Here is a 113,506-nt window from a genome sequence, read left to right as displayed (position 1 = left end):
TGCTGTCCCGGGCCGATCATGCGCTGCAACGCGCCCGACAGACCGGAAGCAACCGAACCTGCGTGGAAATGCCCCATTCGAGCTATGAATAAACCTGACCTCTGCCCCGCCTGCGGCGCCACCAATGACTGCACCCTCGCCGACCCGAAGACCGCCGACCGGGCCTGCTGGTGCTACGGCGTGAGTATCGATCCGTCCGTGCTCGAAGCCTTGCCCGCCGAGCTGCGCGACAAGTCCTGCCTGTGCCCGCGATGCGCCCGGGTGGACGACCAGTTGCGCGCCAATGCCCGACCGATCGCGTAAGATGCCCGCCCTCCGCCTCCTTGCCTGAACTGCCCATGCGCGTCGACCGTTTCCTCAGCAACCTGCCACGTTTCAATCGCCAACAGGCCCGACTGTTGCTGGTCGAACGCCGGGTGCGGATCGATGGCCAGGTGGTCAATGACCCTCATGCCCAGGTTCGTGAGTTCAGCCGCGTCGAGGTGGACGACGAACTGTTGCAGGCCGGTCGACCGGCGCGCTATTTCATGCTGCACAAGCCCACCGGTTGCGTCAGCGCCACCCGTGATCCGCAACACCCCACCGTGCTGGACTGGCTGGACGAACCGGACAAGGACGACCTGCACATCGCCGGACGCCTGGACTTCAATACCACCGGGCTGATGCTGATCACCAATGACGGCAACTGGTCGCGGCGCCTGACCCAACCGCAGACCCGGTTGCCCAAGGTCTATTACGTCGAGACCGAGCGAACCATCACGGACGAGTACGCCACCACCTTCGCCCGTGGCCTGTACTTCGCCTTCGAAGGCCTCACCACCCAACCGGCGGAGCTGACGTTGCTGGGGCCTAATTCCGCGCGGCTGAGCATCGTGGAAGGCCGCTACCATCAGGTCAAACGCATGTTCGGCCACTTCGACAACAAAGTGTTGCGCCTGCACCGGGAACGCATGGGTCCATTGGTGCTGGACGCCGACCTGGAGCCGGGCCGATACCGCGCACTGCGCCCTGACGAGATCCGCCTGATCTGAACCGATGACCGTCGGGCAGAAAGTGTCGAACAATTTTTCGAAGGGTACTTGCGCAACGGTCGCCCCCCTGCTTGAATCAAACCGTCGGCCGAAATGTGACCGACGAGTCATATCATACTTCCAAGAAACTTTTTGCCGGCCGGTGTCCCCCAGCCCTCGCGTTATCCACCGGCAATCTGCCCGCCTATAACAACACCCGTCGACCAGTCCTGCCGGATCGACATGGGCCTTATCTTCCAGGCGTATGCCTACCTGTCACATTGCCCGTGCAATCTCATTGCGCGCATACCCGCTTGCCAGGAGTCTGATGACATGAGGCCAGAAATCGCTGTGCTGGATATACAAGGTCAGTATCGGGTTTACACGGAGTTCTATCGCGCAGACGCCGCGCAAAAGACCATCATCCTGGTCAACGGCTCGCTGGCCACCACCGCGTCGTTTGCCCAGACCGTCAAGAACCTGCATCCGCAATTCAACGTCGTCCTGTACGACCAGCCCTACGCAGGCAAGTCCAAACCCCACAACCGGCACGAGAAAATGCTGACGAAGGAGGATGAAGGGCAGATTCTCCTGGAACTGATCGACCACTTCGCCGCCGAGCATGTGCTGTCGTTTTCCTGGGGAGGAACCGCCGCGCTGAACGCCTTGGCCCAGCGCCCACGGCGCATCGAAAAGGCCGTGATCAGCTCGTTCTCCCCCGTGCTCAACGCACCGATGCGCGATTACCTGGAACGTGGCGTCGACTACCTCAGCCACCTGGACGGCGACCGTGTGGGCCATCTGGTGAACAACACCATCGGCAAGCATCTACCGCCATTGTTCAAGCGCTTCAACTATCGCCATGTCAGCAGCCTGGCCGAGCATGAATACACCCAGATGCATTTTCATATCAACGAAGTGCTCCACAGCGATCTGGCGTGCTACGTCGATGCGGCGAAGAAAATCAACGTGCCGGTGCTGTTTCTCAATGGCGAATGGGACGAATACACCACCGCCAACGACGCGAGGCTGTTCGCTCGACATGTGCAGGACAGCAGCTTCAGCACGGTACAAGCCACGGGGCACTTCCTGGACATGGAACACAAGGCCGCCTGCCGCGACAGCCGCGACGCCCTGCTGAACTTCCTCCAGCCCAGCCGCTATGAAATCCGGTCGCGCTACAACTACGTGCAGGACCACCATGCGCTGGCCATCTGAAACCGAGTCTTGGCGGGCAAGCCCCTCGATAGCGGGGCCTGCTCGCCAACGACCGCACTGGCCGAAGGCCTGCGCAGGCAAGCGACGTCACCGCCGGTAAAGAAAAACTTCAAATCCACGCCCACTTCTGGTACAAAGTCAGCCGCTCTGAGCGGGTGTCGTATAATGGCATTACTCCAGCTTCCCAAGCTGATAACGAGGGTTCGATTCCCTTCACCCGCTCCAATCAGATTCCGATCTCACGTCATTCAATGACTGGAGATACAAAAAAACCGGCCTCCCAGGGCCGGTTTTTTTTGTTCGATATTTGTACATCGATCATGTCTGCGAGCACATTTGTTATTTCTTCTCGGAACCGGACTCCTGCATCTGCACCGAAGACTTGGAGCCGTCGGTGTTGTCCTTGGTCTCGTTGTCCGAATTGTCGAAGCAGCCTTGCAAGGCAAGCAGGCAGCAGGCGAGGCAGAAAGTGCGTGCGAGGTTCATGGCTTACTCCAGGGGATGGGTTTAAACAATGACCCTTGAACATCGCGATGGTTGCGCCATTTTTCGCCCTGAGCGATGAACGTCCGCAGGCCGTCACGGGGAAGAATGTAAGTAGAATTTTCACCGTTTCGTTGCTGTCACACCAGACAGGTGAATCCTACAAGGAACACAGCAATGACCTTCGCAAAAATCGCTCAGAAACTGTCCCTGTGGGCGGGGAGCCCAAAGACATTCCTGGGAGCCCTCGTATTGTTGGCGCTCTGGGCTATCAGCGGGCCTTTCTTCAAGTTCAACGATACGTGGCAACTGATCATCAATACATCGACGACGATCATTACCTTCCTGATGGTATTCCTCATCCAGAACACGCAAAACCGCGATACCGACATCCTGCACCTGAAGGTCGACGAGTTACTGCGGGCGACCAAAGAGGCGCAGAACGCGATGCTTGGCCTCGAATCCCTGGACCTCAAGCAACTGGAGGCCCTGCGCAAGCACTACCAGGCCATGGGCCAGGGCGAGGCGAAAAACCTGGAGGGTCTTGAGGAGCAGAACAAGGTGGACCTGAATCAATGCTGAAGGCGTGACTGCGCGAGCGAGACAACCTCTCACCCGCGCAGCCTATCGTGCCTCAGGGCAGCGGATTACCGCCTGTCACACCGAACACTTCGCCGGTGATATAGCTCGACTCCTGGGAAGCCAGCAACACGTAGAGCGGCGCGCATTCGGCCGGCTGGCCGGGACGCTTCATCGGGACCTGGGAACCGAAGGTCGGTATTTTCTCCCGGGGCTGCCCGCCACTGGGCTGCAACACGGTCCAGATCGGCCCCGGTGCCACGGCGTTGACCCGGATGCCCTTGCCGATGACCTGGCCAGCCAGCGCCTTGGTGAACGCCACGATGGCCGCCTTGGTGGTGGCGTAATCCAGTAATGTCGCCGACGGATCGTAGGATTGGATCGAGGCGGTATTGATGATGGTCGCCCCGGCCGGCATCAGCGGCACCGCGGTCTTGCAGAGCCAGAACATCGCATAGATGTTGGTTTTCATGGTGTCGTCGAACTGAGCGGTGGTGATGTCGGCGATGTCTTTCTGCGCTTCCTGTTTGCCGGCCACATTGACCAGGATGTCCAGTCCTCCCAGTTGCTCAGGGGCGCTTTTCACCAGTTGGACGCAGAATGCCTCGTCCTTGAGATCGCCAGGAATCGCAATGGCCTTGCGGCCCTCGGCTTCGATCAGTTCGATGACTTGCCGGGCATCACGCTCTTCACTGGGCAGGTAATTGATCGCGACGTCGGCACCTTCCCGTGCATAGGCGATGGCCGCCGCACGACCGATACCTGAATCGGCGCCGGTAACCAGGGCTTTGCGGCCCTCCAGGCGGCCGAATCCTTGATAGCTTTTCTCACCATGATCCGGCTTGGGCACCATGTCCTGGTCGATACCTGGCGGTGATTGGGGCTGGTCAGGGAAAGGCGGGCGAGGATACTGGGTCAACGGGTTCTGCATCGCATATTGATTGGGTTCTCGGCGTGTGGACATCGAGGTTCTCCTTTCTGCGGGCAAGGTGAACCGGGACGTAATCGCCCCGGCCTTGAATATGAGTCAAGCCTTGGATCAGCGGCTGGCCTGGAGCGCCCTGGCCATTTCCAGATGGGTCTGCAACTTGGGCAAGGTCTCGTCGGCGAACGCCTTGATCTCCGGCACGTTAGTGGTCTGGGCCTCCTGTTGGATCTGCGCGATGGCTTCCTCGGTGGCCTTGACCTGGCTGGCGGCGTAGGCCGCCTCGAACGATTCGCCTTCCTGGACTTGCGGTATCAGGGTCTTGGCCTTCTCGGCCACCGCTTCCCTGGGCTCGACGGGCAGGTCGAGTTTTTTCGCAATCTTGGCCAGGTGCTGGTTGGCCGTGGTGCGGTCGTTGATCACCATGATGGTGTAATCCTTGACCTCCCTGGATTCGGCTTTCCCGTGGGCCATGCGGCTGGCCTCGATGTCGGCCATGCCTTTGGCTGAGGCATCGTTGATGAATTCGGTCGGCGATTGGGCCCAGGCACTGTTGGCACCCAGGCCCATCAGCACGACAAGACTGCTGGTGCGTAAAAAGGTGGCCATCCGGCTCATGGTCGCGCCCTCCTTGAAGTAAAAGTCCCGGCAGGTTTTCCTGCCTCTGAATCAGAACCACCGGTGACATTCAGCGAGACGTCTGACCCGGCTTGCGGCCGATTTCGACTTTTGACGGGTGCTTATCGACGCTCATGATGGTGGTTCTCCCACTTTTGCGACCCGCTTCAGACACCTTCGTTCGATCGTGAACGATGTTTCCCGGATAATTGCTTCGTGAACCTGGCATGGTCCGGCCCTCCAGATACATGGATGTCACGAGCACTGCTCGCCTGACATTCGAAAGGAAAACGGGCTGGAAGGTTTTGCCGAAGCCGACGGCGTCACGACGAACGGTGACACCGGGTCAGAGGCCGAGGGCCTTGTGATTGTGGCGCTTGGCAGCGTACATCGCCTCGTCGGCGTGGCGGAACAGGGCCACGTCTTCACTGCCATGGTCTGGAAAACAGGCCACGCCGATACTGGGCTCGATGCTCAGGCTGTGTCCGTCCAGGCGCAGCGGCTGGCTCAGTGCATGACGGATCTTTTCCTGGACACGGCGCGCATCGTCCAGGGCCTGGATGCTATGGAGCAGCACCACGAACTCGTCGCCGCCAATGCGCGCCACGGTATCGCTCTCACGGATGCAGCCCTGCAGTCGGCTGGCCACCGCTTGCAGCAGCAGATCGCCCACACCGTGGCCGAAAGTGTCATTGACCTGCTTGAACCGATCCAGGTCGATATACAGCAAGGCCATGCGTCCCGACACCGCACGGGCGCTGGCCAGCGCAGCCTTGAACCGCTCACGCAGCAATTCGCGGTTGGGTATCTGGGTCAACTGATCGTATTGCGCCATGCGCTGCAAGCGGGCATGCAGGCGCTGGCGTTCGATGGCGATGGTGAGCTGCGCACAGACATATTGCAGCAGCTCCTTGTCCTGCTCGGTATAGCGCTCGTCGTCCTGGGCGCTCTTGACGATCAGCGCCCCGATCGTGCCGTTCTGGGCATTGAGCGGCACCCCCAGCCAACAGGGTGCGCCCGGCTGTGTCGCCAGGTCACGCAAACCCGATGGCAGCGAGTCGCGATCAGAGGTCAGCAGGATCGGCTGGCCGCTGCGAATCACTTCTGCGCACAACCGCCCGGTCACCGTATCCGGCAACTCGGGCTGCCCCTCCCGGCCGTCGACGTGATAAGCGAAATCTAGCTGGGCACATTGCTCGTCGTACAGCGCTACCGAGAAATTCAGCGCCGGCAGCCACTCACCGATGATCAGGTGAATGCGCTTGAACAACCCCAGCAGATCCGCCGCGGCATGGGCCGCTTCGGAGATCGCATACAGCGCCGCCTGCCGGGACTCGGCCTGCTTGCGCTCGGTGATGTCCCGCGCCACGGCGATCCGCAGTTGGTCCTGTGACGACCAGCGTGCCGACCAGAGAATGTGCGCCACCCGACCGTCCTTGCGCAGGTAACGGTTCTCGAAGTTGAACTTGGGGTCTCCCCCCATGATTTCCCGCGCGGCGTCGAGGGTTCGCTGGCGGTCGTCGGGGTGTACCAGCTCGATCATGGACCGACCGATCAGTTCCCGGGGTGTATAGCCGAAAATGCGCTCACAGGCGGCACTGACGAACACGAACCGACCATGGGCGTCTACGGCGCACACAGCGTCCAGCAGGAGGTCGAGGTAACTGGCCAGCGGCGTGGCATTAGGGGTATCCATGGAGCTGAACGCCATCCGGAGAATGCAGTCATGTGCGAATCCGATGATCCGGCGCGCAATATATGATGAGGATAGCGCAGTCATTCAGGCCCTCCGGAAAAATGATTGCGTTAAGCCATCTTTCCCCGACAGAAGGCCTTGTCACGGCACCGTGAAGAACTCCATGCCGGCGTAAGGCGCCTGCCGACAGGCCTTCAGACGCGACGCCAGGTCGCCCACATGAAGTTCGAGCTTGTGCCCGTCCGGGTCCAGGAAATAGAACGAATCGCCTTCGCTGCGATTGTCCCGCCACGATGCGACCCCGGCCGCCTTGAGCCGCGCCACCAGACGCGGGAAACCCTCGGCCGCCAGGCTGAACGCGTAATGGGTGTAATCCGCCGCCGGCCCGGTCGTGCGTAATGGGTCGAGGGACAGGCACAACCACAAGCCCGGCAAAGACAGATAGGCCCCGCTGTCCCAGCGCGCCTCGAGACGAAACTGCAACAGGTCGCGATAAAAGCCCACGCTTCGGTCCAGCTCGGTGACCGCGAGGGTCAGATGGTTGAGGCCTGAAAGCATCGACAGGAACCTTGCGAAAGAAATGGACAAGAGAGGACGCTGTACACACCCCCCAACGCAGCGGCTCCGGGGCATCGACAAACATTGTAACGAGCTCCCACTCCACCAGGGAATTCCTCGTCCACGTTCATAGGCAACGTCCTACACAGAACTCTCCAGCCCCCCTCAAAGACGCCGGAAACGGCCGATTCAAAGCCTTGGGCAGTGGTCTGTAAAGTCCGGAAACACACAGATATCGAAACACCACACGGACAGAACCCCTCAACCAAGGAATGTAATCGCGCCATGAACCAGACCACGCAGCCGACCCATCGTTTCACCAACTACCGCAAGGTCATTGCCCTGGCGGACCAGGATTGGCAGAACGCCGAAATCGGGAAGATCTCGGGACTCAACGTCGAGGTCAAGACACCCAACGTCCTGGTCGACCAGTACGGTCGCACCTTTCATCATTTCTGCACGACCTCCTACCTGGGCCTGGATTACCACCCCGCATTGCTTGACGGCGCCATGACCGCGTTGTGGGAAACCGGCACCCTGCGGGTCGCCAACTCGAAGAACCGCTGCAAGCTGGCGATCCTGGCCCGATACGAGGCCCAGTTGTCGGAGCTGTTCGGTGCCAGTTGCCTGAGTGCCCTGTCCTGCAGCGCGGCCAGTGCGGGAATCCTGCCATTGCTGGCCAGTGGCGTGCTCACCGACAACAGGCCGCCGGTCATGATATTCGACAAGCATGCCCACTATTCGATGAACCACTTCAAGACTGCTTGCGCCGATGAAACCCAGGTCCTCACCTGCCCCCATAACGACATGGATTTCATCGAGGACCTGTGCAAGCGTCAACGCAACGTGGCCTATGTGACCGATGGTGCCTACAGCATGGGCGGGATGGCGGACCTCGATAGCCTGTTATATCTCAAGCAGCGCTACGGCCTGTTCCTGTACCTGGACGACTCCCACGCGCTGTCCACCGTGGGCCAATGCGGCGCCGGCCTGGTCCGCTCGCGCCTTCCCACCGTGGACGAACGCACCCTGATCGTCGCTTCCCTGGCCAAATCCTTCGGGGCCAGCGGGGGCCTGGCGATGTTCGGCAGTGAAAGGCACAAGGCGCTGGTGCAGCGCTACGGTGGCCCCAGCAACTGGTCGCAGAGCCTGAACGCAGCGGCCATCGGCGCCGGCATGGCCTCGATCCGCCTGCATCGCAGCCGAGAGCTGGGCTCCTTGCAGGAGCGCTTGCAGGCTAATATCCGACTGTTCGACAGCCTTATCCGCACCGAACAGTACGGCAACCCCATGGCGATCCGCCTGATACCGTGCGGCGAAGCAGCCCTGGCCAATCGGCTGGCGGTGGAACTGGCCGAGCTTGGGTATTTCACCTCGGCGGTGTTCTTCCCTGTCGTGCCGCAGAACAAGGCCGCGATACGTATCACCCTGCGGGCCGACATGGAGCCAGGGGTGATCCGGTCGTTCTGCGAACAGATGACCGACCTGCTGAAAGCTCACGGGCGTGAAATCCGCCCCTGAACGAAAACGGGTAGCCTGTGCGGCTCATTCGTGCACTCAAATCAACCGTACAGGCCACTGATGAAGAACCGTACAACCCTGATCGTCACCTGCACCACGGTTTTCCTGGCCCAACTGGGCATGAGCATCTACTTGCCGGCCTTGCCTGACATGGCCCGGGACCTGGGCGACGATGCTTCACGGGTGTCCTGGGGACTGCCGGTGTACCTGATCGGCATGGCACTGCCCATGCTGGCCTGGGGCAGCCTGAGCCAGGGGTTGGGGCGCAAGCCGGTGTTGCTGGCGGCGTTGGCGCTATACGGGCTGGCCAACCTGGCCCTGCCCCTGGGAACCGGCGTGGAAGCGTTCCTGGCCTTCAGGCTGATCCAGGGCATCGGGGCCAGCGGCATTTCGGTGATGGCGAGGGTGTTGATCCGGGACAGCTTCAGCGGCGACCTGCTGGCCAAATCCCTGGCGTGGTTGTCCATCGCCTTTGTGATCGCCCTCGGTATCGGCCAATACCTCGGCTCCCTGATCCAGGCCGCTTTCGGCTGGGCGGCGATCTTCCAGGGGCTCGGCGCTGCCAGCCTGGTAATGGCCGCAGCCGTGTCCCGGGCCAGGTTCCCGAGGCTGACGGAGGAGAAAAACGGTCAACCGGCGTGGCGCGTGTATGGGCAGATCCTGAAGCACCCTGGCTTTCTCCTGCCCGCCCTGGCGGGTGGGTTGGGTTACGGTGTGATCATTGCCTTCAACACTGCCGCGCCGCTGATCCTGCGTGACAGCTTTCACTGGTCGGCGATCGAGTACGGCCTGCTGGGCTGGCCCATCAGCGCGGCGTACTTGCTCGGCGCATTGGTGGTCAATGCCTGCGTATTGCGCATCGGCCAGCGACGGCTGATGGGCTGGGGTATCGCCCTGGTACTGGGCGGCAGCGCGACCATGCTGGCGGCCAGCCTCAGCCTGGGCAGCGTGGCGGTGCTTTTCTGGCTGCCGTACTGCTTCGCCGTGTTCGGCCAGTCGCTGAACTACCCCATCAGCCTGTCCCTGGCCAATGAGAGTTCACCGATACCCGGCGCCTATGCCATGGCGTTGAGCGGCTTTCTGCATCAATGGATGGCATCGTTGATCGGCGCCATGGCCAGCCTGCTGTTGAGCGAGCAGGCCTGGCCGTTGGCAGCGTTGTGTACGTTGCTGGCGATGGCGGCAATGCTGTGTGCCAGATCCTTGCCGCCCCAACCCCGTCAGGCCCTGCAAGAAAAGCCTTGATACTCGTTCATGCTGCGTTGAAAACGGCCTCGCCTGACCTTCGTCTCAAGACTTTTCAGACACAGCCTAGAACGCGGTGCGGAAAATCTCCTCGATTTGCCGCTGGTCCGCTGCTCGCGGATTGGTCAAGCCACAGGCGTCCTTCAGGGCGTTGGCGGCCAGCACCGGCACGTCATTGAGGCGTACACCCAACTCCCGCAGGCCTGCGGGAATGTCCACGTCGCTGGCCAAGGCACGAATCGCCGCAATGGCGGCCTGCGCGCCCTCCTCCGGGCTGGATCCAGGCAGATCGACGCCCATGGCGCGGCCCACCTCGGCCAACCTGTCGGCGCACACCGAGGCGTTGAATGCCTGCACGTGTGGCAACAGCACGGCGTTGCATACCCCGTGCGGCAAGTCATAGAAGCCGCCCAGCTGATGCGCCATCGCATGCACGAACCCCAGCGATGCATTGTTGAAGGCCATCCCGGCGAGGAACTGTGCGTAAGCCATGTTCTCCCGTGCCGCCAGGTCATTGCCGTCGCGCACCGCCAGGCGCAGGTTGTTGCTGATCAGGGTGACGGCTTTCAGGGCGCAGGCATCGGTAATCGGGGTCGCGGCGGTGGACACGTAGGCCTCCACGGCATGGGTCAACGCATCCATGCCCGTGGCGGCAGTCAGGCCCTTGGGCATCGCCACCATCAACGCCGGGTCGTTGACCGACATGAGCGGTGTCACATTGCGATCGACAATCGCCATTTTCACATGGCGCGATTCGTCCGTAATGATGCAGAAGCGCGTCATCTCACTGGCGGTGCCGGCAGTGGTATTGATGGCGATCAGCGGCAATTGCGGCTTGCTCGAACGGTCGACGCCTTCGTAGTCACCGATCTGCCCGCCATTGGTGGCACACAGGGCGATGCCCTTGGCGCAGTCGTGAGGCGAACCACCACCCAGCGAAACCACGAAATCGCACCGGGTTTCTTTCAGCAGGCCCAACCCCTGCACGACGTTGGCGATGCTCGGGTTGGGTTTTGCGCCATCGAAAACGACCGAATCGATGTCCTGTGCGGCCAGTAGTCCCGCCACCTTGTCGGCAACGCCGGCCTTGGCAAGCCCGGCATCGGTGACAATCAACGCCTTGCGAAAACCATAGTTGCGGATGGCGGTCATGGCCTCGTCGAGGCAGCCCAGCCCCATGACATTCACGGCTGGGATGAAGAAAGTGCTGCTCATGGGAACATGCTCCTGGGGAAGCCGGATCGGCGTGCCTACAGGATTGACCGAGCGGTCACGGCATTCCTTGATCTGGCTCAAGAGTCTGTCGTGATAAAGTCGCGCCCTGCCTTTGCCACGTTTTGGATGAGCTTCGCAATGACCGATTTCCAGGAATATGACGCCCGGCTCGAAGATTGGGAGGCCTTGCGCGCCAACACCGCTTTCAGCGGCCTGTTGGTGGGCAATGGTGCCAGCCGCGCCATATGGGACGACTTTGGCTATGACTCGCTGTTCGAGAACGCCCGCACGGTCGAGGAAAAGCCCCTGAGCCCGTCGGAACTGAGCGTGTTCGACGCAATGCAGACGCGCAGCTTCGAGCAGGTGCTCGGTGCGCTGAAAACCACCAGCCGGATCAACAAGGCCCTGGCCGTCAGCTCCGCCGCCCCGCGCAATCGCTACTACGCGATCAAGGAAGCGCTGATCAACACCGTGCACGCCGTGCACATCCCCTGGCGGCTGGTGCAGCCGGCAACCCTGGCAACGTTGAACCGAGAGCTGAGTCGCTACCGCACGGTATTCACCACCAACTATGACCTGCTCAACCACTGGGCGCTGCAGCATGAACCAGGCACCCTCACCGATCTGTTCAGCGGCGACGATCAACGTTTCGACCTGAACCACGCCTGCTCGGACAAGACGCGCCTGCTCTACCTGCACGGCGGCCTGCACCTGGTGCGCAACCAGGACGGCACCGCGCGCAGGCTCACCTCCACCGAGGGCACGCTGCTGGGCAACTTCGCCATCAACAACACCCTCAAGACCCTCGACGACGTACCGCTGTTCGTCAATGAAGGGCCCAGCGAGGACAAACTCAGGACGATCCGCAGTTCCGACTACCTGTCGTTCGGCTATGACCAGTTGCTGCACCACAGCGACAACCTGTGCCTGTTCGGCCATGCCCTGGGCGAGCAGGACCGGCACATCGTCCAGGCCTTGCGCCAGGCCAGCCCCAGGACCATGGCCATTGCGATCTATCCCCGCAGCCAGGCGTTCATCCAGCACCAGAAGCGTCACTACGCCAAGTTGTTCCAGGGACTGGAGGTGGCGTTGCGGTTCTTCGACGCCAAGAGCCATCCGCTGGGCGATCCGAAACTGTCGGTGCCGGTGGAGATTTAGGCAGTCGGCATTGGACAGGACTCTTTTGGGATCGGAGACACGATGGACTGTGGCGAGGGGATTTGTCCCCGTTGAGTGCGCAGCGCCCCCAAAAGCCAAACATTCGGTTCACCTGACAGACCAGGTTGTCATGTTTGAGGGCTGCTGCGCGCCCCAACGGGGACAGATCCCCTCGCCACGGGACCGGCATCCATGGGTTTGCTGTCAAAGTGCCGCCAGCGTCTTGTCCTTGATGACGGTGGTGGGGCCGTTGGCCTTGACGCTGGCGATGCCCTTGTCCCGGGCGGCGTCCGATGAATAAGCCTCGCTGCTGCCGATCACTTCATGGTTGGCAGCCTTGAGATTGAAGTACGGATGACCGTCCTTCGTGTTCTTGAGCTCATAGCGTTCGGCCAGCGGGCTGTTTTTCTGCACCGCGGCGATACCGCCGTCGGCACCGCTGCGAGAAGCATACAGCTCGCTGGTCAGGATGGTCTCGGCGTTGGCTGCCTTGAGCACAAAGCGAAACTGGCCACTGCTGGTCTTGCTGATTTCGTACCATCCGGACATGTTCGTTCCCCTTGGGCTGGGTTGATTGCCCAGACAGTAAAGACCCGCTGCGCTTGTTCCGCCAGGCCGGGTACGTAACGCCCTACAGCGTAATGGCCGTGCCCAGCAGCGTCAGGAATCCCGCCAGCCAGTTCGGATGAGCCGGCCAGGCCGGCGCGGTGGCGAGATTGCCCTGTACGTGACCTTCCGTCACCGGAATATCGATATAGGTCCCTCCCGCCAGGCGTACTTCTGGAGCACAGGCCGGGTAGGCGCTGCATTCCCGCCCTTCGAGGATCCCCGCCGCCGCCAGCAGTTGCGCCCCGTGGCAGACCGCCGCGATCGGCTTGCCCGCCAGGTCGAAATCTCGCACCAGCTGCAAGACTTTCTCGTTCAGACGCAGGTATTCCGGCGCGCGACCGCCAGGGATCAGCAGGGCATCGTAGTCAGCCGCCTCGACACCAGCGAAATCATGGTTCAAGGCGAACCGGTGGCCGGGCTTTTCGCTATAGGTCTGGTCGCCTTCGAAGTCATGGATAGCCGTGCGCACGGTCTGGCCCGCGGTTTTGTCCGGACACACCGCGTGCACGGTGTGGCCGACCATCTGCAAGGCCTGGAACGGCACCATCACTTCATAATCTTCGACGTAGTCGCCGACCAGTATCAGGATTTTCTTCGCGGCCATGATTGGGCTCCTTGGGAAATGCGTGGATGGGCACGCATTAAAGGTAGTCCGCCGTACCGGAATGGGAGGAAAACTCGGGTCATTGACTGACGGGTTGCACGCCAGGCGGACCCACTGTGGGAGCTCGCCCCCACAGCAACAGCCGATGGCCGGTCAGGCGAGGTAGCCGTCGGCCCGCAGCAGGGTTTCGAGGCAATGCTCGGTGATGCGATAGAACGCCTTGAGTTCTTCGATCTTGGCCAACAGCTCCTTGGGCTCCACCGGCCCGGGGCGCTTGACCGCCAGGATCATCTTGTTCTTGTTGGTATGTTCCAGGGAGATGAACTCGAACACCTTGGTCTCGTAGCCACAGGCTTCCAGCAGCAGCGCCCGCAAGCTGTCGGTGACCATCTCCGCCTGCTGGCCGAGGTGCAAGCCATATTGCAGCATCGGTTTGAGCAACGCCGGGCTCTGGATCTGCAAGCGAATCTGCTTGTGGCAGCACGGCGAGCACATGATGATCGAAGCGCCCGAGCGAATGCCCATGTGGATCGCGTAATCGGTGGCGATGTCGCAGGCGTGCAAGGCGATCATCACGTCCACTGCACTGGGGGCCACGCTGCGCACGTCGCCGTGCTGGAAGGTCAGGCCCGGATGCTCCAAGCGCGCGGCAGCTTCGTTGCACAGCCGAACCATGTCCTCGCGCAGCTCGACTCCGGTCACCAGGCCTTCGGCCTGCAGAGTGTTGCGCAGGTAGTCATGAATGGCGAAGGTCAGGTAGCCCTTGCCCGAACCGAAGTCCGAAACCCGTACCGGCTTGTCCAGGGCCAGCGGCGAGGACGTCAGCGCGTGGCTGAAGACTTCGATGAACTTGTTGATCTGCTTCCACTTGCGCGACATCGCCGGAATCAGCTCGTGCTTGTGGTTGGTCACACCCAGGTCAGCCAGGAATGGCCGGCTCAGATCGAGAAACCGGTTCTTCTCGCGGTTGTGCTCCACCGAGGGCACTTCCCGCAATTGCTGGGGCTTGCTCCTGAACAACGAAGGCTTGCCCTTTTTGCTGTACTCCAGCTGCGCCTCGTCGGTCACCGCCAGCAGATGGGCATTGCGGAACGACGCCGGCAACAGCCCGGCGATGGTCGCCACGCCTTCGGCCAGCGGGAAGTTCTTGGTGATGTCACGGGTCTTGTAGCGATAGACGAACGACAGGCAAGGCTGCTCCTTGACGGTCGTTTGCTTGATGATCAGCCGCTGAAGGTCTGCTTCGTCGCCGACATACCGGGCCAGCACCAGCTTGATGAAAGCGTTCTGTTCGAGGCTGGCCTGCAGCAACTCGATGAACTGGGCGTGGTGATCCGCGGCGGGACGGGCGGGAGTTGCGGTGACAGACATGGAAAAGCGGCCTCGGGGCGGGGCGGATCGGGAATGGCGGGTATTTTAGGGGGATGGGGTGCGAGGGCACGAGGAATTTCCCCAGCGGTGCGAAATCCATCGGTGCCCTTGGCGTTGGCCGGCCAGCCGTCATGGCCGGGAAACTCCCCGCGACGAGGGTGCTCGCCGCAGCGGCGATGCCAAAAGCCTCAGCCCAGGACCACCAGGCGGTTGGGCAATTCATTGCGTTCGTGAGTCACCGGCACGTGCTCCTTGAGCAATTCGCCGCAGGCCTGGATGCAGGTTATGAAGCCCTGCAGGGTTTGTCCCTGGCGAACCTGCTGGGTGAAGGCCGCGACAATCGACTCCCAGTGCTTGTTGTCGAGACGGCTGGAAATGCCCTCGTCCACCAGGATCTCCACGTACCGCTCGGCCTCGCAGACGAAGATCAGCATCCCCGTGCTTCCCACGGTGTGGTGCAGGTTCTGTTCGAGAAACTGCCGGCGAGCCAGGTTGGAGGCGCGCCAATGGCGCACCGAGCGGGGAATCAGGTGGGTGGTGATCCTGGGAATACGAAACAGCAGGCACAGCACGATGAAGCTGGCCCATTGCACCAGCAACAGGCTGTGCATGGTCAACCAGCCCGAAAGATAATGCACCACCCCAGGCACCACCAACGCCAGCAGACTGGCCCACAGCAGCGGGATATAGGCGTAGTCGTCGGCACGGGCGGCGAGCACCGTGACCAGTTCGGCATCGGTATCGCGCTCGACCCGGGCGATGGCCTCGGCCACCTTGCGTTGTTCGTGTTCAGTCAGTAATGCCATGGTTAGAAATGCCTGCTCATTTTTATTGTCACCAGCCGCCCGACGAACCGCCGCCACCGAAACTGCCACCGCCGCCGCTGAAGCCGCCACCGCCTCCACCGCCGAAACCACCGCCGCCGCGGCTGGAACCGCTGGAGCCGCCACCGTTGGCGGGCAGGATACCCAGTACCTGGCAGACCATGACCGTGATGATGAACAGCATCACCAGCAATACGAACAACCCGGGATGACGCTGGACGAAATCACCCTCCTGCGCCCCTGCGTCATACGCCGCTGCCGGCTCATCCAAGGGGTTGCCGCCCAGTACCACCAGCATCGCCGCCACGCCGTCACTGATGCCTTTGTTGAAATTGCCGGTCTTGAAGGCCGGTGTGATCACCTGGTTGATGATCACCGAACTCTGGGCATCGGTCAGCCGATCTTCCAGGCCGTAGCCCACTTCGATCCGCAGTTTACGGTCATCCCGGGCGACGATCAGCAGTGCGCCGTTATTCTTGTCCTTTTGCCCGATGCCCCAGTGGCGACCCAATTGATAGCCGAAGTCTTCGATGCTGGCGCCTTGCAGGTTCGCCAGCGTGACCACCACTACCTGCTCGCCGGTGGCCTGCTCGTGCGCCTTGAGCTGCGCCTCCAGTTGCTGGCGTACCGCAGGCTCGAGCAGCCCGGCGGTATCCACTACCCGGCCGGTCAACTGCGGAAACTTCAATTCGGCCTGGGCCGTGACTGCGAACACCCAGAGCAACAGCACAAAGGCGCAGCTGCGAGCGGCCAGCTTCAAGCCATGGGCAAGCGCGGTGCCCAGGACCGATGCTTGCGGCTTGCAGCTCGAGGCCTGTAGCGGCTTCATTAAAATTTCACTTGCGGCGCTTTCTCGGCACCGGGGCTGGTGGCTTCGAAGGTTTCACGCACCGGCAGGTCGCTGTACAGCACGCTGTGCCACAGGCGACCCGGGAAGGTCCGGATCTCGGTGTTGTACTTCTGCACCGCCAGGATGAAGTCACGGCGGGCCACGGCGATGCGGTTCTCGGTCCCTTCGAGTTGCGATTGCAGCGCCAGGAAGTTCTGGTTGGCCTTGAGGTCCGGGTAACGTTCGGAGACCACCATCAAGCGGCTCAACGCCCCGCTCAACTGGTCCTGGGCCTGCTGGAACTGCTTGAGTTTTTCCGGGTTGTCCAGGGTGCTGGCATCCACCTGGATCGAGGTGGCCTTGGCGCGCGCCTCGATCACCGCCGTCAGGGTTTCCTGCTCATGCTGGGCATAGCCCTTGACGGTCTCCACCAGGTTGGGAATCAGGTCCGCACGGCGCTGGTACTGGTTCTGCACCTGGCCCCAGGCCGCCTTGGCCTGCTCGTCCAGGGTCGGGATATTGTTGATGCCGCAACCGGCCAGCAGCAGGGTGCACAGCATCAGGGCGAGCATCTGCAGGCCGCCGCGGTGGTTCAGTCTTGGATTCATCGGATGAAGCTCTCCCTTGCTTGATTGCATTGGTAAAAACACGGCCACCTATCCCATCGGCGCTGGGGCATAATCTGCCGCCGCACTGGATTGAAACGGATCGATGGGCTAAAAGATGCGCGGTGCGAAACTAAGTTCAGCCCCCCGGGCTCGAAAGTGTGCTGCATTTGACCGAACAACAATAGCCGCTCCTCACATTTTGGCTGACCGGCGTGTACTGATCCGCCCTTTAGGCTTGCGAGAAAACTATTCATGAAGAAGCTGTGTTTGCTGGGCCTGTTTGTCAGTCTGGCCAGTCAATCCGTATGGGCCGACAACCTGCCAGTCCCCATGGAGAACAAGGATGCCTTCATCAGCGACCTGATGAAGCAGATGACCCTAGAGGAAAAGATCGGCCAATTGCGCCTGATCAGCATCGGCCCGGAAATGCCCCGGGAGATGATCCGCAAGGAAATCGCCGCCGGTAACATCGGCGGCACGTTCAACTCCATCACTCGCGATGAGAACCGTCCGATGCAGGACGCGGCCATGCGCAGCCGGCTGAAGATCCCGATGTTCTTCGCCTACGATGTGATCCACGGCCACCGCACCATTTTCCCGATTCCCCTGGCCCTGGCCTCGAGCTGGGACATGGACGCCATCTACCGCTCCGGCCGCATCGCCGCCAAGGAAGCAGCGGCCGACAGCCTGGACATCACTTTCGCGCCGATGGTGGACATTTCCCGCGACCCGCGCTGGGGCCGCACCTCCGAAGGCTTCGGCGAGGACACCTACCTGGTGTCGCGCATTGCCGCCGTGATGGTCAAGGCCTTCCAGGGCAAGGGCGCCAACGCCGCCGACGCCATCATGGCCAGCGTCAAGCACTTTGCCTTGTACGGCGCGGTGGAAGGTGGCCGTGACTACAACACCGTGGACATGAGCCCGGTGAAGATGTACCAGGACTATCTGCCTCCCTACCGCGCCGCCATCGATGCCGGCGCCGGCGGCGTGATGGTCGCGCTGAACTCCATCAACGGCATACCGGCCACGGCCAACACCTGGCTGATGCACGACCTGCTGCGCAAGGAATGGGGCTTCAAGGGCCTGGCGGTCAGTGACCATGGCGCCATCTTCGAGCTGATCAAGCATGGTGTCGCCAAGGACGGTCGCGAAGCAGCGAAGCTGGCGATCAAGGCCGGCATCGACATGAGCATGAACGACTCGCTCTATGGCAAGGAACTGCCGGGGCTGCTCAAGGCCGGCGAGATCGAGCAGAGCGACATCGACAACGCCGTGCGCGAAGTGCTCGCCGCCAAGTACGACATGGGCCTGTTCAAGGACCCGTACCTGCGCATCGGCAAGGCCGAGGATGACCCGGCCGACACCTATGCCGAAAGCCGCATGCACCGCGCCGATGCCCGTGACGTGGCGCGCCGCAGCCTGGTGCTGCTGGAAAACCGCAACCAGACCTTGCCCCTGAAGAAGACGGCGAAGATCGCCCTGGTCGGCCCGCTGGCCAAGGCGCCGATCGACATGATGGGCAGTTGGGCCGCCGCCGGCCGGCCGGCGCAGTCGGTCACGGTGTTCGACGGCATGGCCCGTGCCTTGGGCGGTGAGTCGAAGTTGATCTATGCCCGTGGCGCCAACATCACTGGCGACAAGAAGGTCCTCGATTACCTGAACTTCCTCAACTTCGACGCCCCGGAAGTGGTGGACGACCCGCGTCCGGCCCAGGTGCTGATCGACGAAGCGGTGAAAGCCGCCAGGCAGGCCGACGTGGTGGTGGCCGCCGTGGGCGAGTCCCGTGGCATGTCCCACGAATCGTCGAGCCGTACCGAACTGAACATCCCCGCCAGCCAGCGCGAGCTGATCAAGGCCCTGAAGGCCACTGGCAAGCCGCTGGTACTGGTGTTGATGAATGGCCGTCCGCTGTCGCTGCTGGAAGAGAAGCAACAGGCCGATGCGATCCTGGAAACCTGGTTCAGCGGCACCGAAGGCGGCAACGCCATCGCCGACGTACTGTTCGGCGACTACAACCCGTCGGGCAAGCTGCCGATCACCTTCCCACGCTCTGTAGGCCAGATTCCGACCTACTACAACCATCTGAGCATCGGCCGGCCGTTCACGCCGGGCAAGCCAGGCAACTACACCTCGCAATATTTCGACGACACCACCGGTCCGCTGTACCCCTTCGGCTACGGTTTGAGCTACACCGAATTCAGCCTGTCGGACATGGCCCTGTCCTCCACCACGCTGAACAAGACCGGCAAGCTGGACGCCAGCGTGACCGTGGAGAACACCGGCAAGCGTGATGGCGAAACCGTGGTGCAGCTGTATATCCAGGACGTGACGGGCTCGATCATCCGTCCGGTGAAGGAACTGAAGAACTTCCAGAAGGTGATGCTCAAGGCCGGTGAGAAAAAGGTCATCCACTTCACCATCACCGAAGACGACCTGAAGTTCTACAATGCCCAGCTCAAATACGCGGCGGAGCCGGGCAAGTTCAATGTGCAGATCGGCCTGGATTCCCAGGACGTGAAGCAGCAGAGTTTCGAGTTGCTCTGACCTTCGGAACAACTTGATTTTCCCTGTGGGAGCGAGCTTGCTCGCCATGGCGTCAGATCAGCCGCATCGACATTGGCTGACACTGCGCCATCGCGAGCAAGCCCGCTCCCACAGTTGTATCTGGGTGTTCGGGCTAGCCGCGTCGATCCAACAGGTTGACCACCAACCGATCCACCAGCCCCCATAACCGTTGCTTGAAGCGCTTCCACAACGGCCAACGCTGCCAGGCGTCCAGGCTGACCTGCTGGCTCTGGGCGAAGTCTCGCTCGAAACTGGCCGCCACCGCAGCGCTGAGTCGCGAATCGAGGGCCTCGAGGTTGGCCTCCAGATTGAAGCGCAGGTTCCAGTGATCGAAATTGCAGGAACCGATGCTGACCCAGTCATCCACCAGCACCATTTTCAGGTGCAGGAAACAGGGCTGGTATTCGAAGATCTTCACCCCGGCCTTGAGCAGGCGCGGGTAATAACGATGCCCGGCGTAACGCACCGAGGGATGATCGGTGCGTGGGCCTGTAAGCAACAGCCGCACGTCGATGCCCCGGGCCGCGGCTTTGCGCAGGGAACGGCGCACGTTCCAGGTCGGCAGGAAATAAGGCGTCGCCATCCAGATCCGTTTCTGCCCGCTGTTCAACGCCCGGGACAGGGACTGCAGGATATCCCGGTGCTGGCGGGCGTCGGCATAGGCCACCCGGCCCATGCCCTCGCCCACCGGCGGTACACGAGGCAATCGCGGCAGGCCGAAGTTGGAGGCCGGCTTCCAGGCACGACGGTGACGGTTGGCGAGCCACTGGCGGTCGAACAGCAACTGCCAGTCCAGCACCAGCGGGCCGACGATCTCCACCATGACTTCGTGCCATTGGCTGCGGTCGTCGAGGGGGTTCCAGAATTCATCGGTCACCCCGGTGCCGCCCACCACCGCCAGACGCTGGTCCACCAGCAGCAGCTTGCGATGATCGCGATAGAGGTTGCGCACCCAGCGGCGCCAGCTCAGGCGATTGTAGAAACGCAGCTCCACCCCCGCCTCCAGCAGGCGGTTGCGCAGGCCCAGGGTAAACGCCAGGCTGCCATAGTCATCGAACAGGCACCGCACGCGCACGCCCCGCTCGGCTGCCTGGACAAGGGCCTGGACCATCGCCTCGGCGCAAGCCCCCGCCTCCACCAGGTACAACTCCAGCTCGACCTGTTCCTGGGCCCGGGCGATTTCCACCAGCATGCGCGGAAAAAACTGCGGACCGTCGATCAACAGCTCGAACCTGTTGCCCTCACGCCAGGGAAATACCGGGCCGCTCACGTCAACGCGCCGTGAAAATCAGCACCGCATTCACCGGCACCGACAGGCTGATGGCTGACAGACCGGCCAGGTTGCGCAGCTTTTCCAGGCCCGGCGCCAAGTCGAAGTCCGCCGCGTTGAGCACCAGCGGCTCCAGGGTCACCACCTGGAAACGTCGTTCATCCAGGCGCGTCGCCAGCAGTTCGACGATGTATTCATGCTGCTTGCCATGCAGGTCCACTGTCAGCGGCAGGCGCAATTCCAACTGCGCGCCATTGGCCAGGTCCTGGATAGGGACCAGGTCGATCCGCGCCGTAACGGTGGCTTCGGCAAATTGCTTGATCTCGAACAGCTCGGCCCGCATGCGTTCGTCTCGCAGGGGAATGCCGCTGTTGATGGACTCCAGTTCCACCTCCAGGCGAGCCAGGCCATCGGGCTGGACCTGACCGTGGAGAACCAGGAAACGCTGGACCTCGGAAACGTTGCCGTTCTTGCTGCTGATGAACGACAGCCGCGACGATTCGCCGTCCAGGTACCAGTCGGCCTGGGCCGGCAGCGCGGCGCAGGCCAGCAGTAAGGTCGCGACAGCGTGAGAGAAAGACCGCTTGAACATACACACTCGGAGGGCAGATAAACCTGTGGCGAACCTTAACCGGGCCAGGGGCCGTTGCAAACAGTCTGTTTCAACAACTGCCAGAAACACCGATGATCCAGGGGATTTATCGAGTCACTCCAGGCGGCACCCCTGTCGCGCGCCCATCCACCGCGCGCTATTGCTGCGTCCCAGCCCGGCGACCACGACGCGTTTGTCCTCGGGCGTGTCGAGAAAGTCGCTGATGGGCACCGACTGTTTCACATAGCCACGGCAGTAATCCGCCGGTTGCTCCATCACATAGCGGCATGAGCAGTATTGCTTGGCGGTGTAGGCGCTGATGATGTCGGGAAAGGCCCGCAGCGCCACCCGCTCGAGCCAGATCCAGCCCATCAGGGCAACCAGAAACACCGACACCAGCGTGAACAGCCACTTGCGCCTCATGGCCGCACCCCTTCGGCGAATGCCGCCATGGCTCGCTTGAGCAATTCGTTGTGGCGATAGCTGCCATCGCGATCATCGCCATAGCGCACGATGACCAGCCGGGCGCTGGGAATGATGTACAAGGCCTGCCCCCAATGCCCCAGTGCGGCGTAAGTGTCCGGTGGCGCGTCGGGCCAGGGATGGAGGGAGCGGTCGGCGGCGCGATTGAGCCACCAGTGGCCACCGGGCACGGCTTCGTCCTGGCCAGCCTGGAACCGGGTGAAAGGTTCGCGATTGAACGCAACCCACTCCTTGGGAATCAATTGCCGCTCGCCCCAGCGGCCGTCCCGTTGCATCAACAACCCGACACGCGCCAGGTCCCGCGCCGTGAGGTAGGCATAGGACGAACCGACGAAGGTGCCGCTGGCATCGGTTTCCCAGGTTGCCTGGCGGATACCCAACGGTTCGAACAGCGCCGTCCAGGGGTAATCGGCGTATCGCGTCGGCCCGACAATGTTTTTCAACGCCGCCGCCAGCAGGTTGCTGTCACCGCTGGAATAACGGAATACCTGCCCCGGCGGACTGAAACTTTCATGCTGCGCAGTGAACGCCGCCATGTCGTGGCGTCCGCGGGTGTAGAGCATCGCCACCACGGAGGACTTGAGTGGCGCGTATTCGTAGTCTTCCTGCCAATCCAGGCCCGAGGCCCAGTGAAAAAGATCGGCCAGGGTCACGCCCGGGTGCTTGCCCAACGCCGGGTAGTACCGGGCGACCGGCTCTTGCAGGCCAAACAGTTTTTCACCGTAGGCCACGCCGAACACCGTCGCCAGCAGGCTTTTACTGATGGACCAGGTCAGGTGCGGGGTCTGGGCAGTGGTCGGTCCGGCGTAGCGTTCGTAGACCAGCCGACCGTCCTGGATCACCAGCAGCGCATCGGTGCGGATGCCCTCACGGTTTGCATCGTCCCGGGGTGGGAAGGCGTATTGTTCCAAGGCTTCGATGGCCGGCCCGCTCGGGGTCGGGCCACTTGGCCATTGCTCGCCGGGCCAGTCTTCGGCCTGGACGCTCAGGTTGAGTATCAGCAACGGAATCAGGAACCAGCCTTTGGACATGCTTGGGGCTCGCAGGATTGAACCTTCAGAGCCTATGCAGACTTGATGACAATTTGAGTGTGTGTGCCCCCTTGTGGGAGCGAACTTGCTCGCTCCCACAAGGGGTGGTCGTCTGGAGGACTATCCCAACGCCTTGGCCAACCGCTTGGCCCGCGCGCCCGCCGCCATCTCCATCACCGCTTTATCCCGCGTCCACATCTCGCGCCACGGCGCAGGCCCGGCGGCCAGTGCGGTATTCAGTTCGCCATCAAGCCCGTCGAACTGCGCGAACAACCCGCCCAGCAGCACGTGCCCGGACGCGCTGGACGGATTGTGAAGGCTCACCTGCGCGCAACCGGCCAGCAGCGCGAGCAGGCGCAATTGCAACGCCTGGGGCCAGGCGCATTCCTGCCCCACGCCATACAGCCAGGCGGTCATGGCACTGAGCACGTAAAGATCTTCCAAGGTGCGAAACGGCTTGACGTACGCGTCCCAACCGTCCCCCGCCAACAATTCGCACAGCGCGTCGTCGAGCAGGACGCGGCCATGGCTGACGTCTGGCATCAAGGTAATGGCCGGGAGTTTTTCCAGGGTTACGCCAGGCTCGCCGGGATAGACCACGGCCAGGTTCAGTCGTGGCGTTTCACCCGGCGCTTCGCAGCGAGCGGCAATCAGCAGCCATTCGGCGGCATCCCCGGCGGTGACGAAATCCTTGCGTCCAGTCAGGCGCAGATCCGCCAGGCGGGTCTGCATGTCCGCCGGGCGCAGGCTGCGCTGCTCAGTGGCGCACAACGCGCCGAGGCTGTGGGGCGCGCTGGGCCAGAGCGCGCGCAACGCTGCCTGGTAGCCCACCAGGAAGGCCAGTCCCGGTGTCGCCATCAATCGCGCGCCGGCCACCGCCAACTCGAACGGCGTGACCGGCCCCAGGCGTTGCAACAACGCCGCGTACCCCTCGGCCAGGTCCGAATGGGCAGTCAGCCGTTCGCCACGTGCGATCAGGGTTTGCCAAAGCATGGGAGGTTCCTCGAGGGCTGTCATATAAGCATCACCAAAGCTTCATGGTGATGACACCGGGGCTACATAGCCTGACTTTGCACAACATGGCTGCATAAAGAAAGTCGACTGGCTGCAACTGAACAGCCCGCACGGAGATTCGCTATGACTCAGATCGCCCGCATCAGCGACACCGGCAATGAACGCCGCCTGCAAGCCGAACGCCTGGTCGGCGCCCAGGCCTTGCAAGAAGCCCAGGCCCTGCGCTTCAACGTCTTCAGCGGCGAGTTCAACGCCAAGCTCAAGGGCGCGGAAATGGGTCTGGACATGGATGACTATGATGTTCATTGCGCCCACATCGGCGTACGCGACCTGAACACCGGCCGCCTCGTGGCGACCACTCGCCTGCTCGACCACCAGGCCGCCAGTAGCCTGGGACGCTTCTACAGCGAAGAAGAATTCAGCCTCCACGGCCTGGTCCATCTCAAGGGCCCGATCCTGGAGATCGGCCGGACCTGCGTCGACCCGGCCTACCGTAACGGCGGCACCATCGCGGTGCTCTGGGGGGAACTGGCCGAAGTCCTGAACGAGGGCGGCTACAGCTACCTGATGGGTTGCGCCAGCATTGCGATGCAGGACGGCGGCATCCAGGCCCAGGCGATCATGCAACGCCTGCGCGAGCGCTACCTGTGCAACGAACACCTGCAAGCCGTACCGAAAAAACCGTTGCCGACCCTGGACGTGCCGTCCAATGTCATCGCCGAAATGCCGCCGTTGCTCAAGGCCTACATGCGCCTGGGTGCGAAGATCTGCGGCGAGCCGTGCTGGGACGAGGAATTCCAGGTGGCCGATGTGTTCATCCTGCTCAAGCGCGATGACCTCTGCCCACGCTACGCCCGCCACTTCAAGGCAGCGGTTTGATGAGCCGCTCAAGGGTGTACGCGCGGATCGCGCGCGTCCTGCTGGTGGTGGCGCTGGGTCTGGGCATGGCCAGCGTGTTCGGTGTTTTCGAGCGCCTGGGGCTTGCCCACTCCATGGTACGTCGTCAGCGCTGGTCGCGGTTCTTCATGGCACGGCTGAGCAATGCCCTGCCCTTTTCCGTGACCGTCCATGGGCAATTGCCGCGACAGCCGATGCTGTGGGTCAGCAACCACGTGTCCTGGACCGACATCCCGCTGCTGGGCATGCTCACTCCGATGTCATTCCTGTCCAAGGCTGAAGTGCGCACCTGGCCGGTGGCCGGCTGGCTGGCGGCGAAGGCCGGTAGCCTGTTCATTCGCCGTGGCTCGGGCGACAGCCAGTTGATCCGCAAGCAGATGACCCGTCACCTGCAACAGACCCACCCATTGCTGATGTTCCCGGAAGGGACCACCACCGACGGGCGGTCCCTGCGCACCTTCCACGGTCGCCTGTTATCGGCCGCCATCGATGCCGAGGTGGCGCTGCAGCCTGTGGCGATCCGTTACCTGCGCAACGGCGAGCCCGATTCCCTGGCCCCTTTCATTGGCGATGACGACCTGCTGTCGCACCTGATGCGCTTGTTTGCCAACGATCGGGGCGACGTTCACATTTACCTGCTGCAACCCATCGCCTGCCAAGGCCAGGAACGCGCGGCCCTGGCTTTCCAGGCGCAACAGGCGGTACACAAGGCATTGTTCGGAACGATTCCCGAGAAACAGCAAGCGCCGACACGGCCTGCGGCAATTGCGGCCTGACCCGGATCTCTGCGCGGCCCCCCTGTGGGAGCAAGCTGGCTGACGATAGCGGCTTAACATTCAGCAGACGAGCTGACTGATGCACCGCTATCGCCAGCCAGCTCGCTCCCACAATCAGATCCGGGGCGCGGCCTGGTTTTGTACAAAGTCCTGCAACTGCGGGTAAAACAACTGGAAGTCCTCGCTCAGCGGCTCATAGAGCTCGATCAATTCCTTCATCGCCCCAGCCAGTTCCTCAGGCCGGGACAGGCGGCGGGAAATGCCACGCAGTACCTGCCCCAGCACTTCGAATTCCTGATAGGACCCCAGCCAGTCATCCGCCGCCATATACGGCGCGATCTGTGCCAGGCGCCCTGGCAGTTGCGGTTCGGTGCGCAGTACCTGGTAGACACGGGACGTGAAATCCACCAGCGGCCCTTCACCGTACAACGCCCAGTCCCGGGCCAGGCAGTGGTCGAAAAACACATCCAGCACGATCCCGGCATAGCGCCGTCGCACCGTGGAAAACCGCGACAGGGCGATGTCCACCAAAGGGTGGCGGTCGGTGTATTGGTCGATGCGTCGATGCAAGGCGATCCCTGCTTCGATCCGCGGGTCATACAGCCCTTGCAGCGGTCCCTTGACGAAGTCGCCGTAGAGACTGCCGAGCAGTTGTTCCCGGCCGGGGCCGCCGAGGTGCAGGTGCGCGAGATAGTTCATGGGGGCCAGCTTAGCATCGCCAGGCTCATATCGTTATAACCCGATATAGCGATTTGTTCGCTGCTCAGATCGAATCCATATTGGTATATCGCGAAGCAACGATTTAAGGTTCGCCTTATCGCGATATAGCGTTTTACTCACTACGGCTGCCTCCATGACCCTCGACCTCGACGAAATAATAAAAGCCCTGGCACACCCAGTACGGCGAGACATCCTCAACTGGCTCAAGGACCCCAAGGTCCAGTTCCCCGAACAGTTGCACAACCATGAATTCGGCATCTGCGCCGGACAGATCGACCAGCGTTGCGGCCTGTCGCAGTCCACGGTGTCGGCTCATCTGGCGGTGTTGCAACGGGCGGGGCTGATCACCAGCCAGAAGGTCGGTCAATGGCACTTCTTCAAACGCAACGAGGAAGTGATCCAGCAGTTCCTCAAGCAAATGAGCCAAGAGCTCTGATTCGACAAGGACCCGCCATGCCCCTCTCGCTACTCATCCTGGCCCTGAGCGCCTTCGCCATCGGCACCACTGAGTTCGTCATCATGGGCCTGCTGCCCGATGTGGCGGCCGACCTGGGAGTCTCGATCCCGGGTGCCGGCTGGCTGGTGACTGGCTACGCCCTGGGCGTGGCCATCGGTGCGCCGTTCATGGCCCTGGCTACCGCCAGTCTGCCGCGCAAGGCCGCACTGGTGGTGCTGATGGGGATCTTCATCGTCGGCAACCTGCTCTGCGCCATCGCCAGCGACTACAACGTGCTGATGTTCGCCCGGGTGGTCACCGCCCTGTGCCATGGCGCGTTCTTCGGCATCGGCTCGGTGGTGGCCGCCGGCCTGGTGGCGCCCAACAAGCGTGCCTCGGCCGTGGCCCTGATGTTCACCGGCCTGACCCTGGCCAACGTGCTCGGCGTGCCGCTGGGCACCGCACTGGGCCAGGAAGCCGGCTGGCGCTCGACCTTCTGGGCCGTGACCGTCATCGGCGTGGTGGCGCTGATTGGCCTGATCCGCTTCCTGCCGGCCAAGCGCGATGAAGAAAAACTCGACATGCGCTCGGAACTGGTGGCGCTCAAGGGCGCCGGCCTGTGGCTGTCCCTGACCATGACGGCCCTGTTTTCCGCTTCGGTATTCGCCCTGTTCACCTACGTCGCTCCCTTGCTGGGCGAGGTCACCGGCGTATCGCCCCGTGGCGTGACCTGGACCCTGGTGCTGATCGGCCTGGGCCTGACCCTGGGCAACATCATCGGTGGCAAGCTGGCGGACAGGAGCCTGTCGAACACCCTGATGGGCGTGTTCATCGCCATGGCCGTGGTGTCCACCATGCTGAGCTGGACCAGCGTGGCGCTGATCCCCAGCGAAATCACCCTGTTCCTGTGGGCCACCGCCTGCTTTGCCGCCGTGCCGGCCCTGCAGGTAAACGTGGTGACCTTCGGCAAGTCCGCGCCGAACCTGGTTTCCACCCTGAATATCGGCGCCTTCAATATCGGCAACGCCCTGGGTGCCTGGGTCGGCGGCAGCGTCATCGACCACGGCCTGGGCCTGACCGCCGTGCCCCTGGCCGCCGGCGCCCTCGCGGTACTGGCGCTGCTGGTCACCCTGATCACTTTCCGCCGGGGCGGCAATGCCGACCTGGCACCGGCCACCCCTTGATTCTCAACAATCCCTGACACTGACGAGGCAGTCATTCATGACCACCATTTTCGACCCGATCAAACTCGGCGACATCGAACTGAAAAACCGCATCATCATGGCACCGCTCACCCGTTGCCGCGCCGACGCAGGCCGTGTGCCGAATGCGCTGATGGCCGAGTACTACGTGCAACGCGCCTCCGCCGGCCTGATCCTCAGCGAGGCGACCTCCGTCACGCCGATGGGCGTGGGCTATCCGGATACCCCGGGTATCTGGTCCAACGACCAGGTGCGCGGCTGGGCCAACATCACCAAGGCGGTACACGGTGCCGGCGGCAAGATTTTCCTGCAGCTGTGGCATGTGGGCCGCATCTCCCATCCGTCCTACCTGAACGGTGAAACACCGGTTGCCCCCAGCGCCATCCAACCCAAGGGCCATGTCAGCCTGGTTCGTCCACTGGCCGACTATCCAACGCCACGCGCGCTGGAAACCGCTGAGATCGCCGACATCGTCGATGCCTACCGCGTAGGCGCCGAAAATGCCAAGGCCGCCGGCTTCGACGGTGTGGAAATCCACGGTGCCAACGGCTACCTGCTCGATCAGTTCCTGCAAAGCAGCACCAACCAGCGCACCGACAATTACGGCGGCTCCCTGGAAAACCGAGCCCGCCTGCTACTGGAAGTGACCGACGCAGCCATCGAAGTCTGGGGAGCCGGCCGGGTCGGCGTGCACCTGGCGCCACGCGCCGACTCCCATGACATGGGCGACGAGAATCGCCTGGAAACCTTCAGCTACGTGGCCCGGGAACTGGGCAAGCGCGGCATTGCCTTCATCTGCTCGCGCGAGAAGGAAGGCGACGACAGCATTGGCCCGCAACTCAAGCAAGCGTTCGGCGGCCCGTACATCGCCAACGAACGTTTCACCAAGGACCGCGCCAATGCCTGGCTGGCCGAAGGCAAAGCCGATGCCGTCGCCTTCGGCGTGCCGTTCATTGCCAACCCGGACCTGCCGGCCCGACTGAAAGCCGATGCACCGCTGAACGAACCGCACCCGGAAACCTTCTATGGCAAAGGTCCGGTGGGTTATATCGACTACCCGGTGATGTAAGTCAGAAAACCAGGCCTTACCCAAAGCCCCGACTCGAAAGAGCCGGGTTTTTTTTATACCTGCAGTTTTTAGAATCCAACTGACCCGCAACAACCGAAATATCAAATAACAAGACAACAAGCAGCTGCTGTGGATTCAAGCATTCAACAACGCTAATAATAAAGCCCGAACCAATTACTACTCAGCCAATGGATTACCACTTATAAGGTCACAACCATCAATCAATTAAATTCCGATAAATAGTCCATCACGCAACACCTTTTAATAAAACCAAACAACACACTATCAATACCTATGTGGGCTTTAGCGAGCCTGTAAAAAGAGATACCTTACTATGAACATTCTGAAAAGTTTCACCCTTGCCCTGCTATTCGGACCGGCGATGGTTGCCAGCAGCCTGGCCAATACCGGGGTCACCGTGGAGATCACCAATAACACCCCGCGCACCCTGAACATGATCAACATGGTCACAAACCCGGCACAGCCGGCGGACTTGTCCCTGAGCGGTTACGATGTTGCCTCCAAGTCCACTCGAAACATCTATTTCGTCAATAAAAGAAAATACACTTATCCCACTTCCGACTGGCAACCCAGCCTGAGAAAAGTCAAGCCGATCGAAATTCTGCTCTCGTATCAAATGGACGGGTCCGAATTCGGCTGCCAAGTACAAACCCGATTCGAAGCCCCTATCGGTTTTGGTGTTCTCGAACCTCGTTATCGACCCGACTGGAAAAGCAGGACCGCCTACACCGGCAATGGCGAATATACCTGCCGCTCGGAAATTTCCCAGAAGATGCTGGAGCCGCCTTTCAGCTACACCGTCCGCCTTATTGTCGAGTAATTTAATGGACAGTTGCGGATCGCCCCGCACAGGCGCCGCAATGCCACCCCATACATGAAGCTGCCATGGTGATCCGGCATGATCGAGCGATAGCGCGTTGTCGCCGGACCTGGCAACTGCTCCATGAACGACCCGCCGGGATCCATGCCCGGCGGGTTTTGCCGATCCGCTATTGACACAAACCGATGCAATTACTCATTTTGTTTCATTTGCGCAGGCTGGGGCTCAGGTGCAGCATGTCCAGCCCGATGTCTACCCAGCGCTCGGCCTCACCCGCCAGCGCGAAGCTGTCGGGTGCCAGCAGCCACTGGTACAGAATGCCGTCTATATAGGCGTGAAGAGCGATCGCCGCCCTGTCGGTATCCAGGTCATCCGGCAGTTGGCCGCGATTCATCGCATTGCGCAGCGACAGCGCGATCCGCACGTTGCAGTCGAGATTGACCTGGCGCCGCTGCTGGCGCAAATCGCACATTTCGTCGGTGAACTCGCACTTATGGAAAAGAATCTCATTGATGCGTCGGGTTTTCGGGTCCAGGGCCACCTGTTGGAACAGGCGAACCAGCAGCTTGCGCACACACCCCAGGGGGTCGAGTTCCTCTTCATTTTCACTGGCGCGCGCCAGGTCATCGAGCGGCTCGTGCAAGGTATCGAGCATGGCCTGGAGCAGATCCGCCTTGTTGCTGAAATGCCAGTAGATGGCACCGCGCGTCACACCGGCCAGCGTCGCGATGTCAGCCAGCGTCGTGCGCGCCACGCCCCGCTCGAAAAAAGCCTTTTCGGCCGCTTCGAGTATCTGGCTGCGAGTCTCCAGGGCTTCCTCTTTGGTACGACGGACCATGGCAGTAACCACCTCAATCAGGATGCGTCAGCAATGCGTAAAGGTCAGCTGAACGAATGGGAGGCGATCGTCCATGGAACGCGCTCCCGGTCTGTACGAGCCTTTGTCAGGCTTTTGTAAACCGGATGGTACGCAATTTGGCTGTTTACAAACAACCATGTACGTAAGTATATTTCTTAGCAACCTACTAGTTGAAAATGCGCCTTTTTAACCTTCCACCTTTCGAGTGCGCCCGTTGCGTGCCTGACCCGAGGATTTCCATGCACTTCAAGCCAGCTGTTACCGCTCTGGTTACCGCCATCGCCCTGGCATCGCTGCTCAGCGGATGTAAGAAGGAAGAAGCGGCCCCTGCCGCACCACCTCCTCAGGTCGGCGTCGTCACCCTCAAGACCCAACCTTTCACCCTGACGTCCGAATTGCCGGGGCGCACCAGCGCGTTCCGCGTGGCGGAGGTTCGCCCGCAGGTCAACGGCATCATCCTCAAGCGCCTGTTCAAGGAAGGCGCCGACGTCAAGGCCGGCCAGCAGCTGTACCAGATCGACCCGGCCGTATACGAAGCCACGCTCAAGAGCGCCGAGGCCAACCTGCGTTCCACCAAGTCCATTGCCGACCGCTACAAGCAACTGGTGGATGAACAGGCCGTCAGTCGCCAGGAATACGACACCGCCGTGGCCAATCGCCTCGAGTCGGAAGCCAACCTGCAAACCGCCCAGATCAACGTGCGCTACACCAAGGTCTACGCGCCGATCTCCGGGCGTATCGGGCGCTCCTCGGTAACCGAAGGCGCCCTGGTCAGCAACGGCCAGACAGAAGCGATGGCAACCATCCAGCAACTGGACCCGATCTATGTCGACGTGACCCAGAGCTCGGTGGAACTGCTGCAACTGCGCCGCGAGCTGGAAAGTGGCCGGTTGCAGAAGGCCGGCGACAATGCCGCCACGGTCAAGCTGATCCTGGAAGACGGCAGCCAGTACGCCCACGAGGGCAAGCTGGAATTCTCCGAAGTGTCGGTTGACCAGACCACCGGCTCCGTCACCTTGCGCGCCGTGTTCCCCAACCCGGACCACACCCTGCTGCCGGGCATGTTCGTCCATGCGCAATTGCAGGCGGGTGTGAACAGCGCGGCGATCCTCGCTCCACAACAAGGCGTGACCCGCGACCTCAAAGGCATGCCGACCGCCCTGGTGGTGGGCCCGGACAACAAGGTCGAGCTGCGTCAGCTCAAGGCCAGCCGCACCGTCGGCAGCCAGTGGCTGATCGAAGACGGGCTCAAGGCCGGCGATCGCGTGATTACCGAAGGGTTGCAGTACGTACGGCCAGGGGTGGAAGTCAAGGCCACCGAAGCCACCAATGTGGGCACCAAGAACCCGGCCCCCGCCCAGGCAGCTGACAAAGCAGCCGGCGGCAAAGGGGAGTAAACCATGTCGAAATTCTTTATCGACCGTCCGATCTTCGCCTGGGTGATCGCCCTGGTGATCATGCTGGTCGGGGCTCTATCGATCCTCAAGTTGCCGATCAACCAGTACCCGAGCATCGCGCCACCGGCCATCGCGATCCAGGTGACCTACCCGGGCGCGTCCGCGCAGACCGTGCAGGACACCGTGGTGCAGGTCATCGAACAGCAGCTCAACGGTATCGACAACCTGCGCTACGTCTCCTCGGAAAGTAACTCCGACGGCAGCATGACCATCACCGCGACCTTCGAGCAGGGCACCAACTCCGACACCGCGCAGGTCCAGGTCCAGAACAAGCTGAACCTGGCCACCCCGCTGCTGCCGCAAGAAGTGCAGCAACAGGGTATCCGCGTGACCAAGTCGGTGAGGAACTTCCTGATGGTGATCGGCGTGGTGTCGCGCGACGGCACCATGACCCGGGAAGACCTTTCCAACTACATCGTGTCGAACATGCAGGACCCGATCTCGCGCACCTCGGGTGTCGGCGACTTCCAGGTCTTCGGTGCCCAGTACGCGATGCGGATCTGGCTCGACCCGGCCAAGCTGAACAATTACAACCTGACACCGTCGGACGTGAGTACCGCCATCTCCGCACAGAACGTCCAGGTCTCGTCCGGCCAGCTCGGTGGCCTGCCCGCCGTGCCCGGCCAGCAACTGAACGCCACCATCATCGGCAAGACCCGCCTGCAGACCGCCGACCAGTTCAAGGCGATCCTGCTCAAGGTCAACCCGGATGGCTCCCAAGTACGCCTTGGCGATGTCGCCGAGGTGGGCCTGGGCGGCGAGAACTACAGCATCAACGCCCAGTTCAACGGTGCCCCGGCCTCGGGCCTGGCAGTGCGCCTGGCCACCGGTGCCAACGCCCTCGACACGGCCAAGGCCCTGCGCAAGACCGTGGACGACCTCAAGCCGTTCTTCCCGCCAGGCATGGAAGTGGTGTTCCCCTATGACACCACGCCGGTGGTGAGCGAGTCGATCAAGGGCGTGGTGGAAACCCTGGTCGAAGCGGTCGTGCTGGTGTTCCTGGTGATGTTCCTGTTCCTGCAGAACTTCCGCGCCACCATCATCACCACGATGACCGTGCCGGTGGTATTGCTGGGCACCTTCGGGGTCCTCGCGGCGTTCGGTTTCAGCATCAACACCCTGACCATGTTCGGCATGGTGCTTGCCATCGGCTTGCTGGTGGACGACGCCATCGTCGTGGTGGAAAACGTCGAGCGGGTGATGAGCGAAGAAGGCCTGTCCCCCAAGGAAGCCACCAGGAAATCCATGGGCCAGATCCAGGGGGCCCTGGTGGGTATCGCCCTGGTACTGTCGGCGGTGCTGTTGCCGATGGCGTTCTTCGGCGGCTCCACCGGGGTGATCTACAAGCAGTTCTCCATCACCATCGTCTCGGCCATGGCCCTGTCGGTGCTGGTTGCGCTGATTTTCACCCCCGCCCTGTGCGCCACCATGCTCAAGGCTATCCCGAAAGGGGAACATGGCACGCACAAACGCGGCTTCTTCGGGTGGTTCAACAGAAACTTCGACCGCAGCGTGCAAAGCTACGAACGGGGAGTCGGCAACATCCTGCGGCATAAAGCGCCGTATCTGCTGGCCTACCTGATTATCTTCGTCGGTATGATCTGGTTGTTCATGCGTATCCCATCCTCGTTCCTCCCGGAAGAAGACCAGGGCGTGCTGTTTGCCCAGGTGCAGACACCGGCCGGCTCCAGCGCCGAGCGCACCCAGGTGGTGGTGGACAAGATGCGTGAGTTCCTGCTGCGCCCGGGCAAGGACGGCGGCGAAGGCGATGGCGTGGCCTCGGTGTTCACCGTGACCGGCTTCAACTTCGCCGGTCGTGGCCAGAGCTCGGGCATGGCGTTCATCATGCTCAAGCCATGGGAAGAGCGTAACGCCGACAACACAGTGTTCAAGATCTCGGCCCGCGCCCAGCAGCACTTCTTTACCTTCCGCGATGCGATGGTGTTCGCCTTCGCCCCGCCGGCGGTGATGGAGCTGGGTAACGCCACCGGTTTCGACGTGTTCCTGCAGGACCGTGCCGGCATCGGCCACGAAAAGCTGATGGAAGCACGCAACCAGTTCCTGGGCATGGCGTCCCAGAGCAAGGTCCTGGCCCAGGTTCGCCCGAACGGCCTGAATGACGAGCCGCAATACCAGCTGGAAATCGATGACGAAAAAGCCAGCGCCCTGGGCGTGACCATTTCGGACATCAACAGCACCCTGTCGATTGCCCTGGGCAGTAGCTACGTCAACGACTTCATCGACCGCGGCCGGGTGAAGAAGGTGTACGTACAGGGGCAACCGAATGCTCGCATGAGCCCCGAAGACCTGCAGAAATGGTACGTACGCAACAGCTCTGGAACCATGGTACCGTTCAGCGCGTTCGCCAAGGGCGAATGGATCTACGGTTCGCCGAAACTGGCCCGCTACAACGGGGTGGAAGCGATGGAAATCCTGGGCGTCCCGGCACCGGGCTACTCCACCGGCGAAGCCATGGCCGAAGTCGAGGCCATCGCCAAGAAGCTGCCTGCCGGTGTTGGTATTTCCTGGACAGGTCTGTCGTATGAAGAACGACTCGCGGGGTCCCAGGCGCCAGCGCTGTTCGCGCTGTCGATCCTGATGGTATTCCTGTGTCTGGCAGCGTTGTATGAAAGCTGGTCGATTCCGATAGCGATCGTACTTGTGGTACCGCTGGGGATCATCGGTGCGTTGATGGCGACCAGTTTGCGCGGTCTGTCCAACGACGTGTACTTCTTGGTAGGGCTGTTGACTACCATAGGCCTGGTAGCCAAAAACGCGATTCTGATCGTCGAATTCGCCAAGGAACTGCATGAACATGGCAAGGGCTTGCAGGAAGCTGCCATTGAAGCTTGCCGTATGCGCCTGCGGCCGATCATCATGACCTCGCTGGCGTTCATTCTCGGTGTTGTACCCCTGGCAATCTCCACAGGCGCAGGCTCAGGTAGCCAACACGCCATTGGCACAGTGGTGATCGGCGGCATGCTGACCGCCACCGTCCTGGCGATTTTCTGGGTGCCGTTGTTCTTCGTGACCGTGTCGTCGATAGGCCGTCGCAAAAATGCCGACCAGGACGACGCTCCTGAAACTTCCAAAGAGGCTGGGCAATGAGCAAGTCGCTACTCTCTCTGACCATCGCCGCCGTCGTGCTCAGCGGCTGCTCGCTGATTCCCGATTATCAGCGGCCCGAAGCACCGGTCGCGGCGCAATACCCGCAAGGTCCGGCCTACGAACCGGCCAAGGCAGCCAGCCAGGCTGCCGCGGAACAGGGCTGGAAACAGTTCTTCCATGACCCGGCGCTGCAGCAGTTGATCCAGGTGGCCCTGGAAAACAACCGCGACCTGCGGGTCGCCGCGCTGAACATCGACGCCTATGCCGCGCAATACCGCATCCAGCGGGCGGATCTGTTCCCGGCAGTCTCGGCCACCGGTTCCGGCAGCCGCCAGCGCCTGCCGGCCCGGGCCTCGCAGACCGGCGAAGCGGCCATCAGCAGTTCCTACTCGGCCACCCTGGGCATCAGTGCCTATGAGCTGGATCTGTTCGGCCGGGTCCGCAGCCTGAGCGAACAAGCGCTGCAAAGCTACTTCGCCACCGAGGAAGCGCGCCGCAGCACCCAGATCAGCCTGGTGGCCAACGTGGCCAACGCCTACCTGACCTGGCAAGCCGACAAGGAACTGCTCAAGCTGACCCAGGACACCCTGGCGACCTACGAGCAAAGCCTCCAGCTGACCACCCGTAGCGCCGATGTCGGCGTAGCCTCGGCACTCGACCTGAGCCAGGCGCGCACGGCAGTGGAAAACGCTCGGGTCCAGCTGGCGCGCTACACCCGCCAGGTAGCCCAGGATGAAAACAACCTGACCCTGCTGCTGGGCACCAGCCTGCCGGCCAACCTGAACACGCAACCGCTCAGCGATGACCTGCTCAGTGAAGTGCCGGCCGGGTTGCCGTCGGACCTGCTGCAACGTCGTCCCGATATTCTCCAGGCCGAACGCAACCTGCTGGCCGCCAACGCCAACATCGGCGCCGCGCGGGCCGCGTTCTTCCCCAGCATCAGCCTGACGGCCAACGCCGGCACATTGAGCCCGGACCTGTCCGGGCTGTTCAAGGGCGGCTCGGGCACCTGGACGTTCGCGCCACAGATCAACCTGCCGATCTTCAACGCCGGCAGCCTGCGGGCGAGCCTGGATTACGCCAAGATCCAGAAGGACATCAACGTCGCCAACTACGAGAAGGCGATCCAGACGGCGTTCCAGGAAGTCTCCGACGGCCTGGCCGCGCGTCGTACCTACAACGAACAGTTGCAGGCCCAGACGGCCTATGTTGCCTCCAACCAGGACTACTACCGCCTGGCCGAGCGGCGCTACCGCATTGGGGTCGACAGCAACCTGACCTTCCTCGACGCCCAACGCCAGCTGTTCAGCGCCCAGCAATCGCTGATCACCGACCGCCTCGCGCAGTTGACCAGCGAGGTCAACCTGTACAAGGCTCTGGGCGGTGGCTGGAACGCCGAGACCGGCAAGAACGAGCCGGTGGCAGAGAAAGCGCCGCCGATGAAACTGTTCTGATTCGATGCCTGGCCACTGAAACACGAAGCCCACCGAAAGGTGGGCTTTTTTGTTCATCGATTCCGAACTCAACACATCAACCTGTGGGAGCGAGCTTGCTCGCGATGGCGGTGGATCAGCCTGCATCAGTGCTGGATGTGCAGCCTTTGTGAGCCACCACCCACAGGACTCCCATCCGCCAGAGCATTTTTTGCTGTTCGATAATCGCCCAAAACCCGTCATCGGCGATTGAACCGATCCCGGCGCGCGCTTCACCATCGCTCGCACAAAACCAATAACAACAGGTTCGACGCCATGTCCACACGCCCTGCTTCTCCCGGCTGATCCTCAGCCGTTCAACCGACCCGCTCCACCGTACCGTCTGCAATCGCACGATTGCGGCATCGACTCGCTTCGTCCATAAAAACCAGAGATAAGCCCATGAAGCCCACACAGCATTTGTTTCCCTGCGCCATCGCCGTCGCACTCGCGGGTGCCGCCCTGCCCGCCCTGGCCGCAGAGTCGGGGTTCGTCGAGGATGCCAAGGCCACGCTGAACCTGCGCAACGCTTACTTCAACCGCAACTTCACCAACCCGAACAATGCCCAGGGCAAGGCCGAGGAATGGACCCAGAGTTTCATCCTCGACGCCAAGTCCGGTTTCACCCAGGGCACGGTGGGGTTCGGCGTGGACGTGCTGGGCCTGTACTCGGTCAAGCTCGATGGTGGCCGTGGCACGGCAGGAACGCAGTTGCTGCCGGTGCACGACGACGGTCGCCCCGCCGATGACTTCGGCCGCCTGGGCGTCGCGCTCAAGGCCAAGGTCTCCAAGACCGAGCTGAAGGTCGGCGAATGGATGCCGGTGCTGCCGATCCTGCGTTCCGACGACGGGCGCTCCCTGCCGCAGACCTTCCGCGGCGGCCAGGTCACTTCCACCGAGATCGCCGGCCTTAGCCTCTATGGCGGCCAGTTCCGCGGCAACAGCCCGCGCAACGATGCGAGCATGGAAGACATGTTCATGAACGGCCGCCCCGCCGCCACCTCCGACCGCTTCAACTTCGGCGGCGGCGAATACGCCTTCAACGAAAAACGCACCCAGGTGGGCGTGTGGTACGCGGAACTGTCCGACATCTACCAGCAGCAATATTTCAACCTGACCCACAGCCAGCCCATGGGCGACTGGACCCTGGGCGCCAATCTCGGCTATTTCATCGGCAAGGAAAACGGCAGCGCCCTGGCCGGTGACCTGGACAACAAGACCGCCTTCGCCATGCTCTCGGCCAAATATGGCGGCAACACCTTCTATGTCGGCCTGCAGAAAGTCGGCGGCGACGATGCCTGGATGCGGGTCAACGGCACCAGCGGCGGCACCCTGGCCAACGACAGCTACAACTCCAGCTACGACAACGCCAAGGAAAAGTCCTGGCAAGTGCGCCACGACTTCAATTTCGCCGCCGTCGGCGTGCCGGGCCTGACCCTGATGAACCGCTACATCAGCGGCGACAACGTGCACACCGCCACGGTGGACGATGGCAAGGAATGGGGTCGCGAAAGCGAGCTGGCCTATACCGTACAGAGCGGCGCGCTGAAGAACCTCAACGTGAAATGGCGCAACTCGTCGCTGCGTCGGGACTTCAGCACCAACGAGTTCGATGAGAACCGCATTTTCATCAGCTACCCGATCAGTTTGTTGTAAAACCTGGATGCGGTGAGCCTGCCGAGATGCTCGATACGGTGCCACCGCCCTCGCGAGCAGGCTCGCTCCCACAGGGAATCAGTGCCGCGCACAAAATTTGTGCTCACTGAAGATCCAATGTGGGAGCGAGCTTGCTCGCGAGGGCGTCATCACATTCGACATCCTCCATCAATTGAACCACCGCTATCGCGAGCAAGCTGGCTCCTACAGGGGATGAAGCCCACTTAAGCCCGCGACTCGACGCCCAACTCATCCCACACCGACTCGGCCAGGTGGAAGGTGGCATTGGCCGCCGGGATGCCGCAGTAGATGGCGCTCTGCATGATCACTTCCTTGATCTCGCCACGGCTCACGCCGTTGTTGGCGGCAGCGCGCAGGTGCAACTTGAGTTCTTCGTTGCGGTTCATGCCGATCAGCATGGCGATGGTGATCAGGCTGCGGGTGTGGCGCGGCAGGCCCGGACGGGTCCAGATGTCACCCCAGGCATGGCGAGTGATCATTTCCTGGAATTCGCTGTTGAACTCGTTCAAGGCATTGAGGCTGCGGTCCACATGGGCGTCGCCCAATACCGCGCGGCGCACTTGCATGCCTTCGTCGTAACGTTGTTTTTCGTCCACGGGATACTCCTCAGCCACGGCTGGAATCAAGCAGGAAATCCAGCACCCGCTCGCTGAATGCAGCGCCGGCCTGGACGTTGGACAGATGCGCGGCGTAGAACTCGGCATACTCGGCCCCGCTGACCCGCTCCTGGATGAAATGCCCACCCGACGGCGGTGTCACTGCGTCTTCGGTACCGGCAACCACCAGCAGCGGCACCCGAATCAACGACAGTTGCTCACGAAAATCGGCATCGCGCACGGCCGCACAGTTGGCTGCGTAGCCCTGGGGCGAAGTGGCAGCGAGCATGTCGGTGATTTTCTTTACCTGCGCAGGATGAGCTTCGGCGAAATCCGGGGTGAACCAGCGGGCAACGGAAGCATCGCGCAACGCCACCATCGCTGCCTGGCCGTCACGCAACACGGTTTCGATGCGCGGGTTCCATACCGTCTCGTCAGCGATCTTGGCGGCGGTGTTGCAGACCACCAGCCTGTGCAGGCGCTCGCCGGCGTTGATCCCCAGCCACTGGCCGATCAACCCGCCCATGGACAACCCACAGAAATGCACTTTATCGATGCTCAACTGATCGAGCATCGCCAGCACGTCGTGGCCCAGTTGCTCGATGCTGTAGGGCCCCTCGGTGACCAATGACCGGCCGTGGCCGCGCGTATCGAAACGCAACACGCGAAAGTGCTGGCTGAACGCCGGGACCTGTTCATCCCACATATGCAGGTGGGTGCCCAGGGAGTTGGACAGCACCAGTACCGGGGCATCCTGCGGTCCGTCGAAGCAATAATTCAGTTCGCCGTCGGCGAGTTTGACCAATCCCACAACAGTCTCCTTTCAGGCATTCAAGGCAAGGTGTTCGGCCACGGCCCGGGTGACCCAGGTCCGAGCCTGGCCGAGGTAATGGGCCGGGTCGAGCAGATAATCGAGTTCAGCGGTGGACAGTTGCGCAGTGACCTTGGGCTCGTCCCGCAGCACGTCGCGCAAGTGGCGCTGTTCGCTCACCGCGCGTTTGCAGCATTGCTCCAGCAGATGGTGCGCAGTGTCGCGCCCGACACGCTGGGCCAGGACGATGCTCACGGCTTCGGCCAGCACCAACCCCTGGGTCAGCTCGAGGTTGCGGGCCATGCGTGCCGCGTCCACTTCCAGCCCGTCGGCCAGCAGCCGCGCCTGCTGCAAGGCGCCGGATACCAGGCAGCAGATCTCCGGCAGGGTCTCCCACTCGGCGTGCCACAGGCCCAGGCTGCGTTCGTGCTCCTGGGGCATGGCGCTGAACAGCGTCGACACCAGACCAGGCACCCGCGTCGCCGCGCCGATCAACACCGCCGCCCCCACCGGATTGCGCTTGTGAGGCATGGTGGACGAACCGCCCTTGCCCGGCGCCGAAGGCTCGAACACCTCGGCGGCCTCGGTCTGCATCAAGAGGCTGACGTCACGACCCAACTTGCCCAGGCTGCCGGCGATCAGGCCCAGCACCGAGCCGAACTCCACGAGACGATCACGCTGGGTGTGCCACGGCTGTTCCGGCAGGTTCAGTTGCAGTTCGGCGGCCAGGGCTTCGGCAATGGACAGCGCATGCTCGCCCAGCGCGGCCAGTGTTCCGGAGGCACCGCCGAACTGCAGCACCAGCAAGCGTGCCTTGAGGGCCTGCAAGCGCTGGCGACTGCGGGTGGTCGCCCCCAGCCAACCGGCGATTTTCATGCCCAGGGTGACCGGCGTCGCATGCTGCAGCCAGGTACGCCCGGCCAGCGGCGTGGCGGCATGGCGCTCGGCTTGCCGGGCCAGGGTGTCGCCCAGCTGCGCCAGCTCATCCTCGATCAGCTCGAGGGCGCGACGCAGTTGCAGCACCAGCCCACTGTCCATCACGTCCTGGCTGGTGGCGCCCAGATGCACGTAGCGTTCAGCCTCGGGGTCGGCGGCGGCAACCCGCTTGCCCAGTGCCTTGACCAGCGGAATCGCCGAATTGCCGGCACTGGCAATCGCCTCGCCCAGCGCCGCGAAATCGTACAACCGTGCCTGGCAGGCGTTCTCGATCGGCGCGACGGCGCCTTGCGGAATCAGCCCCACCCGTGCCTCGGCCCGGGCCAGAGCCGCCTCGACATCGAGCATGGCCTGTACTCGGCCCGCATCACAGAACACTTCGCGCATGTCGCGGGTGGTGAAGTAGGCATCGAACAGCTGATTGCCCGGTCGTTCGTTCATAAACAGTCCTTCGGAAGGTGAATGCCTTTGTGGCCAGAGAAATTGCCGTGGCGAGGGTACTTGTCCCCTCGCCACGGCATCTGTGGCCACAATGAATCAAACAAGCCTCGAGTGAACAGGTGGGTCAAAGGTCGTGATGCAAGTAGGCCGGTTGCCTGGGCAGGCGCAGGCTGAACAGGAACGCTACCACCATCATCACGGTGACATACCAGTAAAAGACGTTTTCCATGCCCTGGGCTTTCAGGCTCAAGGCGACATACTCGGCCGAGCCGCCAAACACCGCGTTGGCCACTGCATAGGCCAACCCTACCCCCAGGGCGCGCACTTCAGGCGGAAACATTTCCGCCTTCACCAGGCCGCTGATGGAGGTGTAGAAACTGACGATCGCCAGCGCCAAGGTGATGAGGACGAACGCCAGCAACGGGCTGCCGACGCTTTTGAGGGTCAACAGGATCGGCACCGTGCACAACGCCCCCAGGCCACCGAACCAGAGCATGGAATTGCGCCGGCCAATCCTGTCCGCCAACATGCCGAACAACGGCTGCATGCACATGTACAGGAACAGTGCGCCGGTCATGATGTAGCTGGCGGTCTTGGCGTGCAGGCCGGCGGTGTTCACCAGGTATTTCTGCATGTAAGTGGTGAACGTGTAGAAGATCAGCGAACCACCAGCGGTGTAGCCCAGCACGGTGATGAAGGCGGCCTTGTGGTCGCGAAACAGTGCGGCGATGCTGCCGGCATCCTTGTTTTCCCGCATTTCCTTGCTGCTGGTTTCCTTCAGGGAGCGGCGCAGGAACAGGGAAATCAGCGCCGCCAGGGCGCCCACCACGAACGGGATTCGCCAACCGTAGGCACGCAGTTGGTCCTCATCGAGAAACTGCTGCAGGATCACCACCAGCGACACCGCCAGCAGTTGCCCGCCGATCAGCGTCACATATTGGAACGAGGCAAAGAAACCACGCTGGCCCTTGAGCGCGACTTCGCTCATGTAGGTGGCGGTGGTGCCGTACTCGCCGCCTACCGACAGGCCTTGCAACAGGCGCGCGAACAACAGCAGCAGCGGCGCCCAGACGCCGATGTCCTTGTAGGTGGGCAGGCAAGCGATGAGCAACGAGCCGAAGCACATCATCAGCACCGAAATCATCATCGAATTCTTGCGCCCGTGACGATCGGCCACCCGGCCGAAAATCCAGCCGCCAATGGGTCGCATCAGGAACCCGGCGGCGAACACCCCCGCCGTGTTGACCAGTTGTACCGTGGGGTTGTCCGAGGGGAAGAATGCCGGCGCGAAATAGATCGCGCAGAACGCATACACGTAGAAGTCGAACCATTCGACCAGGTTGCCGGACGAAGCACCGACGATGGCGAAAATCCGCTTGCTACGCTCTTCGCCTGTGTAGTGACTGATTGGGATGGTCATGGATTGATTCACTCGCTGGGGACTTTTCGTACAAATCGTAGACACACTTCGTAACAGTCCCGTTCCGCAAACAACTTCCGCAGCAATAGCGGCTCGCGTGGGAACGCCTCAACGCACGCTCTGCGTTCGGCTCTGGATGTGACGCGAAGCGTCACCGGCAACATTCCCACGCAGAGCGCGGGAATGCCCCTTCGCCCGACAACACTCAGTAATCGAAGAACACCGTCTCGGCATCCGTTCCTTGCAGGACCACGTTCCACTGGTACACACCGGACGCATCGGGCCTGGTCACGAGGGTGGCGCGACGCTCGGCCGGCACGCTGGCCAGCAGCGGGTCGGTTTCGTTGGCCTGTTCGCCATCGAAGTAGATGCGGGTCAGCAGATGCTTGACCAGGCCACGGGCGAATACCAGCACCACCAGGTGCGGCGCCTGGGTCGTGCCACCCAGCCCCGGTACGGTGCCGGGCTTGATGGTGGTGAAGCGAAAACGCCCCTCGGCGTCCACCGGCACCCGGCCGAAGCCTTCGAAGTGCGGGTCCAGGGGTTTGTCCTGGTCGTCTTCCGGATGGGCGTATTTACCCGCCGCGTTGGCCTGCCAAACCTCCAGCATGGCGTCATTGACGGACTCGCCATTGCCGTCGATGACCTGTCCAGTGATCGCCACGCGCTGGCCGAGGGTTTCGGCGACGGTCAGGTCTTCGCGATTCAACCAGGTCAGGCCGATGTGATAGTAAGGTCCGACGGTATGGGACGTAGTAGCGGTGAGCGTCATCTTATTTCTCCATCGGCGTGGCATCGCGGCCGCGCAATACGATGTCCCAACGATAACCGAGGGCGTAGTGGGGAACGGTTTTTTCCAGGTCGAAACGGGCGATCAGGCGCTCCTTGGCGCTGGTATCCGGCACGCAGTTGTAGATCGGGTCGTAGGCCAGCAACGGGTCGCCGGGAAAATACATCTGCGTCACCAGGCGCGTCAGGATGCTCGGACCGAACAATGAGAAATGGATATGCGCCGGACGCCAGGCGTTGTGGTGGTTGCCCCAGGGATAGGCACCGGGCTTGATCGTCTGGAACTGGTACCAGCCATCGGCATCGGTGACGGTACGGCCGGTGCCGGTGAAGTTGGGGTCCAGGGGGGCGTCGTGCTTGTCGCGGTCATGGTGATAGCGCCCGGCGGCGTTGGCCTGCCAGATCTCCACCAGGATGCCCGGCACGGGTTGGCCATGTTCATCGAGCACGCGCCCGTGAATGATGATCCGCTCTCCCAACGGCTCGCCGGCATGCTGGGCGGTCAGGTCGTTGTCCTTCTCTTTCAGGCGCTCGGCGCCGATGGTCGGACCGGTGATTTCCGACAGCGAATGAGGCAGGTGCACCAACGGCTTGGAGGGTGAGCGCAGGTTGGTGGACTGGTATGGCGGGTGCAGGTATTGCGGCTGGGTGCCCGCTTGAGGGCGACGGTAACCAGGCTTGTCAGTCATGAAGCATTCCTCGGTTTCTTATTGGTAGACGACGTATCAGACGCGTTCGATGGCCAACGCCAGCCCCTGGCCGACACCGACGCACATGGTTGCCAGTCCTTTCTTGCCGCCGGTCTTTTCCAGCTGATGCAATGCGGTCAATACCAGTCGCGCCCCGCTCATGCCCAGCGGATGACCCAGGGCGATGGCGCCGCCGTTCGGGTTGACCTGCGGCGCATCGTCCGCCAGGCCCAATTCGCGCAGCACCGCCAGGCCCTGGCTGGCAAAGGCTTCGTTGAGCTCGATAACATCGAAATCCGCCACCGCCAGGCCCAGCCGTTCGGTGAGCTTGCGCACCGCCGGGACCGGGCCGATGCCCATTACCCGTGGGGCCACTGCGGCACTGGCCATGCCCAGCACTTTGCCTCGCGGGGTAAGGCCGTGTTTCTTCACGGCCTCGGCCGACGCCAGGATCATGGCCGCCGCGCCATCGTTCACCCCCGACGCGTTGCCGGCGGTGACGGTCTTGTCCGGGCCGTTGACCGGCTTGAGTCTGCTCAAGGCCTCAAGCGTGGTGTCGGCGCGTGGATGCTCATCCTGCTCGACCACGGTTTCGCCCTTCTTGTGGGCGATGCGCACCGGAACGATTTCTTCCGCGAAAAAACCCGCCGCCTGGGCCACGGCCGTGCGCTGTTGGCTGCGCAGGGCGAAAGCGTCCTGGTCGGCCCGGGACACGGCGTAATCGTCTGCCACGTTGTCCGCGGTCTGCGGCATCGCGTCCACGCCGTACTGGGCTTTCATCAACGGGTTGATGAAGCGCCAGCCGATGGTGGTGTCTTCCAGTTTCAGGTTGCGCGAAAACGCCGCGTCGGCCTTGCCCATCACAAAAGGCGCCCGGGACATCGATTCCACGCCGCCAGCGATGGCCAGCTCCATTTCTCCGCTGGCGATGGCGCGGAAGGCCGTACCGACAGCGTCCATGCCTGAAGCACAGAGGCGATTGAGAGTCACGCCGGGAATGCTCTGGGGCAGGCCCGCCAGCAACAGCGCCATGCGCGCCACGTTGCGGTTGTCTTCGCCGGCCTGGTTGGCACAACCAAGGAACACCTCGTCCACCGCGTTCCAGTCCACCGAGGGATTTCGCTCCATCAATGCCCTGAGGGGCACCGCTGCCAGGTCATCGGCCCGCACGGCGGACAATGCGCCGCCAAAGCGGCCGATGGGGGTTCGAATCGCATCACAGATATAGACGTCGCGCATCAGGCTTCTCCCGGTGCCTGGCCGTGGGCCGCCGCGGTACGCGCTTCCAGGTCGCGCAGTGCGCGCAGCTCTGCCTCGGTCGGCTCGGCGGTGGTGTATACCTGGTCGGCGAAACGGATCGCCCACCCGGTGGCGGCAATGACCTGCTCGCGGGTCACGCCTGGGTGCAATGAAGTGACCACGAATTCATGGCTGCCGGCTTCCGGCTCCATGATGCACAGGTCGGTGATGATCCCCACGGGGCCGGCCCCCGGCAGGCCCAGGCGCTGGCGGGAATCGCCCCCCTCGCCGTGCCCCACGGAAGTGATGAAATCCAGCTTGTCGACAAACGACCGCGCCGACTGCTTGAGGATGATCAGCACGCTCTTGGCGGAACCGGCGATTTCCGGCGCGCCCCCGGCCCCTGGCAGACGGACTTTCGGTTGGTGGTAGTCGCCCACCACCGTGGTGTTGATGTTACCGAAGCGGTCGACCTGCGCCGCGCCCAGGAAGCCGACGTCGATACGCCCGCCCTGCAGCCAATAGCGAAAAATCTCACCGGTCGGTACGACAGTGTCAGCGGTTTCCGCCAGCTCGCCGTCGCCGATGGACAGCGGCAGGACGCTGGGTTTGGCCCCGATCGGACCGGACTCGTAGATCAGCACCACATCCGGCGATGAGGTCAACCGCGCCAGGTTGGCCGCTTTCGACGGCAGGCCGATGCCAACGAAGCACACGGCATTGTTCTGCAACCGGCGGGCCGCGGCGACGGTCATCATTTCGTTGGTGGAGTAGGTCATGGTTTCACCTGCGAAGCGGCTGCCAGTCTGGCCTGGAATTCATTGAAATCACGGGTACCGTGGATGTATTCGTCGATCCAGGCGGTAAACGTCCCACGATCCCGAGCAATAGGATCCCACGCCTGATAAAAACGATTGTCACGTTCGGTGTAGCCGTGGGCATAGGACGGATGGGCACCACCCGGCACATGGCACACCGCACTCAACGCCCAGGTCGGCAACACACAGGCGTTCATCGGCGCGTTCAAGTCGTCGACGATTTCTTCCACCGTGACGATGCAACGCTTGGCCGCCAGGGCAGCTTCCTTCTGCACACCCAGGATGCCCCAGAGCAGCACGTTACCCTTGCGGTCGGCTTTCTGGGCATGGATCACCGTGACGTCGGGACGCACGGAGGGCACGGCGGCCAGGACTTCCCCGGTGAAGGGGCAGGTCACGCTTTTGATCAGCGGGTTGACCTTGGGCAAGTCGGAGCCGGCGTAGGCCCGCAAGACGGCGAACGGCAGGCCCGAGGCCCCGGCGACGTAGGCATTGGCCAGGTCGGCGTGGCTGTGTTCCTCGATTTCCATCGGGTGCGGCCACTGCTTCTCCACCGCGTCACGCAGGCGGTGCAGCGAGCCCACGCCTGGGTTACCGCCCCAGGAGAAAATCAGCTTGCGGGCACAGCCGGCGCCGATCAACTGGTCATAGATCAGGTCGGGGGTCATCCGTACCAGGGTCAGGTCTTTCTTGCCCTGGCGAATGATTTCATGACCCGCCGCCGTCGGAATCAGGTGAGTGAAGCCTTCCAGTGCGACGGTATCGCCGTCGTTCACGAATTGCTTCACCGCGTCGTGCAGCGAAAGGATTTCAGCCATGGGGCAGGCTCCGTTTTCCAGTGGACCGACATGAAGAAAAAGGCGCGAGGTCAAGCGCCGGAATGGCTGAAGATTAAGCTGCGGAAAAAAGCCAAACAATCCGATAATCGACTGAGTGTTCGTTTATCGAACAGATTGTTGTTTGGCTATCGATTGATCCAGGTACACAGAGAAACCTGTGGGGGCGGCTCGCTCCCCAGGGTTCATCTCAGCGCCTCAGGTTGCATCCGCATGGCTGACGAGGCCTTTGATCACCACCGCCGTGGTCGCCAGGGCGGCCGGAATGACCAGGGCGGTCAGGACCTGCTCGAAGTTCCAGCCCAGGCCCAGCAGGGTCGCCCCCATCCAGGCGCCGAGGATGGCGCCGAAACGACCGATGCCCAGCATCCAGGACACGCCGGTGGCACGGCCTTGGGTCGGATAGAAGCGCGCCGCCAGGGACGGCATGGCCGATTGCGCACCGTTGACACACATACCGGCCACCAGCACCAGGGTGGCGAGCAAGGTGATGTGTCCCAGGCTCTGCCCCACCGCGTAGGCAAACACCCCGGCCATCAGGTAGAACAGGCCAATGACCTTGTGCGGATTGAACCGGTCCATGGCCCAGCCCACGCCGACCGCGCTCAGTACGCCACCGAACTGGAACAGAGCCCCGATGAACGCGGCCTGCTCCATGCTCGCGCCGCTGTCGCGCATCAAGGTCGGCAGCCAACTGGTCAACAGGTAGACGATCACCAGGCCCATGAAGTAGGTCAGCCACAACAGCAGCGTCCCGGCGCTGTAGGTACCGGAGAAAATCACCGCCAGCACGTTGCGGGCCTTGACGGTTTTCTGCTCCGGCACGCTGAAACTGGCCGCCTGGGCAATCGTGGCCGGCTCGATCGGCGCCAACGCCTGGCGGACCTTTTCGGTGCCACGGTTGCGCACCAACAGGTAGCGAGCCGACTCCGGCAGCCAGAACACCAGCACCAGCGCGAGAATCAGCGGCAGGATCCCGCCGATCAGCAGCAAGCTGTGCCAGCCGAACGCCGGTATCAACTTGGCCGAGATGAACCCACCGCCAGCCATGCCCAGGTTGAAACCGCAGAACATGCTGGTCACCAGCAGGGATTTCTTGCGTTCCGGGGTGTACTCCGACAGCAGGGTGGTCGCGTTGGGCATCCCGGCCCCCAACCCCAGGCCAGTGAGGAAGCGCAGCACCAGCAGTTGATCCACATTGGTGCTATAGGCCGACGCCAGGCTGAATGCGCCGAACAGCACGACCGCGCCTACCAACACCACTTTTCGCCCGAAGCGGTCGGCCAGGGGGCCGGAACCCAACGCGCCAAATACCATGCCGATCAAGGCCGCACTCATCACCGGTCCGAGGCTGGCGCGGTCGATGCCCCAGTCCTGGGACAGCGCCGGAGCGATAAAGCCCATGGCCGCCGTATCCAGGCCATCGAGGAAGACAATCAGAAAGCAGAGGATCACCACCCGCCACTGGTAGCGAGAAATGGGCTGGGCATTGATGAAGGACTGAACGTCGAGGCAATTGCCTACGCGAATCTGAGGCTGGTTCATGGTGGCTCTCATTATTATTGTGTCGGGTCACCCCTGCTCCTGCCGTGAGAATCACGGCGCCGGATGACGCTGTCGCGACATTAATGAGGCCACCCAAATACCGTCAATTCGCTGGAGGCGACTGTGGGCGTTTATCGAACAGCTTAAGCTCTGTACGAAACGTCTTGAGACGAAGGTCAGGCAAGGCGGTTTTCAACGCAGCATGAACGAGCATCGAGGCTTTTCGCCCAGGCGTCGCCTGCGCGGCCTAGGCGAACAGCTGCGCACTCAGGTCGCGACTGGCCCCCAGCAACCCCGGCAGGAAACGTTGTTCCAGTTCCGTACGACTGACCCGCCCGGCATGGGTACTGACATTCAGCGCCGCCACCACCTGGCCGGACGCGTCGTATACCGGCACGGCAATGGAACGCAGGCCTTGCTCCAGCTCCTGGTCGACGATGCACCAGCCCTGCTGGCGTACCTGTTGCAGGCATTCGAGCAATGCTTCGGGTGTGTGCAGGGTGCGGCTGGTCTTGGCCTGCAGGTCGGCATGGTCGAGGTAGTCACGCAGCGATGCGTCATCCAGGGCGGCCAGCAGAATCCTGCCCATCGAGGTGCAATAGGCTGGCAGTCGGCCACCGACGGACAAATCCACGGAGATCAGTCGCTGAGTAGTGGCCGAGCGGGCGATATAGAGAATATCGTCCCCTTCAAGCGTCGCCATGTTGCAGGCCTCGTGCAGCTGTTCGCTCATGCGGTCCAGGTACGGCTGGGCGGAAACGGCCAGCGGCGTCGAGGACAGGTAGGCATGGCCGAGGGTCAGCACTTTGGGCAGCAGCGAATAGGTGCGCCCATCCGTGGTGGCGTAGCCGAGCTTGATCAAGGTGTGCAGGCAACGCCTGACCGCCGCGCGGGGAATTTCCGTGCGATGGCTGATCTGGGCGATGGTCAGGTGGCGTTTGCGCTCCTGGAACGCCTGGACCACGGCCAGGCCACGGGCCAGGGAGGTCATGAAGTCCGGATCGCCGGTCAGGGCCTGGATCCGTTTGGCCGGCGAGGCGACGATCGGTGGCGCTACAGAAGAGAAGGCGCTGCGCAATTGGTCGTTCATGTCTGGTGCTTCCCCGGGAATGGCGACTATTACAAACGGCTACGCGGCGGACAGACAAGGCCCGACCGGGCAACATCGTTCGATTATCGAACCGGCGACCGATAATCGCAATTGGCAAATGGACGCTTGCCTCGTCGGCGAAATGCCGACGAGGGTCATAAAACAACGTGTCGACGATTTGATTCGGACAACAGGCAGTGGATATTGAACTTGTCGTCCTGAATGGCGTCAGGATACTGTCGTGGAATGTCCCATCGTTTGAAATCTAATTGCCATAACTTGCACATACAAATATTGATTCACACAACAACCGCCGTTTTAATTTTTTCCCGATAGTGTTATCCGAGCGGGTCGCTATAATGCACTTCAGGACGGCACGGCCAATCGACCGCTACTGTCCGAAGGTACCAGGGCTCATGGAAATCCTGGTACCGACAGCAGGTACCTGAAGCACCTTCATGGCTGCTTCCCCTGTATTGGCAACAACACGAAGCCCTGATGCTACGTCAGCTGTCAGCTCTGGTGCCGTGGCCGTCTGCGTCTGCGTACGCAGTGCGTATCACCAGATTCATTTCACTTTATTAGGTAATACTGTGACGAAAGACGAACTGCGCGCGGAACTTGAGCGCCAGGAACAACGTTACAAGGAAGTTTACGGCGGGGAAGTCACCACCTACGCCGCACAACCTGAACCGGAACGCAAACCCTGGCGCAAACGTGCCACTGTTCAGGACCAGGCTTTCAACCAGGAACTTCAGAAAATGGAAAAGGAACTCCGGGCCGAAGAACGATGACACGCCTGGCCTGATGTTCCCGTGCAACGGTATCCGGCCGACACCCGGGTCGGATGCCGATACGCAAGCCCGTCATGAGCGGGCCGCCTCCTGTCAGGTTCTGGCAAGCCCACCATTGGCCGGCTCTCACCTTTCAGATATTTCATACACTTCTTGAAAGCCCCCCTGAGCAGCTGGAAACGCCCAGCCCGCCTTGCTTTTCGCCCCTGAATCAAGGGGTTGCGCAGCCCAGGGAAAACCTTGTCGGAAAAGGTTTCCTACAAATTATTTCGTAGAAGAATGCTACCGATGAGCAGGGAAGGCATCGATTGACGCGGTTTTCTGGCATAATCGCGCCCCCTTACGACCGGGTCAGAAAACCTTCATGATCGATTTATTCAGCGGACTGGATGCTTGGGTGCTTGTGAGCCTCTTGCTCGCCCTGGCTTTTGTCCTCGCCTTCGAGTTCATCAACGGCTTTCATGACACCGCTAACGCGGTTGCCACTGTTATCTACACCAAGGCCATGCCGCCTCACCTGGCGGTGTTCTTCTCCGGTGTGTTCAATTTCCTCGGCGTGCTGCTCGGAGGCGTGGGCGTAGCCTACGCCATCGTGCACCTGTTGCCGGTGGAACTGCTGATCAATGTGAACACCGGGCACGGGTTGGCCATGGTGTTCTCGCTGCTTGCAGCGGCCATCACCTGGAACCTGGGCACCTGGTACTTCGGTATCCCGGCTTCCAGCTCCCACACGCTGATCGGCTCGATCCTCGGCGTGGGCCTGGCCAACGCGTTGATCAACGACATTCCCCTGGCCGACGGCGTGAACTGGCAGAAAGCGATCGATATCGGCGCGTCCCTGGTGTTCTCGCCCATGGCCGGCTTCCTGATTGCCGCCCTGGTATTGATCGGCCTGAAATGGTGGCGTCCGCTGTCGAAGATGCACAAGACGCCGGAGCAGCGTCGCAAGATCGACGACAAGAAGCATCCGCCGTTCTGGAACCGCCTGGTCTTGGTGATTTCAGCCATGGCCGTCAGCTTCGTCCACGGTTCCAACGATGGCCAGAAAGGTATCGGCCTGATCATGCTGGTGCTGATCGGTATCGTGCCGGCGCAGTTCGTCCTCGACCTGAACAGCACCACCTACCAGATCGAACGCACCCGCGACGCCACGCTGCACCTGAGCCAGTTCTACCAGCGCAACAACGAATCCCTGGGCGAATACCTGGCGCTGGGCAAGAGCGTGAACGGCGACCTGCCCGAGAAATTCCGCTGCAACCCGCAGCAGACCGAACCGACCATCAATGCCTTGCTCGACACCCTCAAGGGTGTGGCCGACTATCACTCGCTGCCATCGGAAAAACGCATCGAGGTGCGTCGCTACCTGCTCTGCCTGGACGACACGGCGAAGAAAGTGGGCAAGCTGCCTGGCCTGGCTGCCCGCGAGAAGGATGACCTGAACAAGCTGCGCAAGGACCTGACCGCCACCACCGAGTACGCTCCGTTCTGGGTGATCCTGGCCGTCGCCCTGGCCCTGGGCCTGGGGACTATGGTCGGTTGGAAACGCGTGGTGCTGACCATCGGCGAGAAGATCGGCAAGCAGGGCATGACCTATGCCCAGGGTATGTCCGCACAGATCACCACCGCGTGCATGATCGGCATGGCGAACATCTTCAGCCTGCCGGTTTCCACCACCCATGTGCTGTCCTCCGGCGTGGCAGGCACCATGGTTGCCAACAAGAGCGGCCTGCAAGGCGGCACGGTGCGCAACATCCTGCTGGCCTGGGTGCTGACCCTGCCAGCCACGGTGGGCCTGTCGGCCGCGCTGTTCTGGCTCGCCTCCACCGCCATCGTCAGCTGATTCCAGCGGCTACAAAAAAAAGGTGCGACCCTGGCGGATCGCACCTTTTTTATACTCAAGACTTTCTACAGCGGTTTTGGGTAGAAGCAGAAAACTTGCAAAAAAAAGGGCGACCGAAGTCGCCCAAAATGCCTTGCGTGCTCGTTGCAGCTGGAAAGACTTATGGCTTTCTACGCTTATGTGCGTCTTTCCAGATGAATAATCCAAATACAGCGAAGAATACGAACATGAGGCCGACCGTCAGTATCCCGGCAAACACCACATTATCGAAAAACATGACTGGCCTCCTGGTCTTGCCCCGTTTTGATGGGTTCAAGTTAACCAATCAGGCCTGGATGAAAATTGACCGGGGTCAATAACGCTCGCAACTGAGGGAAAAGGCGGGGCAATAACTGATCTGTGTCAATGGAACGAGGGGGTTCAACGCTTTTTCGGCTTGTTCTTGTTCTTGGCTTTCTTTCCGGGCTTGCCCAGAGGCATGGCCTGCTCGAAAGCCTGGCGAACTTCATTGAGGCGTTTTTCGTTGAGGTCGTGAACGCGCTTGGCGCGTTCGGCGCTGAGGTCGATCAGCTTGTCTTCTTGGCTCATGGCGTCCGGGATCATGCAGTGGATTGCGAATGCCTCCATGATGCGGACTGTTGGCGGCGTTGACCAGCCTGCCTTCGTCGCAAACATGCGGATTTCAGATCTGGATGTCGACCCACAGCCCCTGGCGCGACTCGCCTTCCACCAGCGGTACCACGGGCACGGTGTTATCGGCATTGAGCTCGGTACCCGGTACGGCCAGGTGTTCTTCGGGATCCTCATCCGCTTCACGGCGGCGCCTTTCCCGCTCCTGCTGGCGACGCTGTTCCTCGCGCAACAACAGCGCGGCCTCTTCCGGATCCTGCTGCTTGAGGTCGATGGTGGTTTCGTTGGAGCCTTGCTGCACCGGGGTCACGGGCGGAATATCCGGTCGCGGACGGATCGGATCCTGTTGAGCTGTAATCGGTACGGCGCTCAAGGGGAGCGTGGGTGGCAACATAAGAATCTCCTGTCTTCAGGTTGTCGGCTGCGAGGCAGGCAGCTTGAACCGCCGGTCTGAAACTTGTGACCCGGTTGGCATTAATGCAGATCGCACACAAGCTTGTTTGATCACCCAGCCAGCTTAAGTTCCATGGAAGCGGTTGATCGATACCTGTCGATGACTACCCTTGGTGCGTGCGTATTTCCTTTGGTCTGAGGGATCATTCCGTTAAGATAGCCGGCTTTTTCAAGGCGGGAGTCAGGCAGCATGGCGCAGCAGTATCAACCGGGGCAACGCTGGATCAGTGACAGCGAAGCGGAGTTGGGTTTAGGCACCGTTCTGGCACAGGACGGCCGCTTGTTGACCGTGCTCTACCCGGCCACTGGCGACACTCGCCAGTACGCGCTACGGAATGCGCCCCTCACCCGTGTGCGGTTTTCGCCGGGCGATGTGATCACTCATTTCGAAGGCTGGAAGATGACCGTGCGCGAAGTCGATGACGTCGACGGACTGCTGGTCTATCACGGCCTCAACGGGCAGAACGAAGTCGTGACCCTGCCTGAGACCCAACTGTCGAACTTCATCCAGTTCCGCCTGGCCAGCGACCGCCTGTTCGCCGGCCAGATCGACCCGCTGGCCTGGTTCTCCCTGCGCTACTACACCCTCGAGCATACCAGCCGGCAGCTGCAGTCCCCGCTATGGGGCCTGGGCGGCGTCCGTGCCCAACCCATCGCGCACCAGCTGCACATTGCCCGAGAAGTGGCCGACCGCATCGCCCCTCGGGTATTGCTGGCGGACGAAGTGGGCCTGGGCAAGACCATCGAGGCCGGCCTGGTCATACACCGCCAGTTGCTGTCCGGACGGGCCAGCCGTGTGCTGATCCTGGTTCCGGAAAACCTCCAGCACCAATGGCTGGTGGAAATGCGCCGGCGCTTCAACCTGCAGGTCGCCCTGTTCGATGAAGAACGCTTTATCGAAAGCGATGCCAGCAACCCGTTCGAAGACACCCAGTTGGCCCTGGTGGCACTGGAGTGGCTGGTGGACGACGAAAAGGCCCAGGACGCGCTGTTTGCCGCCGGCTGGGACCTGATGGTGGTCGATGAAGCCCATCACCTGGTCTGGCACGAAGACCGGGTCAGCCCTCAATACGCGCTGGTCGAACAACTGGCCGAGACGATCCCGGGTGTGTTGCTGCTGACGGCGACCCCGGAACAGTTGGGACAGGACAGCCATTTTGCCCGCCTGCGCCTGCTGGACCCGAACCGTTTCCACGACCTCAAGGCCTTCCGCGCCGAAAGCGAGAACTATCGCCCGGTGGCCGAAGCCGTGCAGGAGCTGCTGGACAAGGGCCGCCTCTCGCCCGAAGCCCACCAGACCATCCACGGCTTCCTGGGCAACGAAGGCGAAGCCTTGCTGACCGCCGTCAACGATGGCGATGTCGAAGCCAGTGCCCGCCTGGTGCGCGAACTGCTGGACCGCCACGGCACCGGCCGGGTCCTGTTCCGCAACACCCGCGCCGCGGTGCAGGGTTTCCCGGAGCGCAAGCTGCATGCCTATCCGCTGCCGTGCCCTGACCAGTACCTCGAACTGCCTTTGGGCGATCACGCCGAGCTGTATCCGGAAGTCAGCTTCCAGGCCCAGACGGACACCGGCGAGGAAGAGCGCTGGTGGCGCTTCGATCCGCGCGTCGAGTGGCTGATCGACACCCTGAAGATGCTCAAGCGCACCAAAGTGCTGGTGATCTGCGCCCACGCCGAAACCGCCATGGATCTGGAAGACGCCCTGCGCGTACGCTCCGGCATCCCGGCCACGGTGTTCCACGAGGGCATGAGCATCCTGGAGCGTGACCGCGCAGCCGCCTATTTCGCCGACGAAGAGTTTGGCGCCCAGGTGTTGATCTGCTCGGAAATCGGCAGCGAAGGCCGCAACTTCCAGTTTGCCCACCACTTGGTGCTGTTCGATCTGCCAGCGCACCCGGACCTGCTGGAACAACGTATCGGACGCCTGGACCGGATCGGCCAGAAGCACACCATCGAGTTGCATGCGCCGTACCTGGAAACCAGCCCCCAGGCACGCCTGTTCCAGTGGTATCACGAAGCCCTGAATGCGTTCCTCAACACTTGCCCGACCGGCAACGCCCTGCAGCATCAGTTCGGCCCGCGCCTGCTGCCGCTACTGGAAGAAGCCGACGACGGCGAGTGGCAAGCGCTGATCGACGAGGCTCGCGCCGAGCGCGAACGCCTGGAAGCCGAGCTGCACACCGGTCGCGACCGCCTGCTGGAGCTCAACTCCGGCGGCGCTGGCGAAGGCGATGTACTGGTGGAGGCCATTCTCGAGCAGGATGACCAGTTCGCCCTGCCGATCTACATGGAAACCTTGTTCGACGCGTTCGGCATCGACAGTGAGGACCATTCGGACAACGCACTGATTCTCAAGCCGAGCGAAAAGATGCTCGATGCCAGCTTCCCGCTGGGCGACGACGAAGGCGTGACCATCACCTACGACCGCAACCAGGCGCTGTCTCGCGAAGACATGCAGTTCATCACCTGGGAGCACCCGATGGTGCAAGGCGGGATGGACCTGGTGCTGTCCGGCTCCATGGGCAACACCGCCGTGGCGCTGATCAAGAACAAAGCCCTCAAGCCGGGCACCGTGCTGCTGGAGCTGCTGTACGTCAGTGAGGTGGTCGCCCCGCGCTCGCTGCAACTGGGCCGCTACCTGCCGCCGGCCGCCTTGCGCTGCCTGCTGGACGCCAATGGCAACGACCTGGCCGCCCGGGTCTCGTTCGAGACCCTGAACGACCAGCTCGAAAGCGTGCCCCGCGCCAGCGCCAACAAGTTCATCCAGGCCCAGCGTGACCAACTCACACCGCGCATCAATGCCGGCGAAGAGAAAGTCGCCCCGCGTCACGCCGAACGCGTGGCCGAGGCCCAGCGCCGCCTGGCCGCCGATACCGACGAGGAACTGGCCCGCCTGACCGCGCTGCAAGCGGTCAACCCCACCGTGCGCGACAGCGAGCTGGTGGCCCTGCGTCAACAGCGCGAGCAAGGCCTGGCGATGCTCGAGAAGGCGGCGTTGCGCCTGGAAGCGATCCGAGTGCTGGTCGCAGGCTGATTGGCCCCGCGACTCAACAGGAGGCCCGCAGCGATGCGGGCCTTTTTAGTTATGCGAACCTGCCGAACATAGAAATGTCGGGCTGGGAACACGGTTTACCGTGGCGGGGATTTATCCCCGTTGGGTTGCACCGCCCCTCTGCGTGCTAACGGATGATCGCGGCGCATGATGGATTCTGGGGTAACGGGGATAAATCCCCTCGCCATGGATCCACAAACCGTCCTCAAGGGCTGTAATACCCCACCGCCACCAGGAAATGTCCGACCTTCTTCAGGTACGCGTGCTTGTCCTCGACCTTGCCCGTTACCGGATTCTTCCAGCGATACTCATACTCCCCCGCATCCTGCTGGCCAAGCATGGCCAGGATCGGCTCCCCCACCGGCTTGCCATCCGGGTCCTTGACCTTGGCGAAGTCGGTATTGATCAAGCGCAGGTTGGTGCCGTGTCCGACATAGCGCCGGGTATCGAGGTCCACGACGAAGACATACAGGTCATCCTGCAGATAACCGCCCTTGAGGGAGTTGATCGCCGCCAGGGTGGCCTTCTCGTTTTTCAGCAAGTCGTTCGAGGCCTTGTCCAGCAGCGCCCTGGCCTGTTCGGCGGAAGCCCGGGGCAGATAATAGCCAACGGCCAGGATGCGCTCGCCGACACGCTGGAAATACACATGCTTGCGCTCTACCTTGCCGTCCGCCCAGTTCTGCCAGCGGTATTCGGCCTGCTGGATGCCACTGGCCTCCGGGGTTTTCAAGGCGTCCTTGAAGGCCTTGCGCAAATCCGGCCCCAACACTTCGGAAACGTCTCGCCCGATCAACGCCGAGGAAGGCCCGCCGCTGGCCAGCATCACACCTTGGGTATCCACCACGAACACGTAACGATCCTTGTCGACGAACTCCCCCTGACGGCTGAAGGCGGCAAAGGCCTTGTCGCCGTTGTCGTGGTAATAGGCCAAGGCCTTTTCCAGCAGCGCCCGGGCCGCCTGGCCATCGTCCCCGGTGGCCGCCTGGGCCTGGGCAAGCCCCAGCATCAGCATCGCCCCCAGCCAGGCCATCTTGCGAAAAAGAACCATGCGCGCGCCCCTCGTTCTTGTTGGTGTTTCAAGAGCGTAGACGGCGCCGGATGATGTGGGAGTATTCAGGGGATTGCTGGGGTGCCTGGTGAGTCAGAGGCTAGTGCTATCGACTGACAGGACGTCATCGCGAGCTTGCTCGCGATGACGGCGGCACATTCAGAAATGATGTGCACTGACGCGCCACTATCGCGCAAAACGCTTATTGGGCCCGGGCGTTGAGCTGCTGCTGCAGATGCTGGATCTGTGCTTGCAAGGTGTTGATGTTGCGGGTGACCTGGCCGCGGAAGGCATCGAACTCGGCAGTGTTGCCACCCTTGTCCTGTTGGCTCTTGAGCACGATGACATCCTGCTCGAGACGGTCGATGGCAGAGTTGGAGGTGGCTCTTTTCAGCGCAGTGATGTCGGCACCGATGCTCTTGAGCTGGGCATCCAGGGCTCCGCCCTCGCCCTGGTTCTTCAGGGTGGTGACTTCAGCCACCAGCGCCTTGACCTGGGCCTGGAGCTCCTTGTTGGAAGCCTGAAGCTGGGTATTGGTGTTCTGCTGATCGGAGGCCTGGGCAATGAGCTGGGCCAGTTCCTTGTCCAGGTCAGCGGACGGACCGAACGTGGCTTGCTGTTGCCTGTACTGCTCCCGCAGCTTGCTGTCGAATTGCCGCCCCTGCTCCTGCAGCTTGTTGTCCAATTGCTTGATCTGCGCCTTCAAGGCTTCACTGTCGCTCATGACATTGGACTGCCCGGCGACCACCTTGCCGGAGATGTCCTGCAGGCGCCCCGCCGCGTCCTCGCTGATGCGGGCGAAACTTTCCTGGGTAGCCACCAGTTGCTGTTCCATGAGGGAGATCTGCTGGAAGCTCCACCAGGCCAGGAACGCGAATGCACATGACAGCGCGCCGATCAGCGCCCACAGCGGTCCGGTGCTGGGCCCCTTGACCCGGGCCGCCGCGACCGGGGCCGTGCGTGCCTGTACGTGGGGCGGGCGGTTGGGCAAAAAGTCATCGTCATCGGGAATGTCGGCCCGCACCCGCAGGCTCGGAACATCATCGAAGTCGTCGTTGGCATCGTTACGCATGGGCATGGGTTCAACCTTTGGGAAACCGGTGATGGCTTGATGCGGCGAGTATAACCCCCTCGCCCGCCGCACCGATTGACCCCGAACCCGGCACTCGGTTCATGACGGGCCGATCAGCGGCCTGTCCACCAGGCACAGAACTCATCGAGGGCCGTCCACAGGCTGACCTGCGGATCGTAATCGAGATAATGCCGGGCCCGACCGATGTCGAGGGTGAAATGCCTGTTCATGACCTGCATGCCCAGCCGCGAGAGCGTCGGCTCGGGGCGACCCGGCCATAATTTGCAGACGCCTTCGTTCAAGGCCGCGACGCTGTAGGCCAAGCCGTAGGAACGGTAACGCCGAACCTGTGGGACGTCCATCCGGCGCATCACATAGTTGACCACATCCCACAACGGAACCGGCACCCCGTTGCTGATGTTATAGGCCTTGCCCAGGGCGGAGCCGGTGGCCAGCAAACTGCTGAGCAGGGCTTCGTTGAGGTTCTGCACGCTGGTGAAATCCACCTTGTTCAAACCGTTGCCGATGATTGCCAGTCGACCCTTGCGTTGCATCTTCAACAGCCGCGGGAAAATGCTCATGTCCCCCGCCCCGGTCACGAAGCGCGGCCGCAGGGCCAGTACCTCAAGCCCGAATTCCTGGGCACCGAAGACCTTCTGCTCGGCCAGGTACTTGGTGGCCGCGTACGGATGAGCGAAGCGCTTGGGCACCTGGTCCTCGGTCAGCCCGAGGTGGTCGCGGCCGTCAAAATAGATCGACGGGGACGACAGGTGGACCAGGCGCCGGACCTTCTGCTTGAGGCAGGCCTCGACGATGTTTTCCGTGAGCTGGACGTTGCCCTGGTGGAAATCCTGATAGCGTCCCCAGAGCCCCACCGCGCCGGCGCAATGCACCACAGCCTCGACATCCTGGCACAGGTCGCGGGCCAGCAGCGGATCGCTCAGGTCCCCCGGGACGAACTGCGCACCGCGACGCACCAGGTGCTCCACGCTCTCGGCCCGGCGTCCGTTGACCCGCACATCCAGGCCCTGCTCCAGGGCGAAACGCGCGAAGCGCCCGCCAATGAAGCCGCTTGCGCCGGTGACCAGAATCTTCATGCATACTCCCAACAAGTGCAGCGGCGGGCTGCGTGCCCCCCGGTGCCGGTTAATCTCTACTCTACGCCGCTTGCGGCTTGGCGCTTATCGCGGCTCCCAAGGCACCAGCGACTGGCCGCAGGCGCGGACCAATCGATCGGTCAGCAAGCCGAGCAATTGTCCACCATTGCGCCAATGATGCCAGTACAACGGCACATCGATCGGTTTATCTGCAAGCAACTCCACCAGTTCGCCCCGGGCCAGTTGCTCACGCACTTGCAGCTCTGGCACCAGCCCCCAGCCAAGGCCGACCTCGGCGAGGCGGATAAAACCTTCGGACGACGGACAGAGATGGTGCTCGAATCCCCCTTCCACACCCAGTGAGGCCAGGTAGCGGTGCTGGAGGAAATCATCCGGGCCGAATACGAGCGCCGGTGTACGGGCCAGTTGGTCGGCGCGTACGCCATCGGGAAAATGCCGGGCGATGAAAGCCGGGCTGGCCAGCGCGCGGTAGCGCATGGCCCCGAGCAAGACGCTGCGGGCACCGGCCACCGGGCGTTCACTGGCGCAGACACAGGCCGCCACCTCACCGGCGCGCATGCGCTTGAGGCCGACGGTCTGATCCTCCACCACCAGATCCATCAGCAACTGATGCTCGGCACAGAAGCTGCCCACCGCCGCCGCCCACCAGGTCGCCAGGCTGTCGGCGTTCAAGGCGATGCGCAGGCGCTCGGGTACGCCCTCCTCATCCAGCGCCGGAACCAGGCTCTGCAGGTCTCGCTCCAGCAGACGCACCTGCTGCACATGGTTGAGTAACCGCCGGCCGATCTCGGTAGGCGCCGGCGGCGTGGCGCGCACCAGCACCGGCTGGCCGACCCGCGCCTCCAGCAACTTGATGCGCTGGGAAATGGCCGATTGCGAGAGGCCCAGCACCTGGGCGGCACGCTCGAAGCCGGCTTGCTCGACGACCGCCGCCAATGCGGAAAGCAATTTGTAATCGAACATCAGTTTCTCTAATGAGCAATCAGCAGGATTGGTTTTTCTTATACCCCTTCCCACCGGAGAATAGCCAGCATTGAACCTTCGATGGAGAAACAATGATGTGGCAAAGCTATGTGAACGGCTTGTTGGTGGCCTTGGGCCTGATCATGGCCATTGGCGCTCAGAATGCCTTTGTACTGGCCCAAAGCTTGCGCCGTGAGCACCATCTGCCTGTGGCCGCCCTGTGCGTCACTTGCGATGCGCTGCTGGTGATGGCCGGCGTGTTCGGGCTGGCGACGCTGCTGGCCCAGAGCCCGCTGCTGCTGTCGATCGCTCGCTGGGGCGGCGCGGCGTTCCTGCTCTGGTACGGCAGCCAGGCCTTGCGCCGGGCCTGTTCGAAACAGAGCCTGCAGGAAGGTGAAAAACAAGCCGTGCGCTCACTGCGGGCGGTACTGCTCAGCGCATTGGCGGTGACGCTGCTCAACCCACACGTGTATCTGGACACCGTGTTGCTGATCGGCTCCCTCGGCGCCCAGCAGAGTGTTCCCGGCGCCTACGTCGTGGGCGCGGCAAGTGCCTCTCTGCTGTGGTTCTTCACCCTGGCCCTGGGGGCCGCCTGGCTCGCCCCGTGGCTGGCCCGGCCCACGACATGGCGGGTATTGGACGTGCTGGTGGCGGTGATGATGTTTACCGTGGCGGTGCAATTGATCGTCGCCGGCTGATTATTGCAAACCGCTCTGGAACCTCTATCCCACACAGTTGTTGCGTGGTTATGCCGCACCCCCGGTGCTATGATCCGACCTTGCGCCGCAAAGAGTACAAACTCCCCGGCGCTTGTCTGGCCGCCCGTGATCGGCCTTGCGCTCACCGCAACTGACCTGATTAGGAGAATCACCATGGCTTTCGAATTGCCGCCGCTGCCCTACGCACACGATGCACTGCAGCCGCACATCTCCAAAGAGACTCTGGAATACCACCACGACAAGCACCACAACACCTATGTCGTGAACCTGAACAACCTGGTGCCAGGCACCGAGTTCGAAGGCAAGACCCTGGAAGAAATCGTCAAGACTTCCTCGGGCGGTATCTTCAACAACGCCGCTCAGGTCTGGAACCACACCTTTTACTGGAACTGCCTGGCCCCTGACGCCGGCGGTCAGCCTACCGGCGCCCTGGCCGAAGCCATCAACAAGGCCTTCGGTTCGTTCGACAAGTTCAAGGAAGAGTTCAGCAAGACGTCCATCGGCACCTTCGGCTCCGGCTGGGGCTGGCTGGTGAAGAAAGCCGACGGCTCCCTGGCCCTGGCCAGCACCATCGGCGCCGGCAACCCGCTGACCAGCGGCGACACCCCGCTGTTGACCTGCGACGTCTGGGAGCACGCCTACTACATCGACTACCGCAACCTTCGTCCGAAATACGTCGAAGCGTTCTGGAACCTGGTCAACTGGAAATTCGTGGCCGAGCAGTTCGAAGGCAAGACCTTCACTGCCTGATTGCCGATGCCAGATCCAAGAGAACCCGGCGCCTCGCCGGGTTTTTTTTACCTTGCGTGAATGCCTTCGCAAGTCAGCGGGCCAGGAACGACCTCACGTCCGAATTCCAATAAAAAATCCCCCGAGGGCTCAAGTTGCGCCCCCCTCCAACCGACACAATGGGCGTAGAGCAATCACTCTGAAAGAACCGTATATCGGCCATGTTCCAGGCGAAATTCCTTGTGTTTGATTGTCCCTTTGACTGACATCACAGGATTGCCAATACTCATGGCAACTTGACGCTACCCGCACGGTACAAGGAATCCCTCTTTGAAGCTGGAATTAAAGAACAGCTTGTCTGTGAAGTTGCTCCGGGTCGTGCTCATCTCGGCATTGATCGTTGGCGTGGTCTTGAGCTGCGCCCAGATCGTGTTCGATGCCTACAAAACCAACCAGGCCGTCTCCAGCGACGCCCAGCGCATTCTCGACATGTTCCGCGATCCCTCGACCCAGGCCGTCTACAGCCTCGATCGGGAGATGGGCATGCAAGTGATCGAGGGACTGTTCCAGGACAGGGCCGTGCGCATGGCCTCCATCGGCCACCCCCGCGAAACCATGCTCGCCGAAAAAAGCCGCCCCTTGCAGGAATCGGAGAGCCGCTGGCTGACCGATCTCATCCTGGACAAGGAGCGGACCTTCACTACCCAACTGGTGGGCCGCGGCCCCTACAGCGAATACTACGGCGACCTGAGCATTACCCTCGATACCGCCAGCTATGGCCACAGTTTCATCGTCAGCTCGGTGATCATCTTCATTTCCGGCATGCTGCGCGCCCTGGCGATGGGCCTGGTGCTGTACCTGGTCTATCACTGGATGCTGACCAAGCCCCTGTCGCGCATCATCGAACACCTGACCGAAATCAACCCCGACCGCCCCAGCGAACACCAGATTCCTCAATTGCGAGGCCATGAGCAGAACGAGCTGGGCCTGTGGATCAATACGGCCAACCAGTTGCTCGCCTCCATCGAGCGCAACACGCACCTGCGCCACGAGGCGGAAAACAGCCTGCTGAGAATGGCCCAGTACGATTTTCTCACCGGCCTGCCCAACCGCCAGCAACTCCAGCAGCAACTGGACAAGATCCTGGTGGACGCAGGACGCCTGCAACGCCGGGTGGCAGTGCTGTGCGTAGGCCTGGACGACTTCAAGGGCATCAACGAACAGTTCAGCTACCAGACCGGCGACCAGCTGCTGCTGGCCCTGGCCGATCGGCTGCGAGCCCACAGCGGACGCCTGGGCGCCCTGGCACGGCTGGGGGGCGACCAATTCGCCCTGGTCCAGGCCGATATCGAACAACCTTACGAAGCCGCCGAGCTGGCCCAGAGCATTCTCGATGACCTGGAAGCGCCCTTCGTCCTTGACGACCATGAAATCCGCCTGCGGGCCACCATCGGCATCACCCTTTTTCCCGAGGACGGTGGCAGTACCGAGAAGCTGCTGCAAAAAGCCGAGCAGACCATGACCCTGGCCAAGACTCGCTCGCGCAATCGTTATCAGTTCTACATCGCCAGTGTCGACAGCGAAATGCGCCGACGACGCGAGTTGGAAAAAGACCTGCGCGAAGCCCTGATCCGCGACCAGTTCACCCTCGTGTATCAACCGCAGATCAGCTATCGCGACCTGCGGGTGGTGGGTACCGAAGCCCTGATCCGCTGGCATCATCCGGAACACGGCTTCGTGCCACCCGACCTGTTCATTCCCCTGGCCGAGCAGAACGGCACCATCATCGCCATCGGCGAATGGGTGCTGGACCAGGCCTGCAAGCAACTGCGCGAATGGCACGACCAGGGGTTCATCGAACTGCGCATGGCGGTCAACCTGTCCACCGTGCAACTGCACCACGCCGAACTGCCGCGGGTGGTGAACAACCTGTTGCAGCGGTACCGCTTGCCGCCTCGCAGCCTGGAACTGGAAGTCACCGAAACCGGCCTGATGGAAGACATCACCACTGCCGCCCAGCATCTGCTGAGCCTGCGCCGTTCCGGTGCGCTGATCGCCATCGATGACTTCGGCACCGGCTATTCGTCCCTGAGTTACCTCAAGAGCCTGCCGCTGGACAAGATCAAGATCGACAAGAGCTTCGTCCAGGACCTGCTGGAAGACGAGGACGACGCGACCATCGTGCGGGCCATCATCCAGCTGGGCAAGAGCCTGGGGATGCAGGTGATTGCCGAAGGTGTGGAGACGGTCGAGCAGGAGGCCTACATCATCTCCGAAGGCTGCCACGAAGGTCAGGGCTACTACTACAGCAAACCCCTGCCGGCGCGGGAGCTGGGCGCTTACCTGAAACAGGCGCAACGCAGCAAGGCCCTCACTCTCTGAATACCTGAAAGACCACGGCTGGGTCGGTGCCTGCGGGGGAACGGAAATTCCCCTGCAAAACGCCGGGCAAGGCTGTGATCTTTCATGAATGAACAAGAAATATTTACAGTCACGCCCTTTACACATAATGCAAATCTTTCGCATTATGTCGCACCTTTGCGCGCCCTCGCGCCAGTCCCCATTCATTACCGAAGCAGGATGTTTGCCATGATTCGTATGCCTCTGGCTTCCGCCAGTCTGCTGGCCATCGCTATTTCCCTCGCCGGTTGCGGCGAAGGCAAGGACAAGGCTGCCGCGCCGCAAGCGCCGACGCCGGCCGCCAGCACTGCGGCACCGGCCGCCCCTGCTGCCAGCGGCAAAGTCGACGAAGCCGCCGCCAAGGCCGTTGTCGCGCATTACGCCGACATCGTCTATGCCGTCTACAGCGATGCCGAATCCACCGCGAAAACCCTGCAGACCGCCATCGATGCATTCCTGGCCAAGCCGAACGCCGAGACCCTGAAAGCCGCCAAGGCAGCCTGGGTCGCCGCACGCGTGCCTTACCTGCAGAGCGAAGTGTTCCGCTTCGGCAACACCATCGTCGACGACTGGGAAGGCCAGGTGAACGCATGGCCCCTGGACGAAGGCCTGATCGACTATGTCGACAAGTCCTACGAGCACGCATTGGGTAACCCGGGCGCCACGGCCAACATCATCGCCAATACCGAAGTCCAGGTGGGCGAAGACAAGGTCGACGTGAAGGACATCACCCCGGAAAAACTCGCCAGCCTCAATGAGCTGGGCGGTTCCGAGGCGAACGTCGCCACCGGTTACCATGCCATCGAATTCCTGCTGTGGGGCCAGGACCTCAACGGCACCGGCCCGGGTGCGGGCAACCGTCCGGCTTCGGACTACCTGGAAGGCGCCGGCGCCACCGGCGGCCACAACGACCGTCGCCGCGCCTACCTCAAGGCCGTGACCCAACTGCTGGTCAGCGACCTGGAAGAAATGGTAGGCAACTGGAAGCCGAACGTGGCCGACAACTACCGCGCCACCCTGGAAGCGGAACCTGCCGAAACCGGCCTGCGCAAGATGCTGTTCGGCATGGGCAGCCTGTCCCTGGGCGAACTGGCGGGCGAGCGCATGAAAGTGTCCCTGGAAGCCAATTCGCCAGAAGACGAGCAGGATTGCTTCAGCGACAACACCCATTACTCGCACTTCTACGATGCCAAGGGCATACGTAACGTCTACCTGGGCGAATACACCCGCGTCGATGGCACCAAGATGACTGGCGCCAGCCTGTCGTCTCTGGTGGCCAAGGCCGATCCGGCCGTCGACACCACCCTGAAGGCCGAGCTGGCCGATACCGAAGCCAAGATCCAGGTCATGGTCGATCACGCCAACAAGGGTGAGCACTACGACCAGTTGATCGCCGCAGGCAACACCGCGGGCAACCAGATCGTGCGCGACGCCATCGCCGCGCTGGTCAAGCAGACCGGTTCGATCGAACAGGCCGCCGGCAAGCTGGGCATCAGCGACCTGAACCCGGACAACGCCGATCACGAGTTCTGATCGACGCTGGCTGGCTGCGGTTCAACGCAGCCAGCCAAGCCACAAAACCTGTGGGAGCGGGCTTGCTCGCGATAGGGGTCTGTCAGTCGATATAGAGACTGGCTGGTCTACCGTTATCGCAAGCTAGCTCGCTCCCACTGTGGTTTCTGGTATTTCAAAAATGCGAGATCAGTCATCGCCCCCCTTGCTCGCGATGGGGGCATCTCAGTCGATGTGTCTGGTCTTCCGCCATCGCCAGCAGGCTCGCTCCCACAAGGGGGTCACTCTGGTTCATGACTGCAACCCCGCAAGCCGTCCTTCGATAAACCGCCGTTCCGGCAATTGATGCGTCAATTCAAGGGCACGTCGATAAGCCGTCCGCGCCTCATCCATCCGTCCCAATTGCCGACAGAATTCGGCCCGCGCCGAATAGGCCAAGTGGTAGTCGAGCAACTCGCCACGCGCCAGGATCGCGTCGATCAAGCCCAGGCCGGCCGCCGGTCCGTCGCGCTTGGCCAGGGCGGCCGCACGGTTGAGTTCGATCACCGGCGATGGCATCGCCCGCAGGAGTACATCGTATAGCCCGACGATCTGCGGCCAGTCGGTGTCCGCTGCGTTGGGGGCTTCGGCGTGGACCGCGGCAATCGCCGCTTGCAGGCAATAAGGTCCGAACCGACGGGTATTCAATGCGGCTTCCACCAAGGCACAGCCTTCGGCTATCAATTGCGCGTCCCACAAGGAGCGGTCCTGCTCATCCAGCAGGACCAGCTCACCAGTGGCCGAGGTGCGCGCCGGCCGCCGGGACTCGTGCAGCAGCATCAACGCCAACAACCCCATGACCTCGGCTTCCGGCAACAGCTCCATCAACAGGCGCGCAAGGCGAATGGCTTCGCGAGTCAGGTCATCCCGGGTCAGCTCGGCCCCCATCGAGGCCGAATAACCTTCGTTGAACACCAGGTAGATCACCCGCAGCACACTGTCCAGGCGTTCGGGCAGCTCCGAGCGGGCGGGCACCTGATACGGGATTTTCGCATCGCGGATCTTCGCCTTGGCGCGCACGATGCGCTGGGCGATGGCCGCCGGAGCGGCGAGGAAGGCCCGGGCGATTTCCTCGGTGGTCAGGTCGCACACTTCCCGCAAGGTCAGCGGTACCTGGGCATCCGCCGCCAATGCCGGGTGACAGCAGGTGAAAATCAGCCGCAGACGGTCATCTTCCACGTCTTCGTCGCTCCAGTCGGCCTGCTCCAACGTCTCCAGCTGAGCGATCAGCATCGGCTGCGATGCCGCAAAGCGCGCCCGCCTGCGCAGGCTGTCGATCGCCTTGAAGCGCCCGGCGGACACCAGCCAGGCGCGGGGATTGTCCGGCACACCATCGCGTTGCCAGCGCTCGACCGCAATGAAAAAAGCCTCGTGCAGTGCCTCTTCCGCCAGGTCGAAGTCCCCCAGCAGGCGAATCAGTGTCGCCAGGATCCGTCGCGAGTCTTGCCTGTAGACCTGCTCGACCCGCGCCTTGACCGCTTCGGCCGGCATCAGTCGGGCAGGCCCTGGGTGACCAATGCCTCGAGCCGATCCAGGCTCTGCCCCCAGCCCTCGTGGAACCCCATGGCCTCGTGGGCCTGACGGTCCTCTTCGTTCCAGTGCAAGGCGCGGGCGGTGTAGCGGGTCTTGCCGCCCTCTTCATCGAGCATCACCTCGGCGGTCATGAAGGCCTTGCCGGACGGCAGCCAGCCGGGGAGAAACGCATCGGTGAACACCAGCCGCTGCGGCGCGACGATTTCCAGGAACACCCCCATGGTGGGGTACTCGCTGCCGTCGGGCGCCCGCATCAACGTGCGAAACTGGCCACCGACCCACAGGTCCATCTCGCATTCCGGCGTGGTCATGCCGTGGGGGCCCCACCATTGGACCAGCAGGGCCGGTTCGGTCCAGGCACGGAAGATGTCCTGGCGCGGAGCGTCGATCAAGCGGCTGATGGACAGCTCGAAAGAAGCAGGCTTGAGGTTCATGAACGATATCCTGTTTGTCATTGTTGTTCAGGGGTTCAGTTGGCGTACCGGTCGGACTTCGACACAGCCGACCCGGGCCGCCGGGATATGGCCGGCGACCTGGATGGCCTCGTTCAAGTCCTTGGCGTCGATCAGGTAGAAGCCCGCCAGTTGCTCCTTGGTTTCGGCGAACGGACCATCGGTGATCGACAACTTGCCGCCGCGCATGCGCACCGTGGTGGCGGTCTGCACCGACTCCAGGGCTTCGGCGGCGATCATTCGCCCGCTGCCCTGGATCGACTCGGCATAGGCCATGCACTCGGCGTCCTCCGGGCTGTCGGGGGAGTTGTGCAGCACATGTTCGTTGCTATACACCAGGCATAAGTACTTCATGGAAAGCTCCGTGATCGAACCGATCAACGATGACGGCAGGCGAACGTAATGGTGAAAAAACCGACGATCAGGGCTGCAGATCGAAGAGCGCCGTACCGGCCATCGGGTCGAACGGCGCCGACCAGTGTTCATGGACGATCTTCCACTGTCCGGCCACGCGCCGGTAGCAGGCCGTCACACGCATCCAGCAGGCCTGCTCTTCGCCTTTTTCATTGGTGCCGCCGCAATAGGCCAGCCAGTGGGCGAAAGCGATGCTGTCCGCCGGAGTGATGCTGACCTGATGAAACTCGAACTTGTGCGGGCCGGGGCACATCTCCATGCAGGCCTGCCAATGCGCACGATAAGCAGTCTTGCCCTTGAATTGCAGGGCCTGGATGGCATCGAACGAAACGATGTCCTCATCATAGAGCGCCATGACTTTTTCCACGTCCTTGGCCATGACAGCCTGGCGATAGGTATCGATCAGGGCCTGGATTTCGGTTTCAGTGGCTTGGGTATTCATGCTGGTTCTCCGCGTTTTTTGTTGAAGACACCCCTTGTCGTCTGGAGCAACGGCAAATCGACAACCCAGACAAAAATAATTCAAGGAAAAATAACGCTAGAATCCCTGCCTCATTCTGCCAGCCGACAAGGGACGCTTTCGTGACCGCTCAACTCGTCGCCTACGAGCACCTCACCGCTGGCCAGTGCCTGCAAGTGGAGGCGATCGAGGTTCTGCCCCACCAACTCAGGTTCGCCGGCGATATCCACGGTGCGCTGCATATGCTGCTGTCCAGGCCCTGCCCGGGGGTCAAGGGGTTCGCCCTGTTGGCCGATGACGTACCGGTGGCGTTCCTGCTCCTCAAGCGCCCACCGGCCCTGCCGGCCTGGGCCGATGAGCACAGCGCTACGCTACACGCCCTGCAAGTGGATCATCGGGCCCAGGGCAAGGGGCACGGCAAGGCCTGCCTGCGGGCGCTGCCCGCCGTGGCGCGAGCGGCCTGGCCGGAAATCAGGGGGTTGGAACTCTCGGTCGATGCCAGCAACGAATCGGCCATCGGCCTGTACACCCGGTTGGGCTGGGTTGACAGCGGCGAGGCCTACAAGGGCCTCGTCGGGTATGAGCGACGGATGGGCCTGGTACTCTGACCCAGCGCGTTACCTGACTTTGAGCGGTATCCAGATCTCCAGGCTGCCTTCCCCTGTCCTGGGGTTGAAGTCTTCACTGTAGCGCTCGAACTCCGGTTCGTCCGCCGCCTCATGCCCGGACTCGGGCAGCCATTGCTTCCAGATGTACTGGAACGTCTGCGGCAGCGTCTTCAGCGCCCCCCGGTGTTCGAACACCGCATAGTAGGCGGGCTGGATTTCGATCCAGCGGTATTGCTCCGGCAAATCGTCGAGTCGGCCGATCTCCACCCCGGCGATGTATTCGAATCCGCCCTTCCCGTCCGGATTGCAACATACGCCATAGGTCACGTCGCTTTTCTGCCCTGGCACATTACCGAGCCAGGGCAAGAACTTTTCCCAGAGCAAGGGGATATCCTGGGCCGTTTCCGGGGTAAAACGCGCACCGAAACCGGCAATGAGCTTGAAGTGTCCCTGTTCAAAGCGTGGCTCGGCTGTGTACTCGCGTTCGTGCTTTTCCATGCGTCAACACTCCGCAAAACATGAAGTCGGGCTTGGCAGTATAGAAGCCAAACCGTGATTGCCAGGGCCGTTTCGCTTGTCAGTGAACTGGCAGTACAGCCGCGGCAGCTCCACCGACGAACTCGTTGTAGCCAGAAACGATCACGTACACCGCGAAATAACAGAAGATCGCCGCGGATGCCCAATAGGAGTAACGCAGCAGCCTGTCCCCCAGCAATCTGCCGCCCTGGGTCGCTGCCAGGCACAAGCCTGCGCTCCACAGCAGCCCGGCGCAGAGGAACCCACTGAGGAACAGCGCCGAGCTGAGTACCGTGCCGCCGCCTGAACGGGCGATGAGCGTGCCGCCCACGGCCGCGAACCAGAGAATGGCGCTGGGCGATGACATGGCCAGGAAAATCCCCCGGAAAAATTCCTGGCGCGACGAACTGTCCCGCGCCTCGCTTGCCTGCGCCAGCACTGCGTCGTGATAGATCGCCGAATGGATCATCTTGGCGGCGAAATACAGCAACAACACCGAGCCGCCGATCCAGAGGACCCAGCGTACCGCCTCGTATTGCAGCAGCACGGTCATGCCGGCCAGGGCCAGTACGGCGTAGATCAGGTCCCCCACACAGGTCCCCAGGCCCAGGGCAAACCCCTGGAAATAACCCCGTTGCATGGCCAGGGTGATCATCGCGATGTTGGCCACGCCGATATCCAGGCATAAGGACAGGCTCAGCAGGAAACCGCTGGAAAATTCCATTGTTCATTCCGTTCGAAAGGGTGAAACGAGTCGAGCTGGTCGCTGGCGCCTACAAAGACCCGCGACCGGGCCGACAGTGTCGTCGAAAATAGTTGCCGGCCGCCACTGGACAATCGCCCCTGCCCGCCCTTATCTTGCGCCGCAGGCCACCGCAGTGGCCAACGTCGCTCGGACGGTTCCGGGCGCTCACGTATCTCGAGGCAACAATGGCCGAACAAGGTTCGCCGCGCCGCTTTGCGCGCATCGATCGACTCCCCCCGTATGTATTCAATATCACTGCCGAGCTGAAGATGGCTGCGCGTCGGCGCGGCGAAGACATCATCGACTTGAGCATGGGTAACCCCGACGGCGCCACGCCCCCGCACATCGTGGAAAAACTGGTCACCGTCGCCCAGCGCGAAGACACTCACGGCTACTCCACTTCAAAGGGCATCCCACGCCTGCGCCGCGCCATTTCGCGTTGGTACAAGGACCGCTACGAGGTGGACATCGACCCCGAGAGCGAAGCCATCGTCACCATCGGCTCGAAGGAGGGCCTGGCCCACCTGATGCTGGCAACCCTGGACCAGGGCGACACGGTGCTGGTGCCCAACCCCAGCTACCCGATCCATATCTACGGCGCGGTGATCGCCGGCGCCCAGGTGCGCTCGGTGCCGCTGGTGCCGGGCGTGGATTTCTTCGCTGAACTGGAGCGGGCCATCCGCGGCTCGATCCCCAAGCCGAAGATGATGATCCTCGGCTTCCCCTCCAACCCCACCGCACAATGCGTGGAGCTGGATTTCTTCGAGCGGGTCATCGCCCTGGCCAAGCAGTACGACGTACTGGTGATCCACGACCTGGCCTACGCCGACATCGTCTACGATGGCTGGAAAGCCCCGTCGATCATGCAGGTACCGGGCGCCAAGGACATCGCGGTGGAGTTCTTCACCCTGTCCAAGAGCTACAACATGGCGGGCTGGCGCATCGGCTTCATGGTGGGCAATCCAGAGCTGGTCAGCGCCCTGGCGCGGATCAAGAGCTACCACGACTACGGCACGTTCACCCCGCTGCAAGTGGCGGCCATCGCCGCTCTGGAAGGCGACCAGCAATGCGTGCGCGACATCGCCGAGCAGTACCGCCAACGCCGCAATGTGCTGGTCAAGGGCCTGCATGAGTTGGGCTGGATGGTGGAGAACCCCAAGGCATCGATGTACGTCTGGGCCAGGATCCCCGATGCCTATGCACACCTGGGTTCGCTGGAGTTCGCCAAGAAGCTGCTGGCCGAGGCCAAGGTCTGCGTTTCGCCGGGAGTGGGTTTCGGGGAGTATGGAGACGATCACGTACGCTTCGCACTGATCGAGAACCAGGACCGGATACGCCAGGCCGTGCGTGGAATCCGCGCGATGTTCCGGGCGGATGGGTTAGTCTCGAAGACCAACGGCTAATACAGAGAAAAAATGTGGCGAGGGAGCTTGCTCCTTCGCCACAGATGTTGTCCTGCGCTTATGTTGTGCTGTGCTTAGATCACCAGCGACAACAGCAGGATAAAGATCAGCCCCACCACGGACAGGATGGTTTCCATCGCCGTCCAGGTCTTGAAGGTTTCGGCCACGGTCATGTTGAAGTACTGCTTGACCAGCCAGAAACCCGCATCGTTCACGTGCGACAGGATCAGCGAGCCGGCACCGGTGGCCAGGACCAGCAGCTCACGGTTCACACCTGGAATCATCCCTACCACCGGTACCACGATACCGGCACCGGTAATGGTTGCCACGGTCGCCGAACCTGTGGCGATACGGATCACCGCCGCCACCAGCCAGGCCAGCAGGATCGGAGAAATCTGCGCGCTCACGGCCATGTGGCCGATCACGTCACCCACGCCGCTGGTCACCAGCATCTGCTTGAAGCCACCGCCGGCACCGATGATCAGGATGATCGCAGCCGTCGGAGCGAGGCTGGCGTCCAGCCACTTCAGCATCTGGTTGGAACCGATGCCCTGCTTGTAGCCGAAGGTGTACAGCGAGAGCAGCAAGGCCAGCAGCAAGGCCGAGATCGGGTGGCCGATCATGTCCATCCAGACCCGGAAGAGGTTGCCGTCCGGCAGCGCCACATCTGCAAAGGTCTTGAGCAGCATCAGGAATACCGGCGACAGCACGGTGATCAGGGTGATGCTGAAGCTTGGCAGCTCGGCGGCATTCGTCTCCCGGGCCAGTTGGTCCACCAGCTCCTGGTTCGGATGACCGGGAATGTGCTTGGCAATGAACGTACCGAAGATCGGCCCGGCGATGATGGCGGTCGGCAGCGCTACGATCAGGCCGTAGAGAATGGTCTTGCCGATATCAGCGCCGAATATGCCGATCGCCAGCAACGGCCCCGGATGCGGTGGTACCAGGCCATGGACGGCGGAAAGACCGGCCAACAGCGGAATACCGATCTTGATGATCGATACGCCGGTGCGGCGCGCGACGATGAACACCAGCGGGATCAACAGCACGAAGCCGATTTCGAAGAACAGCGGGATGCCCACCAGGAACGCGGCGAACATCATGGCCCATTGCACCTTTTCCCTGCCGAAGGCGCGGATCAGGGTCTGGGCGATCTGATCGGCCCCACCCGATTCGGCCATCATTTTTCCGAGCATCGTACCCAGCGCGAGGATGATGCCGACAAAGCCCAACACCCCACCGAAGCCGTCCTGGAACGCCTTGATGATAGTGCCGGTCGGCATGCCCGATGTCAGGCCGAGGAACGCGGCGGCGATGGTCAGGGCAATGAAGGGATGGAACTTGAACTTGGTGATGAGGACGATGAGTCCGATCACCGTGACCACTGCATCCAGCAGCAGGAACGTCTCGTGGGACATGCCAAACATGGGGGGTGTCTCCTGATTTGTTGTTGTTATTGAAGCAGTTATTCGTAAGTCATCGGGACAGCGCTGTCTTTCTGACGCAAATTTGTTGCCGGTCAGCTGGCAAGCTTGAGGCCGTGGGCCACCCACCAGACATAAGCCTCACGTGCCAGCTCGTCGACGCTGTGGCTGGATGCATCCAGGGCCAGGGTCAGTGGCTCGCCGACAGGCGATTCGAGGGTGGCGAACTGGCTATCGATCAGGGTCGACGGCATGAAATGGCCCGGACGATGGGAAACCCGGTCGGCAGCCACTTCAGGCGTGAGTTCGAGGAATACGAAGCCCAGGCCCGGCAAGGCGCTGCGCAAGCGTTCGCGATAGCGATGCTTGAGGGCCGAACAGGTCAACACCGGGCGTTCGCCCCTGGCATCGACACGACGCAGCTCTTGGCACAGGCTGTCGAGCCAGCCGGCACGGTCGTCGTCGTTCAAGGGAATACCGGCGCTCATCTTCTGGATGTTGGCCGCAGGATGGAAAGTGTCGCCTTCGATGGCAGTGGCGCCGCTCAACTGGCACAGGGCCTGGCTGACGCATGTCTTGCCGCAACCGGCAACGCCCATGATGACCAGGGCGGTGATGGGATTGTTCATGTAACACCTCAGCGCGCAGACAGCGCTACCTTTGCCAGGTATGACACCAATGCAAAAGCAGAAGTTGCCGACGCCTTCTTGTCATTTTTGTAGTTGCAGCATGTTCGTTCACGACAACCGCGCCACGAGGATCAGGCCAACCCCGTTCACGCATTTGCAGCCACGTCGAGACAGCGCTACCTTAGTGCCTTGATTTTTGTTTGGCAAGCCACCCCGATGACCGCCCCTAAAAACGATAAGAATACACGCACCACCGGCCGCCCTACGCTCAACGAAGTCGCGCGCCTGGCCGGGGTCAGCCCCATCACTGCTTCCCGCGCCCTGCGAGGTGTCAGCACGGTCGCCACCGAACTGGTGGACAAGGTCCGCCAGGCCGCGGTGGAACTCAACTATGTCGTCAACCCCGCCGCCCGTGCACTGGCGTCGGCCCAGAGCCATTCGGTGGTGGTACTGGTGCCATCATTGTCCAACCTGCTGTTCATCGACACCCTGGAAGCCATTCATCGCGTGCTCAGGCCCAAGGGGTTCGAAGTGGTGATCGGCAACTATCACTATTCCCGGGACGAAGAAGAAGACCTGCTGCGCAACTACATGGCCTATCAGCCACGAGGCTTGCTGCTGACCGGTTTCGACCGCACCGAAAGCGCCCGACGCATGATCGAGGCCAGCAACATCCCCTGTGTCTACATGATGGAACTGGACCCCGGCGCGGGCCTGAACTGCGTTGGCTTCTCCCAGCTCAAGGCCGGCGAGACCGCGGCCGAACATCTGATTTCCAGAGGCCGCAAGCGCCTGGCCTACATCGGCGCGCAGCTTGACCAGCGCACCTTGCTGCGCGGCGAAGGCTTTCGCCGGGCCCTGCAGAAAGCCGGATTGTACGACCCGGACCTGGAACTGCTGACACCAAGACCGTCGTCGGTGGGCCTGGGCGGCGAATTGTTTCTTCAACTGCTGGCCAGCCATCCGGATGTGGATGCGATCTTCTTCGGCAACGACGACCTGGCGCACGGCGCCCTTTTCGAAGCACTGCGCTGTGGCATCAGGATTCCCGAGCAGATCTCGGTGCTGGGCTTCAACGACCTGCCCGCTTCGGCCCACATGGTGCCGCGCCTGAGCAGCATCAGCACACCGCGGGAAGCCATCGGGCAACGCGCCGCCGAACAGATGCTGACATTGATGGCCGGAAACCGGATTGCCCAGCCAGTGGTGGACCTGGGTTTCGAACTCAAGATCCGCGAAAGCACCTGACCCTCTGCGCGAGCGGTCATTGCGGTGGGGCCCTGCCGCAGGGCGGCAAGGATTGGCCGCCCGGTCTGCGCCCACCTTAGCTGCAGGGCACGGATTGCGGGGGCCGCCGGAGCCGGCATGGGAATTGCTCCTGCCCACCGCTCAGTCATTACCTACAGGTGTGAATCATGTTGGTCAGTGCAAAACAGCAAATGATTAATCTGCCCCTCAGGCGCGTGGAGGAGGATCCCGCCACACAGGCCGCCAGTGGCCTGCAAAGTGCGGCACTGCAGGCGTTGCGAGACAACATCCAGGCCCAGGCCAGCCAAGGCAGCGCCCAGGTCCAGGAATCCATTACTCGCCAGGCCACGCAGCAGGTCAACGCCAGCACCGCTATCAGCGACAACGTCGTTGAGGCCTTCGCCAAGACTCGCGTACAACTGCAAACCGTGGCGTCCGAGGATGCCCGGGCCAACCTGTCCGACAGTCCGGCGATGCAGGCCTTCAAGGACTACATGAGCAAAACGCCTGAGGAACGCCTGCGCGACAGTATTCTTGAGGAAATGGGCATTACCGAGGAGGAGTTCGAGGCGATGCCGCCCGAGAAACAACTGGCGGTCAGCCAGGAAATTGCCCAGCGCATGCAGGACAAGTCGGCAATGGCGCAAGTTGAGAAAGCCCAGGCGAAACGCCCGGACGACAAGGCCCAGGCCGTGGATACCTTCCTCGCCGCCCTCTGATCCCGGGCGCTTGCCTGCTGCCTTGAGCGAGGGGAACGCCCTCGCTCACACCCGGGGCCCGCCGAGACGGGCCACTCAATGACCGAACAGATTCACCTTCTTGACCTTTTTGTCAGCGCGTTTTTCATCGGCGGTCTTCGCCGGTTTTTTCTTTACCGCCTTTTTTGAATCCATGCCTTTGGCCATGATACGTACTCCACTCATACGGGATGTGGAACCAGGTATACACCTATCGCCGCACTCGCGTTCTTTTATAATCGCCCTCCCCTTCTTTCCCGGCGCCCGGCCATGACTGAAATCCGCTACCTGCAGCTCGAAGCCCCGCTGTGGCCGCTGATGAACAAGTTCTACCGCACCCATCAATCGTCGATGAAAGCGGTGCGTGAGGCCCAGCTGTGGGTAGCGCGGCGGGATGAAATCGTCGCGGCCCTGTGCTTGCGCTCGGTGCCAGGCGGGCGTTGGTTGACCGGGCTGTTCGTCGATCCGGCGTACCGCACGCAAGGCATCGCCGCACGCTTGATCGCCGAAGCCATGAAAGGCTTGGAGGAGCCGGTGTGGCTGTTCTGTCATCCAGACTTGCGCGATTTCTATGAGCGGCGCGGGTTCAGCTTCGATCCGGCGCTGCCTTATGCGATGGCCGAGCGCCTGAGCCGGTATGCCCGCAGCAAGCCGATGATTGCGATGGGGTGGGAGCCGCAGCGCCCTTGCTGAGGTCCGACGCAGATCCAACGTGGGAGCGAGCCCGCGATAGCGTCAGGTCTGCTGCATCAATGCCAACCGACACTGCAACCGCGAGCAAGCTCGCTCCCACAGGGTTCGCTGGGGCATCAATCGTCGGCCGTCGGGTCCAGGTCCGGGAACATCACCTCAGTGAAGCCGAACTTGGTGAAATCGGTGATTCGCGAGGGGTACAGGCGACCGATCAGGTGATCGCACTCATGCTGCACCACCCGCGCGTGGAAACCGGAGGCCATCCGCACGATCGGCTCTCCCTTGGGATCGAAGCCTTCATAGCGGATGTGCTGGTAACGCTCCACAGCCCCACGCAGGCCCGGTACTGACAGGCACCCTTCGAAGCCCTCCTCCATCAACGGGCTCAGCGGCGTGATCAGCGGGTTGATCAGGATGGTCTGGGGCACTGCCTCGGCATCGGGATAACGCTCGCTGTGCTCGAAACCGAAGATCACCAGTTGCAGGTCCACACCGATCTGCGGCGCCGCCAGCCCGACACCACCAACGCTTTCCATGGTCTGGAACATGTCGTCGATCAATTGCCACAACTGCGGACTGTCGAACATGTCGACAGGCACCGGCGGAGCGATGCGCAGCAGGCGTTCATCGCCCATTTTCAGGATTTCACGAATCATGGTCGGGCTTCGTCAGGGTGGGGGTGATGGATGGAATGGTCGCGCCCAAGGCCCGACACATGCTGTTTTTCGTGCTGGCCAGGGCTCTTTTCCCCAGGGTCCTTGCCCTCGGAAGACATGTGCTCGATCACCGCATTCATCTCTGCGCCGAGCAACAGCACCGCCGAAGAAATATAGAAGTACAGCAACAGCACGATGATCGCACCGATACTGCCATACATGGCGTTGTAGTTGGCAAAGGTCTTGACGTAAAACGCAAAGCCCAGGGAAGCGATGATCCACACCACCACCGCCAGCACCGAACCCGGCGTGATGAAGCGAAACTCCTGCTTGACGTCGGGCATTACGTAATAGATCAGCGCTACGGCCACCATCAGCAGGAAGACGATCACCGGCCAGCGCACGATGGTCCAGACCGTGACAATGAACTCCTCCAGCCCCACCTGCGCCGCGATCCAGCCCATCACCTGCGGTCCGAGCACCATCAACGCCGCAGCCGCCAAAAGCATGCCGGCGATGCCGACCGTGTACAGAATCGACAGCGGGAAGCGTTTCCAGGCCGGACGCCCTTCCACCACGTCGTAGGCGGCGTTCATCGCACTCATCATCAAGCGCACACCCGCCGAGGCGGTCCACAAGGCAATGACGATACCCACCGACAACAACCCACCCTTGGATTGCTGCAACTGATCGATCACCGGGTTGACCTGCTCCAGGGCCTGGGGCGGCAGCACCAGCTCCGATTGCAGGCGCAGCCAGGAGAAGAAATCCGGCAGGTGCAGGAAGCCGATCAAGGCGATCAGGAAGAGAATGAAGGGGAACAGCGAAAACAGCATCTGGTAGGCCAATGCCGAGGCGTAGGTCGACATCTCGTCGTCGAGAAACTCGGTCACGGTACGCATCATCACACGATGAAGGGGTAAGCCTTTCAAGGCCGGAAACATCATGTGCGTCTCCTTTCGCCGCAAAAAAGGAAGGTCGCCTGGCGACTCATGGGGTTGTTATCCAAGACAAAGTAACCTGTTTGGCGACTTTGGAACAATTTCCCAGGTGCAAGTTCGAGCCGACATGAAAACGGCCACCCGCAGATGGCCGTTCCAATCGTTTTTTCACGACAGCCCGGTTAAGCCTCGTCGACGCCTTTCTTGAGCGCGTCCTTGGCCTTGCCTGCGGTTTGCTGGGCCTCACCTTTTTTCTCTTGCACTACGCCCTCGGCGCGCATGCGGTCGTTATCGGTGGCCTTGCCGACGCCTTGCTTGATGTTGCCGACAGCTTCGTTGGCAACGCCCTTCACCTTATCGCTCGTGCTACCCATGATGTCTCTCCTGTGAACAACGGTACGAAAAGTCATTACATAAGGGTTGACCGGGGCCGTTTGCGGGGAGTTTCATTTTTCGGCGGCATATTTCATCGTCGAATGCAGGTTGCGCTTTATGTTTGCCGACCAACCCCCGAGAATGCCCCATGTATTCGGGCTGCGGCCTGAAGCTCCAATCCCGTAGGAATGTTATGAAACTCGATAAGAAACAGGCCATCGCCCGCAGGAACCAGGAACTGGGCGGTGCCGTACTGGGCGTCAATAATTGCCACTTCAGCGAATTGAACCGCAACCGCAACATCTTCTGGTTCAACATCCCGGTGACACGCCTGGCCGTCGGTCAGTACGAATGGGTCCATCTGTTGCTGCACACTCCGGCCACTGACGAGCTGCTGCACTTGAAGGTACCGACCGTGTTCCTGCGGGAAAAGATGGAAGGCCTGGAAGTACGTAACCAGGGCAAGCGCAAGGCAGCCCTGAGCCTGGAGCTGAGCGCCGACAAGGACTCTTACCTGCAGGACATGCGTCCTGGAGGCACCAATCTGGATTTCGCACCGTTCCGGTTGTAACCCACCGCCGATGACCGTCCCCACAAAGACGGTCTCGCTTCAGGTAATCGCCCAAGAAAAAGCCCCGCTTCGGCGGGGCTTTTGTCTGACGGCAATTCTACTTCTTCACACCCAGTTTCCTGAGTTCCTCGTCACGCAACTCGCGCCGCAGGATCTTGCCCACGTTGGTCGTTGGCAGCGCGTCGCGGAACTCGACGGCCTTGGGTACCTTGTAGCCAGTGACGTTGGCACGCATGTGCTCCATGACCTGTTCCTTGGTCAGCGTGGCCCCCGGACGGACGACGATGAAAATCTTGATCGCCTCGCCTGACTTCTCGTCCGGTATGCCGATGGCGGCGCATTGCAGCACCCCCGGCAGGGTCGCCAGCACATCTTCCAGTTCATTGGGGTACACGTTGAAACCCGAGATCAGGATCATGTCCTTTTTGCGATCCACGATACGCATGTAGCCGTCCGGCTGGATCAGCGCGATATCGCCCGTCCTGAGCCAGCCTTCGCTGTCGAGGATCTCATCGGTCGCCTCCTGGCGCTGCCAATAGCCCTTCATGACCTGCGGCCCTTTCACGCACAGCTCGCCGATCTCGCCCAGCGGTTTTTCCACGCCCGCGTCGTCGATGATCTTGCACAGGGTCGACGGCACCGGGATCCCGATGGTCCCGATCTGGATGTTCTGGATCGGGTTGACCGTGGCCACCGGACTGGTTTCGGTCATGCCGTAGCCTTCGCAGATCGGGCAACCGGTCACTTCCTTCCAACGCTCGGCCGCCGCCAGTTGCAAGGCCATGCCGCCGGACAGGGTGATCTTCAGTGCCGAGAAGTCCAGCTTGCGGAAGCCTTCGTTGTTGCACAGGGCCACGAACAGCGTATTGAGGCCAACGAAACCGCTGAATTTCCACTTCGACAGTTCCTTGACCATCGCCGGAAGATCCCGCGGGTTGCTGATCAGGATGTTGTGGTTGCCGATCAGCATCATCGCCATGCAATGAAAGGTGAACGCATAGATGTGGTACAGCGGTAGCGGCGTGATCAGCACTTCGCAACCTTCATTGAGGTTGGAGCCCATCAACGCCTTGCACTGCAGCATGTTCGCCACCAGGTTGCGGTGGCTGAGCATCGCGCCCTTGGCCACGCCGGTGGTGCCACCGGTGTATTGCAACACAGCCACATCGTCGCTGGTGGGGTTGGCTTCGTTGACTGGCTGGCCGTGGCCCTTGCTCAGCACATCGTTGAACTTGACGGCCTTGGGCAAGTGATAGGCCGGAACCATCTTCTTGACGTACTTGATCACGCTGTTGATCAACAGACGCTTGAGCGGCGGCAGCAGGTCGGCGACTTCAGTGACAATGACGTGCTTGACGCCGGTCTTGGGCACCACGGCCTCGGCCAGGTGCGCCATGTTCGCCAGGCATACCAGCGCCTTGGCGCCGGAATCGTTGAACTGGTGTTCCATCTCCCGCGCGGTGTACAGCGGGTTGGTGTTGACCACGATGAGGCCGGCGCGAATGGCGCCGAACACGGCCACCGGATACTGGAGAACGTTAGGCAGTTGCACGGCGATTCGATCGCCAGGCTGCAAATCGGTATGCTGTTGCAGATACGCGGCAAAGGCACCGGACAATTCGTAGAGTTCACCGTAGGTGATTGTCTTGCCGAGGTTGCTGAATGCCGGCTTGTCGGCGAAGCGTTGGCAGGACTGCTTCAACACCGCCTGAATATTCGGATACTCGTCTGGATTGATGTCGGCAGCAATCCCAGCTGGGTACTTATCCTTCCAAAAGTCTTCAATCATGGAAGCCCACTCCTCAGCAACGCGAATTCTCACCGCATTTGATGCGATTATTATTGGTGTGTGTTTGTTGGTGAATCTGGCTTGAATCAAGGCCGAGAAGTCACAAAAGCGCGCCGAGAGTAGCAGCTTTGCCAAGGGCCGACCAGAGCCAAAATAGGCCCAATCAGTCATTAATCCGACTCAAGAATATTCAATGGTCACTTTTAGAGTAAAAATTCTAAGCGCCATCGAATCGATCTGAACATAAGAAACCGTGGGAGCGGCCTTGCTCGCGAAAGCAATGGACCCGCCAACCTCGGGCTGACCGATCCACCGCCTTTGCGAGCACGTTCGCTCCCACCAGTTGTTTCTACCGGACGATCTTTGCAGGCGTCAGGCGATATCGCGTAGCTCGCGCCGCAGGATCTTGCCCACCGGCGTCATCGGCAACGAATCCCGTAGCACGATGTGCTTGGGAATCTTGTAGCCGGTGAAGTTTTCCTTGCAGTAGGCCTTGAGTTCTTCGAGGCTCACGCCCGCCTCCCGAGCCACCACGAACAGCTTCACCGCCTCCCCCGAACGCTCGTCCGGCACGCCGATGACCGCGCAGCTGGCGACCTTCGGGTGGGCCATCACCACGTCTTCGATTTCGTTGGGGTATACGTTGAAACCCGAGACGATGATCATGTCCTTCTTGCGATCGACGATACGCACGAAGCCGTCCGGGTCGATGACCGCAATGTCGCCGGACTTGAACCAGCCTTCGTCGTCCAGCACCTCGGCGGTGGCCTCGGGTTTGTTCCAGTAGCCCTTCATGATCTGCGGGCCCTTGATGCACAGCTCGCCGCGTTCGCCCAGGGGTTGTTCGACACCCTCGTCGCTGATGACCTTCATGAGGGTGCCGGGCACTGGCAACCCTACCGTACCCAGGCGGGATTTGGAGCCATAGGGGTTGGTGCAGGCCACGGGAGAGGTTTCGGTCAGGCCATAGCCTTCGGTGATACGGCAGCCGGTCAGCTGTTCCCAGCGCTCGGCGGTGGCCTTGACCAGGGCGGTGCCGCCGGAATTGGTGAGCTTGAGGCTGGAGAAATCCAGGCTCTTGAAATCCGGGTGGTCCATCAGCGCCACGAACAGGGTGTTGAGCCCCAGCAATGCCGAGAAACGCCAGTTCTTCAGTTCCTTGATGAAGCCGCCGATGTCCCGTGGATTGGTGATCAGCACGTTGTGGTTGCCGGTGACCATCATGCACATGCAATTCGCGGTGAAGGCATAGATGTGGTACAGCGGCAATGGCGCGATCATTACCTCCTGACCTTCGCGCAGCAGCGGATGGCCATCGTCGCCGAACTGCCCCAGGCACGCCCGCGCCTGTTGCATGTTGGCCACCAGGTTGCCGTGGGTCAGCATCGCGCCTTTCGCCAGCCCGGTCGTACCGCCGGTGTATTGCAGCACCGCGATGTCATCGAGGCTGACCTTCAGCGGCCTGATGCCCTGGCCGCGCCCCAGGCGCAAGGCGCTCTTGAAGGAAATGGCCTGGGGCAGCGAATAGGCCGGCACCATCTTCTTGACCTTGCTCACCACGGTATTGACCAGCCACCCCTTGGCGGCGGGCATCAGGTCGCCCATCTTCGCCTCGATCAGGTATTGCAGGTCGGTGTCGGGCAGCACCTCCTGGACCTTCTGGCCGAACAGGTTCATATACACCAGCGCCCGGGCACCGGAATCCTTGAACTGGTGACGCATTTCCCGCGGGGTGTACAGCGGGTTGGTGTTGACCACGATCAGCCCGGCGCGCAAGGCGCCGAACACAGCGATCGGATATTGCAGGACGTTGGGCATCTGCACCGCGATACGATCGCCCGGGGCCAGGTCGGTGTGGGCCTGCAGGTAGCCGGCGAACGCCGCACTGTAGCGCTCCAGCTCGGCATAGGTCAGGGTCACGCCCATGTTGCTGAACGCCGGACGGTCGGCGAACTTCTTGCAGGAACGCTCGAACACCTCGATGACCGATTTGTAGGCCCCCAGGTCGATGTCCGAGGGCACGCCGGCCGGGCGCTTGTCATTCCAGAAATCAGGCTGCATTGTTTTTGTCCTCTTTACCTGAACCTATCCCGGGGCCGCTTGCCTATCGGGCGAAGCGGAGCTCTTGGGACACTAGCAGCTATGGCCAATCAGGCAAATATGGCAACTTGCGTCATAGATTGTGTGAATCTTCCTGCCTCGTGGTTTGTGTGGTTAGTCGTCAGTTCAAATTCGGATGCCGGACGCCCTTGGCCAAGGCAACGCGGGATATGGAGGTGGCCAGGCATCCGAAGTTGACTGACAGGACGGGCCACACAGAGCCTGAGCGTGGACACTGATCAGGCGAGACGCAACGGATGCGCTATACAATGCAGCGACGCCTGTGTGATTCAGTGCATGTCCCTGTGTATGACCCCTCGTGTAAAGGAAGCGCCATGATCCACCAAACGTTCTGGCTGCCCGCGACTGACCATAGCCGCCTGTTCGTCAACCAGTGGCTGCCCGAAGGCGCACCCCGGGCGGTGGTCATGGTGGCCCACGGCATGGCCGAGCACAGCGGTCGCTATGCACGCCTGGCCCAGGCCCTGTGCAACGAAGGCTATGGCGTGTACGCACCGGACCTGCGTGGCCACGGGCGCACCGCGGAGGGCGGGATACTGGGCCATTACGCCGACCAGGATGGCTGGGCCAAAGTGGTCGGCGACCTGGCCAGTCTCAACCAGCACATCGGCCAGCAGCACCCCGACACCCCCATACTGCTGCTCGGCCACAGCATGGGCAGCTATATTGCCCAGGCCTATCTGCTGCATCACAGCGCGAGCCTGCATGGCGCGATCCTCAGCGGTTCCAACTTCCAACCCGTGGCGCTTTACCGCGCCGCCCGCCAGATCGCCCGTTTCGAACGCTGGCGCCAGGGGGCGGCCGGGCGCAGCGCCCTGATCGAATGGCTGTCGTTCGGCAGTTTCAACAAGAAATTCAAGCCGGCCCGTACCCCTTTCGACTGGCTCAGCCGGGATCCGAGCGAGGTGGACAAATACATCCAGGACCCGTTGTGCGGCTTTCGCTGCACCAACCAATTGTGGGTGGATCTGCTCGGCGGGCTGCAGCAGATCAGCAAGGCGTCCAATCTCGCCCAGATCGATCCGGGCCTGCCACTGCTGATAATGGGCGGCGAATGTGATCCGGTGAGCGAAGGCAAGCGTCTGAAGGATCTGGCCGATGCCCTGCGCGACGCCGGCAGCCGGAACCTGCAATTGAAGATCTACCCCCAGGCCCGGCACGAATTGTTCAACGAAACCAACCGCGATGAAGTGACGGCCGATGTGCTGGCCTGGGTTGCCCAGGCGCTGAGTCATAAACGCCCGCAACGAAGCGAATAGTTTTTCATACAGCCTGTAGGCTGTGTTTCTTTTTACCCATCTCAGGATTTCAGACAGATGACCCAGGTTACCAACATCCCTTACGAAGCCCTCGAAGTTGGCCAGACCGCCAGCTACAGCAAGACCGTCGAGGAGCGTGACATCCAGCTGTTCGCTGCGATGTCGGGCGATCACAACCCGGTGCACCTGGACGCCGAGTTCGCGGCAGCGAGCATGTTCAAGGAGCGCATTGCCCATGGCATGTTCAGCGGGGCATTGATCAGCGCGGCGGTGGCGTGCGAGTTGCCAGGGCCAGGCACCATTTACATCGGCCAGCAGATGAGCTTCCAGAAGCCGGTGAAAATCGGCGACACCCTGACCGTGCGCCTGGAAATCCTGGAAAAGCTGCCGAAATTCCGCGTGCGCATCGCCACTCGCGTGTTCAACCAGCGCGACGAACTGGTGGTGGACGGCGAGGCCGAGATCCTCGCGCCGCGCAAGCAACAGACCGTGACGCTGCCGACATTGCCGGCGATCAGCATCGGTTGATTACCACGATCCAAAGTGAATGACAGGTGGCGAGGGGATTTGTCTCCTCGCCACAAATGACCGTTGTGCGATGAGCTATGGCTGGTCTTCGCGCACCTGCACGCTCGCCGTCATCCCGGCGCTCAGTGTCACGCCTTCCGGGACCTTGTCCAGCTTGATCCGCACCGGAATCCGCTGGGCCAGGCGCACCCAGTTGAAGGTCGGCTCGACCTCCGCCAGCAGTTGTGTGTCCGGATTGGTATTGCGGTCGGTGATGCCGCGACTGATGCTTTCCACGTGGCCTTCCAGCGCATGGCCTGCGCTCATCAGCCAGACCTTGACCGGATCGCCCACGCGGATCCTCGGCAATTTGGTTTCCTCGAAATAGGCCTGCACATAGAACGTCGAGTCGTCGATCAGCGCCATGACCGGCTGCCCGGCGTTCACATAGTTGCCTTCGGCCAGCCGCAGGTTGGTGATATGGCCGCTGCGAGGCGCCAGGACCTGGCTGCGGGCCAGGTTGAGTTCGGCGACCTTGGCTTCGGCCTGGGCCTCACGCAGCTCGCCCCGGGCGATGCCTGCGTTGATCTGGGCATTTTCACGCAGTTCGGCACTGATGGCCTGTGGCCCCAAGGCCGCGCGACGACTGGCTTCGTGTTCGCGCAGGTTCAATTGCTGCTGGCGGGTCTGGACCACGGCCCGGGCCTTCTCCACCGCAGCCTCGAACCGCTCACGGTCGATGCTCAACAGCAGGTCGCCAGCCTTGACCTGCTGGTTATCCACAGCCTTGAGTTCGCGCACCCAGCCGGACACGTCGGGGGCGATCACCACCACGTCGGCACGGATTCGCGCATCCCGGGTCCAGGGCGTAAGCATGTAGTACTGCCACAGGTGAAACCCGGCGAAGATCGCCACCGCCACCACGCTCAACGTGACGGCGACTCGTACGGAGGTCCGCATGTTCAACTCCTTATAACGGCCCGAGGACCACAGTAATGACAGTCAGGACGCAGACATACAAGGCGCAGTCGAACAGCGCCTCATGCCAGATCCAGCGCCCGGCCGGCACGAGGCTGAGCAACAGGCGCAACGCACCGGTCACCAGCAGCGCCAGCACCACATAAATCAGGAACGGGCTGAGCAACACCCCGCCGATCGACCACTCACGCAAGCCCATGGCTGTGCTCCTGGCTTTGGGATTCGTGCTGGCGGCACCAGGCGCGCCAGCTGTTTTGAAGTTGCACCACCGCCCCTTGGGCCAGCTTCAACGCATCACCAGGCGGTTGGCTCGCCAGCGCTTGCAGGAACTCGGCGCTCGCTGGTGCCAGCGCTTCGGCCCGATCACCGGACGGGCCGCGCTCAAGTACCTGCTCAAGTGCGTCCAAGTAACGGGTCTGCGCCAGATTGTCCGGGATCTGGGCCACCGCCAGGCTCAATCGCAGATGCAGCAGCTCATCGCCGATGTCCAGGCCCAGCAGGCCGTCGTCCCAGCGGCTGCGCGCCGGCACCGGCAATTCCGGATAATGCCTGGCCAGTTGCAACAGTCGATCGGCCATGCGCCCGCCAAACCAGCTCTCGGCACCACGCAGGTTGCGGTGGGTCAGGCGCACCAGATCGTCCAGGGTCGCCGCCAGCAAGCGCCGGCTATGCCAGGCCGGGTCACGCAGGATCAGCAGCTTGAAGGCCAGCACCGCGGCGCCCACGCCGATCATCATCGCCTGGGCACTGTTGAAGAACGCCGCCACGTCGTACTTCATGGCGTTGAGCGGCGACACCAGCACGATAAAGTGCAGGCAGAACGAGGTGGCCGTGGCGAATATCGGTGGCTTGGCCATGCCCAGCGCCCCCAGGAACAGCGGAACGCCCATGGCCAGGCAGAGCATGGCGAAACTGCTCCATTGCGGCAGCAGGATCTCGCCGATCACGAAGGCCGTCGGCACGGCCAGCAGGATTCCCCGCAGGAAACTCATGCCGATCTGCGCGCCGTTTTCGCGACTGGCGAACAGGCTGCAAACCACGCAAGTGAGCAAGAGTGCGCCGGATGCGGCCGGCCAGGCGGTCGCCAGCCAGAAACTGGCGACCGTCAGGAACGCCAGGGCACTGCGGGCCCCGAATACCATGGCCAGGGACAGGTCGCGATGGGGTGCGAGGGTTCGCGGTGGATCGGCCGCCTCCCTGCCCTCCTCTACCGCCTTCAGCGCGGCGCAAGCGGCCAGGGCGGTGTCCAGCAGCAGGGCGAAACGGGCCAGGCAATAGCTCTGCGCCGGACTGATGCCCGGATCATTCGAGGCATCCATGACCCGCGGCCGCAACGCCCGCAACGTCGAGCTGTCGGCATCGAGGGCTTGGCGCACTTCATTCATCCAGGGCTGCAGGGCCTCGGCCTCCTGCGGCTCGAGCTGCTTCCACTGCCGGCGCACCGAACGGGACATGCGCAGCAGCATCAGCAATTTCTGGCTCAAGCCGCTGATGGCCCGGGCCCGCTGACGGCCAAGGCGACCTTCGAACCAGGCGTGCTCACGCTGGGCATCCACCGCGACGATCTTGCCGAGGATCTCCAGCAAGCCTTTTCGCGCCTGGGCGTCACCGGCCAAGGTGGCCCGTGCCGCCTGCATGCCACTCTGCCAGGCGGTACGGGCCTGGACCGCCAGTTGCTGCTCGACCCGCAGCGGCCAGAGCAACGCACTGGTGGCCGTGGCACAGACAATGCCCAGGCTGATCTCGGTACAGCGCGCCACGGCCTGGTCGAACACCGTCAGCGGATGGGAGATGGCGGGCAAGGCGATGATCGCGACCGTATAACCGGCCAGCACGAACGAATAGGACCAGGCGCTGCGCAGCAGCGTCGAACAGGCCGTGCACAGGCCCAGCCATAACGCGAGCGCCAGCAGGAACAGCCAGGGGGCCTGGGCGAACAGGCCCATGAACACCACCGACATCGCGGTGCCCACCAAGGTCCCGAGCAGCCGTGCCAGGCCCTTCTGCACCACCATCCCGGACAACGGCTGCGCCACGATGAACGCAGTCATCAAGGCCCACGAAGGCTGTTCCAGGCCCCAGCGCAACGCCAGCCATAGCGCCAGTCCGCCGCCCAATACGGTTTTGATGGCGAACTGCAGAGCGAGACGGTCCGGGGCGAACAAGGCCTGTAGGGTAATGGGCACGCAGGAAACTCTTCAGGGTTTGCGATAACAATAGTGCAAGGATGTGAGACAGCAGGCGTAATTATTAGCTAGCTACCTATATCAGTCCATAGGCTATTGACTAGATATTGGACAACACACCGTTACACGACGGTTCCCAAACCCCGGGACGCGCTTCGCCAAACCGTTGGCGGTCGTACCCGCCATAAAAAAACGCCAGGCAAGCTGGCGTTTTTTTTTCAGGGCACGGACTTAGCTGGCTTTCGCCTGGTTACGCAGCGCCTTGACCTGGTCATGGTTGCGTTGCACACCGTGGTACTGACGCTCCACCAGATCGCGGATGCCCACCAGGTTATGTTTGTTGATCTTCTCCATGGCTTCCCTGTAGGCCTTGAGGGCATGGTCTTCGCCGCGTTCGGCTTCGTTGAGCACGGCCTCTTCGTCCTTGCCGGTGAACATGGATTTCACGTCCACCCAACGGCGGTGCAAGTCACCGGCCACGCTGGTGGAAGTTTCCGGGTCGCCGCCCAGGGAACGAACGGCCGCTTGCAGCTCGGTCGCGGCAGTGGCGCAATCGGCGGCGCGCTGGACGAACAGGGCCTTGAGTTGTGGGTGCTTGATGTCTTCAGCGCAGGTCTTGAAGCCTTCCTGACCGTCCTTGCTGGTCTGGATCAGGTCATTCAGGACGGAGATGGCTTCTTTGTTCATGTCAGTCATTTTTCAATTCCTTTGCTTGGTTAATAAAAAACCTGCAAGGACTGTTGCATCGGCCATGCCAGCCCTAAACCAAAGAAATCTCCATTTAAAATCAATCAGTTAGCAAAAACCCTCAAATCTGTATCCGCGTTATTTGCATGATCTGTCATTTGGCCTGCATGCAGAATGCCTGTATTTTCAAACCTGCCCGAATCAAGACGACTGCCATGAATCCGCAAAACCTGGAACTGCTGGTCACGCGCCAGATGCCCTACGGCAAATACAAGGGTCGAATCCTGGCTGACCTGCCTGGCCAATACCTGAACTGGTTCGCCCGGGAAGGTTTTCCCCACGGTGAATTGGGTGCCTTGCTGGCGCTGATGCAGGAGATCGATCACAACGGTCTGTCGGACTTGCTCGATCCGTTGCGCATCAAACACGGCAAGCCCAAGCCCCGCCCCTGAAAGAGCCCGCCATGCCTGAGAACACGCTACGCGCCCACGATGAAGCATTCTGGCAGACCTTTGTCGGCCGCTACGATGTCGACCCCAACGGGCCGCTGAACCTGGAGAACGGCTACTTCGGTCGCATGTCGCGAACCGTGGTGGAGGAATACCAGCGCAATATCGAATTCATCAACCGCAGCAACTCGCTCTATGTGCGGCAGTATTTCGACCAGGAACATGGCGATGCGATACGCCGCCAGGTGGCGGAGCTGATCGACGTCGCCCCGCAAACCGTGGCGCTGACCCGCAGCGCAGTGGATGCCCTGCAATCGTTGATACGCAACTACAACCGACTGGTGCCTGGCGACCAGATCCTGATCTGCGACCTGGAATATCCATCGGTCAAGAGCGCCATGCGCTGGCTGGCTCGCCAGCGTGGCGTGGAGGTCATCGAACTGGTCCACCAGCATCCCGCCAGTTTCGAGAGCCTGGTGGGAACCTATCGCGAAGCGTTCATCCGCTACCCGCGCCTGAAGCTGATGACGCTGACCTACGTGAACCACCTGACCGGGCTGGTGATGCCGGTCCAGGCAATCGCCGAGGCGGCCCGGGAGTTCGACGTCGACATCATTCTCGACGGCGCCCATGCCTTGGGCCAGATCGATTTCGATATCAAGAAGCTGGGCATCCACTTCGCCGGATTCAATCTGCAGAAATGGATCGGCGCGCCCCTGGCCTTGGGCTTCCTGTACATTGCCCCACATCGGCTGGCCGATATCGACCCGGACATGGACGATGAAAGCCACCCGGCGACCGACATCCGTGCCCGTACCCCGCACAGCACGCCCAACATCCCGGCCCTGATGACCCTGCCCCTGGTGTTCGAAGAGCACTATGCCCTGGGCGGAGCCCTGGCCAAGGGCGCGCGGCTCGGTTACCTGCGCAACCTGTGGGTGAATGCCGTGCGCGATCTACCGGGTATCGAAGTCATGACTCCGGATGACCGGCGCCTCTACTGCGGCATCACCTCGATGCGCTTTACCGCCCGGGCAGACCAACAGGCGATGGCCGATCGGCTGCTCAACGACTATGGGATCTTCACCGTGGTGCGCAACACCAGCGTCGGCTCCTGCATCCGCATCACTCCTGGCCTGATCACGCTGGCGAGCGACATCGAGCGGTTGACCCAGGCCTTGATCGAGCTGAACCCTATTTAACGACTCGCGCCGTCTTTTGTGGCGAGGGGACTGATCCCCTTGCCACAGAAGACTGTGCCTGTTCAGAGAGTTCGGGCAAAAAAAAAACGGTGCGCCGACCAAGCGCACCGTAAAGCCGTAGAACACCCAACGAAATCAGGTCAGATTCAATCCAGCAGCGCCAATGCCTCGGCAGTGCATTCCTGGATGCGGGCCCAGTCGCCGTTCTTGATCCACTCCGGATCGAGCATCCAACTGCCGCCCACGCACATCACGTTTTTCAACGCCATGTAGCTCTTGATATTGGCCGGCCCCACACCGCCGGTAGGGCAGAATTTCACTTCGCCAAACGGACCGCCCAGCGCCTTGAGGGCCGCGACACCGCCGCTGACTTCCGCCGGGAACAATTTGAAGCGGCGGTAGCCCAGGCTGTAGCCTTCCATGATGCCGGAGGCGTTGCTGATGCCCGGCAGCAACGGAATCGGGCTCTGGACGCTGGCTTCGAGCAGATCGCGGGTGATGCCCGGGGTCACGATGAACTGCGAGCCGGCCGCTTCGGCAGCCGCCAGCATGTGGCGATCGAGCACGGTGCCAGCACCGGTCACCAGCTCCGGCCGCTGCTCGCGCAGCACCTGGATGGCCTTGAGGCCGTACTGGGAACGCAAGGTCACCTCCAGCGCCGTCAGGCCACCGGCGGCCAACGCATCGGCCAGCGGCAGGATGTCCTGCTCACGGGCGATGGTGATGACCGGCAGGATCCGCGCCTTGGCACAGAGGTTGTCGATCAGGGTAACTTTGTCCGCCATGGAAACGGTCGGGGATGGGTTTTTCATAGCGGCTGATCCTTGGTTCATGGGCACCAGTAAATCTCTAACGTAGGTTGCAGAAACGCGCGGATCGGCATTTCGGCGACATCGCCGCCGGCCACCGCGGCGTTCAGGGTGGTCAACTTCGATTGACCGGAAATCGACAGTATCTTGTGCTGCGCCGAAGCCAGCAGCGCGCGGCTCATGGTCAGGCGCTGGCGCGGCACTGTCGGTGCCAGCATCGGCCAGCAACGACGGGATCCTTCGCTGTCCAGGGCTTCGGCCAGGTTCGGGCTGTCGGGGAACAGGGAAGCGGTGTGCCCGTCATCCCCCATGCCCAATACCAGCACGTCGATGGGCGGCAACTCGGCCAGCAGGCGATCCGCCTGTTCGGCAGCGGCCTCCAGGTTGGCACTGGCGCTGTAGAGGCTCAGGAACCGGGCCTTGGCCGCGGCCCCCTGCAACAGGTAACGCTTGAGCAAACCGGCATTGCTGTCGGCATGTTCGGTCGGCACCCAACGCTCGTCGGCCAGGCTCACCACCACCTTCGACCAGTCCAGGTCCTGTTTGGCCAGGTTCTGGAAGAACGCCACCGGACTGCGTCCGCCGGAGACCACCAACACCGCCAGGCCACGGGCATCGATCGCGGCGCGCAGTTGCCCGGCCACCTTCAGCGCCAGCTCCTCGGCCAGCAGCACCGGGCTCTTGAATTCCAGGGCGCTGACGCCCTCGGGCAGTTTCACTTCAGATATCGCCATACCACGACCTCCCATCCCGCGTGATCAGTGCGATGGAGCTCATCGGTCCCCAGGAGCCGGCTGCATACGGCTTGGGCGCATCACCGGACTTCTTCCATCCGGCAATCAACTGGTCACACCACGTCCACGCGGCTTCGATTTCATCTTTACGGACAAACAGGTTCTGATTGCCGTTCATGACTTCCAGTAACAACCGTTCGTAGGCATCGGGTATCCGTGCGCTGCGCCAGGTGTCGGAAAAGTTGAGTTGCAGCGGGCCGCTGCGCAGTTGCATGCCCTTGTCCAGGCCCTGCTCCTTGGTCATCACTCGCAGGGAAATTCCTTCGTCCGGCTGCAGGCGGATGATCAGCTTGTTGCTGATCTGCAAGCGCTGCTCGGGGGCGAAGATGTAGTGGGACGGTTCCTTGAAGTGGATGACGATCTGCGACAGCTTCTGCGGCATGCGCTTGCCGGTACGCAGGTAGAACGGAACCCCGGCCCAGCGCCAGTTGCGAATGTCGGCGCGCAGGGCGACGAAGGTTTCGGTATCGCTCTGGGTATTGGAATTGGGTTCTTCCAGATAACCGGGCACCGCTTTGCCCTCGCTGTGGCCGGCGATGTACTGGCCACGCACCACCTGGGTGGTCAGGCCTTCCGGGCTGATCGGCGCCAGGGCCTTGAGCACCTTGACCTTCTCGTCGCGGATACTGTCGGCGGACAGGTCGGCCGGCGGGTCCATGGCAATCAGGCACAACAACTGGAGCAGGTGGTTCTGGATCATGTCCCGCAGTTGGCCGGCCTTGTCGAAATAACCCCAGCGGCCCTCGATGCCGACCTTCTCGGCCACGGTGATTTCCACGTGGGAGATGTAGTTCTGGTTCCACTGGGTTTCGAACAGGCTGTTGGCGAAACGCAGCGCGATCAGGTTCTGTACCGTCTCCTTGCCCAGGTAGTGGTCGATGCGATAGGTGCGGTTCTCGGGGAAGAACTGCGCCACGGCGTCGTTTACCTTGCGCGACGACTCCAGGTCCGAGCCGATGGGTTTCTCCAGCACGACGCGGGTGTTCTCGCTCAGGCCGACCTTCGCCAGGTTCTCGCAGATGGCGCCGTACACTGCTGCCGGCGTGGCGAAATAGGCGATGACCTGTTGGGCGGAACCGGCCTGCTCGGCCAAGGCGACGTAATCGTCGGCCTTGAGGAAATCCACGTGCAGGTAGGTCAAACGCGCCATGAAGCGCTCGACGACGGTTTCGCTCAGGTCCTTGTCGCCCACGTAGCGGCGCAGTTCGGTGCCGATGAATGCCAGGTGCTGCTGCTCGCTGCCCGGCTCACGCGCCAGGGCGAGGATGCGCGTGTCCTCGTGCAGCAGGCCTGCCGCATCGAGTTGGTAAAGGGCAGGAAACAGCTTGCGCAAGGCCAGATCGCCCAGCGCGCCGAACAAGGCAAAGGTGCACGGTTCAACCGTAATCGGAGGCATGATGTTTGTTCTTTTATCAAGTTAGGCTACAAATACCTTTTTTCAAGGCATCACTCAAGGAAAAATGTAGTAATAACCACAACATTTTCCGAAAATATCGATTCCGAGTGGTGGTCCGTCGGAGCCAACAGTAGGATAGGCCACCGCAAAGGGTCGTTTCAAAGACCCGTCTTTCTAGGAATCTTTTATGGACCGCGTGCGAAATCTACTGGAGCAGATCCAGAGTCGCCTTGAAGACCTCAACAAGGCTGAGCGCAAGGTGGCCGAGGTGATCCTGCTCAACCCACAGCAGGCCACCCGTTTCAGCATCGCCGCCCTCGCCCAGGCCGCGTCGGTCAGCGAACCAACCGTCAACCGCTTCTGCCGTTCATTCGGCGTCAGCGGCTACCCTGAACTGAAGCTGCAACTGGCCCAGAGCCTGGCCAGCGGCGCCGCATACGTCAGCCGTGCGGTAGAGGCCGACGACAATCCGCAAGCCTATACCCAGAAGATCTTTGGCAGTGCCATCGCCTCGTTGGACAGCGCCTGCCAGGCACTCGATCCAAATTTGATCAGCCGGGCCGTGGACCTGTTGATCCAGGCCCGGCAGATCCACTTCTTCGGCCTCGGCGCATCGGCCCCGGTGGCACTGGACGCCCAGCACAAGTTTTTCCGCTTCAACCTGGCGGTCACCGCCCATGCCGATGTGCTGATGCAGCGCATGATCGCTTCAGTAGCCCACACCGGCGAGCTGTTCGTGATCATTTCCTACACTGGCCGCACCCGCGAACTGGTGGAAGTCGCCCGCATCGCCCGGGAAAACGGCGCATCGGTGCTGGGCCTGACCGCCGAGAACTCGCCCCTGGCCAAGGCCAGCACCCTGAGCCTGAACATCCCGCTGCCCGAAGACACCGACATCTACATGCCGATGACCTCGCGGATCATCCAGCTCACCGTGCTGGACGTGCTCGCCACGGGCATGACTCTGCGCCGGGGCGTGGATTTCCAGCCGCATCTGCGCAAGATCAAGGAAAGCCTGAATGCCAGCCGGTATCCGGTGGGGGATGAGTTCAACTGACCGAGCCTGAGAGCCTTACTGCCTGACAGGCCGTCATCGCGAGCAAGCTCGCTCCCACCAGGGTCTTGTGAATGTGAAGGTCCAGTGTGGGAGCGAGCTTGCTCGCCATGGGGCCAGCAGCCTCACCCACCACCCTGCCCCCTGCATCAAGCCCCCACCCAAGCCTGCAAACTCAAATGCGCCCGCTCCCCCGGCGCCAGGCACAGGCTGTCGGTGCCGCCACTGGCTGCTTCGACGCAGACGAACTCATTGACCTCGTCCCAGCTCACCCCCAGCAACGGTCGGGCGCCGGGATGCCACACCACGGTATCGGCGCTGTCGCCGGTATCGATGCACAGCTCACGCTGCCAGGCATGGTCCTTGAGCTGCAACTCTCCCCCGTGCTGGAACACCCGCTGGCAGCCCCCCTCGACCCGCAACTCGCCTTCCTGTCGGCAGGCCGCACGGTTCAGATGATCATAACCTTGAGCGCCTTCGAGCCCAGACAGCGCTACCTCACCCACGTCGCCAATACGCCAATAGGCGTGCAACGCCTGGCTCAACTGGCAAGGCAGGCTGTCCTGGTGCTCGGTGCTCAGGCGCAGCTCCATGCGTTCGCCCAGGTCTGCATGCAGGTCCACTTGCCAATCACACAACCGTAACTGCCAATGCAGGTGCACACCGTCGTCGTCACTGCGGCTGTCCAACAGTTTCCAGTCGATCAACCGCGCCCAGCCGTGGGACGGCCAGGCATTCTCGCTCGGATGACGGCCATACCACGGCCAGCACACCGGCACCCCTCCGCGTATCGCCCCGACATGGGGCCACTTGGCCGCACACCACAACCAGGGCTTTTGCCCACGCGGCTGGAAGTGCAGCAATTGCGCCCCCTGGCGACTGAACACCGCCTGGCACAACGGGTGGTCGATCACCAGCACGTCGCGCTGCCGATAGCGTTCCCACGCAAACACCGGCCGCTCGCGCAAGGATCTGAAGAAGCGTTGTAGCGGATGCTCATGCATATGCCGCGATCCTGGAAATCATTGAACTCACAATTGATGCGACAGTTTTTGTGGCAAAGCCTCTACCCCACTGGACTCGGAGCAGTCCCAAAGCAGTCAACCAAAATACCGAGGTGCCTGTTGCAGGGCCGCTGCGCGCCCCAGCGGGCGATGCGACGTTTCGCTAAATCCCCTGACCCAGGTTGCGCGTTGACCATGCTGCGCAAAAAAAAGCGGACAGCCTTGGCCGTCCGCAAATATGCGCACATAGAGAGGAGCTTATCGCAACAACGTTAGAACACCGACTGAATTTTCAGGCCGGCCACCAGCGCGTTATCGACTTCATCGACACCGCCCGGGTGAGTGACGTATTGCAGGTTGGGACGCACGGTCAGCCAGTTGGTGACATGGAAGCCGTAGTTGATTTCATAGTTGTATTCGGTGTTGCGCAACGGCGAGAACAGCGGATCGTCGTAGTCGCTGACACCGTTGGCCACGTTGGTCAGCTCGGCGTTTTTCTTCACGTCATCGTTGACATGGATACGAGCGAAGCCGATGCCGACGTCATCTTTCGGACGCGCGTCGAATGGCCCCTTGTACACGAACATCAGCGACTGGTAGTTGTCGACGACGTTGGTGTCCTTGTCGTGGAAAGTCGCGTTGGCCGCGATGTTCAGGCCGCGGGAAGCATCGCCGTTGTGGGTGGTGAGCTGCTGCTGCACCACGAGCCAGTAGCCGTGCTTGCTGCTGTGGCTGCGATAGGCGAGACCGGTGGTGGCGGCATCGTTGCCGTTTTCGTCCTCGCGCACATCGTCGGCCTTGGCCGTGCTCTTGTAGTAACCCACGCGGTATTCGCCTGGCAGGTTATTGAGTTTAGGCGTCCAGACCAACTCCACCGGAATCAGGGTACCTTCAGTGCCACTGCCGCTGAGCTTGTAGCGGTTGTTGTTTTCCAGTTGCGAAGGGTTCTGGTTGTAGGCGCCGATCTGTGCATAAAGCTCAGGCGTGATGTTGTATTTGAACCGGATGGCCGCCTGCATGATTGGCCAGTTGTACCAGATGTTGGTCGCCCAGTTGCCCGCTTGCGAACCGCAGAACGCCAGGTTCTGGAACTCGCAGGGGAAGGTGTTGAAGTCTTCACCCACGCCGTAGTAACCGGCCTTGACGTCCAGTTTGCTGTCGAAGTATTTCTGCTTGATCCACAACTGGGTCAGACGGGTGGTTTGCCCACGGCCCCAGACTTCCTGGGAAGAACTGAGGGTACCGGCACGTGGATCACCGATACGGTCGTTGGAAATGTTGCGACCGTCCCGGCGAGTGAATTGGATCTTGGCTTCCGTGTCGTCCCAGCCTGCCAGCTTTTCAAGATCCAGCGCCACGCCCAGGCCAAACTGGCCCGACCAGCGCGCGGTCTTGTCGTCGTTGTAGCCGCCATGGAGATTGGCGCCCATTTCACCGACGTAATCGGCCTTGATATCGATACCTTGCTCGAGCAGCCGGGTCCGCTCGCCGCCCCAGTCACCCGTCATCCACTTCGAATCGGCGCTGAACGCCTCGGCAGCCTGGGCGCTACCGGCCAGCATCATCGCCGCAACGGCTGATAGCTGGCAGATAAGCTGGGCGTTATTCTTCTTTTTCATCCCTACATTCCTCGTCTTTATTGTTATTAACTGTTTTTATCTAACGCGGTTTACAACAATTGCGGCCGACGGTTTCCCGCCCGCCACATATCCCTGTGGGAAAGGCCCGGCCCACGATGACGGCATGCCATTCAACAGCTCAGGCAACTTACCCACCGCCCTCACGAACAAGCCCCTCCCACCTTGATGCCTCATCGCCCCTTGAACTGCGCCACGTTGGCGGTCCGGGCATCGGCCTGCGGCTGGGCGGCCACGCCCAGGCGTTCGCCGGACTGGGCATCGAACAGCAGCACTTTCGATGGATCGAATTGCAGCGTCAGGTTTTCCCCCGGCTGTGGCGCGACGTCCGGTGCCAGGCGGCAGCAGACCTTGGTGTCGTTGAGGTTGACGAACACCAGGGTGTCCGGGCCGGTGGGCTCGGTGACCTGGACTTCGGCGCGAATGGTCGGCAAGCCGTTGGGCTCGGTGCCGGCCAATGCAATCTGCTCCGGACGCAGGCCGAGGATCACTTCCCGATCCTCCAGGCCGGCGTCCTGCATCCCCAGCGGCAGCTCGCACCGGGCCTGGCCGCTGTCGAGCAGCGCCAGCAGGCGGCCATCCTTGCGCTGCAGGCGCAGGGGGATGAAGTTCATCGGTGGCGAACCGATGAAACTGGCCACGAACAGGTTGGCCGGGTTGTTGTAGATGTCCTTCGGGGTGCCGAACTGCTGGATGATCCCGTCCTTCATCACCGCCACTTTGTCGCCCAGGGTCATGGCCTCGATCTGGTCGTGGGTCACGTAGACGGTGGTGGTCTTGAGGCGCTGATGCATCAGTTTCATTTCGGTGCGCATCTCGACCCGCAGCTTGGCGTCGAGGTTGGACAGCGGTTCGTCGAACAGGTAGATCTTTGGCCGCCGCGCCAGCGCCCGGCCCATGGCCACCCGCTGTTGCTGGCCACCGGAGAGCTGGCCGGGCTTGCGGTTGAGCAGATGTTCGATCTGCAGCAACTTGGCGACGCGAGAGACCTCCTCGTCGATGGCCGATTGCGGCATCTTGCGGATCTTCAGGCCGAACTCGATGTTCTCCCGCACGCTCATGGTCGGGTACAGCGCGTAGGACTGGAACACCATCGCGATGTCGCGATCCTTGGGACTCATGCCGCTGACGTCCTGGTCGCCGATCATGATCGCGCCACCGGTGATGGTTTCCAGGCCGGCGATGCAGTTCATCAAGGTCGACTTGCCGCAACCCGAAGGCCCTACGAGAATCAGGAACTCACCATCCTTGATGGACAGTTCGATGTTCTTCAAGGTGTCGGGCAGGCCGGCGCCGTAAGTCTTGTTTACATTGCGAAGTTCAAGCGTTGCCATGATTACCCCTTGACCGCGCCGGCCGTCAGCCCGCGCACGAAATACTTGCCTGCGACCACATAGACCAGCAGGGTCGGCAGCCCGGCGATCATCGCCGCCGCCATATCAACGTTATATTCCTTGGCCCCGGTGCTGGTGTTGACCAGGTTGTTCAGCGCCACCGTGATGGGCTGCGAATCGCCGCTGGAGAACACCACACCGAACAGGAAGTCGTTCCAGATCTGCGTGAACTGCCAGATCAGGCAGACCATGATGATCGGAGTCGACATCGGCAGGATGATCCGCCGGAAGATGGTGAAGAAGCCCGCCCCGTCCAGGCGCGCCGCCTTCACCAGCGCATCGGGAATGCTGACGTAGTAGTTGCGGAAGAACAGCGTGGTGAATGCCAGGCCGTACACCACGTGCACGAACACCAGGCCGGTGGTGGTGCTGGCCAGGCCCATCTTGCCGAGGGTGAACGAGGCCGGCAGCAGCACGGTCTGGAACGGCAGGAAGCAGCCGAACAGCAGCAGGCCGAAGAACAGCTGCGACCCGCGGAAGCGCCACATCGACAGCACGTAGCCGTTCAGCGCACCGATGGCGGTGGAGATCAGCACCGCCGGGACGGTGATCATGATCGAGTTCCAGAAATACCCGTTCACCGTGGCCCAGGCTTTGACCCAGCCGATGCCGCTGACCTCGGCAGGCCAGCTCAACAGGTTACCGGTGCTGATGTCTTCGGGCGTCTTGAAGCTGGTCAACAGCATGACCACCAGCGGCACCAGGTAAAGCAGCACGGCCAGGATCAGTACCGCGTAGATCGCGATGCGGCTGAAGCTGATGGCAGGTTTGGCGGCGAGACTAGTCATGACGCTTGGTCCTCAGCTCGGAATACAGGTAAGGCACGATGATCGCGAGGATCGCGCCGAGCATCAGGATCGCACTGGCCGAGCCCATGCCCATCTGGCCACGACTGAAGGTGAAGGAATACATGAACATGGCAGGCAGGTCGGACGAGTAACCCGGACCACCGGCCGTCATCGCCGCCACCAGGTCGAAACTCTTGATCGCGATGTGCGCCAGGATCATCACGGCACTGAAGAACACCGGACGCAGGCTGGGCAGCACCACTTTCCAGTAGATGCGCGGCATGCTCGCGCCATCGATCTGGGCAGCGCGGATGATCGACTGATCGACACCTCGCAGGCCGGCCAGGAACATCGCCATGATAAAGCCCGAGGCCTGCCAGACGGCAGCGATGACCAGGCAATAGACCACGCGATCCGGATCGATCAGCCAGTCCAGGCGAAAGCCTTCCCAGCCCCAGTCACGCAGCAGTTTGTCCAGGCCCATGCCCGGGTTGAGCAGCCATTTCCAGGCAGTACCGGTGACGATCATGGAGAGCGCCATCGGGTACAGGTAAATGGTGCGGATGAAACCTTCGCGACGGATGCGCTGGTCGAGCAATACCGCCAGCAACACGCCGATCACCAGGGTGATGCCGATGAACATGCCGCCGAAGACCGCGAGGTTCTTGCTCGCCACCCACCAGCGGTCGTTGTCCCACAGCCGTGCGTATTGAGCCAGGCCTGCCCACTTGTAGGTTGGCAGGAAGGTAGAAGTGGTGAACGACAGAACGAACGTCCACAAGATGTAGCCATAGAACCCCACCAGCACGATGAACATGCTCGGCGCCAGTACCAGTTTCGGTAGCCAGCGCTGCAATGCATCGAACGGCGAGGCCTTGCTGAACACAGCAACAGAACTCATGGGGAAAATCCAAAACAGAGAAAGACTACAAACATTTCCTTGTGGGGCGAGTTCTGTGGCGAGGGGATTTATCCCCGATCGGCTGCGAAGCAGCCGCAAAGCCATTGCATGCGGTGTTTCCAATACTCCGACATGGCAACTTTTTCGAGGCCGCTGTGCGACCCATCGGGGCGGTGCAACGTTTCGCTAAATCCTCTCACCACAAAGGCCCGTTCCCACAAGGGACCGCGGCGCAGTTACTTGGCCGACTGAACCGCCGCGCCAAGCTTCTTCGCAGCATCGGCCGGGTCGGCTTTCGGGTCGTTGATGTAGTTGGTCACTACGTCGAAGAACGCCCCCTGTACCGCCAGCGTGGTCGCCATGTTGTGCGCCATGCTTGGCTGCAGGCCGCCATTCTTGGCGTCTGCCAGGAAGTCCTTGGCGGCGGTCTGGGCACAGGAGTCGAAACCGTACTTGGCCATGTCGGCCAGCATGTCGTTACGCACCGGGATCGAACCCTTGTTGATGCTGAAGACCTTCTGGAAGTTTTCACCCAGGACGACCTTGGCGATGTCCTGCTGACCGGCCGCGGTGCCTTCGTCTTTCTGCTTGAACACCGCGAGGGAGTCGATGTTGTAGGTGAAGGCCTTGTCGGTGCCCGGGAAGGCTACGCACTCGTAGTCCTTGCCGGCGACTTTCTTGGCCGCGGTCCATTCGCTCTTGGCCCAGTCACCCATGATCTGCATGCCGGCCTTGCCGTTGATGACCTTGGCCGCTTCCAGGTTCCAGTCCTGCCCCTTGCCATCGGCGTCCATGTAGGTCGCGACTTTCTTCAGCTCGGTCAGTGCCTTGATCATTTCCGGACCGGTCAGCGCCTTGTTGTCCAGGTCGACCAGTGCCTTTTTGTAGCCATCGGCTCCCATGACCGAGAGCACCACGGCTTCGAACACGGTGCTGTCCTGCCAAGGCTGGCCGCCGTGGGCCAGGGGAATGAAGCCTGCGGCCTTGAGCTTGTCACCGGCGGCGTAGAACTCTTCGAGGGTGGTCGGGTTCTTGGTGATGCCGGCTTTCTTGAAGACTTCCGGGTTGATCCACAGCCAGTTGACGCGGTGGATGTTCACCGGCACGGCGACGTAGTCACCGTCGTACTTCACGGTGTCGGAGACTTTCTTGTCCAGCAGGCTGTCCCACTTCTCCTGCTTGGCGACGTCCTTCAGGACATCGGTGTCGAGCAGGCCGGTAGTCGCCCATTCCTGGATGTCCGGGCCCTTGATCTGGGCTACGCCCGGAGGGTTGCCGGCCACGGCGCGGCTCTTGAGTACGGTCATGGCGGTGGAACCGCCGCCACCGGCGACAGCGCCGTCCTTCCAGGTAAAGCCGTCTTTTTCTACCTGGGCCTTGAGCACATCGACCGCGGCTTTTTCACCACCCGACGTCCACCAGTGAACGACTTCCACGGAACCTTTCGATTCGGCGGCCAGGGTGCTGACGGGGAATGCTGCGACGGGAAGCAGGGAAGCAAGAGAAATGACAGTAGCGAGGCGAGAAATCGCATTCATCTAGAAGTACCTTTCTTTTTGTTATGCATGCAAGTCTGGTGCTTGCGCTGCATGGATTCTAATCAGGGGCAATCCCTTCGCAGGTAACGAAGGGACGCGCGTATGTCACGACATGGTTACACAGGCACCGGCGCGGACAACCGCGCCAGGGCCGATGCCATGCTGGGTGCCAGCGGCAGGCGCGGTATCAGCACGGCCTGCCAGGCATGATAAAGGTCCGGCTTGCCCGGCCAGATGTCGGCGCTGGGACGGTTCTGCGGGTCGAGTTCGTGATGCCAGCTGCCGTTGCAGCGGTCGATGAAATGCTTGTCACAGAACTCCCAGAAACGTCGGTACCAGGTCTCGTATTGCGCTTCGTCGGTGCGCTTGAGCAAGGCGCTGGCCGCCGCTGCCGCTTCGGCATGCACCCAGTGCAGGCGATGACGGACCACGGCGCGGTTGTCCCAGTCCAGGGTGTAGACGATGCCGGGGGCACCATCGACATCCCAACCATGACGGCAATTGTGCTCGAAGAGTCTTTGCGCATCCTGGACCAGCCAGCCCGGCGTCAGCATGCCGATCCGTACACGCGCGGCCTCGAGGTGCAGCAGCAGGCGCGCCCATTCGAAACCATGGCCGGGAGTAGTGCCATAGGGGCGGAAACCGTCGGCGGGATTGTCGTGGTTGTATTCGCGCAGCGGTTGCCAGTCGCGATCGAAATGCTCCACGACCATGTAATCGTTGGCGGCCGCATGGCCGTGGATGACGCGTTCGACGATCCGCAGCGCGCGGGCCAGCCAGCGCGGGTCGTCCGTGGCATCGGCCAGGGCCAGGAAAGCCTCCGTGGCGTGCATGTTGCTGTTGGCGCCGCGATAGGCTTCCTCTTCACGCCAGTCGCGGTTGAAGGACTCGCGCAAGGCCCCCTCTTCTTCACACCAGAAATGTTCGTCGATGACCCGCACCGCCTCCTTGAGCAAGGCCTCGGCACCGGGGCGCTGGGCTACTGCAGCGGAACTGGCGGCCAGGGCAACGAAGGCATGCAGGTAGGCGGCTTTGCCCGTGTCGTTGTCATCCGGATTGGCCACCGCGAACCAACCACCGTGCTCGGCGTCGCGCAGCGGGCCGCTGAGGGCCTGGATCCCATGGTCCACCAATTCGGCGAAACCGGGCAGGCCCTGGATATGTGCCATGGCGAAGCTATGGGTCATGCGAGCGGTGTTCATGGTTTCGGCCCGCGCGTCAGCCGGCAGGCTGCCTAGCTCGTCGAGATTGCCGAAGCCGTCCGGCAACTTCGAGGCCCTGGCGAACGCCAGCAGCCGCAAGCCTTCGGCGGCAAGCCATTGCTGGTGGGCAGGAGCATTCAGCCAACTGCTGAAGGCCGGGTGGAAGGTGTCCATCGCAGTACCTTTTTTGTTGTTTTAACGCAGGGAGTCTAAACAAGGGAGGGGATGGGCCAGGTAACGAAAGGGACGAGTTATGTCACCAACTTGTGACATTTGACCGGGAGAGATGGATCGAGACGACTGGCGCCATCGCGAGCAAGCTCGCTCCCACAGAGGTTTTGTGAACACCGAAGACCCAGTATGGGAGCGAGCTCGCTTGCGATGTAACGATTACGCGGCCCGATCAATCCACACTGCGAGGCAACTGCAAGGTCACCCGCAACCCGCCTTCGCGCAGGTTTTGCAGGCTGACCTCGCCGCCATGGCTATGGGCGATGTTGCGGGCGATGCCCAGGCCCAGGCCGTAGCCCTGCTGCTGTCCGGCCAGGCGGAAATGCGGCTCGAAGACTTGCTCAAGGCGCTGCTCCGGCACACCCGGGCCTTCGTCGTCGACGTGCAGGATGAACGCGGTTTCGTCGTCATCGATATGCAAATGAGCGTTCTGCCCGTATTTCAAGGCATTGTCGATCAGGTTGCCGATGCAGCGCTTGAGGGCCAGCGGCTTGCCCGGATAAGGCGCCAGTGCCCGGCCATCCTGGGTGACGCGACCATTGCCGTTGGGTGCCAAGTAAGGCTCCACCAGGCAGTCGAGCACATGGTTGAGGTCCACCGGCTCGATGTTCTCGTGGATATCCGTGTCCTTGACGCATTGCAGGGCGCCTTTGACCAGCAGTTCCAGCTCGTCCAGGTCGCGGCCGAACTTGGCCTGCAGGTTCTCGTCTTCCAACAGCTCGACCCGCAGCCGCAAGCGGGTAATGGGCGTGCGCAGGTCATGGGAAATCGCGCTGAACAACTGGCTGCGCTCGGTCAGGTAGCGGCTGATCCGTTCGCGCATCGCATTGAAGGCCCGCCCCACTTCCACCACTTCGCTGCCCCCCCCCTCGGCCACGGGCTCCACCTCGGCGCCCAGCGACATGTCCCGCGCCGCCCGGGCCAGACGCTTGAGCGGCCGGCTCTGCCAATGCACCAGCAAACCGATGAACAGCAACAGCAGGGAGCTGGTCAGCACGATGAAGCCGACCTGCTGCTTGGGCAGGTCCTGCTCTTCGAGACTGGTATAGGGTTCGGGCAGCAGCGAGGCGATGTACAACCATTCGCCCGGCGCCATCTGGATCTGCGTGACCAGGACAGGCGGGTTCACCGGCTCCAGGGTCAGGGCGTAATGAGCCCATGAACGGGGCAACTCATCGAGCTTGAGGCCGCCGTTGAAGATCCGCAGGTCCTCGGGGCTGACAAACTTGACGGAGATGTCGGCGTTATTGCCCAGGGAGCGGCGCAATACCTCATCCACCGCCTTGAGCACCGCCAGTTTACGCGGCGTGTTCGGGAGCACATCCATGCCCAGGGGCTTGTCATTGAGGGTCACGACGAACCGCGTGCCGCCCATGCTGCGCAGTTGATCCAGCACCAGCGGCCGATAGGCCACCGGCAGCGAACGCAGGTAGCTGACACTGGCGGTCATTGAATGGGCGAGGCTGCGGGCACTGGTCACCAGGCCCTCGAGCTGGGTGGCACGCAGTTGCGATACCCAGATCAGGCTGGACAAGGTCTGGGCGAACAACACCACCAACAGCGTGAGCAGCAACATCCGTCCCAGCAACGAACGTGGCACCGGCACCCGCTGGGCGATCTTCCTGATCCAGTCAGTGCCCATTGCAGGCAACCACATTGGCCGCCAACTGATAGCCGCTGCCGCGCACCGTACGGATCAGCCGCGGCGGTTTTTCCGTATCGCGCAAGCGTTGGCGCAGGCGACTGACCGCCATGTCGACGATCCGGTCCAGGGGCATCAATTCTCGGCCACGGGTGGCGTTGCCGATGGTGTCGCGGTCGAGGATTTCCTGGGGATGATCGAGGAACAGCTTGAGCAGGGCGAAGTCGGCGCCGGACAGGATGACTTCTTCGCCATCGGCGTGAAACAGGCGGTGGCTGATCATATCCAGCCGCCACTCGTCGAAGGCCAGCACTTCGCCGCCGGAGCGTTCCTGGCCGAACTGGGCCCGGCGCAGCAGGGCCTTGATGCGGGCCTGGAGTTCCCGGGGGCTGAAGGGCTTGCCCAGGTAGTCGTCGGCCCCCAGTTCCAGGCCGATGACCCGGTCGGCTTCGTCGGAGCTGGCGGTCAGCATGATGATCGGCACGTGCGCCTGGCGCGGGTGCTGGCGAACCCAACGACACAGGCTGAAGCCGTCCTCGTCGGGCAGCATCACATCGAGGATCACCAGGTCGCTCGGCGCTTCGTTGAACGCCTGGCGAAACCCGGCGCCATCCGGGGTGGTGCGCACCTGAAAACCCGCACGACTGAGGTAGGTGTCCAGCAGCTCGCGAATCTCCTGGTCGTCGTCGACCAACAAAATCGATTTGTTCACTGAACTCACGGGCCTCGTCCTTGTTGTTTGGATTGGGGCGGATTATGCCTGATGGATGAGGACTACAGACACACTGCGGGAGCGAGCTTGCTCGCGATAACGGAGTGTCAGTCATCCTTGAGTTGACTGTTACACCGCTATCGCGAGCAAGCTCGCTCCCACAAGGTACGCGGTTCGAACTTCAAGCTTGTGCAGATTGCTCCAACGCCACACCCGCGCCCATGAGCCCGGGATACGGCGCCGTCACCAGCCAGACCGGGATACCCTTGAAGTAATCGCTCATGCAGCCCTTGTCGGCGAAACAACGGGCGAAACCGCTCTCGATGAAAAAATCGGCAAACCGCGGGACCACGCCACCGACGATGTAGACACCGCCTCGCCCTCCCACCGTCAACACATTGTTACCCGCCACGCGCCCCAACCAGCGACAGAACTGCTCGAGCACTTCCAGGGCGATGGGGTCGCCGGCCAGGCCGGCGGCGGTGATGGATTCCGGGGTGTCGAGTACCGGCACGTGGCCGTCCACCGCGCAGATCGCCCGGTACACCCTGGGCAAGCCACTGCCACTCAGGGCGGTCTCGGCGCTGACGTGGCCGATCTCGTTGTAGATGTGTTGCCACAGCTGGGTTTCCCGCGGACTGCTCATCGGCAGGTCGACATGACCGCCCTCACCCGGCAAGGCCGCGAAACGCCCCTCGCCCAGGTTCAGCAGCGTACCGACACCCAGCCCGGTGCCCGGCCCGATCACCACCGCCGGACGCATCGGCTCGGGAGTGCCCTGGCAGACGACCCGATATTCGCCGGGACGCAGGCAGGTCATGCCCAGGGCCATGGCCGAAAAGTCGTTGACCAGCAGCAGTTGCTCCACCTGCAAGGTCCGGCAGAACGCCAGATTGCTCAAGCGCCAATGGTTGTTGGTGAAGCGAAACTCATCGCCGCTCACCGGCCCCGCCACGGAGAGGCACACCGAGCCAATGGCGCCTGGCTCCATGCCCATGCCGCTCAGGTAAACCTTGATGGCATCTTCGGGGCAGGCGTAGTCCGCCGTCGCCAGCACCTGGATATTCTCCAGGTTGTGGTTCTTCCACAACGCGAAACGTGCGTTGGTCCCACCGATGTCACCGACCAAAGCCAGTTTCAATTAAGCGTCTCCAGGGCAGAAGTGAAGGCGCTGGCGCCCTGCTCTGCCGAGCTGAAGGCCATGCGCATGAAGCCGAACAGCTCGCGACCGGTACCGATGTTGTTGCCCAACAGGCCCTTGGCCGGTTCGCGCGCGGCGAATTCCTCGGCGTCCACCTTCAGTTCCAAGGTGCCTTTGACGCCGTCCACGCGGATGATATCGCCCTCCTGCACCCGGGCCAACGGACCACCGACATAAGCTTCGGGGCTGACATGAATCGCCGCCGGGATTTTCCCCGACGCGCCGGACATGCGACCGTCCGTCACCAACGCCACCTTGAAGCCGCGATCCTGCAGCACGCCGAGGAACGGCGTCATCTTGTGCAGCTCCGGCATGCCATTGGAGCGAGGCCCCTGGAAGCGCATGACTGCGACGAAATCCTTCTCCAGCAGACCGGCCTTGAACGCATCGGCCAGGTCCTGCTGATCCTGGAACACCATGGCCGGCGCTTCGACGATCTGGTTTTCCAGGGCCACGGCCGAGACCTTCATCACCCCGCGCCCCAGATTGCCCTCCATGACTCGCAGGCCACCCTCGGCAGAGAATGCCCGGGCCACCGGGCGCAGGATGTTTTCGTCGAGGCTTTCGGTCGGGCCGTCGCGCCATACCAGCTCGCCGTCTTCGAGGAACGGCTCCTGGGTATAGCGGCTCAGGCCATGGCCGAGCACGGTGTTGACGTCCTCATGCAGCAGACCGGCTTCCAGCAGTTCGCGAATCAGGAAGGACATGCCACCCGCCGCCTGGAAGTGGTTGATGTCGGCCTTGCCGTTCGGGTAGACGTGGCTGAGGGTCGGCACCACCTCGGAGAGGTCGGCCATGTCCTGCCAGGTCAACTGGATCCCGGCCGCCATGGCGATGGCCGGCATGTGCAGCGTGTGGTTGGTGGAGCCGCCAGTGGCGTGCAGCGCGACGATGGAGTTGACCAGCGCCCGCTCGTCGACGATTTCGCCGATGGGCATGAAGTTGCCGCTCTGCTTGGTCAGGCGCGTCACCTGGTAGGCCGCCTCGCGGGTCAGGGCATCGCGCAGCGGGGTGTTCGGGTTGACGAACGAAGCGCCCGGCAGGTGCAGGCCCATCACTTCCATGAGCAACTGGTTGGTGTTGGCGGTGCCGTAGAAGGTGCAGGTACCGGGGCTGTGATAGGACTTCATCTCCGATTCCAGCAGCTCTTCGCGAGTGGCCTTGCCCTCGGCGTAGCGCTGGCGAACGTCAGCCTTTTCCTTGTTGGAAATGCCCGAGACCATCGGCCCGCCGGGCACGAAGATCGTCGGCAAGTGACCGAAGCGCAACGCGCCCATCATCAGGCCCGGGACGATCTTGTCGCAGATGCCGAGCATCAGCGCGCCGTCGAACATGTTGTGGGACAGCGCCACGGCCGTGGACAGGGCGATCACTTCGCGGCTCGGCAGGCTCAGCTCCATCCCCGCCTCGCCCTGGGTCACGCCATCGCACATGGCGGGAGTACCGCCGGCGAACTGGCCGACCGAGCCGATTTCGCGCAGGGCTTTCTTGATCTGTTCCGGAAAGGTTTCGTAAGGCTGGTGGGCCGACAGCATGTCGTTATAGGAAGACACGATGGCGATGTTGGCGGCGTTCATCATCCGCAGGTGGTGCTTGTCTTCGCTGCCGCAACCGGCGACGCCGTGGGCGAAATTGGCGCACTGCAATTTACCGCGCATCGGCCCGTCGCTGGCGGCGCCGCGAATCAGTGCAAGGTAAGCCTGACGCGTGGCGCGGCTGCGGGCGATAAGCCGTTCGGTGACCTCAAGTACGCGGGGATGCATGTGTAGAACTCCAGGCTAACGGGTATGGCGACCTGATTGTCTATGCTGGTCAAAAGCCCCGCCCACAGGGGGCGGCAGGCGGCTTGTCGACCATTCGGACCAGTTGATGCAGGTCACTCGTTGTAGATAAAACAAAATATTGCCATCAAAAAGGCTTGTTTTCTATTTTTATGCGAATAATCTTGTAATTCCAACAACAAATCGACGGCGGCGCAGTTAATGACTCTTCGAATCGCAATCAATGGTTTTGGCCGCATCGGCCGCAACGTCCTCCGTGCACTTTATACCCAAGGCTATCGTCGCGACTTGCAGATCGTCGCCATCAACGACCTGGGTGACAGTGCGATCAATGCTCATCTGCTCAAGTTCGACACCGTCCACGGCACGTTCGATGCCGATGTCCAGCACGATCACGAAAGCCTGACGGTCAATGGCGACCGCATCTCGGTCAGCGCCATCCGCAATCCGGCCGACCTGCCCTGGGCCGCCGAGAAGATCGACGTGGTCTTCGAATGCACCGGGCTGTTCACCGACCGCGCCAAGGCCGCCGCGCATATCAGCGCCGGCGCCCGCAAGGTGATCATCTCGGCTCCGGCCAAGGGGGCCGACGCCACCGTGGTGTATGGCGTGAACCACGACATTCTGCGCCAGTCCCACCAGGTCATTTCCAACGCCTCTTGCACCACCAACTGCCTGGCCCCGGTGGCCCAGGTGCTGCACCGCGAGCTGGGCATCGAAAGCGGCCTGATGACCACCATCCATGCCTACACCAACGACCAGAACCTGACGGACGTCTACCACAGCGACCCGTATCGCGCCCGTTCCGCCACCCAGAACATGATCCCGAGCAAGACCGGCGCCGCCGAGGCGGTGGGCCTGGTGCTGCCGGAACTGGCGGGCAAGCTGACCGGGATGGCCGTGCGCGTGCCGGTGATCAACGTTTCCCTGGTGGACCTGACCGTGCAGCTCAAGCGCGAGACCTCGGCCGACGAAGTCAATGCGCTGTTGCGCCAGGCCAGCCAGCATTCGAAGATCCTGGGCTATAACACCCTGCCCCTGGTTTCCAGTGACTTCAACCACAACCCGCTGTCGTCGATCTTCGACGCCAACCACACCAAGGTCAGCGGCAAGCTGCTCAAGGTACTGGCCTGGTATGACAACGAGTGGGGCTTCTCCAACCGCATGCTGGATAACTGCCTGGCGCTGTGCAACGCGGAGTGATCCACACGCTCAGTCCAGCTTTTGTGTAGCGGCGAGCTTGTAGAGATGAGCTTGCGCGCGATAGCGATGGGTCAGGGTCAATCGACAATGATGCGACTTGGCCGAACGGCATCGCGCGCAGCTCGCTCCCGCAGGGGACGGGGGCATGGGATCGGGAGGGTCACGAAATCAAGGCTTGACCTGTCAAGTAGATAATAATCATTATCATCTACTCAAATCGGATCGAGCCCTGCCGTGAGTCAATCGCGCTTTCACCACGTCTTCCTCGCCCAGCGTACACCGCTGCTGCGCACCCTTGAACGTATGGTCAACAACCCCAGCACTGCCGAAGACCTGCTTCAGGAAACGTACCTGCGCGTGACCCGTGCCCTGAACGAGCGTACGGTCGATCATCTTGAACCCTTCGTCTTCCAGACCGCGCGCAACCTGGCACTGGATCATCTGCGCGCCCGGCGTATCCAGTCGCGGACATTGCTGGAGGACGTCCCGGTAGACGTCGTGAACAATGTGGTGGCCCCCCAGAGCAGCGCCGAAGACGCCGCCCATGCCGGACGCATGCTCGAACGCCTCAACGTCAGCCTGCAGGCCTTGAGCCCACGCCAACAACAGATCTTCATGCTCAGCCGCCTGCAAGGTCACGCTTATCAAGAGATCGCCGAGCGCCTGGGTGTCTCGCCGAGTACGGTGCAAAAGGAACTGAAGTTGATCATGGCAATCTGTATCGGCGTGGCTGAACGTCTCGACGCCGACTGAGCCTGTAGGAACTTTCCATTCGAGGCCGCCGCCGATTGCGTTGGCCGGCGGCCCTGCTAATCTTGCCGCCCTCAAGCCTGATACGAACAGCAGTGCATAGACACCGCCGAGGAAGCACCGTGACGGACACCCATCGCGCCCCCGGGCCAGCTCCAGCCACAGACACCGCCCATGCCATGGAGCAGGCGCTGGACTGGCTGATCCTGCTGGACAACCCCAGCCAGGAGCAGACCCGGCAGTTCCAGGCCTGGCTGGCGGCCGACCCGCGTCATGGCGAAGCGTTCGTCAGGGCCCAGACCATCTGGAACGGCCCGCAGGTACTGGAAAGTGCCCGGCAGCTCCAGGCGGCGCCGAAAGCCACGGCGCTGTCACGCCTGCGTGCCCATTGGAAACCGCTGGCCACCGCCGCCGTGCTGTTCCTGGGCCTGTTCAACTTCAGCGACTTGCCCCTGCACTTGCAGGCCGACCACCTGACCGTGGTCGGCGAGCGCCAGCGCCTGCAACTGGAGGACGGCTCCAGGGTCCTGCTCAACACCGATTCGGCCTTCTCCAGCACGTTCAATGAACAGCGACACATGGCCCGGCTGTACAAGGGCGAAGCGTTCTTCGAGGTCCCCGGCGATCGCAACCTGCCGCTGGAAATCGAAGCCGGCCCGGTTACCGCCAGTGTCAGCGACACCACGTTCGCCGTGCGCTACCTCGACGGCGTGGCGCAGGTCCAGGTGCAGCGCGGCGATGTGGACCTGCGGGCCAACCGCAACGACACGCGTGTCCGGCTCTCGGCCGGAGAAAGCATTCGCATCGGCCCCAACGGCTTCGATCGCCCGGCAAGGCTCGATGCCAGCACCGACCTGGCGTGGGTCCAGGGCCGGCTGGTGTTCGAAAATCGACCGCTGGACCAGGTACTGGCCGAACTGCAACGCTATTACCCCGGCTGGATCATCAATCGCAACGAGCAGTTGGCCCACATCGCGGTGACCGGCAACTACCGCCTCGACCAGCCGCTGGACGTGGTGCGCTCGCTGGCCCATATCACCTCGGCGCGGGTCCAGGAGTTCCCGGCCCTGGTCATTCTCAACTGAACGAGCATTATTTTTACTCGATAGCGTGAGCTGGTTCGTCTCGTTATAGCCAATGCAATTGATTCGCATCTACAGATGCCGATCTGCACCTATAACAGATGCGACACGGAGCGCTATCGATGTCCTCTCGCCATACTTGCCGGTTCCTTGCCCCTACCCGCACGTTGTCATTGCTGACCGCCGCCATCCTGATGGCCGGCAGCGTCCCGGCCGCCCTGGCCGCCACCGCCACGCGTTCGTCGACTCACAACATGGGCGACTACACCTTCGCCATCGCCCAGCAACCGCTGGTCTCTGCCCTGAATGCCTTTACCGCCGTCACTGGATGGCAGGTGGGCCTGCCGGCCGAACTGGCCGACGGGGTCGCCTCGCCCGGCGTGAACGGTTCGCTATCGCCGGAAAAAGCCCTCGAGCGCCTGTTGGTGGGGACCAACCTGAGCTATCGCAAACTGGGCAGCAACAACGTGGTTCTGGAAAAGAGCAGCGCCGGCAGCGTACTGAACCTGCAACAGGTGACTATCAGCGCCACCCGCCAGGAACAAGCCATCGCCAGCGTGCCCAGCACCGTCACGGCCCATGACCGCCAGGCCCTGGACCGCAACAACGTCAACACCCTCAAGGACCTGGTGCGTTACGAACCCGGTGTCTCGGCGGGGGGTGCCGGCCAGCGTGGCGGCATCAGTGGCTATAACATCCGCGGCATCGACGGCAACCGGATCCTGACCCAGGTCGATGGTGTGGAAATACCCGACAGTTTCTTCAACGGCCCCTATGCCAAGACCCAGCGCAACTATGTCGACCCGGAAATCGTCAAGCGCGTGGAGATCCTGCGCGGCCCGGCCTCGGTGCTGTACGGCAGCAATGCCATCGGCGGTGCCGTCAGTTACTTCACCCTGGACCCGGACGACATCATCAAGCCCGGCAGCGACGTCGGCGCCCGGCTGAAAACCGGCTACAGCTCCGCCGACGAGAGCTGGCTCAAGTCCGCCACCGTCGCCGGCCGCAGCGGCGCATTCGATGGCCTGCTGCACTACAGCCAGCGCGACGGCCACGAAACCGAATCCTATGGCAGCCACAATGGCACCGGCCTGGACCGCACCGCGGCCAACCCGGAGGATGTACGCACCCACAACGTCCTGGCCAAGCTGGGCTGGAACTATGACGATGATGCGCGCCTGGGGCTGGTCTACGAGAAGTACAAGGATGACCGCGACAGCGATCTGAAAAGCGCCTATGGCGGCCCGTATGCCAACGGCCAGCCGGCCATTCCTCCCGCCGTGCTGCCCGGTGGCATGTACCAGTGGCGCACCGGCAACGACACCATCAGTCGCGAGCGCTTCGGCCTGGAACACAGCTTCGCCCTCGACAGCCTGCTGGCCGACCGCGTGAAGTGGAGCCTGAACCACCAGGTCGCCAAGACCGACCAGAGCACCGCCGAGTTCTATTTCCCCATCACCCGCCAGGTGCTACGCACCCGGGATACCCTCTATGAAGAAAAACAGTGGGTATTCGACGCGCAGCTGGAAAAAGCCTTCAGCATCGCCGAGACCGACCACGCGCTGACCTACGGCACCACCCTCAAGCAGCAGAAGGTGACCGGTTCGCGTAGCGGCAATGGCGTCTGCCTGGCGGTCGGCGTGGGCTGCCCGACCGTCGGTGCCATCAGTACCCGTGACGTG

Annotated in this window: 108 protein-coding genes, 1 tRNA gene and 1 pseudogene (2 of these 110 cut by a window edge); 42 read left to right on the top strand and 68 right to left on the bottom strand. The window is 62.0% G+C overall.

From position 1 onward, the window contains the following. The 5 genes and pseudogenes from AC1M7R_RS18120 to AC1M7R_RS18100 form a co-directional block, all read left to right on the top strand. Positions 1-92: pseudogene (locus AC1M7R_RS18120) on the top strand (GGDEF domain-containing protein) (its annotated part extends 526 nt beyond the left edge of the window); the annotation flags it as partial. Next, the gene (locus AC1M7R_RS18115) at positions 85-303 is read left to right on the top strand and encodes a cysteine-rich CWC family protein (RefSeq protein ID WP_072398666.1); all 219 of its coding nucleotides are present in this window, start codon (positions 85-87) and stop codon (positions 301-303) included. The pseudogene AC1M7R_RS18120 and the gene AC1M7R_RS18115, both read left to right, overlap by 8 nt. 35 nt (positions 304-338) lie before the next feature. Next, on the top strand, positions 339-1,031 hold the full coding sequence (locus AC1M7R_RS18110) for a pseudouridine synthase (RefSeq protein ID WP_072431911.1): 693 nt from the start codon (positions 339-341) through the stop codon (positions 1,029-1,031). 312 nt (positions 1,032-1,343) lie between these two features. Continuing rightward, entirely contained in the window at positions 1,344-2,228 is an 885-nt protein-coding gene (locus AC1M7R_RS18105; protein WP_092181704.1) for an alpha/beta fold hydrolase, read from the top strand. A 151-nt stretch (positions 2,229-2,379) separates the two neighbouring features. After that, positions 2,380-2,453: transfer RNA gene (locus AC1M7R_RS18100), tRNA-Gly, on the top strand. Between the two features lie 114 nt (positions 2,454-2,567). Here AC1M7R_RS18100 and AC1M7R_RS18095 read toward each other — a convergent pair. Beyond that, positions 2,568-2,714: a hypothetical protein gene (locus AC1M7R_RS18095; protein ID WP_165887740.1), complete on the bottom strand. Its 147-nt coding sequence runs from the start codon at positions 2,712-2,714 to the stop codon at positions 2,568-2,570. A 174-nt stretch (positions 2,715-2,888) separates the two neighbouring features. Between AC1M7R_RS18095 and AC1M7R_RS18090 the strand changes: the two genes are divergently transcribed. Next, positions 2,889-3,293, top strand: coding sequence for a low affinity iron permease family protein (locus AC1M7R_RS18090; protein ID WP_072399197.1), 405 nt, complete (start codon positions 2,889-2,891; stop codon positions 3,291-3,293). Between the two features lie 52 nt (positions 3,294-3,345). Here the strand turns inward: AC1M7R_RS18090 and AC1M7R_RS18085 are convergent, their stop codons facing one another. From AC1M7R_RS18085 to fos, 4 genes are all read right to left on the bottom strand, one after another. After that, positions 3,346-4,254 (bottom strand): SDR family oxidoreductase, encoded by a 909-nt coding sequence (locus AC1M7R_RS18085; RefSeq protein ID WP_490609791.1) that lies wholly within the window; start codon positions 4,252-4,254, stop codon positions 3,346-3,348. A gap of 75 nt (positions 4,255-4,329) precedes the next feature. Further along, the gene (locus AC1M7R_RS18080) at positions 4,330-4,833 is read right to left on the bottom strand and encodes a DUF4142 domain-containing protein (protein WP_072431909.1); all 504 of its coding nucleotides are present in this window, start codon (positions 4,831-4,833) and stop codon (positions 4,330-4,332) included. A 346-nt stretch (positions 4,834-5,179) separates the two neighbouring features. Further along, positions 5,180-6,529: a sensor domain-containing protein gene (locus AC1M7R_RS18075; RefSeq protein WP_072431932.1), complete on the bottom strand. Its 1,350-nt coding sequence runs from the start codon at positions 6,527-6,529 to the stop codon at positions 5,180-5,182. A gap of 141 nt (positions 6,530-6,670) precedes the next feature. Beyond that, positions 6,671-7,087, bottom strand: a complete 417-nt coding sequence (gene fos / locus AC1M7R_RS18070) for a fosfomycin resistance glutathione transferase (RefSeq protein ID WP_072399205.1) — start codon at positions 7,085-7,087, stop codon at positions 6,671-6,673. Positions 7,088-7,372: 285 nt separating this feature from the next. On the opposite strand from fos, the gene AC1M7R_RS18065 reads away from it, so the two are divergent. Together AC1M7R_RS18065 and AC1M7R_RS18060 are read left to right on the top strand one after the other, a co-directional pair. Further along, positions 7,373-8,608, top strand: coding sequence for an aminotransferase class I/II-fold pyridoxal phosphate-dependent enzyme (locus AC1M7R_RS18065; protein WP_072399207.1), 1,236 nt, complete (start codon positions 7,373-7,375; stop codon positions 8,606-8,608). Between the two features lie 60 nt (positions 8,609-8,668). Beyond that, entirely contained in the window at positions 8,669-9,853 is a 1,185-nt protein-coding gene (locus AC1M7R_RS18060; RefSeq protein ID WP_490609790.1) for an MFS transporter, read from the top strand. Positions 9,854-9,919: 66 nt separating this feature from the next. On the opposite strand, the gene yiaY is transcribed toward AC1M7R_RS18060, so the two are convergent. Then, a complete protein-coding gene (gene yiaY, locus AC1M7R_RS18055) occupies positions 9,920-11,068 on the bottom strand; it encodes an L-threonine dehydrogenase (RefSeq protein ID WP_271904960.1) in 1,149 nt (382 codons plus the stop codon). A 138-nt stretch (positions 11,069-11,206) separates the two neighbouring features. Here yiaY and AC1M7R_RS18050 point away from each other — a divergent pair, with 138 nt between their 5' ends. Then, positions 11,207-12,226 carry a DUF4917 family protein gene (locus AC1M7R_RS18050; RefSeq protein ID WP_072459297.1) on the top strand — a complete coding sequence of 340 codons (1,020 nt, stop codon included), beginning with the start codon at positions 11,207-11,209 and terminating at the stop codon, positions 12,224-12,226. A 204-nt stretch (positions 12,227-12,430) separates the two neighbouring features. On the opposite strand, the gene AC1M7R_RS18045 is transcribed toward AC1M7R_RS18050, so the two are convergent. From AC1M7R_RS18045 to AC1M7R_RS18020, 6 genes are all read right to left on the bottom strand, one after another. Then, complete coding sequence (locus AC1M7R_RS18045) at positions 12,431-12,775, bottom strand: YegP family protein (protein WP_072399214.1); 345 nt, start codon at positions 12,773-12,775, stop codon at positions 12,431-12,433. An 82-nt stretch (positions 12,776-12,857) separates the two neighbouring features. Beyond that, positions 12,858-13,442, bottom strand: coding sequence for a DJ-1/PfpI family protein (locus AC1M7R_RS18040; protein ID WP_172834645.1), 585 nt, complete (start codon positions 13,440-13,442; stop codon positions 12,858-12,860). Positions 13,443-13,592: 150 nt separating this feature from the next. Beyond that, positions 13,593-14,810, bottom strand: coding sequence for a class I SAM-dependent methyltransferase (locus AC1M7R_RS18035; RefSeq protein ID WP_072399217.1), 1,218 nt, complete (start codon positions 14,808-14,810; stop codon positions 13,593-13,595). Positions 14,811-14,998: 188 nt separating this feature from the next. Beyond that, entirely contained in the window at positions 14,999-15,616 is a 618-nt protein-coding gene (locus AC1M7R_RS18030) for a TPM domain-containing protein (protein ID WP_072399219.1), read from the bottom strand. A 28-nt stretch (positions 15,617-15,644) separates the two neighbouring features. After that, complete coding sequence (locus AC1M7R_RS18025; protein ID WP_271904963.1) at positions 15,645-16,463, bottom strand: TPM domain-containing protein; 819 nt, start codon at positions 16,461-16,463, stop codon at positions 15,645-15,647. Then, positions 16,463-17,071 carry a LemA family protein gene (locus AC1M7R_RS18020; RefSeq protein WP_072399221.1) on the bottom strand — a complete coding sequence of 203 codons (609 nt, stop codon included), beginning with the start codon at positions 17,069-17,071 and terminating at the stop codon, positions 16,463-16,465. The genes AC1M7R_RS18025 and AC1M7R_RS18020 overlap by 1 nt, the downstream gene beginning before the upstream one ends. Positions 17,072-17,323: 252 nt before the next feature. On the opposite strand from AC1M7R_RS18020, the gene bglX reads away from it, so the two are divergent. Further along, positions 17,324-19,615: a beta-glucosidase BglX gene (gene bglX, locus AC1M7R_RS18015; protein WP_072399223.1), complete on the top strand. Its 2,292-nt coding sequence runs from the start codon at positions 17,324-17,326 to the stop codon at positions 19,613-19,615. Between the two features lie 133 nt (positions 19,616-19,748). On the opposite strand, the gene AC1M7R_RS18010 is transcribed toward bglX, so the two are convergent. The 5 genes from AC1M7R_RS18010 to AC1M7R_RS17990 all read right to left on the bottom strand — a co-directional run bounded on the left by AC1M7R_RS18010 (position 19,749) and on the right by AC1M7R_RS17990 (position 24,005). Continuing rightward, complete coding sequence (locus AC1M7R_RS18010; RefSeq protein WP_490609789.1) at positions 19,749-20,906, bottom strand: phospholipase D-like domain-containing protein; 1,158 nt, start codon at positions 20,904-20,906, stop codon at positions 19,749-19,751. Between the two features lies 1 nt (position 20,907). Beyond that, positions 20,908-21,498 carry a YceI family protein gene (locus AC1M7R_RS18005; protein WP_072399226.1) on the bottom strand — a complete coding sequence of 197 codons (591 nt, stop codon included), beginning with the start codon at positions 21,496-21,498 and terminating at the stop codon, positions 20,908-20,910. Positions 21,499-21,612: 114 nt separating this feature from the next. Further along, on the bottom strand, positions 21,613-21,921 hold the full coding sequence (locus AC1M7R_RS18000; protein ID WP_072399228.1) for an amidase: 309 nt from the start codon (positions 21,919-21,921) through the stop codon (positions 21,613-21,615). After that, positions 21,918-23,012: a serine hydrolase domain-containing protein gene (locus tag AC1M7R_RS17995; protein ID WP_490609788.1), complete on the bottom strand. Its 1,095-nt coding sequence runs from the start codon at positions 23,010-23,012 to the stop codon at positions 21,918-21,920. The genes AC1M7R_RS18000 and AC1M7R_RS17995 overlap by 4 nt, the downstream gene beginning before the upstream one ends. A gap of 120 nt (positions 23,013-23,132) precedes the next feature. Next, on the bottom strand, positions 23,133-24,005 hold the full coding sequence (locus AC1M7R_RS17990; RefSeq protein ID WP_072399232.1) for an acyl-CoA dehydrogenase middle domain-containing protein: 873 nt from the start codon (positions 24,003-24,005) through the stop codon (positions 23,133-23,135). A gap of 144 nt (positions 24,006-24,149) precedes the next feature. On the opposite strand from AC1M7R_RS17990, the gene olsB reads away from it, so the two are divergent. Both olsB and AC1M7R_RS17980 read left to right on the top strand, forming a co-directional pair. Then, the gene (olsB, locus tag AC1M7R_RS17985; RefSeq protein ID WP_072399234.1) at positions 24,150-24,905 is read left to right on the top strand and encodes an L-ornithine N(alpha)-acyltransferase; all 756 of its coding nucleotides are present in this window, start codon (positions 24,150-24,152) and stop codon (positions 24,903-24,905) included. Further along, positions 24,905-25,699, top strand: a complete 795-nt coding sequence (locus AC1M7R_RS17980) for a lysophospholipid acyltransferase family protein (protein WP_072399236.1) — start codon at positions 24,905-24,907, stop codon at positions 25,697-25,699. Before olsB ends, AC1M7R_RS17980 begins: the two co-directional genes overlap by 1 nt. 114 nt (positions 25,700-25,813) lie before the next feature. On the opposite strand, the gene AC1M7R_RS17975 is transcribed toward AC1M7R_RS17980, so the two are convergent. Next, positions 25,814-26,398 carry an acyl carrier protein phosphodiesterase gene (locus tag AC1M7R_RS17975; RefSeq protein ID WP_072399238.1) on the bottom strand — a complete coding sequence of 195 codons (585 nt, stop codon included), beginning with the start codon at positions 26,396-26,398 and terminating at the stop codon, positions 25,814-25,816. A 154-nt stretch (positions 26,399-26,552) separates the two neighbouring features. Between AC1M7R_RS17975 and AC1M7R_RS17970 the strand changes: the two genes are divergently transcribed. The 4 genes from AC1M7R_RS17970 (at position 26,553) to AC1M7R_RS17955 (ending at position 29,967) form a co-directional block, all read left to right on the top strand. Further along, complete coding sequence (locus tag AC1M7R_RS17970) at positions 26,553-26,855, top strand: ArsR/SmtB family transcription factor (RefSeq protein ID WP_003198672.1); 303 nt, start codon at positions 26,553-26,555, stop codon at positions 26,853-26,855. 17 nt (positions 26,856-26,872) lie between these two features. After that, the gene (locus AC1M7R_RS17965; protein ID WP_076405244.1) at positions 26,873-28,039 is read left to right on the top strand and encodes an MFS transporter; all 1,167 of its coding nucleotides are present in this window, start codon (positions 26,873-26,875) and stop codon (positions 28,037-28,039) included. Positions 28,040-28,076: 37 nt separating this feature from the next. Further along, complete coding sequence (locus tag AC1M7R_RS17960; RefSeq protein WP_072399242.1) at positions 28,077-29,126, top strand: alkene reductase; 1,050 nt, start codon at positions 28,077-28,079, stop codon at positions 29,124-29,126. A gap of 334 nt (positions 29,127-29,460) precedes the next feature. Then, positions 29,461-29,967, top strand: coding sequence for a hypothetical protein (locus tag AC1M7R_RS17955; RefSeq protein ID WP_072459302.1), 507 nt, complete (start codon positions 29,461-29,463; stop codon positions 29,965-29,967). 205 nt (positions 29,968-30,172) lie between these two features. Here the strand turns inward: AC1M7R_RS17955 and AC1M7R_RS17950 are convergent, their stop codons facing one another. After that, the gene (locus tag AC1M7R_RS17950) at positions 30,173-30,805 is read right to left on the bottom strand and encodes a TetR family transcriptional regulator (protein WP_072399246.1); all 633 of its coding nucleotides are present in this window, start codon (positions 30,803-30,805) and stop codon (positions 30,173-30,175) included. A gap of 260 nt (positions 30,806-31,065) precedes the next feature. On the opposite strand from AC1M7R_RS17950, the gene AC1M7R_RS17945 reads away from it, so the two are divergent. The 4 genes from AC1M7R_RS17945 to AC1M7R_RS17930 all read left to right on the top strand — a co-directional run bounded on the left by AC1M7R_RS17945 (position 31,066) and on the right by AC1M7R_RS17930 (position 38,519). Further along, positions 31,066-32,223: an efflux RND transporter periplasmic adaptor subunit gene (locus AC1M7R_RS17945; RefSeq protein ID WP_072399248.1), complete on the top strand. Its 1,158-nt coding sequence runs from the start codon at positions 31,066-31,068 to the stop codon at positions 32,221-32,223. Positions 32,224-32,226: 3 nt separating this feature from the next. Next, the gene (emhB, locus tag AC1M7R_RS17940) at positions 32,227-35,391 is read left to right on the top strand and encodes an efflux RND transporter permease subunit EmhB (protein ID WP_490609787.1); all 3,165 of its coding nucleotides are present in this window, start codon (positions 32,227-32,229) and stop codon (positions 35,389-35,391) included. Then, positions 35,388-36,845, top strand: coding sequence for an AdeC/AdeK/OprM family multidrug efflux complex outer membrane factor (locus AC1M7R_RS17935; protein ID WP_072399252.1), 1,458 nt, complete (start codon positions 35,388-35,390; stop codon positions 36,843-36,845). The genes emhB and AC1M7R_RS17935 overlap by 4 nt, the downstream gene beginning before the upstream one ends. A 420-nt stretch (positions 36,846-37,265) precedes the next feature. Further along, positions 37,266-38,519, top strand: a complete 1,254-nt coding sequence (locus tag AC1M7R_RS17930) for an OprD family porin (protein ID WP_490609786.1) — start codon at positions 37,266-37,268, stop codon at positions 38,517-38,519. A 224-nt stretch (positions 38,520-38,743) separates the two neighbouring features. On the opposite strand, the gene pcaC is transcribed toward AC1M7R_RS17930, so the two are convergent. The 11 genes from pcaC to pcaR all read right to left on the bottom strand — a co-directional run bounded on the left by pcaC (position 38,744) and on the right by pcaR (position 49,750). Further along, the gene (gene pcaC, locus AC1M7R_RS17925) at positions 38,744-39,136 is read right to left on the bottom strand and encodes a 4-carboxymuconolactone decarboxylase (protein WP_072398826.1); all 393 of its coding nucleotides are present in this window, start codon (positions 39,134-39,136) and stop codon (positions 38,744-38,746) included. A gap of 10 nt (positions 39,137-39,146) precedes the next feature. Beyond that, entirely contained in the window at positions 39,147-39,947 is an 801-nt protein-coding gene (gene pcaD / locus AC1M7R_RS17920) for a 3-oxoadipate enol-lactonase (RefSeq protein WP_072459479.1), read from the bottom strand. A gap of 12 nt (positions 39,948-39,959) precedes the next feature. Then, positions 39,960-41,324, bottom strand: a complete 1,365-nt coding sequence (locus AC1M7R_RS17915) for a 3-carboxy-cis,cis-muconate cycloisomerase (RefSeq protein ID WP_337349832.1) — start codon at positions 41,322-41,324, stop codon at positions 39,960-39,962. 124 nt (positions 41,325-41,448) lie between these two features. Continuing rightward, entirely contained in the window at positions 41,449-42,744 is a 1,296-nt protein-coding gene (locus AC1M7R_RS17910) for an MFS family transporter (RefSeq protein WP_076405251.1), read from the bottom strand. Positions 42,745-42,949: 205 nt separating this feature from the next. After that, on the bottom strand, positions 42,950-43,516 hold the full coding sequence (gene pcaG / locus AC1M7R_RS17905) for a protocatechuate 3,4-dioxygenase subunit alpha (protein WP_337349833.1): 567 nt from the start codon (positions 43,514-43,516) through the stop codon (positions 42,950-42,952). Between the two features lies 1 nt (position 43,517). Next, on the bottom strand, positions 43,518-44,222 hold the full coding sequence (gene pcaH / locus AC1M7R_RS17900; RefSeq protein WP_072432154.1) for a protocatechuate 3,4-dioxygenase subunit beta: 705 nt from the start codon (positions 44,220-44,222) through the stop codon (positions 43,518-43,520). Between the two features lie 36 nt (positions 44,223-44,258). Next, positions 44,259-45,464 carry a 3-oxoadipyl-CoA thiolase gene (pcaF, locus tag AC1M7R_RS17895; protein WP_172834646.1) on the bottom strand — a complete coding sequence of 402 codons (1,206 nt, stop codon included), beginning with the start codon at positions 45,462-45,464 and terminating at the stop codon, positions 44,259-44,261. Further along, complete coding sequence (locus tag AC1M7R_RS17890) at positions 45,461-46,240, bottom strand: CoA-transferase subunit beta (protein ID WP_072459482.1); 780 nt, start codon at positions 46,238-46,240, stop codon at positions 45,461-45,463. Before AC1M7R_RS17890 ends, pcaF begins: the two co-directional genes overlap by 4 nt. Then, on the bottom strand, positions 46,237-47,097 hold the full coding sequence (locus AC1M7R_RS17885) for a CoA transferase subunit A (protein WP_072398834.1): 861 nt from the start codon (positions 47,095-47,097) through the stop codon (positions 46,237-46,239). The genes AC1M7R_RS17890 and AC1M7R_RS17885 overlap by 4 nt, the downstream gene beginning before the upstream one ends. Positions 47,098-47,313: 216 nt before the next feature. Further along, complete coding sequence (gene pcaK / locus AC1M7R_RS17880) at positions 47,314-48,660, bottom strand: 4-hydroxybenzoate transporter PcaK (protein ID WP_072398835.1); 1,347 nt, start codon at positions 48,658-48,660, stop codon at positions 47,314-47,316. A 247-nt stretch (positions 48,661-48,907) separates the two neighbouring features. Further along, positions 48,908-49,750, bottom strand: coding sequence for a pca regulon transcriptional regulator PcaR (gene pcaR, locus AC1M7R_RS17875; RefSeq protein ID WP_072398836.1), 843 nt, complete (start codon positions 49,748-49,750; stop codon positions 48,908-48,910). Between the two features lie 593 nt (positions 49,751-50,343). Here pcaR and AC1M7R_RS17870 point away from each other — a divergent pair. Together AC1M7R_RS17870 and AC1M7R_RS17865 are read left to right on the top strand one after the other, a co-directional pair. Continuing rightward, positions 50,344-50,544, top strand: a complete 201-nt coding sequence (locus AC1M7R_RS17870) for a hypothetical protein (RefSeq protein ID WP_072432151.1) — start codon at positions 50,344-50,346, stop codon at positions 50,542-50,544. A 364-nt stretch (positions 50,545-50,908) separates the two neighbouring features. Next, positions 50,909-52,384, top strand: coding sequence for an inorganic phosphate transporter (locus tag AC1M7R_RS17865; protein ID WP_072398838.1), 1,476 nt, complete (start codon positions 50,909-50,911; stop codon positions 52,382-52,384). A gap of 160 nt (positions 52,385-52,544) precedes the next feature. On the opposite strand, the gene ccoM is transcribed toward AC1M7R_RS17865, so the two are convergent. From ccoM to AC1M7R_RS17850, 3 genes are all read right to left on the bottom strand, one after another. Further along, positions 52,545-52,661, bottom strand: coding sequence for a cytochrome c oxidase subunit CcoM (gene ccoM / locus AC1M7R_RS17860; protein WP_279567505.1), 117 nt, complete (start codon positions 52,659-52,661; stop codon positions 52,545-52,547). A 143-nt stretch (positions 52,662-52,804) separates the two neighbouring features. After that, positions 52,805-52,972: a hypothetical protein gene (locus AC1M7R_RS17855; protein WP_490609785.1), complete on the bottom strand. Its 168-nt coding sequence runs from the start codon at positions 52,970-52,972 to the stop codon at positions 52,805-52,807. 94 nt (positions 52,973-53,066) lie between these two features. Then, on the bottom strand, positions 53,067-53,408 hold the full coding sequence (locus AC1M7R_RS17850) for an aspartate-semialdehyde dehydrogenase (protein ID WP_490609784.1): 342 nt from the start codon (positions 53,406-53,408) through the stop codon (positions 53,067-53,069). Positions 53,409-53,657: 249 nt separating this feature from the next. On the opposite strand from AC1M7R_RS17850, the gene rapA reads away from it, so the two are divergent. Further along, positions 53,658-56,504, top strand: a complete 2,847-nt coding sequence (rapA, locus tag AC1M7R_RS17845) for an RNA polymerase-associated protein RapA (protein WP_072459485.1) — start codon at positions 53,658-53,660, stop codon at positions 56,502-56,504. Between the two features lie 223 nt (positions 56,505-56,727). On the opposite strand, the gene AC1M7R_RS17840 is transcribed toward rapA, so the two are convergent. From AC1M7R_RS17840 to AC1M7R_RS17825, 4 genes are all read right to left on the bottom strand, one after another. After that, on the bottom strand, positions 56,728-57,570 hold the full coding sequence (locus AC1M7R_RS17840) for a cache domain-containing protein (protein WP_490609783.1): 843 nt from the start codon (positions 57,568-57,570) through the stop codon (positions 56,728-56,730). 202 nt (positions 57,571-57,772) lie between these two features. Beyond that, positions 57,773-58,648: an ATPase gene (locus tag AC1M7R_RS17835; protein WP_490609782.1), complete on the bottom strand. Its 876-nt coding sequence runs from the start codon at positions 58,646-58,648 to the stop codon at positions 57,773-57,775. Positions 58,649-58,755: 107 nt separating this feature from the next. Continuing rightward, on the bottom strand, positions 58,756-59,739 hold the full coding sequence (locus AC1M7R_RS17830; RefSeq protein WP_076405255.1) for an NAD-dependent epimerase/dehydratase family protein: 984 nt from the start codon (positions 59,737-59,739) through the stop codon (positions 58,756-58,758). An 84-nt stretch (positions 59,740-59,823) separates the two neighbouring features. Continuing rightward, positions 59,824-60,723 (bottom strand): LysR family transcriptional regulator ArgP, encoded by a 900-nt coding sequence (locus AC1M7R_RS17825; RefSeq protein ID WP_072398845.1) that lies wholly within the window; start codon positions 60,721-60,723, stop codon positions 59,824-59,826. Between the two features lie 95 nt (positions 60,724-60,818). Here AC1M7R_RS17825 and AC1M7R_RS17820 point away from each other — a divergent pair, with 95 nt between their 5' ends. From AC1M7R_RS17820 to AC1M7R_RS17805, 4 genes are all read left to right on the top strand, one after another. Next, positions 60,819-61,421 (top strand): LysE/ArgO family amino acid transporter, encoded by a 603-nt coding sequence (locus AC1M7R_RS17820; RefSeq protein ID WP_072398846.1) that lies wholly within the window; start codon positions 60,819-60,821, stop codon positions 61,419-61,421. A 174-nt stretch (positions 61,422-61,595) separates the two neighbouring features. Next, positions 61,596-62,192, top strand: a complete 597-nt coding sequence (locus AC1M7R_RS17815) for a superoxide dismutase (protein WP_072398847.1) — start codon at positions 61,596-61,598, stop codon at positions 62,190-62,192. A 309-nt stretch (positions 62,193-62,501) separates the two neighbouring features. Beyond that, the gene (locus AC1M7R_RS17810) at positions 62,502-64,553 is read left to right on the top strand and encodes a putative bifunctional diguanylate cyclase/phosphodiesterase (RefSeq protein WP_072398848.1); all 2,052 of its coding nucleotides are present in this window, start codon (positions 62,502-62,504) and stop codon (positions 64,551-64,553) included. Positions 64,554-64,760: 207 nt separating this feature from the next. Next, positions 64,761-66,104 carry an imelysin family protein gene (locus tag AC1M7R_RS17805; RefSeq protein ID WP_072398849.1) on the top strand — a complete coding sequence of 448 codons (1,344 nt, stop codon included), beginning with the start codon at positions 64,761-64,763 and terminating at the stop codon, positions 66,102-66,104. A gap of 270 nt (positions 66,105-66,374) precedes the next feature. On the opposite strand, the gene AC1M7R_RS17800 is transcribed toward AC1M7R_RS17805, so the two are convergent. The 4 genes from AC1M7R_RS17800 to AC1M7R_RS17785 all read right to left on the bottom strand — a co-directional run bounded on the left by AC1M7R_RS17800 (position 66,375) and on the right by AC1M7R_RS17785 (position 68,963). Continuing rightward, positions 66,375-67,613 carry an RNA polymerase sigma factor gene (locus AC1M7R_RS17800; protein ID WP_490609781.1) on the bottom strand — a complete coding sequence of 413 codons (1,239 nt, stop codon included), beginning with the start codon at positions 67,611-67,613 and terminating at the stop codon, positions 66,375-66,377. Continuing rightward, entirely contained in the window at positions 67,613-68,089 is a 477-nt protein-coding gene (locus AC1M7R_RS17795) for an SRPBCC family protein (RefSeq protein ID WP_072398851.1), read from the bottom strand. The genes AC1M7R_RS17800 and AC1M7R_RS17795 overlap by 1 nt, the downstream gene beginning before the upstream one ends. A gap of 27 nt (positions 68,090-68,116) precedes the next feature. Further along, positions 68,117-68,461, bottom strand: coding sequence for a YciI family protein (locus tag AC1M7R_RS17790; RefSeq protein WP_072398852.1), 345 nt, complete (start codon positions 68,459-68,461; stop codon positions 68,117-68,119). 67 nt (positions 68,462-68,528) lie between these two features. After that, complete coding sequence (locus AC1M7R_RS17785; protein WP_072398853.1) at positions 68,529-68,963, bottom strand: YybH family protein; 435 nt, start codon at positions 68,961-68,963, stop codon at positions 68,529-68,531. Positions 68,964-69,103: 140 nt separating this feature from the next. Between AC1M7R_RS17785 and AC1M7R_RS17780 the strand changes: the two genes are divergently transcribed. Continuing rightward, positions 69,104-69,589, top strand: coding sequence for a GNAT family N-acetyltransferase (locus tag AC1M7R_RS17780; protein WP_072398854.1), 486 nt, complete (start codon positions 69,104-69,106; stop codon positions 69,587-69,589). Positions 69,590-69,598: 9 nt separating this feature from the next. Here the strand turns inward: AC1M7R_RS17780 and AC1M7R_RS17775 are convergent, their stop codons facing one another. Together AC1M7R_RS17775 and AC1M7R_RS17770 are read right to left on the bottom strand one after the other, a co-directional pair. Further along, the gene (locus tag AC1M7R_RS17775; protein WP_072398855.1) at positions 69,599-70,087 is read right to left on the bottom strand and encodes a GyrI-like domain-containing protein; all 489 of its coding nucleotides are present in this window, start codon (positions 70,085-70,087) and stop codon (positions 69,599-69,601) included. A gap of 79 nt (positions 70,088-70,166) precedes the next feature. Continuing rightward, complete coding sequence (locus tag AC1M7R_RS17770; protein ID WP_490609780.1) at positions 70,167-70,829, bottom strand: LysE family translocator; 663 nt, start codon at positions 70,827-70,829, stop codon at positions 70,167-70,169. Positions 70,830-71,035: 206 nt separating this feature from the next. Here AC1M7R_RS17770 and alaC point away from each other — a divergent pair, with 206 nt between their 5' ends. Beyond that, complete coding sequence (gene alaC / locus AC1M7R_RS17765) at positions 71,036-72,253, top strand: alanine transaminase (RefSeq protein ID WP_072398857.1); 1,218 nt, start codon at positions 71,036-71,038, stop codon at positions 72,251-72,253. A 74-nt stretch (positions 72,254-72,327) separates the two neighbouring features. On the opposite strand, the gene AC1M7R_RS17760 is transcribed toward alaC, so the two are convergent. Together AC1M7R_RS17760 and AC1M7R_RS17755 are read right to left on the bottom strand one after the other, a co-directional pair. After that, on the bottom strand, positions 72,328-73,680 hold the full coding sequence (locus tag AC1M7R_RS17760) for a GntP family permease (protein WP_053146231.1): 1,353 nt from the start codon (positions 73,678-73,680) through the stop codon (positions 72,328-72,330). Positions 73,681-73,772: 92 nt separating this feature from the next. Beyond that, positions 73,773-74,306 carry a gluconokinase gene (locus AC1M7R_RS17755; protein ID WP_072398858.1) on the bottom strand — a complete coding sequence of 178 codons (534 nt, stop codon included), beginning with the start codon at positions 74,304-74,306 and terminating at the stop codon, positions 73,773-73,775. 216 nt (positions 74,307-74,522) lie between these two features. Here AC1M7R_RS17755 and gntR point away from each other — a divergent pair, with 216 nt between their 5' ends. The 3 genes from gntR to AC1M7R_RS17740 all read left to right on the top strand — a co-directional run bounded on the left by gntR (position 74,523) and on the right by AC1M7R_RS17740 (position 76,984). Further along, the gene (gntR, locus tag AC1M7R_RS17750) at positions 74,523-75,554 is read left to right on the top strand and encodes an HTH-type transcriptional regulator GntR (protein ID WP_076405261.1); all 1,032 of its coding nucleotides are present in this window, start codon (positions 74,523-74,525) and stop codon (positions 75,552-75,554) included. 167 nt (positions 75,555-75,721) lie between these two features. After that, a complete protein-coding gene (locus AC1M7R_RS17745; protein ID WP_490609779.1) occupies positions 75,722-76,273 on the top strand; it encodes a hypothetical protein in 552 nt (183 codons plus the stop codon). 288 nt (positions 76,274-76,561) lie between these two features. Continuing rightward, the gene (locus tag AC1M7R_RS17740; protein WP_072398861.1) at positions 76,562-76,984 is read left to right on the top strand and encodes a GNAT family N-acetyltransferase; all 423 of its coding nucleotides are present in this window, start codon (positions 76,562-76,564) and stop codon (positions 76,982-76,984) included. Positions 76,985-77,100: 116 nt separating this feature from the next. Here the strand turns inward: AC1M7R_RS17740 and def are convergent, their stop codons facing one another. The 3 genes from def to AC1M7R_RS17725 form a co-directional block, all read right to left on the bottom strand. Then, positions 77,101-77,640: a peptide deformylase gene (gene def / locus AC1M7R_RS17735; RefSeq protein WP_072398862.1), complete on the bottom strand. Its 540-nt coding sequence runs from the start codon at positions 77,638-77,640 to the stop codon at positions 77,101-77,103. Continuing rightward, positions 77,637-78,587 (bottom strand): YihY/virulence factor BrkB family protein, encoded by a 951-nt coding sequence (locus AC1M7R_RS17730; protein ID WP_072398863.1) that lies wholly within the window; start codon positions 78,585-78,587, stop codon positions 77,637-77,639. The genes def and AC1M7R_RS17730 overlap by 4 nt, the downstream gene beginning before the upstream one ends. Before the next feature lie 176 nt (positions 78,588-78,763). Further along, positions 78,764-78,955: a CsbD family protein gene (locus AC1M7R_RS17725; protein WP_053146213.1), complete on the bottom strand. Its 192-nt coding sequence runs from the start codon at positions 78,953-78,955 to the stop codon at positions 78,764-78,766. A 194-nt stretch (positions 78,956-79,149) separates the two neighbouring features. Here AC1M7R_RS17725 and AC1M7R_RS17720 point away from each other — a divergent pair, with 194 nt between their 5' ends. After that, entirely contained in the window at positions 79,150-79,527 is a 378-nt protein-coding gene (locus AC1M7R_RS17720; protein WP_072398864.1) for a hypothetical protein, read from the top strand. Between the two features lie 97 nt (positions 79,528-79,624). On the opposite strand, the gene fadD1 is transcribed toward AC1M7R_RS17720, so the two are convergent. Together fadD1 and fadD2 are read right to left on the bottom strand one after the other, a co-directional pair. After that, a complete protein-coding gene (fadD1, locus tag AC1M7R_RS17715) occupies positions 79,625-81,316 on the bottom strand; it encodes a long-chain-fatty-acid--CoA ligase FadD1 (protein ID WP_072432143.1) in 1,692 nt (563 codons plus the stop codon). Positions 81,317-81,688: 372 nt separating this feature from the next. Further along, on the bottom strand, positions 81,689-83,377 hold the full coding sequence (gene fadD2, locus AC1M7R_RS17710) for a long-chain-fatty-acid--CoA ligase FadD2 (RefSeq protein WP_072398866.1): 1,689 nt from the start codon (positions 83,375-83,377) through the stop codon (positions 81,689-81,691). Positions 83,378-83,751: 374 nt separating this feature from the next. Here fadD2 and AC1M7R_RS17705 point away from each other — a divergent pair, with 374 nt between their 5' ends. Next, positions 83,752-84,696, top strand: a complete 945-nt coding sequence (locus AC1M7R_RS17705; protein ID WP_490609778.1) for an alpha/beta hydrolase — start codon at positions 83,752-83,754, stop codon at positions 84,694-84,696. Positions 84,697-84,753: 57 nt separating this feature from the next. After that, positions 84,754-85,224, top strand: a complete 471-nt coding sequence (locus AC1M7R_RS17700) for a MaoC family dehydratase (RefSeq protein WP_003227420.1) — start codon at positions 84,754-84,756, stop codon at positions 85,222-85,224. 75 nt (positions 85,225-85,299) lie between these two features. Here the strand turns inward: AC1M7R_RS17700 and AC1M7R_RS17695 are convergent, their stop codons facing one another. The 4 genes from AC1M7R_RS17695 to AC1M7R_RS17680 all read right to left on the bottom strand — a co-directional run bounded on the left by AC1M7R_RS17695 (position 85,300) and on the right by AC1M7R_RS17680 (position 89,063). Continuing rightward, complete coding sequence (locus AC1M7R_RS17695) at positions 85,300-86,163, bottom strand: efflux RND transporter periplasmic adaptor subunit (RefSeq protein WP_072398868.1); 864 nt, start codon at positions 86,161-86,163, stop codon at positions 85,300-85,302. Positions 86,164-86,173: 10 nt separating this feature from the next. Continuing rightward, positions 86,174-86,380: a DUF1656 domain-containing protein gene (locus AC1M7R_RS17690; RefSeq protein WP_003198565.1), complete on the bottom strand. Its 207-nt coding sequence runs from the start codon at positions 86,378-86,380 to the stop codon at positions 86,174-86,176. Beyond that, positions 86,367-88,367 (bottom strand): FUSC family protein, encoded by a 2,001-nt coding sequence (locus tag AC1M7R_RS17685; protein WP_072459496.1) that lies wholly within the window; start codon positions 88,365-88,367, stop codon positions 86,367-86,369. Before AC1M7R_RS17685 ends, AC1M7R_RS17690 begins: the two co-directional genes overlap by 14 nt. 231 nt (positions 88,368-88,598) lie before the next feature. Further along, positions 88,599-89,063 carry a ferritin-like domain-containing protein gene (locus AC1M7R_RS17680; RefSeq protein ID WP_072398870.1) on the bottom strand — a complete coding sequence of 155 codons (465 nt, stop codon included), beginning with the start codon at positions 89,061-89,063 and terminating at the stop codon, positions 88,599-88,601. Positions 89,064-89,269: 206 nt separating this feature from the next. On the opposite strand from AC1M7R_RS17680, the gene AC1M7R_RS17675 reads away from it, so the two are divergent. Beyond that, complete coding sequence (locus tag AC1M7R_RS17675) at positions 89,270-89,506, top strand: DUF3820 family protein (RefSeq protein WP_072398893.1); 237 nt, start codon at positions 89,270-89,272, stop codon at positions 89,504-89,506. 11 nt (positions 89,507-89,517) lie between these two features. Then, positions 89,518-90,705, top strand: coding sequence for an aminotransferase class V-fold PLP-dependent enzyme (locus AC1M7R_RS17670; protein ID WP_341966036.1), 1,188 nt, complete (start codon positions 89,518-89,520; stop codon positions 90,703-90,705). Positions 90,706-90,851: 146 nt separating this feature from the next. Here AC1M7R_RS17670 and AC1M7R_RS17665 read toward each other — a convergent pair whose 3' ends face one another. From AC1M7R_RS17665 to zwf, 3 genes are read right to left on the bottom strand one after another with little or no spacing between them, the layout of a single operon-like run. Beyond that, entirely contained in the window at positions 90,852-91,517 is a 666-nt protein-coding gene (locus AC1M7R_RS17665; RefSeq protein WP_072398872.1) for a bifunctional 4-hydroxy-2-oxoglutarate aldolase/2-dehydro-3-deoxy-phosphogluconate aldolase, read from the bottom strand. A 17-nt stretch (positions 91,518-91,534) separates the two neighbouring features. Beyond that, positions 91,535-92,248 carry a 6-phosphogluconolactonase gene (pgl, locus tag AC1M7R_RS17660; protein ID WP_103894834.1) on the bottom strand — a complete coding sequence of 238 codons (714 nt, stop codon included), beginning with the start codon at positions 92,246-92,248 and terminating at the stop codon, positions 91,535-91,537. Beyond that, positions 92,235-93,704, bottom strand: a complete 1,470-nt coding sequence (gene zwf, locus AC1M7R_RS17655; protein ID WP_053153166.1) for a glucose-6-phosphate dehydrogenase — start codon at positions 93,702-93,704, stop codon at positions 92,235-92,237. The genes pgl and zwf overlap by 14 nt, the downstream gene beginning before the upstream one ends. A gap of 196 nt (positions 93,705-93,900) precedes the next feature. Here zwf and AC1M7R_RS17650 point away from each other — a divergent pair, with 196 nt between their 5' ends. Further along, complete coding sequence (locus AC1M7R_RS17650; protein WP_172679636.1) at positions 93,901-94,761, top strand: MurR/RpiR family transcriptional regulator; 861 nt, start codon at positions 93,901-93,903, stop codon at positions 94,759-94,761. A 146-nt stretch (positions 94,762-94,907) separates the two neighbouring features. Here the strand turns inward: AC1M7R_RS17650 and AC1M7R_RS17645 are convergent, their stop codons facing one another. The 11 genes from AC1M7R_RS17645 to edd all read right to left on the bottom strand — a co-directional run bounded on the left by AC1M7R_RS17645 (position 94,908) and on the right by edd (position 108,771). Further along, a complete protein-coding gene (locus tag AC1M7R_RS17645; protein ID WP_072398874.1) occupies positions 94,908-95,762 on the bottom strand; it encodes a D-hexose-6-phosphate mutarotase in 855 nt (284 codons plus the stop codon). A 272-nt stretch (positions 95,763-96,034) separates the two neighbouring features. Beyond that, positions 96,035-97,381: a carbohydrate porin gene (locus AC1M7R_RS17640; protein ID WP_072398875.1), complete on the bottom strand. Its 1,347-nt coding sequence runs from the start codon at positions 97,379-97,381 to the stop codon at positions 96,035-96,037. Between the two features lie 191 nt (positions 97,382-97,572). Continuing rightward, a complete protein-coding gene (locus tag AC1M7R_RS17635) occupies positions 97,573-98,733 on the bottom strand; it encodes an ABC transporter ATP-binding protein (RefSeq protein WP_072398876.1) in 1,161 nt (386 codons plus the stop codon). 2 nt (positions 98,734-98,735) lie between these two features. Then, a complete protein-coding gene (locus AC1M7R_RS17630; protein WP_072398877.1) occupies positions 98,736-99,581 on the bottom strand; it encodes a carbohydrate ABC transporter permease in 846 nt (281 codons plus the stop codon). Further along, the gene (locus AC1M7R_RS17625) at positions 99,574-100,482 is read right to left on the bottom strand and encodes a carbohydrate ABC transporter permease (RefSeq protein ID WP_072398878.1); all 909 of its coding nucleotides are present in this window, start codon (positions 100,480-100,482) and stop codon (positions 99,574-99,576) included. The genes AC1M7R_RS17630 and AC1M7R_RS17625 overlap by 8 nt, the downstream gene beginning before the upstream one ends. A 236-nt stretch (positions 100,483-100,718) precedes the next feature. After that, positions 100,719-102,020, bottom strand: coding sequence for an ABC transporter substrate-binding protein (locus AC1M7R_RS17620; protein WP_072398879.1), 1,302 nt, complete (start codon positions 102,018-102,020; stop codon positions 100,719-100,721). A gap of 116 nt (positions 102,021-102,136) precedes the next feature. Continuing rightward, positions 102,137-103,396, bottom strand: coding sequence for a D-mannose isomerase (locus AC1M7R_RS17615; RefSeq protein WP_072398880.1), 1,260 nt, complete (start codon positions 103,394-103,396; stop codon positions 102,137-102,139). Positions 103,397-103,625: 229 nt separating this feature from the next. Further along, complete coding sequence (locus AC1M7R_RS17610) at positions 103,626-105,095, bottom strand: ATP-binding protein (protein ID WP_072398881.1); 1,470 nt, start codon at positions 105,093-105,095, stop codon at positions 103,626-103,628. After that, a complete protein-coding gene (locus tag AC1M7R_RS17605) occupies positions 105,085-105,816 on the bottom strand; it encodes a response regulator (protein ID WP_072398882.1) in 732 nt (243 codons plus the stop codon). Before AC1M7R_RS17605 ends, AC1M7R_RS17610 begins: the two co-directional genes overlap by 11 nt. 172 nt (positions 105,817-105,988) lie before the next feature. Continuing rightward, on the bottom strand, positions 105,989-106,948 hold the full coding sequence (locus tag AC1M7R_RS17600) for a glucokinase (protein ID WP_072398883.1): 960 nt from the start codon (positions 106,946-106,948) through the stop codon (positions 105,989-105,991). Beyond that, positions 106,945-108,771: a phosphogluconate dehydratase gene (gene edd / locus AC1M7R_RS17595; protein WP_072398884.1), complete on the bottom strand. Its 1,827-nt coding sequence runs from the start codon at positions 108,769-108,771 to the stop codon at positions 106,945-106,947. Before edd ends, AC1M7R_RS17600 begins: the two co-directional genes overlap by 4 nt. 219 nt (positions 108,772-108,990) lie before the next feature. Between edd and gap the strand changes: the two genes are divergently transcribed. From gap to AC1M7R_RS17575, 4 genes are all read left to right on the top strand, one after another. Continuing rightward, a complete protein-coding gene (gene gap / locus AC1M7R_RS17590; RefSeq protein ID WP_072398885.1) occupies positions 108,991-109,992 on the top strand; it encodes a type I glyceraldehyde-3-phosphate dehydrogenase in 1,002 nt (333 codons plus the stop codon). 234 nt (positions 109,993-110,226) lie between these two features. Then, positions 110,227-110,745 carry an RNA polymerase sigma factor gene (locus AC1M7R_RS17585; RefSeq protein WP_072432136.1) on the top strand — a complete coding sequence of 173 codons (519 nt, stop codon included), beginning with the start codon at positions 110,227-110,229 and terminating at the stop codon, positions 110,743-110,745. 119 nt (positions 110,746-110,864) lie between these two features. Continuing rightward, positions 110,865-111,827: a FecR family protein gene (locus AC1M7R_RS17580; protein ID WP_072459502.1), complete on the top strand. Its 963-nt coding sequence runs from the start codon at positions 110,865-110,867 to the stop codon at positions 111,825-111,827. A 119-nt stretch (positions 111,828-111,946) separates the two neighbouring features. Further along, positions 111,947-113,506, top strand: partial view of a TonB-dependent receptor gene (locus AC1M7R_RS17575; RefSeq protein ID WP_490609777.1) — the 5' portion only. It continues 1,035 nt past the right edge of the window; the window shows 1,560 of its 2,595 coding nt (coding positions 1-1,560); it begins with the start codon at positions 111,947-111,949; its stop codon lies off the right edge, out of view.

The sequence above is a fragment of the Pseudomonas sp. MS01C9 genome (assembly GCF_058202755.1).
This window is presented reverse-complemented; position numbering and strand designations above follow the sequence as displayed.

Coding starts and splice junctions, on each gene's coding strand:
- AC1M7R_RS18080 (WP_072431909.1), bottom strand. CDS start 4,833: ATGAGCCGGATGGCCACCTTTTTACGCACCAGCAGTCTTGTCGTGCTG.
- AC1M7R_RS17625 (WP_072398878.1), bottom strand. CDS start 100,482: ATGAGTTCTGTTGCTGTGTTCAGCAAGGCCTCGCCGTTCGATGCATTG.
- AC1M7R_RS17970 (WP_003198672.1), top strand. CDS start 26,553: ATGACCCTCGACCTCGACGAAATAATAAAAGCCCTGGCACACCCAGTA.
- olsB (WP_072399234.1), top strand. CDS start 24,150: ATGACTCAGATCGCCCGCATCAGCGACACCGGCAATGAACGCCGCCTG.
- AC1M7R_RS17830 (WP_076405255.1), bottom strand. CDS start 59,739: ATGAAGATTCTGGTCACCGGCGCAAGCGGCTTCATTGGCGGGCGCTTC.
- pcaH (WP_072432154.1), bottom strand. CDS start 44,222: ATGACTGACAAGCCTGGTTACCGTCGCCCTCAAGCGGGCACCCAGCCG.
- pcaR (WP_072398836.1), bottom strand. CDS start 49,750: ATGAACGACCAATTGCGCAGCGCCTTCTCTTCTGTAGCGCCACCGATC.
- AC1M7R_RS17910 (WP_076405251.1), bottom strand. CDS start 42,744: ATGACCATCCCAATCAGTCACTACACAGGCGAAGAGCGTAGCAAGCGG.
- AC1M7R_RS17620 (WP_072398879.1), bottom strand. CDS start 102,020: ATGAATGCGATTTCTCGCCTCGCTACTGTCATTTCTCTTGCTTCCCTG.
- AC1M7R_RS17665 (WP_072398872.1), bottom strand. CDS start 91,517: ATGAAAAACCCATCCCCGACCGTTTCCATGGCGGACAAAGTTACCCTG.
- AC1M7R_RS17695 (WP_072398868.1), bottom strand. CDS start 86,163: ATGCGGACCTCCGTACGAGTCGCCGTCACGTTGAGCGTGGTGGCGGTG.
- AC1M7R_RS17890 (WP_072459482.1), bottom strand. CDS start 46,240: ATGACCTACTCCACCAACGAAATGATGACCGTCGCCGCGGCCCGCCGG.
- AC1M7R_RS17800 (WP_490609781.1), bottom strand. CDS start 67,613: ATGCCGGCCGAAGCGGTCAAGGCGCGGGTCGAGCAGGTCTACAGGCAA.
- AC1M7R_RS17670 (WP_341966036.1), top strand. CDS start 89,518: ATGCCTGAGAACACGCTACGCGCCCACGATGAAGCATTCTGGCAGACC.
- AC1M7R_RS17630 (WP_072398877.1), bottom strand. CDS start 99,581: ATGACTAGTCTCGCCGCCAAACCTGCCATCAGCTTCAGCCGCATCGCG.
- AC1M7R_RS17690 (WP_003198565.1), bottom strand. CDS start 86,380: ATGGGCTTGCGTGAGTGGTCGATCGGCGGGGTGTTGCTCAGCCCGTTC.
- gntR (WP_076405261.1), top strand. CDS start 74,523: ATGACCGCCCCTAAAAACGATAAGAATACACGCACCACCGGCCGCCCT.
- fadD2 (WP_072398866.1), bottom strand. CDS start 83,377: ATGCAGCCTGATTTCTGGAATGACAAGCGCCCGGCCGGCGTGCCCTCG.
- AC1M7R_RS17675 (WP_072398893.1), top strand. CDS start 89,270: ATGAATCCGCAAAACCTGGAACTGCTGGTCACGCGCCAGATGCCCTAC.
- AC1M7R_RS18115 (WP_072398666.1), top strand. CDS start 85: ATGAATAAACCTGACCTCTGCCCCGCCTGCGGCGCCACCAATGACTGC.
- AC1M7R_RS17990 (WP_072399232.1), bottom strand. CDS start 24,005: ATGCTTTGGCAAACCCTGATCGCACGTGGCGAACGGCTGACTGCCCAT.
- AC1M7R_RS17915 (WP_337349832.1), bottom strand. CDS start 41,324: ATGAACGAACGACCGGGCAATCAGCTGTTCGATGCCTACTTCACCACC.
- AC1M7R_RS18020 (WP_072399221.1), bottom strand. CDS start 17,071: ATGAATCCAAGACTGAACCACCGCGGCGGCCTGCAGATGCTCGCCCTG.
- AC1M7R_RS18065 (WP_072399207.1), top strand. CDS start 7,373: ATGAACCAGACCACGCAGCCGACCCATCGTTTCACCAACTACCGCAAG.
- AC1M7R_RS17855 (WP_490609785.1), bottom strand. CDS start 52,972: ATGAGCCAAGAAGACAAGCTGATCGACCTCAGCGCCGAACGCGCCAAG.
- AC1M7R_RS18000 (WP_072399228.1), bottom strand. CDS start 21,921: ATGAGGCGCAAGTGGCTGTTCACGCTGGTGTCGGTGTTTCTGGTTGCC.
- AC1M7R_RS17770 (WP_490609780.1), bottom strand. CDS start 70,829: ATGGAATTTTCCAGCGGTTTCCTGCTGAGCCTGTCCTTATGCCTGGAT.
- bglX (WP_072399223.1), top strand. CDS start 17,324: ATGAAGAAGCTGTGTTTGCTGGGCCTGTTTGTCAGTCTGGCCAGTCAA.
- AC1M7R_RS17825 (WP_072398845.1), bottom strand. CDS start 60,723: ATGTTCGATTACAAATTGCTTTCCGCATTGGCGGCGGTCGTCGAGCAA.
- AC1M7R_RS17835 (WP_490609782.1), bottom strand. CDS start 58,648: ATGCCCATGCGTAACGATGCCAACGACGACTTCGATGATGTTCCGAGC.
- AC1M7R_RS18075 (WP_072431932.1), bottom strand. CDS start 6,529: ATGGATACCCCTAATGCCACGCCGCTGGCCAGTTACCTCGACCTCCTG.
- pcaK (WP_072398835.1), bottom strand. CDS start 48,660: ATGAACCAGCCTCAGATTCGCGTAGGCAATTGCCTCGACGTTCAGTCC.
- AC1M7R_RS17935 (WP_072399252.1), top strand. CDS start 35,388: ATGAGCAAGTCGCTACTCTCTCTGACCATCGCCGCCGTCGTGCTCAGC.
- rapA (WP_072459485.1), top strand. CDS start 53,658: ATGGCGCAGCAGTATCAACCGGGGCAACGCTGGATCAGTGACAGCGAA.
- pcaG (WP_337349833.1), bottom strand. CDS start 43,516: ATGACGCTCACCGCTACTACGTCCCATACCGTCGGACCTTACTATCAC.
- AC1M7R_RS18045 (WP_072399214.1), bottom strand. CDS start 12,775: ATGTCCGGATGGTACGAAATCAGCAAGACCAGCAGTGGCCAGTTTCGC.
- AC1M7R_RS17885 (WP_072398834.1), bottom strand. CDS start 47,097: ATGGCTGAAATCCTTTCGCTGCACGACGCGGTGAAGCAATTCGTGAAC.
- yiaY (WP_271904960.1), bottom strand. CDS start 11,068: ATGAGCAGCACTTTCTTCATCCCAGCCGTGAATGTCATGGGGCTGGGC.
- AC1M7R_RS17785 (WP_072398853.1), bottom strand. CDS start 68,963: ATGAATACCCAAGCCACTGAAACCGAAATCCAGGCCCTGATCGATACC.
- AC1M7R_RS17945 (WP_072399248.1), top strand. CDS start 31,066: ATGCACTTCAAGCCAGCTGTTACCGCTCTGGTTACCGCCATCGCCCTG.
- AC1M7R_RS17865 (WP_072398838.1), top strand. CDS start 50,909: ATGATCGATTTATTCAGCGGACTGGATGCTTGGGTGCTTGTGAGCCTC.
- AC1M7R_RS17975 (WP_072399238.1), bottom strand. CDS start 26,398: ATGAACTATCTCGCGCACCTGCACCTCGGCGGCCCCGGCCGGGAACAA.
- AC1M7R_RS17790 (WP_072398852.1), bottom strand. CDS start 68,461: ATGAAGTACTTATGCCTGGTGTATAGCAACGAACATGTGCTGCACAAC.
- AC1M7R_RS18110 (WP_072431911.1), top strand. CDS start 339: ATGCGCGTCGACCGTTTCCTCAGCAACCTGCCACGTTTCAATCGCCAA.
- AC1M7R_RS18050 (WP_072459297.1), top strand. CDS start 11,207: ATGACCGATTTCCAGGAATATGACGCCCGGCTCGAAGATTGGGAGGCC.
- fadD1 (WP_072432143.1), bottom strand. CDS start 81,316: ATGATTGAAGACTTTTGGAAGGATAAGTACCCAGCTGGGATTGCTGCC.
- AC1M7R_RS17965 (WP_076405244.1), top strand. CDS start 26,873: ATGCCCCTCTCGCTACTCATCCTGGCCCTGAGCGCCTTCGCCATCGGC.
- AC1M7R_RS18035 (WP_072399217.1), bottom strand. CDS start 14,810: ATGTCTGTCACCGCAACTCCCGCCCGTCCCGCCGCGGATCACCACGCC.
- AC1M7R_RS17840 (WP_490609783.1), bottom strand. CDS start 57,570: ATGGTTCTTTTTCGCAAGATGGCCTGGCTGGGGGCGATGCTGATGCTG.
- AC1M7R_RS17720 (WP_072398864.1), top strand. CDS start 79,150: ATGAAACTCGATAAGAAACAGGCCATCGCCCGCAGGAACCAGGAACTG.
- AC1M7R_RS18105 (WP_092181704.1), top strand. CDS start 1,344: ATGAGGCCAGAAATCGCTGTGCTGGATATACAAGGTCAGTATCGGGTT.
- AC1M7R_RS18095 (WP_165887740.1), bottom strand. CDS start 2,714: ATGAACCTCGCACGCACTTTCTGCCTCGCCTGCTGCCTGCTTGCCTTG.
- AC1M7R_RS18025 (WP_271904963.1), bottom strand. CDS start 16,463: ATGAAGCCGCTACAGGCCTCGAGCTGCAAGCCGCAAGCATCGGTCCTG.
- AC1M7R_RS17615 (WP_072398880.1), bottom strand. CDS start 103,396: ATGGACACCTTCCACCCGGCCTTCAGCAGTTGGCTGAATGCTCCTGCC.
- AC1M7R_RS17960 (WP_072399242.1), top strand. CDS start 28,077: ATGACCACCATTTTCGACCCGATCAAACTCGGCGACATCGAACTGAAA.
- AC1M7R_RS17930 (WP_490609786.1), top strand. CDS start 37,266: ATGAAGCCCACACAGCATTTGTTTCCCTGCGCCATCGCCGTCGCACTC.
- fos (WP_072399205.1), bottom strand. CDS start 7,087: ATGCTTTCAGGCCTCAACCATCTGACCCTCGCGGTCACCGAGCTGGAC.
- AC1M7R_RS18030 (WP_072399219.1), bottom strand. CDS start 15,616: ATGGCATTACTGACTGAACACGAACAACGCAAGGTGGCCGAGGCCATC.
- AC1M7R_RS17640 (WP_072398875.1), bottom strand. CDS start 97,381: ATGAAAAAGAAGAATAACGCCCAGCTTATCTGCCAGCTATCAGCCGTT.
- ccoM (WP_279567505.1), bottom strand. CDS start 52,661: ATGTTTTTCGATAATGTGGTGTTTGCCGGGATACTGACGGTCGGCCTC.
- AC1M7R_RS17730 (WP_072398863.1), bottom strand. CDS start 78,587: ATGATGTTTCCGGCCTTGAAAGGCTTACCCCTTCATCGTGTGATGATG.
- AC1M7R_RS17610 (WP_072398881.1), bottom strand. CDS start 105,095: ATGGGCACTGACTGGATCAGGAAGATCGCCCAGCGGGTGCCGGTGCCA.
- AC1M7R_RS17850 (WP_490609784.1), bottom strand. CDS start 53,408: ATGTTGCCACCCACGCTCCCCTTGAGCGCCGTACCGATTACAGCTCAA.
- AC1M7R_RS17815 (WP_072398847.1), top strand. CDS start 61,596: ATGGCTTTCGAATTGCCGCCGCTGCCCTACGCACACGATGCACTGCAG.
- AC1M7R_RS17680 (WP_072398870.1), bottom strand. CDS start 89,063: ATGACTGACATGAACAAAGAAGCCATCTCCGTCCTGAATGACCTGATC.
- AC1M7R_RS17805 (WP_072398849.1), top strand. CDS start 64,761: ATGATTCGTATGCCTCTGGCTTCCGCCAGTCTGCTGGCCATCGCTATT.
- AC1M7R_RS17755 (WP_072398858.1), bottom strand. CDS start 74,306: ATGAACAATCCCATCACCGCCCTGGTCATCATGGGCGTTGCCGGTTGC.
- AC1M7R_RS17820 (WP_072398846.1), top strand. CDS start 60,819: ATGTGGCAAAGCTATGTGAACGGCTTGTTGGTGGCCTTGGGCCTGATC.
- def (WP_072398862.1), bottom strand. CDS start 77,640: ATGATTCGTGAAATCCTGAAAATGGGCGATGAACGCCTGCTGCGCATC.
- AC1M7R_RS17980 (WP_072399236.1), top strand. CDS start 24,905: ATGAGCCGCTCAAGGGTGTACGCGCGGATCGCGCGCGTCCTGCTGGTG.
- AC1M7R_RS17995 (WP_490609788.1), bottom strand. CDS start 23,012: ATGTCCAAAGGCTGGTTCCTGATTCCGTTGCTGATACTCAACCTGAGC.
- AC1M7R_RS17740 (WP_072398861.1), top strand. CDS start 76,562: ATGACTGAAATCCGCTACCTGCAGCTCGAAGCCCCGCTGTGGCCGCTG.
- AC1M7R_RS17795 (WP_072398851.1), bottom strand. CDS start 68,089: ATGAACCTCAAGCCTGCTTCTTTCGAGCTGTCCATCAGCCGCTTGATC.
- pgl (WP_103894834.1), bottom strand. CDS start 92,248: ATGGCGATATCTGAAGTGAAACTGCCCGAGGGCGTCAGCGCCCTGGAA.
- AC1M7R_RS17705 (WP_490609778.1), top strand. CDS start 83,752: ATGATCCACCAAACGTTCTGGCTGCCCGCGACTGACCATAGCCGCCTG.
- AC1M7R_RS17635 (WP_072398876.1), bottom strand. CDS start 98,733: ATGGCAACGCTTGAACTTCGCAATGTAAACAAGACTTACGGCGCCGGC.
- AC1M7R_RS17745 (WP_490609779.1), top strand. CDS start 75,722: ATGTTGGTCAGTGCAAAACAGCAAATGATTAATCTGCCCCTCAGGCGC.
- AC1M7R_RS17700 (WP_003227420.1), top strand. CDS start 84,754: ATGACCCAGGTTACCAACATCCCTTACGAAGCCCTCGAAGTTGGCCAG.
- AC1M7R_RS18090 (WP_072399197.1), top strand. CDS start 2,889: ATGACCTTCGCAAAAATCGCTCAGAAACTGTCCCTGTGGGCGGGGAGC.
- edd (WP_072398884.1), bottom strand. CDS start 108,771: ATGCATCCCCGCGTACTTGAGGTCACCGAACGGCTTATCGCCCGCAGC.
- alaC (WP_072398857.1), top strand. CDS start 71,036: ATGGCCGAACAAGGTTCGCCGCGCCGCTTTGCGCGCATCGATCGACTC.
- gap (WP_072398885.1), top strand. CDS start 108,991: ATGACTCTTCGAATCGCAATCAATGGTTTTGGCCGCATCGGCCGCAAC.
- emhB (WP_490609787.1), top strand. CDS start 32,227: ATGTCGAAATTCTTTATCGACCGTCCGATCTTCGCCTGGGTGATCGCC.
- AC1M7R_RS17775 (WP_072398855.1), bottom strand. CDS start 70,087: ATGGAAAAGCACGAACGCGAGTACACAGCCGAGCCACGCTTTGAACAG.
- AC1M7R_RS17955 (WP_072459302.1), top strand. CDS start 29,461: ATGAACATTCTGAAAAGTTTCACCCTTGCCCTGCTATTCGGACCGGCG.
- AC1M7R_RS18005 (WP_072399226.1), bottom strand. CDS start 21,498: ATGTTCAAGCGGTCTTTCTCTCACGCTGTCGCGACCTTACTGCTGGCC.
- AC1M7R_RS17950 (WP_072399246.1), bottom strand. CDS start 30,805: ATGGTCCGTCGTACCAAAGAGGAAGCCCTGGAGACTCGCAGCCAGATA.
- AC1M7R_RS18060 (WP_490609790.1), top strand. CDS start 8,669: ATGAAGAACCGTACAACCCTGATCGTCACCTGCACCACGGTTTTCCTG.
- AC1M7R_RS18085 (WP_490609791.1), bottom strand. CDS start 4,254: ATGTCCACACGCCGAGAACCCAATCAATATGCGATGCAGAACCCGTTG.
- AC1M7R_RS17725 (WP_053146213.1), bottom strand. CDS start 78,955: ATGGGTAGCACGAGCGATAAGGTGAAGGGCGTTGCCAACGAAGCTGTC.
- AC1M7R_RS17760 (WP_053146231.1), bottom strand. CDS start 73,680: ATGTTTGGCATGTCCCACGAGACGTTCCTGCTGCTGGATGCAGTGGTC.
- AC1M7R_RS17645 (WP_072398874.1), bottom strand. CDS start 95,762: ATGCATGAGCATCCGCTACAACGCTTCTTCAGATCCTTGCGCGAGCGG.
- zwf (WP_053153166.1), bottom strand. CDS start 93,704: ATGCCTCCGATTACGGTTGAACCGTGCACCTTTGCCTTGTTCGGCGCG.